The 97,830-nt window shown below is 64.8% G+C and carries 108 protein-coding genes, 1 tRNA gene and 1 riboswitch; of the genes, 58 read left to right on the forward strand and 51 right to left on the reverse strand.

Annotation, left to right across the window (positions count from 1 at the left end):
- Together AO684_RS06130 and AO684_RS06135 are read right to left on the reverse strand one after the other, a co-directional pair.
- A partial coding sequence (locus AO684_RS06130; protein WP_054301866.1) for a hypothetical protein occupies window positions 1-1,285 on the reverse strand: 1,285 nt, incomplete at its 3' end.
- Window positions 1,286-1,364: 79 nt separating this feature from the next.
- Window positions 1,365-2,261, reverse strand: a complete 897-nt coding sequence (locus tag AO684_RS06135; protein ID WP_054301867.1) for an acyltransferase — start codon at window positions 2,259-2,261, stop codon at window positions 1,365-1,367.
- 183 nt (window positions 2,262-2,444) lie between these two features.
- Here AO684_RS06135 and AO684_RS06140 point away from each other — a divergent pair, with 183 nt between their 5' ends.
- Complete coding sequence (locus tag AO684_RS06140; protein WP_054301868.1) at window positions 2,445-3,215, forward strand: WecB/TagA/CpsF family glycosyltransferase; 771 nt, start codon at window positions 2,445-2,447, stop codon at window positions 3,213-3,215.
- A gap of 15 nt (window positions 3,216-3,230) precedes the next feature.
- Here AO684_RS06140 and AO684_RS06145 read toward each other — a convergent pair whose 3' ends face one another.
- Complete coding sequence (locus tag AO684_RS06145) at window positions 3,231-4,184, reverse strand: glycosyltransferase family 2 protein (protein WP_054301869.1); 954 nt, start codon at window positions 4,182-4,184, stop codon at window positions 3,231-3,233.
- Between the two features lie 325 nt (window positions 4,185-4,509).
- Between AO684_RS06145 and AO684_RS06150 the strand changes: the two genes are divergently transcribed.
- Both AO684_RS06150 and AO684_RS06155 read left to right on the forward strand, forming a co-directional pair.
- Window positions 4,510-5,391: a P-loop NTPase gene (locus AO684_RS06150; RefSeq protein ID WP_054301870.1), complete on the forward strand. Its 882-nt coding sequence runs from the start codon at window positions 4,510-4,512 to the stop codon at window positions 5,389-5,391.
- Window positions 5,392-5,397: 6 nt separating this feature from the next.
- Window positions 5,398-6,672 (forward strand): Wzz/FepE/Etk N-terminal domain-containing protein, encoded by a 1,275-nt coding sequence (locus AO684_RS06155; protein WP_054301871.1) that lies wholly within the window; start codon window positions 5,398-5,400, stop codon window positions 6,670-6,672.
- A gap of 74 nt (window positions 6,673-6,746) precedes the next feature.
- Here AO684_RS06155 and AO684_RS06160 read toward each other — a convergent pair whose 3' ends face one another.
- From AO684_RS06160 to AO684_RS06170, 3 genes are all read right to left on the reverse strand, one after another.
- A complete protein-coding gene (locus AO684_RS06160; protein ID WP_369814578.1) occupies window positions 6,747-7,445 on the reverse strand; it encodes a sugar transferase in 699 nt (232 codons plus the stop codon).
- A 427-nt stretch (window positions 7,446-7,872) separates the two neighbouring features.
- Window positions 7,873-8,088, reverse strand: a complete 216-nt coding sequence (locus AO684_RS06165) for a hypothetical protein (RefSeq protein ID WP_152968360.1) — start codon at window positions 8,086-8,088, stop codon at window positions 7,873-7,875.
- Between the two features lie 108 nt (window positions 8,089-8,196).
- Complete coding sequence (locus AO684_RS06170; RefSeq protein ID WP_054301874.1) at window positions 8,197-9,534, reverse strand: oligosaccharide flippase family protein; 1,338 nt, start codon at window positions 9,532-9,534, stop codon at window positions 8,197-8,199.
- A 115-nt stretch (window positions 9,535-9,649) separates the two neighbouring features.
- On the opposite strand from AO684_RS06170, the gene AO684_RS06175 reads away from it, so the two are divergent.
- Window positions 9,650-10,849 carry a glycosyltransferase gene (locus AO684_RS06175; RefSeq protein ID WP_054301875.1) on the forward strand — a complete coding sequence of 400 codons (1,200 nt, stop codon included), beginning with the start codon at window positions 9,650-9,652 and terminating at the stop codon, window positions 10,847-10,849.
- Window positions 10,842-11,630, forward strand: a complete 789-nt coding sequence (locus AO684_RS06180; protein ID WP_054301876.1) for a hypothetical protein — start codon at window positions 10,842-10,844, stop codon at window positions 11,628-11,630. The genes AO684_RS06175 and AO684_RS06180 overlap by 8 nt, the downstream gene beginning before the upstream one ends.
- A gap of 92 nt (window positions 11,631-11,722) precedes the next feature.
- On the opposite strand, the gene AO684_RS06185 is transcribed toward AO684_RS06180, so the two are convergent.
- Complete coding sequence (locus AO684_RS06185) at window positions 11,723-12,379, reverse strand: peroxiredoxin (protein WP_054301877.1); 657 nt, start codon at window positions 12,377-12,379, stop codon at window positions 11,723-11,725.
- 195 nt (window positions 12,380-12,574) lie between these two features.
- A complete protein-coding gene (locus AO684_RS06190) occupies window positions 12,575-13,474 on the reverse strand; it encodes a glycosyltransferase family 92 protein (RefSeq protein WP_054301878.1) in 900 nt (299 codons plus the stop codon).
- Between the two features lie 186 nt (window positions 13,475-13,660).
- On the opposite strand from AO684_RS06190, the gene AO684_RS06195 reads away from it, so the two are divergent.
- The 6 genes from AO684_RS06195 (at window position 13,661) to AO684_RS06220 (ending at window position 20,759) form a co-directional block, all read left to right on the forward strand.
- Window positions 13,661-15,106 carry an aldehyde dehydrogenase family protein gene (locus AO684_RS06195; protein WP_054301879.1) on the forward strand — a complete coding sequence of 482 codons (1,446 nt, stop codon included), beginning with the start codon at window positions 13,661-13,663 and terminating at the stop codon, window positions 15,104-15,106.
- 57 nt (window positions 15,107-15,163) lie between these two features.
- On the forward strand, window positions 15,164-15,841 hold the full coding sequence (locus tag AO684_RS06200; protein WP_054301959.1) for a 5'-methylthioadenosine/S-adenosylhomocysteine nucleosidase: 678 nt from the start codon (window positions 15,164-15,166) through the stop codon (window positions 15,839-15,841).
- Between the two features lie 89 nt (window positions 15,842-15,930).
- Window positions 15,931-17,907 carry an FAD-dependent oxidoreductase gene (locus AO684_RS06205; RefSeq protein WP_054301880.1) on the forward strand — a complete coding sequence of 659 codons (1,977 nt, stop codon included), beginning with the start codon at window positions 15,931-15,933 and terminating at the stop codon, window positions 17,905-17,907.
- 74 nt (window positions 17,908-17,981) lie between these two features.
- Window positions 17,982-19,961, forward strand: coding sequence for an AI-2E family transporter (locus AO684_RS06210; RefSeq protein WP_054301881.1), 1,980 nt, complete (start codon window positions 17,982-17,984; stop codon window positions 19,959-19,961).
- Window positions 19,951-20,343, forward strand: coding sequence for a DUF883 family protein (locus AO684_RS06215; protein ID WP_054301882.1), 393 nt, complete (start codon window positions 19,951-19,953; stop codon window positions 20,341-20,343). Before AO684_RS06210 ends, AO684_RS06215 begins: the two co-directional genes overlap by 11 nt.
- On the forward strand, window positions 20,343-20,759 hold the full coding sequence (locus AO684_RS06220) for a hypothetical protein (protein WP_054301883.1): 417 nt from the start codon (window positions 20,343-20,345) through the stop codon (window positions 20,757-20,759). Before AO684_RS06215 ends, AO684_RS06220 begins: the two co-directional genes overlap by 1 nt.
- A 1-nt stretch (window position 20,760) precedes the next feature.
- Here the strand turns inward: AO684_RS06220 and AO684_RS06225 are convergent, their stop codons facing one another.
- The 5 genes from AO684_RS06225 to AO684_RS06245 form a co-directional block, all read right to left on the reverse strand.
- Entirely contained in the window at window positions 20,761-21,411 is a 651-nt protein-coding gene (locus AO684_RS06225) for an RluA family pseudouridine synthase (protein WP_054301884.1), read from the reverse strand.
- A complete protein-coding gene (locus AO684_RS06230) occupies window positions 21,411-22,307 on the reverse strand; it encodes a homocysteine S-methyltransferase family protein (RefSeq protein ID WP_054301885.1) in 897 nt (298 codons plus the stop codon). The genes AO684_RS06225 and AO684_RS06230 overlap by 1 nt, the downstream gene beginning before the upstream one ends.
- Window positions 22,308-22,310: 3 nt before the next feature.
- Window positions 22,311-22,934 (reverse strand): LysE family translocator, encoded by a 624-nt coding sequence (locus AO684_RS06235; protein WP_054301886.1) that lies wholly within the window; start codon window positions 22,932-22,934, stop codon window positions 22,311-22,313.
- Window positions 22,935-23,027: 93 nt separating this feature from the next.
- The gene (locus AO684_RS06240) at window positions 23,028-23,897 is read right to left on the reverse strand and encodes an FAD:protein FMN transferase (RefSeq protein ID WP_054301887.1); all 870 of its coding nucleotides are present in this window, start codon (window positions 23,895-23,897) and stop codon (window positions 23,028-23,030) included.
- A gap of 13 nt (window positions 23,898-23,910) precedes the next feature.
- Window positions 23,911-25,953, reverse strand: a complete 2,043-nt coding sequence (locus AO684_RS06245) for a 4Fe-4S binding protein (RefSeq protein ID WP_235451222.1) — start codon at window positions 25,951-25,953, stop codon at window positions 23,911-23,913.
- Between the two features lie 122 nt (window positions 25,954-26,075).
- On the opposite strand from AO684_RS06245, the gene AO684_RS06250 reads away from it, so the two are divergent.
- Window positions 26,076-26,843 (forward strand): ABC transporter permease, encoded by a 768-nt coding sequence (locus tag AO684_RS06250; protein ID WP_054301889.1) that lies wholly within the window; start codon window positions 26,076-26,078, stop codon window positions 26,841-26,843.
- Here AO684_RS06250 and AO684_RS06255 read toward each other — a convergent pair.
- Genes AO684_RS06255 through AO684_RS06270 form a run of 4 tightly spaced genes read right to left on the reverse strand, consistent with a single transcriptional unit; the run spans window position 26,840 to window position 29,969 of the window.
- Window positions 26,840-27,874 (reverse strand): iron ABC transporter permease, encoded by a 1,035-nt coding sequence (locus tag AO684_RS06255; protein WP_054301890.1) that lies wholly within the window; start codon window positions 27,872-27,874, stop codon window positions 26,840-26,842. The genes AO684_RS06250 and AO684_RS06255 overlap by 4 nt on opposite strands.
- Before the next feature lie 2 nt (window positions 27,875-27,876).
- Window positions 27,877-28,809 (reverse strand): ABC transporter substrate-binding protein, encoded by a 933-nt coding sequence (locus AO684_RS06260; RefSeq protein ID WP_054301891.1) that lies wholly within the window; start codon window positions 28,807-28,809, stop codon window positions 27,877-27,879.
- Between the two features lie 18 nt (window positions 28,810-28,827).
- Window positions 28,828-29,604: an ABC transporter ATP-binding protein gene (locus tag AO684_RS06265; protein WP_054301892.1), complete on the reverse strand. Its 777-nt coding sequence runs from the start codon at window positions 29,602-29,604 to the stop codon at window positions 28,828-28,830.
- The gene (locus tag AO684_RS06270) at window positions 29,601-29,969 is read right to left on the reverse strand and encodes a DUF1636 family protein (RefSeq protein WP_082400769.1); all 369 of its coding nucleotides are present in this window, start codon (window positions 29,967-29,969) and stop codon (window positions 29,601-29,603) included. Before AO684_RS06270 ends, AO684_RS06265 begins: the two co-directional genes overlap by 4 nt.
- A 32-nt stretch (window positions 29,970-30,001) precedes the next feature.
- Window positions 30,002-30,217, reverse strand: a riboswitch (cobalamin riboswitch).
- A 104-nt stretch (window positions 30,218-30,321) separates the two neighbouring features.
- Here AO684_RS06270 and AO684_RS06275 point away from each other — a divergent pair.
- From AO684_RS06275 to modC, 4 genes are read left to right on the forward strand one after another with little or no spacing between them, the layout of a single operon-like run.
- Window positions 30,322-30,687, forward strand: coding sequence for a hypothetical protein (locus AO684_RS06275; RefSeq protein WP_353936470.1), 366 nt, complete (start codon window positions 30,322-30,324; stop codon window positions 30,685-30,687).
- Between the two features lie 60 nt (window positions 30,688-30,747).
- Complete coding sequence (gene modA / locus AO684_RS06280) at window positions 30,748-31,503, forward strand: molybdate ABC transporter substrate-binding protein (protein ID WP_054301894.1); 756 nt, start codon at window positions 30,748-30,750, stop codon at window positions 31,501-31,503.
- Between the two features lie 18 nt (window positions 31,504-31,521).
- Window positions 31,522-32,220, forward strand: a complete 699-nt coding sequence (gene modB, locus AO684_RS06285) for a molybdate ABC transporter permease subunit (RefSeq protein WP_054301895.1) — start codon at window positions 31,522-31,524, stop codon at window positions 32,218-32,220.
- Window positions 32,217-33,323 (forward strand): molybdenum ABC transporter ATP-binding protein, encoded by a 1,107-nt coding sequence (modC, locus tag AO684_RS06290; RefSeq protein ID WP_054301896.1) that lies wholly within the window; start codon window positions 32,217-32,219, stop codon window positions 33,321-33,323. Before modB ends, modC begins: the two co-directional genes overlap by 4 nt.
- On the opposite strand, the gene AO684_RS06295 is transcribed toward modC, so the two are convergent.
- From AO684_RS06295 to AO684_RS21535, 3 genes are read right to left on the reverse strand one after another with little or no spacing between them, the layout of a single operon-like run.
- A complete protein-coding gene (locus AO684_RS06295; RefSeq protein WP_082400770.1) occupies window positions 33,320-33,940 on the reverse strand; it encodes a response regulator transcription factor in 621 nt (206 codons plus the stop codon). The two genes, modC and AO684_RS06295, sit on opposite strands and share 4 nt — an antisense overlap.
- Before the next feature lie 39 nt (window positions 33,941-33,979).
- Entirely contained in the window at window positions 33,980-36,580 is a 2,601-nt protein-coding gene (locus AO684_RS06300) for a response regulator (RefSeq protein WP_054301897.1), read from the reverse strand.
- Complete coding sequence (locus AO684_RS21535) at window positions 36,577-37,071, reverse strand: oxidoreductase (RefSeq protein ID WP_161805992.1); 495 nt, start codon at window positions 37,069-37,071, stop codon at window positions 36,577-36,579. Before AO684_RS21535 ends, AO684_RS06300 begins: the two co-directional genes overlap by 4 nt.
- 226 nt (window positions 37,072-37,297) lie before the next feature.
- On the opposite strand from AO684_RS21535, the gene AO684_RS06310 reads away from it, so the two are divergent.
- Window positions 37,298-38,818, forward strand: coding sequence for a phosphatidylserine/phosphatidylglycerophosphate/cardiolipin synthase family protein (locus tag AO684_RS06310; RefSeq protein WP_054301899.1), 1,521 nt, complete (start codon window positions 37,298-37,300; stop codon window positions 38,816-38,818).
- On the opposite strand, the gene AO684_RS06315 is transcribed toward AO684_RS06310, so the two are convergent.
- Window positions 38,763-39,557 carry an endonuclease/exonuclease/phosphatase family protein gene (locus AO684_RS06315; protein ID WP_235451223.1) on the reverse strand — a complete coding sequence of 265 codons (795 nt, stop codon included), beginning with the start codon at window positions 39,555-39,557 and terminating at the stop codon, window positions 38,763-38,765. The two genes, AO684_RS06310 and AO684_RS06315, sit on opposite strands and share 56 nt — an antisense overlap.
- Window positions 39,558-39,678: 121 nt before the next feature.
- Here AO684_RS06315 and AO684_RS06320 point away from each other — a divergent pair, with 121 nt between their 5' ends.
- The 4 genes from AO684_RS06320 (at window position 39,679) to ugpC (ending at window position 43,968) form a co-directional block, all read left to right on the forward strand.
- Window positions 39,679-40,977: an extracellular solute-binding protein gene (locus tag AO684_RS06320; protein WP_054301901.1), complete on the forward strand. Its 1,299-nt coding sequence runs from the start codon at window positions 39,679-39,681 to the stop codon at window positions 40,975-40,977.
- Window positions 40,978-41,052: 75 nt separating this feature from the next.
- The gene (locus tag AO684_RS06325) at window positions 41,053-42,003 is read left to right on the forward strand and encodes an ABC transporter permease subunit (RefSeq protein ID WP_054301962.1); all 951 of its coding nucleotides are present in this window, start codon (window positions 41,053-41,055) and stop codon (window positions 42,001-42,003) included.
- 4 nt (window positions 42,004-42,007) lie between these two features.
- On the forward strand, window positions 42,008-42,850 hold the full coding sequence (locus tag AO684_RS06330) for an ABC transporter permease subunit (RefSeq protein WP_054301902.1): 843 nt from the start codon (window positions 42,008-42,010) through the stop codon (window positions 42,848-42,850).
- A complete protein-coding gene (gene ugpC / locus AO684_RS06335; RefSeq protein ID WP_054301903.1) occupies window positions 42,850-43,968 on the forward strand; it encodes a sn-glycerol-3-phosphate ABC transporter ATP-binding protein UgpC in 1,119 nt (372 codons plus the stop codon). The genes AO684_RS06330 and ugpC overlap by 1 nt, the downstream gene beginning before the upstream one ends.
- Window positions 43,969-44,086: 118 nt before the next feature.
- On the opposite strand, the gene AO684_RS06340 is transcribed toward ugpC, so the two are convergent.
- Both AO684_RS06340 and menC read right to left on the reverse strand, forming a co-directional pair.
- Complete coding sequence (locus AO684_RS06340; RefSeq protein WP_054301904.1) at window positions 44,087-44,773, reverse strand: GNAT family N-acetyltransferase; 687 nt, start codon at window positions 44,771-44,773, stop codon at window positions 44,087-44,089.
- Window positions 44,770-45,903 carry an o-succinylbenzoate synthase gene (gene menC / locus AO684_RS06345; protein ID WP_054301905.1) on the reverse strand — a complete coding sequence of 378 codons (1,134 nt, stop codon included), beginning with the start codon at window positions 45,901-45,903 and terminating at the stop codon, window positions 44,770-44,772. The genes AO684_RS06340 and menC overlap by 4 nt, the downstream gene beginning before the upstream one ends.
- Window positions 45,904-46,147: 244 nt before the next feature.
- Between menC and AO684_RS06350 the strand changes: the two genes are divergently transcribed.
- The 11 genes from AO684_RS06350 (at window position 46,148) to AO684_RS06400 (ending at window position 58,952) form a co-directional block, all read left to right on the forward strand.
- Window positions 46,148-47,044, forward strand: coding sequence for a MurR/RpiR family transcriptional regulator (locus AO684_RS06350; protein WP_152968362.1), 897 nt, complete (start codon window positions 46,148-46,150; stop codon window positions 47,042-47,044).
- Window positions 47,045-47,106: 62 nt separating this feature from the next.
- A complete protein-coding gene (locus AO684_RS06355; RefSeq protein WP_054301907.1) occupies window positions 47,107-48,669 on the forward strand; it encodes an ABC transporter substrate-binding protein in 1,563 nt (520 codons plus the stop codon).
- Between the two features lie 7 nt (window positions 48,670-48,676).
- Window positions 48,677-49,603, forward strand: a complete 927-nt coding sequence (locus tag AO684_RS06360) for an ABC transporter permease (RefSeq protein WP_054301908.1) — start codon at window positions 48,677-48,679, stop codon at window positions 49,601-49,603.
- Window positions 49,600-50,481, forward strand: coding sequence for an ABC transporter permease (locus tag AO684_RS06365; RefSeq protein ID WP_054301909.1), 882 nt, complete (start codon window positions 49,600-49,602; stop codon window positions 50,479-50,481). The genes AO684_RS06360 and AO684_RS06365 overlap by 4 nt, the downstream gene beginning before the upstream one ends.
- Entirely contained in the window at window positions 50,481-51,461 is a 981-nt protein-coding gene (locus AO684_RS06370; RefSeq protein ID WP_054301910.1) for an ABC transporter ATP-binding protein, read from the forward strand. Before AO684_RS06365 ends, AO684_RS06370 begins: the two co-directional genes overlap by 1 nt.
- Window positions 51,454-52,407: an ABC transporter ATP-binding protein gene (locus tag AO684_RS06375; RefSeq protein ID WP_054301911.1), complete on the forward strand. Its 954-nt coding sequence runs from the start codon at window positions 51,454-51,456 to the stop codon at window positions 52,405-52,407. The genes AO684_RS06370 and AO684_RS06375 overlap by 8 nt, the downstream gene beginning before the upstream one ends.
- Window positions 52,408-52,411: 4 nt before the next feature.
- The gene (locus AO684_RS06380) at window positions 52,412-53,941 is read left to right on the forward strand and encodes a M81 family metallopeptidase (RefSeq protein WP_054301912.1); all 1,530 of its coding nucleotides are present in this window, start codon (window positions 52,412-52,414) and stop codon (window positions 53,939-53,941) included.
- A 143-nt stretch (window positions 53,942-54,084) separates the two neighbouring features.
- Complete coding sequence (locus AO684_RS06385) at window positions 54,085-54,672, forward strand: hypothetical protein (RefSeq protein ID WP_054301913.1); 588 nt, start codon at window positions 54,085-54,087, stop codon at window positions 54,670-54,672.
- 360 nt (window positions 54,673-55,032) lie between these two features.
- Window positions 55,033-56,361, forward strand: a complete 1,329-nt coding sequence (locus tag AO684_RS06390; protein ID WP_054301914.1) for an integrase family protein — start codon at window positions 55,033-55,035, stop codon at window positions 56,359-56,361.
- A 398-nt stretch (window positions 56,362-56,759) separates the two neighbouring features.
- Window positions 56,760-57,164 (forward strand): AlpA family transcriptional regulator, encoded by a 405-nt coding sequence (locus tag AO684_RS21540; RefSeq protein ID WP_152968364.1) that lies wholly within the window; start codon window positions 56,760-56,762, stop codon window positions 57,162-57,164.
- A gap of 117 nt (window positions 57,165-57,281) precedes the next feature.
- Entirely contained in the window at window positions 57,282-58,952 is a 1,671-nt protein-coding gene (locus AO684_RS06400; protein WP_054301915.1) for a DUF3987 domain-containing protein, read from the forward strand.
- Window positions 58,953-59,323: 371 nt separating this feature from the next.
- On the opposite strand, the gene AO684_RS21230 is transcribed toward AO684_RS06400, so the two are convergent.
- Window positions 59,324-60,259, reverse strand: a complete 936-nt coding sequence (locus AO684_RS21230) for a reverse transcriptase family protein (protein ID WP_082400773.1) — start codon at window positions 60,257-60,259, stop codon at window positions 59,324-59,326.
- On the reverse strand, window positions 60,240-60,545 hold the full coding sequence (locus AO684_RS06405) for a helix-turn-helix transcriptional regulator (protein ID WP_054301916.1): 306 nt from the start codon (window positions 60,543-60,545) through the stop codon (window positions 60,240-60,242). Before AO684_RS06405 ends, AO684_RS21230 begins: the two co-directional genes overlap by 20 nt.
- A gap of 723 nt (window positions 60,546-61,268) precedes the next feature.
- Between AO684_RS06405 and AO684_RS06410 the strand changes: the two genes are divergently transcribed.
- The 8 genes from AO684_RS06410 to AO684_RS06440 all read left to right on the forward strand — a co-directional run bounded on the left by AO684_RS06410 (window position 61,269) and on the right by AO684_RS06440 (window position 64,513).
- Window positions 61,269-62,021: a hypothetical protein gene (locus tag AO684_RS06410; RefSeq protein WP_152968365.1), complete on the forward strand. Its 753-nt coding sequence runs from the start codon at window positions 61,269-61,271 to the stop codon at window positions 62,019-62,021.
- 30 nt (window positions 62,022-62,051) lie between these two features.
- Window positions 62,052-62,486 carry a DUF5681 domain-containing protein gene (locus tag AO684_RS21235; RefSeq protein ID WP_082400774.1) on the forward strand — a complete coding sequence of 145 codons (435 nt, stop codon included), beginning with the start codon at window positions 62,052-62,054 and terminating at the stop codon, window positions 62,484-62,486.
- Window positions 62,483-62,872, forward strand: coding sequence for a hypothetical protein (locus AO684_RS06420; protein WP_054301918.1), 390 nt, complete (start codon window positions 62,483-62,485; stop codon window positions 62,870-62,872). The genes AO684_RS21235 and AO684_RS06420 overlap by 4 nt, the downstream gene beginning before the upstream one ends.
- A complete protein-coding gene (locus AO684_RS06425) occupies window positions 62,869-63,081 on the forward strand; it encodes a hypothetical protein (protein WP_054301919.1) in 213 nt (70 codons plus the stop codon). Before AO684_RS06420 ends, AO684_RS06425 begins: the two co-directional genes overlap by 4 nt.
- Window positions 63,074-63,250 carry a hypothetical protein gene (locus AO684_RS21785; RefSeq protein ID WP_161805993.1) on the forward strand — a complete coding sequence of 59 codons (177 nt, stop codon included), beginning with the start codon at window positions 63,074-63,076 and terminating at the stop codon, window positions 63,248-63,250. Before AO684_RS06425 ends, AO684_RS21785 begins: the two co-directional genes overlap by 8 nt.
- 17 nt (window positions 63,251-63,267) lie before the next feature.
- Window positions 63,268-63,498, forward strand: coding sequence for a hypothetical protein (locus tag AO684_RS06430; protein WP_152968366.1), 231 nt, complete (start codon window positions 63,268-63,270; stop codon window positions 63,496-63,498).
- On the forward strand, window positions 63,495-63,971 hold the full coding sequence (locus AO684_RS06435) for a hypothetical protein (protein WP_054301921.1): 477 nt from the start codon (window positions 63,495-63,497) through the stop codon (window positions 63,969-63,971). Before AO684_RS06430 ends, AO684_RS06435 begins: the two co-directional genes overlap by 4 nt.
- A 239-nt stretch (window positions 63,972-64,210) precedes the next feature.
- Entirely contained in the window at window positions 64,211-64,513 is a 303-nt protein-coding gene (locus tag AO684_RS06440; RefSeq protein WP_152968367.1) for a hypothetical protein, read from the forward strand.
- A gap of 122 nt (window positions 64,514-64,635) precedes the next feature.
- Here AO684_RS06440 and AO684_RS06445 read toward each other — a convergent pair.
- From AO684_RS06445 to AO684_RS06485, 9 genes are all read right to left on the reverse strand, one after another.
- Window positions 64,636-64,712: transfer RNA gene (locus tag AO684_RS06445), tRNA-Pro, on the reverse strand.
- Window positions 64,713-64,778: 66 nt separating this feature from the next.
- On the reverse strand, window positions 64,779-65,744 hold the full coding sequence (locus tag AO684_RS06450; protein ID WP_054301923.1) for a DMT family transporter: 966 nt from the start codon (window positions 65,742-65,744) through the stop codon (window positions 64,779-64,781).
- Window positions 65,745-65,907: 163 nt separating this feature from the next.
- Window positions 65,908-67,014, reverse strand: a complete 1,107-nt coding sequence (gene leuB / locus AO684_RS06455) for a 3-isopropylmalate dehydrogenase (RefSeq protein ID WP_054301924.1) — start codon at window positions 67,012-67,014, stop codon at window positions 65,908-65,910.
- Window positions 67,015-67,118: 104 nt separating this feature from the next.
- Window positions 67,119-68,162 carry an endonuclease/exonuclease/phosphatase family protein gene (locus tag AO684_RS06460; protein WP_369814579.1) on the reverse strand — a complete coding sequence of 348 codons (1,044 nt, stop codon included), beginning with the start codon at window positions 68,160-68,162 and terminating at the stop codon, window positions 67,119-67,121.
- Window positions 68,162-68,998 carry a hypothetical protein gene (locus AO684_RS06465; protein ID WP_054301965.1) on the reverse strand — a complete coding sequence of 279 codons (837 nt, stop codon included), beginning with the start codon at window positions 68,996-68,998 and terminating at the stop codon, window positions 68,162-68,164. The genes AO684_RS06460 and AO684_RS06465 overlap by 1 nt, the downstream gene beginning before the upstream one ends.
- A gap of 264 nt (window positions 68,999-69,262) precedes the next feature.
- Window positions 69,263-69,868 carry a 3-isopropylmalate dehydratase small subunit gene (leuD, locus tag AO684_RS06470; protein ID WP_054301925.1) on the reverse strand — a complete coding sequence of 202 codons (606 nt, stop codon included), beginning with the start codon at window positions 69,866-69,868 and terminating at the stop codon, window positions 69,263-69,265.
- Between the two features lie 12 nt (window positions 69,869-69,880).
- The gene (leuC, locus tag AO684_RS06475; RefSeq protein WP_054301926.1) at window positions 69,881-71,299 is read right to left on the reverse strand and encodes a 3-isopropylmalate dehydratase large subunit; all 1,419 of its coding nucleotides are present in this window, start codon (window positions 71,297-71,299) and stop codon (window positions 69,881-69,883) included.
- A gap of 206 nt (window positions 71,300-71,505) precedes the next feature.
- On the reverse strand, window positions 71,506-71,691 hold the full coding sequence (locus AO684_RS06480) for a helix-turn-helix transcriptional regulator (protein ID WP_211317725.1): 186 nt from the start codon (window positions 71,689-71,691) through the stop codon (window positions 71,506-71,508).
- 28 nt (window positions 71,692-71,719) lie between these two features.
- Window positions 71,720-72,250 carry a hypothetical protein gene (locus AO684_RS06485; RefSeq protein ID WP_152968368.1) on the reverse strand — a complete coding sequence of 177 codons (531 nt, stop codon included), beginning with the start codon at window positions 72,248-72,250 and terminating at the stop codon, window positions 71,720-71,722.
- 66 nt (window positions 72,251-72,316) lie between these two features.
- Between AO684_RS06485 and AO684_RS06490 the strand changes: the two genes are divergently transcribed.
- From AO684_RS06490 to rlmH, 3 genes are all read left to right on the forward strand, one after another.
- Window positions 72,317-72,868, forward strand: a complete 552-nt coding sequence (locus AO684_RS06490; RefSeq protein WP_054301929.1) for a hypothetical protein — start codon at window positions 72,317-72,319, stop codon at window positions 72,866-72,868.
- 184 nt (window positions 72,869-73,052) lie between these two features.
- Window positions 73,053-73,424 carry a ribosome silencing factor gene (rsfS, locus tag AO684_RS06495; protein WP_054301966.1) on the forward strand — a complete coding sequence of 124 codons (372 nt, stop codon included), beginning with the start codon at window positions 73,053-73,055 and terminating at the stop codon, window positions 73,422-73,424.
- A complete protein-coding gene (gene rlmH, locus AO684_RS06500; protein WP_054301930.1) occupies window positions 73,424-73,894 on the forward strand; it encodes a 23S rRNA (pseudouridine(1915)-N(3))-methyltransferase RlmH in 471 nt (156 codons plus the stop codon). Before rsfS ends, rlmH begins: the two co-directional genes overlap by 1 nt.
- Before the next feature lie 2 nt (window positions 73,895-73,896).
- Here the strand turns inward: rlmH and phnF are convergent, their stop codons facing one another.
- Window positions 73,897-74,607, reverse strand: coding sequence for a phosphonate metabolism transcriptional regulator PhnF (gene phnF, locus AO684_RS06505; protein WP_054301931.1), 711 nt, complete (start codon window positions 74,605-74,607; stop codon window positions 73,897-73,899).
- A 117-nt stretch (window positions 74,608-74,724) separates the two neighbouring features.
- Here phnF and phnG point away from each other — a divergent pair, with 117 nt between their 5' ends.
- From phnG to phnN, 9 genes are read left to right on the forward strand one after another with little or no spacing between them, the layout of a single operon-like run.
- Window positions 74,725-75,171, forward strand: coding sequence for a phosphonate C-P lyase system protein PhnG (phnG, locus tag AO684_RS06510; RefSeq protein WP_054301932.1), 447 nt, complete (start codon window positions 74,725-74,727; stop codon window positions 75,169-75,171).
- Window positions 75,168-75,737 carry a phosphonate C-P lyase system protein PhnH gene (phnH, locus tag AO684_RS06515; protein WP_054301933.1) on the forward strand — a complete coding sequence of 190 codons (570 nt, stop codon included), beginning with the start codon at window positions 75,168-75,170 and terminating at the stop codon, window positions 75,735-75,737. Before phnG ends, phnH begins: the two co-directional genes overlap by 4 nt.
- Window positions 75,737-76,819, forward strand: coding sequence for a carbon-phosphorus lyase complex subunit PhnI (locus AO684_RS06520; RefSeq protein ID WP_054301934.1), 1,083 nt, complete (start codon window positions 75,737-75,739; stop codon window positions 76,817-76,819). The genes phnH and AO684_RS06520 overlap by 1 nt, the downstream gene beginning before the upstream one ends.
- Window positions 76,816-77,412, forward strand: coding sequence for an HAD family phosphatase (locus tag AO684_RS06525; protein WP_054301935.1), 597 nt, complete (start codon window positions 76,816-76,818; stop codon window positions 77,410-77,412). Before AO684_RS06520 ends, AO684_RS06525 begins: the two co-directional genes overlap by 4 nt.
- Window positions 77,409-78,275, forward strand: coding sequence for an alpha-D-ribose 1-methylphosphonate 5-phosphate C-P-lyase PhnJ (locus AO684_RS06530; RefSeq protein WP_054301936.1), 867 nt, complete (start codon window positions 77,409-77,411; stop codon window positions 78,273-78,275). Before AO684_RS06525 ends, AO684_RS06530 begins: the two co-directional genes overlap by 4 nt.
- A gap of 56 nt (window positions 78,276-78,331) precedes the next feature.
- Window positions 78,332-79,129, forward strand: a complete 798-nt coding sequence (gene phnK, locus AO684_RS06535) for a phosphonate C-P lyase system protein PhnK (RefSeq protein ID WP_235451224.1) — start codon at window positions 78,332-78,334, stop codon at window positions 79,127-79,129.
- Window positions 79,130-79,132: 3 nt separating this feature from the next.
- Complete coding sequence (locus AO684_RS06540; RefSeq protein ID WP_054301937.1) at window positions 79,133-80,092, forward strand: magnesium transporter CorA family protein; 960 nt, start codon at window positions 79,133-79,135, stop codon at window positions 80,090-80,092.
- Window positions 80,089-80,772, forward strand: coding sequence for a phosphonate C-P lyase system protein PhnL (phnL, locus tag AO684_RS06545; RefSeq protein ID WP_054301938.1), 684 nt, complete (start codon window positions 80,089-80,091; stop codon window positions 80,770-80,772). The genes AO684_RS06540 and phnL overlap by 4 nt, the downstream gene beginning before the upstream one ends.
- A 1-nt stretch (window position 80,773) precedes the next feature.
- Complete coding sequence (gene phnN / locus AO684_RS06550; RefSeq protein WP_054301939.1) at window positions 80,774-81,298, forward strand: phosphonate metabolism protein/1,5-bisphosphokinase (PRPP-forming) PhnN; 525 nt, start codon at window positions 80,774-80,776, stop codon at window positions 81,296-81,298.
- Here the strand turns inward: phnN and AO684_RS06555 are convergent.
- The gene (locus tag AO684_RS06555; RefSeq protein ID WP_054301940.1) at window positions 81,280-81,969 is read right to left on the reverse strand and encodes a DUF1045 domain-containing protein; all 690 of its coding nucleotides are present in this window, start codon (window positions 81,967-81,969) and stop codon (window positions 81,280-81,282) included. The genes phnN and AO684_RS06555 overlap by 19 nt on opposite strands.
- A 95-nt stretch (window positions 81,970-82,064) precedes the next feature.
- On the opposite strand from AO684_RS06555, the gene AO684_RS06560 reads away from it, so the two are divergent.
- The 5 genes from AO684_RS06560 (at window position 82,065) to AO684_RS06580 (ending at window position 86,524) form a co-directional block, all read left to right on the forward strand.
- Complete coding sequence (locus tag AO684_RS06560; RefSeq protein ID WP_054301941.1) at window positions 82,065-83,207, forward strand: alpha-D-ribose 1-methylphosphonate 5-triphosphate diphosphatase; 1,143 nt, start codon at window positions 82,065-82,067, stop codon at window positions 83,205-83,207.
- A gap of 111 nt (window positions 83,208-83,318) precedes the next feature.
- Complete coding sequence (locus tag AO684_RS06565; protein ID WP_054301942.1) at window positions 83,319-84,131, forward strand: UDP-2,3-diacylglucosamine diphosphatase; 813 nt, start codon at window positions 83,319-83,321, stop codon at window positions 84,129-84,131.
- Window positions 84,131-85,264, forward strand: a complete 1,134-nt coding sequence (locus tag AO684_RS06570) for a ceramide glucosyltransferase (protein WP_054301943.1) — start codon at window positions 84,131-84,133, stop codon at window positions 85,262-85,264. The genes AO684_RS06565 and AO684_RS06570 overlap by 1 nt, the downstream gene beginning before the upstream one ends.
- Window positions 85,265-85,274: 10 nt before the next feature.
- Entirely contained in the window at window positions 85,275-85,850 is a 576-nt protein-coding gene (locus AO684_RS06575; RefSeq protein WP_054301944.1) for a DedA family protein, read from the forward strand.
- Window positions 85,847-86,524, forward strand: coding sequence for a glycosyltransferase family 2 protein (locus AO684_RS06580; RefSeq protein ID WP_054301945.1), 678 nt, complete (start codon window positions 85,847-85,849; stop codon window positions 86,522-86,524). Before AO684_RS06575 ends, AO684_RS06580 begins: the two co-directional genes overlap by 4 nt.
- Here the strand turns inward: AO684_RS06580 and AO684_RS06585 are convergent.
- From AO684_RS06585 to AO684_RS21240, 12 genes are all read right to left on the reverse strand, one after another.
- Window positions 86,521-87,138 (reverse strand): chloramphenicol acetyltransferase, encoded by a 618-nt coding sequence (locus AO684_RS06585; RefSeq protein ID WP_054301946.1) that lies wholly within the window; start codon window positions 87,136-87,138, stop codon window positions 86,521-86,523. The two genes, AO684_RS06580 and AO684_RS06585, sit on opposite strands and share 4 nt — an antisense overlap.
- A 4-nt stretch (window positions 87,139-87,142) precedes the next feature.
- The gene (gene phnE, locus AO684_RS06590; RefSeq protein WP_054301947.1) at window positions 87,143-88,474 is read right to left on the reverse strand and encodes a phosphonate ABC transporter, permease protein PhnE; all 1,332 of its coding nucleotides are present in this window, start codon (window positions 88,472-88,474) and stop codon (window positions 87,143-87,145) included.
- A gap of 2 nt (window positions 88,475-88,476) precedes the next feature.
- Window positions 88,477-89,355, reverse strand: coding sequence for a phosphonate ABC transporter, permease protein PhnE (gene phnE / locus AO684_RS06595; protein ID WP_054301948.1), 879 nt, complete (start codon window positions 89,353-89,355; stop codon window positions 88,477-88,479).
- 76 nt (window positions 89,356-89,431) lie between these two features.
- Window positions 89,432-90,328 (reverse strand): phosphonate ABC transporter substrate-binding protein, encoded by an 897-nt coding sequence (phnD, locus tag AO684_RS06600; RefSeq protein ID WP_054301949.1) that lies wholly within the window; start codon window positions 90,326-90,328, stop codon window positions 89,432-89,434.
- Window positions 90,329-90,378: 50 nt separating this feature from the next.
- A complete protein-coding gene (phnC, locus tag AO684_RS06605; protein WP_054301950.1) occupies window positions 90,379-91,200 on the reverse strand; it encodes a phosphonate ABC transporter ATP-binding protein in 822 nt (273 codons plus the stop codon).
- 176 nt (window positions 91,201-91,376) lie between these two features.
- On the reverse strand, window positions 91,377-91,946 hold the full coding sequence (locus AO684_RS21790) for a hypothetical protein (protein ID WP_054301951.1): 570 nt from the start codon (window positions 91,944-91,946) through the stop codon (window positions 91,377-91,379).
- Between the two features lie 269 nt (window positions 91,947-92,215).
- Window positions 92,216-93,064, reverse strand: a complete 849-nt coding sequence (locus AO684_RS06615) for a tyrosine-type recombinase/integrase (protein WP_235451225.1) — start codon at window positions 93,062-93,064, stop codon at window positions 92,216-92,218.
- Window positions 93,065-93,066: 2 nt separating this feature from the next.
- Window positions 93,067-93,411 carry a hypothetical protein gene (locus tag AO684_RS22175; RefSeq protein ID WP_235451226.1) on the reverse strand — a complete coding sequence of 115 codons (345 nt, stop codon included), beginning with the start codon at window positions 93,409-93,411 and terminating at the stop codon, window positions 93,067-93,069.
- Window positions 93,411-93,956 carry a hypothetical protein gene (locus AO684_RS06620; RefSeq protein WP_152968369.1) on the reverse strand — a complete coding sequence of 182 codons (546 nt, stop codon included), beginning with the start codon at window positions 93,954-93,956 and terminating at the stop codon, window positions 93,411-93,413. Before AO684_RS06620 ends, AO684_RS22175 begins: the two co-directional genes overlap by 1 nt.
- Before the next feature lie 50 nt (window positions 93,957-94,006).
- The gene (locus AO684_RS06625; RefSeq protein WP_054301954.1) at window positions 94,007-94,234 is read right to left on the reverse strand and encodes a hypothetical protein; all 228 of its coding nucleotides are present in this window, start codon (window positions 94,232-94,234) and stop codon (window positions 94,007-94,009) included.
- Window positions 94,231-94,494: a hypothetical protein gene (locus AO684_RS06630; protein WP_054301955.1), complete on the reverse strand. Its 264-nt coding sequence runs from the start codon at window positions 94,492-94,494 to the stop codon at window positions 94,231-94,233. Before AO684_RS06630 ends, AO684_RS06625 begins: the two co-directional genes overlap by 4 nt.
- A gap of 15 nt (window positions 94,495-94,509) precedes the next feature.
- A complete protein-coding gene (locus AO684_RS21240) occupies window positions 94,510-94,668 on the reverse strand; it encodes an Arc family DNA-binding protein (protein WP_082400776.1) in 159 nt (52 codons plus the stop codon).
- Between the two features lie 83 nt (window positions 94,669-94,751).
- Here AO684_RS21240 and AO684_RS21245 point away from each other — a divergent pair, with 83 nt between their 5' ends.
- The gene (locus tag AO684_RS21245; RefSeq protein WP_082400777.1) at window positions 94,752-95,009 is read left to right on the forward strand and encodes an Arc family DNA-binding protein; all 258 of its coding nucleotides are present in this window, start codon (window positions 94,752-94,754) and stop codon (window positions 95,007-95,009) included.
- Between the two features lie 519 nt (window positions 95,010-95,528).
- Here the strand turns inward: AO684_RS21245 and AO684_RS06635 are convergent.
- The 3 genes from AO684_RS06635 to AO684_RS06645 form a co-directional block, all read right to left on the reverse strand.
- Window positions 95,529-96,608, reverse strand: coding sequence for a phage portal protein (locus tag AO684_RS06635; RefSeq protein WP_054301956.1), 1,080 nt, complete (start codon window positions 96,606-96,608; stop codon window positions 95,529-95,531).
- Between the two features lies 1 nt (window position 96,609).
- Window positions 96,610-97,164 carry a hypothetical protein gene (locus tag AO684_RS06640; RefSeq protein ID WP_054301957.1) on the reverse strand — a complete coding sequence of 185 codons (555 nt, stop codon included), beginning with the start codon at window positions 97,162-97,164 and terminating at the stop codon, window positions 96,610-96,612.
- A partial coding sequence (locus tag AO684_RS06645; protein WP_235451227.1) for an HK97 family phage prohead protease occupies window positions 97,164-97,830 on the reverse strand: 667 nt, incomplete at its 5' end. The genes AO684_RS06640 and AO684_RS06645, both read right to left, overlap by 1 nt.

Raw genomic sequence — 97,830 nt, forward strand, 5'->3', positions numbered from 1 at the left:
CCGCCCCCGCCATCATCCATGTCAGCGGCACCAGCGTGGCATTCGGCAGCATATCCACCAGATTGGCGGCCACCAGCAGACAAACCGCCGCGACCCAGGGCGAAACCGCGCTGCGCCGCGACAGCATCTCGCGCCCCATCAGCAGAAGCGGCAGCACCAGAAGCCCGAACTGTGCCAGATAGCCCAGCCAGCCATAGATCCCCAGCGTGATGATCCAGGCGCCATCGGCAATCGAGGTGCCTGCCCCTGTTACCGGATCATAGATCAGGTTCCGGCCATAGCCGCCCCAGCCGAACCACGCCTTCAGCGCCGCCCGGTCCAGCAGTGCCTCCTCATTCCGGACGCGGAAGGCGAAGGAATAGGCCCGGTCCGGCGAAAGATGTTCGGCGAAGGCGATGATCTGGTTCAGCGGCACCAGATGCGCGCCGCGCAGCAGCGGATAGGTAATGACGATCCCCGCCAGCAAAGCCGCCATCACAACCTGCCAGTGCCGGGGCGCGAACAGGATCAGCGGGCTCAGGCCCAGCGCATAGACCAGCGGTCCCGCACTTTTGCACAATACAAGCACGGCAAGCAGATACAGCATGACGGCAAACTGCCGGGGCCGACGGTCAGACGGGCCGACCCGGAACAGCGTCACGGCGCTGAGCGCGGCCATCAGCGCAAAAAACGCGACCCAAAGCCCGTGCGGCAGAAAGACGACCGGCCGATAGCCGCCAAAGCGGATGGTCTGGAAGAAGTCGTGCTGGAAATATCCGTAGACCCAGACGTTCATCTGCGGCGAAAGCCGCGTCTCGATGAGCATTGGCACCGAATAGGCCAACCCCGCCGCGACAAGCGCGGCAAGGATCGCCCGCATCGCCTCGGGCGTGCCCAGATAGCGGCGCGCAAGGAAATAGGGCAGGACCGCGATGCCCTGATTGATGACAGCCGCCGCACTGTCGTAGATGCGCATGCCCTGGATCATCTCGCCCGCCCCCTTGGGCAAGGGCTCGCCATTGGTCAGCACCGTGGCAAAGGGCGACAGCACGAAGATCACCAGCAAGCCGCGCCCGATCCATGAGTCCGGCAGGATCGGAATGGTTTCCCTGCGCACGAACAGCACCATGACCGCCGCCATCAGCGGCGGGATGCTGTCTTTCCCCAGATCGGGAACGACGGGCAGGTCCAGCGCGATGACCGGCGGCAGGATCAGATAAGCCCCGAGGATCGACCAGATGAGCGCACGATCCGGCGGCAGGCGGCGCCAGAGCACCGCCACGACCAGCGGCCAGATCAGCAGCATCAGCCAGGCAAGGGGATTGGGGGTGATCAGCGGCGGGCTCCTCGATTGCGGCGGTGCGAGTCTAGCATCGCCCCGCGCCTCAGACCAACCTGCGGATCACAGGCAGACGCAACGCCACGGCGGTGGCGGCCCAGGACAGCAGGAAGGCGGTCAGCGTCCGGGTCCAGAACCCCACGCCTGCACCGAAAATCTTGTAGGCCACGAGCATGAAGAACGGATGCATCAGATAAATGCCGAAGGCAACGCGGCCCAGCGTTGGCAACAGGCGATGGCGCAGCGGCAAGCGCCAGAACAGCTCGAACCCCAGGGCGGCAATCAGCGGCGTCAGCGCCCAGGGCTTGCCCGCCATCGCCCAGCCCGCCCCCGCCAGCAGCGCCATGGCCACCAGCGGCACCAGAGGCCGGTTCAGGCGGTGCGCAGGCGCCAGCAACAGGCCGTAGATGTAAAGCGGCAGGCCGAAAGCCCATTGAGGCAAAGGATCGGGCATCGGCACGAATTCATGCAGCCAGAACAGCGGCAGCCCGACGCCCAGCATCAGCCCCGCCCCGGACACCAGATCGCGCCGGGTCCGGATCAGCCGCGCCGCCGGCTGCACCAGCACCATGACCAGCATCACGAAGGGCAGAAACCACAGATGGATGGTCGAGCCGATCAGAAGACTCCACGGATCGGTCAGCGGAACAAGACGCGCGGGATCATGCGACAGCAGGACGTCCAGCAGCCGGAACACCGCCGACCAGAACAGCCAGGGCAGAACCAGCCGCCGTGCCCGCGCCAGCCACGGATAGCTGCCCCCCGCCCGCTCGGCCGACTGGATCGCCAGAAAAGCGGTCAGGATCAGGAACAGCCCCAGCGACAGATGGCCAACCCAGTCGCGCGGCGAGGCCAGTGCGTGCGCTGCCACGACGCCGAAAGCGGCGACGAACCGGGCAAGGTCGATGGACTGCCGGTGTTGCACGGCCGCCTTCTGGGGCATCGGGTTGTTCATGTTGCATGGCTAAGCGAGCAGCCCGGTTTCGGGCAACTGTCCTGCATGCGGCGCCATGCAGTTTGCCGGAAACAGAGTGTTTTTGACACAGCCCGGGCGGTTGGACCGGCAAGGGGTGAACGTCGCGCCGTTTCGTGATACCCAGCGGCACCCGATTATCGAGTAGATGCCGTGCAGTTCACCATAGATGACACAACGATTCCCGTGAACGTACCTCATGCGGCCAGCCTTCTGGCCGCCGTGCGGCAGCGCCTTGCCGCACGTCAGGGCTTTGCCCTTGCCACGATCAATCTGGATCATCTGGTCAAGCTCAACACCGACCCGGCCTTTCGCGCGGCCTATGCCGCGCAGGATTTCGTCGTGGCGGACGGCAACCCGATCGTCTGGCTGTCGCGTCTGGCCCGGCAGCCGGTCGACCTTGTGCCCGGCTCGACCATGGTTCTGCCGCTGGCCCGGCTGGCCGCGCAGGCCGGGGTGAAGGTGGCCTTGCTCGGCTCGACCGAAACAGCGCTGGCCACGGCGGCTGAGGCGCTGCGGGTCGAGGCGCGCGGGCTGGATGTGGCGCTGACCATCGCGCCGCCCATGGGGTTTGATCCCGCCGGGGAAGAGGCGGCACGCTATCTGCGCATGCTGGAAACCGCCGGGATCGGCCTGTGTTTTCTGGCCCTCGGCGCCCCCAAACAGGAAATCCTTGCCGCACGCGGTCGCGATCTGGCACCCCATGTCGGCTTTGCCTCTGTCGGGGCGGGGCTGGATTTTCTGGCGGGAACACAGGTGCGCGCACCGGACTGGGTGCAAAGCATCGCGATGGAATGGGCCTGGCGCATGCTGAGCAATCCCAGACGACTGGCGCCGCGCTACTGGGCCTGCGCCAAACTGCTGCCGGGCGAGATGCGCAAGGCACTGGCCCTGCGCATGGCCCCCCCTGCCGGGCGGACCTGAGGTCTGCGCCGGGCGTCACTTGTATTCGATCAGCCCGCGCTGCCGCCCCCTCAGGCGCCCCAGATGATAGCCGATCACACCCTGCGCCTCGGGCAGCTTGCCCAGCACGGTGAACACTGCCGCTTCGTCCCCCATCCGCGGCGCCAGCCGCAAGACCTGCGCGGGCCAGAGCCCCAGAACCAGCCAGCCCGCCGGATGCAGAACCCCTGCCAGCACGGCGGCAACCGGCACGCCGACACCCCAGAGCAGGGCGCGGCGCGTCTCGCGCTGCCAGTGCCGCTCCGTCCCGGACCGATGACGCCAAGCTCCTTCGGCAAAGGCATGCCCGGCCCTGCGGCTGCGGCGCCACCACTGGCCGAAGCGGGTCATCGCCGCATCATGCAATGTCATCTCGGCCTCCAGCCGCCAGATGCGCCCCCCGGCCCGGCGCAGGCGCAGACACAGGTCCGGCTCCTCACCCGCGATCAGTGTGGGGTCATAGCCGCCGACGGCTGCAACCGCCGCATGGCGCATCAGCGCATCGCCGCCACAGGCCGTGGCCTCGCCCACCGGCGTATCCCATTCCCGATCACACAGCCGGTTCCAGACCGAGGCCTCGGGAAACCGCTCGCGCCGCCGCCCACAGACCACCACCACTTCGGGATGGTCTTGCAGGAAGGTAGCCGCCGTTGCGATCCAGTCCGGCCGCACCTCGCAATCGCCATCGACGAATTGCACGAACTGCGGGGGATCATCAGCCAGAAGCGCCAGACCGGCATTGCGTGCCCGCGCGGCGGTAAAGGGTTGCGTCATGTCCAGCGACACCACCTCGGCCCCGCGAGTGCGGGCGGCGGCGAGGCTGCCATCCGTCGAGCCACTGTCGACGTAGACCAGCCGCCGCACCTGCCCGGCAAGACTGTCGAGACAGGCCGTCAGCCGCGCCCCTTCGTTGCGCCCGATCACCACCGCATCCACCTGACCACCGGCCATACCGCCCCTCGCACGCTTGCCGGAAAACCGGCCCCTGTCCGAGACTTGCGTGCAACGCTTCACACCTGCAAGCCCCCGCCACTCTTTCATTTTAGGCCCGGTTCTGCTAGCCATGCAGCACTGGGCGGGGGCCCGGACGAATCCGGTCATGTGCTGTTTGGTGGCACGGGGACCGGCACTATATCCGGTTCACCGGCTCGCCTCGCATCGGGCCGATCCTTAACCGCAGCCTTTGGGCTGCATGACCCGGAGCCCGCTGCGACCGATGACGACACACAGGATATTGGTCCCCCAGCACGTTTCTCGTGCAGATATTGGGCCCGGGATGCGTAAAGACAGCGATTTTTCCTCTCGTCTCGAACCAGATCTGCCCCCGCGTCCGGGGGCCATTGCCCTGTTCCGGCCGCGCAGCACCGCGCTGGCGCCGCTTGTGCCGCGCTCCGATGCGCTTCAGGTCGCCCCCCCGCCGCAAGAGCCGCGGCATGATCCCGCGAAGGTGTGGGAATCGCTGGGCAAGTCGGTGCTGAACCCCGATTTTCTGGCTGGAAACGGTGTTTTCGCGCTGTCGGAACAAAACCCGGTGACGGCGCAGTTCGACATTCTGCGCACCCGCGTGTGGCAGGCAATGCAGGAACGCGGGTGGAAACGCATCGCCGTGACCTCGCCCACCCATGGCTGCGGCAAAAGCCTTGTCGCTGCCAATCTGGCGCTGGCACTGGCCCGTCTGCCCGGCTGTCGCACGGTCCTGATGGATCTGGAACTGCGCCACCCCGATCTGGCGCGGCTGTTCGGCGTGCACTGCGGCCCGCTGCACGAGGTGCTGACCGGCGAGCAGCCGCTGGAATCCCATCTGCGGCGCGTCGGTGACCGGCTGGCGCTGGCGCTGAACGGCGAAGCGGTGGCGGCAGGTTCGGAAACCTTGCTTGATCCGCGCAGTGTCGGCACGCTGAAGGCGATTGTCGATCATCTTGCCCCCTCGGCTGTAGTCATCGACCTGCCGCACGCGCTGGGCAACGACGATGTGATCTCGGTCCTGCCGCAGGTGGATTGCGTGCTTCTGGTCGCCGATGCCACGCGCACCACCGCCGAGGATGTCAGAGCCTGCGAACGTCTGTTCGAGGGCCGCGTGCCGCTGATGGGCGTTGTTCTGAACCGCGCCGATGACGGGCGGCGGCGGCGTTATCGTTATGGCAAGGGTAAAAGGTAAAACCGTATGGGACCGATCCAGAGCGTCGAGGAATTTCTGAGCCTGCTGCGCCGCCGCCGTCTGTTGATCGCGGCTGTGGTGCTGTTCGGCGCCATCGTCTCGTTCATGGTCGGCGTGACCCGGCCCAAGACCTATGAAACCGGCGCGGTGATCCAGGTCGAAAGCCCGGTGATCGACGGGCAGGAGCAGAATGCCGGTGCCCAGTCGGCCCGCGTGCTGCAAGTGATTGAACAGCGGCTGACCACGCGCGAGAACCTTGCCGCGATGATCGAACGGCACGGGCTGTTCGGCGGCGAGGCGGCGGCCCTGCCACTGGACAAGCAGATTGCAGCGCTTCGGGCCTCGATCACCTTTCAAAGCATCGCTTCGGCCGCACAACAGAACTTCGGTGCGCCGACCACCGTTTCGGCGCTGATGATCACCACGCGGCTGGACGACCCGGAAAAGGCCGCACGCGTGGCGAATGATCTGGCGCAAAGTGTGCTTGATATGTCTGTCGCCCGGCAAACCAGCCGCGCGATGGATACGGTGCGCTTCTTCCAGGCGGAAGAGGCGCGCGTCTCGCAAGAGATTGTGGCACTTGAAGCCGAGATCGCGGCTTTCAAGAATGCCAACCCGGTCGCGCAGGCGGGCAGCGATGCCGCGACCGACCGCGCGGCGCTGGACAGCGATCTGCGGCGGCTGTCGCAGGACATTCTGGCCGTTCAGGGCGAACGCGGCGCGCTGGAAGGCAAGGACAGGCTGCGCGAAACCGACCGGCGCCGCATTGACGAACTGAAGGTGCAGGAAGGGGTTCTGCAAAGCCAGCAGGTTGCCTTGCAGGCCCAGCGGGCCGCGCTGGATCAGCGGGCCGCGCAGGCACCCGAGGTGGAGCGGCGGCTTTCAGCCTATGCGCGGCAGTTGCAGCAGTTGCAAAGCCAGTACGATCTGGTGTCCGCGCGCAAGGCCGAGGCCGAAACCGCGCTGCGGCTGGAAGAGGAAAACCACGCCGAGCATTTCTCGTTGCTGGAACGGGCCATCGCCCCCGCCTCGCCCACGGGCGGCGGCGGACGCAAGATCGCACTGGCCGGGGCTGTCGGCAGCCTGATCTTCGGGATCGTGCTGGCCTTCCTGCTGGATCTGCTGAACCCGGTTCTGCGGTCCGCCCGGCAGATGGAGCGGGAGCTGGATATCCGTCCGGTCATCACCCTGCCGGTGCTGAACCTGCACCCCGCCACCTCGGAGCCCTGGGTGACGCGATTGTGGCACAGATTGCGCGGCAGGCAGCTGCGGCGCAGCTGACCGGATCGCCAGCAAAAACCCCGCATCGCAGGATGCGGGGTTTTGTTTCCATAACTGCGATATTCAGGCGGTGGTCAGCAGCCGGTGCCGTTCACGACCACACCAACCGTGCGCAGCATGATCTTTGCATCGGTCAGCAGCGACAGATCCTGTTCATATTGCGCGTCATACTCAGCCCGTGCCTCGAACGTGGTCCGGTTGCGGCCTGCGGTCTGCCACAGGCCGGTAATCCCCGGACGCAGCGCGTAATAGGCCATGCCCGGATACAGCGCCTGCTGGTTCAGCATCATCGGACGCGGGCCGACAAGACTCATATCCCCGATCAGCACATTCCAGAGCTGCGGCAGTTCGTCGAGCGAGCTTTTGCGCAGGAACCGGCCCAGCGGCGTCACCCGAGGATCGTTCCGCAGTTTCTGCGTCTCGTCCCATTCGGCGCGCGCGTCGGGGTTTGCCGCAAGATATTGCGCCATACGTTCATCGGCATCGCTGACCATTGAACGCAGTTTCCACATACGGAAGGCCCGACCGTGCCGACCCACGCGCTGTTGGGAATAGAAGGCGCGGCCGCCATCACGGGTCACCACGACCGCCAGAACGGCGACCAGGGGCACCACGATCGGGGCTGCCAGCAGGATCGCGCCGACATCAATGCTGCGTTTGAGGAAATGCCGGTATAGCCCGCGCCGCGCAACCGGGGTGGACGCCGCGCGCGGCGTCGCCATCGTATCGAGCGCGACAGGCGCAGCCGCCTGAAGCCGGGGAAATCCGATCATCATTGTTCGCCACCAGTCAACAAAGCCGTGACATTCCAGACAAAACCTTTCGGGACTGCCATGACGGCAGCCCGGAAAAACCGGCAAGAACCTTGTGTTTCGCAGAACATCGCAAGCACTCAGAAGTAACGCCCCCAGTTACGCATTGTACCGGGGCAGCCCCTGCATTGGCGACTGCAAACGCAGAAATTAAGGTTCCGTTAACCGTGATTTGAGGGGGAAATTTTGCCGCATTGCCGCCCCAATGCTGCCACAAATCAGAAGCCACAACTTTAGGGAGATTTTCCTGCCACGGGTCATGCCGGTGATCCGCCCGGTGATTCGCCGACCCTGAGCAATCAGGCGGAAAGCAATGAGGAGCGGAAATGCATATAAGCCCGCCCGACGGGCTGGCGCTTCATCGCTGCACTGTTTCCGTAAACGATATTCAGGCCGTCTGCCGGGGGGCCTGCGCCTCCTGCCCCGGCTCATACCCGGGCAAACCGGCGCGCAGCATGGCCAATGCTGCAAACAGCATCACCCCTGCGATCCCTGCCACCGGATACAGCACGACAGCCATCAGAACGGATTCTGCCGCGATCAGCCCCCAAAGCGCGCCGCCGAACCCGGCCAGCACACCGCAAAGGAGCATTCCGATCAACATGGCGCTTTTCCCGATTCCGCTTTGGCCGCACAGCACGACCTGAAGCCAGCCTGTCGGCGAAATGCGGCGAAAACACGGCACGAGTTCAGCGCTTTGGCGGCAATCCTGTCAGACTCCGAAAATCGCGGCATGATTGGCGGAAAGCCCCGCCGCCGCCAGGGCAGCGGCCACGACGAAGAAAACCAGATCATGCAGCGCATCCCATGCGCGATGCCGGCGGGCCAGCCAGATCAGCAGCGGATGCATCGCCAGATAGGCAAGGGCCTGCCCGGCGAGGGCGCCACCCAGCCCCCACAGGGCCGCGCCTGCAAGGAAGGCCCCGCTTTGCGCCGCCGCGCGCGCCGCCATCACCCAGAAATAGCTGCGCGCATCCCCGGCCGCCAGGGCAGACTGATCATAGGTCATGCCGATCACCAGGGGCATCTGCGCGCAGGCAATCATTACCACGATGATCCCCGCCTGCGTATAACGTGCGTCATAAAGCAGATGCACCAGCGGCTGCCCGGCAAAGGCCATGACCGCCAGCAGCGCCAGCACCCCGCCGGTCAGCGCGAACCGCAAGCGGCGCAGCCGGGCGAAGTTCTGCGCCGCCGCCGCCGGGTGCTGATCGCGATAGATCGGGATCAGGATGCGCGAGGTCACCGCCCCCGCCAGCAGCACCGGAAACGAGGCAAGGAAGTAGCCGATGTTATAAACCCCAAGCTCGTCCAGCCGCAGAAAGGCGCCCAGAATCGCCTTGTCGCCTTGCGACAGCAGGAAGCCGCAGGCGGTTGACAGGAAGATCCACTTGCCGAAATGGATCAGTTCGCGCCCCGCCTCCGGCTCCCATCGCAGGCGGTTTCGCGGGCCGGGCAGGAGAAAATGGGTCAGCCCCAGCTTGGCGAATGACCCGACAATCGCCCCCAGAACCAGTGTCCAGACCGAGTGCCACAGCAACGCCAGCCCCACCATCGCCAGAATGCCTGCGACCTGCGCAGCCAGGTCCAGCGCGGTCAGCCGTCCGATCAGCAGATGACGGTTGGCCGTTTCGATCCGCGTCGGGTTGAACCCGGCGATCAACAGGGTCAGCCCCGCCGCAGGCAGCAGCGCCGCCAGATCGGGCGCCTCGTAGAACCGGGCTGCGGGCCATGCCAGCGCACAGGTGGCAAGCCACAGGATCAGCCCGCGCCCGACCTGAAGGCTCCATGCCGTATCCAGAAAAGCCGGCTCATCGCCGCGCGGACTGCGCGAAATGGCGGGGCCGATCCCCACATCGGAAAACATCGCCAGCCCGACCAGAAACACCGAGACCAGCGCCATCAGGCCGAAAGCCTCGGGAAAAAGCAGCCGCGTCAGGATCAGGTTCGAGGCCAGCCGCAATGCCTGCGTGATGGCATAAGACCCCGCCGTCAGGGCCGATCCGCGCATCACGCGGGCGAACAGGCTGGAACGGGCCGCTTCGGTCATGGCGCGACCCTAGGCGGCACCCGCGATCCGGTCAATCGCGCCATTCTTCGGCCACAAGCTTCTGCCAATAGGGTAGGAAATCAGGACACACCTCTTGCAGACACCGGCTTTACCCGTGAAAATCGCCTATCTTGTGAATACTTACCCCCGTGCCTCGCACACATTCATCCGGCGCGAAATTCAGGCGCTGGAGAAGCTGGATTTTTCGGTGCAGCGCTTCGCCATGCGATCCGACCGCGCGATGCTGAACGACCCCGATGACAAGGCCGAGGATGCGCGCACAGAGCATTTGCTGGAGCGCGGCAAGCTTGCCGTTCTGGCCGGTGCGCTTGGCTGGATGCTGCGCCATCCTTTCGCGACCCCCGGCGCCGTTGCCGCCGCCCTGCGGATGGGCGCCCGGGCGGGCCGCAGGCGCAAGCATCTGGTATATCTGGCCGAGGCCGCCTTTCTTGCCGCGCGCTGCAAGGCGCTGGGGATCGGGCATCTGCATGCCCATTTCGGCACGAATCCCGCGACGGTCGCCCATCTCTGCCGCCTGCTGGGCGGGCCGCGCTGGTCCTTCACCACGCATGGGCCCGAGGAATTCGATGCCCCGGTCGCGCTTTCGCTGCGGGAAAAGATCGCCGGGGCCGAATTCGCAGTCGCCGTATCCTCCTTCGGGCGCAGCCAGCTTTGCCGCTGGGCCGAACTGGCGCACTGGCCACGGATCAAGGTGGTCCATTGCGGCATCGAGACCCGGCATTTCCCTGCCCCGGCTCCGATTCCGGTCAAACTGCGGCTCATCGCCATCGGGCGCTTCTTCGAGCAGAAGGGTTTCCCCCTGTTGATCGAGGCTATTGCCGAGGCGGCGCGGCGCCACCCTGACCTGCATGTCACGCTGGTGGGCGACGGTGAATTGCGGGGTGAGATCGAGGCACGCATCGAAAGCCTGACACTGCGCCGCCATGTCACCCTGACCGGCTGGCTGACCGGGGCACAGGTGCGTGAGGAACTGGCGGCGGCGCAGGCGCTGATCCTGCCATCCTTTGCCGAGGGCTTGCCTGTCGTCGCGATGGAGGCCATGGCCTCTGGCCGGCCGGTGATCGCCACCGCGATCGCAGGCCTGCCCGAACTGGTGACGGCCGATACCGGATGGCTGGTTCCGGCCGGGGATACCGCCGCGCTGGCCTCGGCCATCGACACGCTGGCCGAAACCCCGCCGGAACGGATCGCCGCAATGGGTGTCGCCGCGCGGTATCGCGTTTTCGCCCGCCACAATGTCGAGACCGAGGCCGCAAGGCTGGCGCTGCTGATCCGCGGGGGCGCCAATGCCTGATCGTTTTGTTGTCGCCGCGGCCTGCGCATCGGTCGACATTCTGGCCGATAACCTGTCGCGTTCCCCCTTGCTGCGAAACGGCATCCGCCTGCATGAGGAATGGAATGCGCCTTCCGCCGCGCGGGCCTACAACCGCGCGTTGGATGCGACCACTGCGCCCGTGGTCATCTTCGCCCATCAGGACGTCTATTTCCCTGCCGGATGGGAACGCCTGCTGGCCGCCCGCATCGCCGAGGTCGAGGCGCGCGACCCCGGCTGGGGGTTGATCGGGGCGTTCGGTGTCGGGCTGGACGGGGCGCATATCGGCCCGGTCTGGTCATCCTCTCTGGGCATGATCGTGGGCCGCGTGCCCATGGCGCCGGTGCCGGTGCAAAGCTTTGATGAAATGGTGATCGTGCTGAACCGCGCCTCGGGCCTGCGGTTCGACGAGACGCTGCCCGGCTGGCACATGTATGGCACCGATATCGTGACGCAGGCCCGCGCACGCGGGTTGGGGGCGTGGGCAGTCGGCCTGCCCTGTATCCACAATGATCGCTTCCACGAGGCGCTGGGGCCGGATTATGTGGAATGCTACCGTGCGGTGCAGCGGAAATGGGCGGCGCGGCTGCCATTACTGACGCCAATCACCAAGATCAGCCGGTCGGGCCTGCATCTGCGGCGCGATCTGTGGCGCGCCCGCCAATCTGCCGGGTTCCGGGCTGGCATGGCGGTGGGGACGGAAATGGCTGCCGAAGATCTGGCCCGGCGCTGTGGCTGGCTGGATCTGGGCGCCACTGCCTGAGCGGGCGCATGCGGCGGCGGCTTTTTTGAGTATTTGGGCAAGAAGCAAGGGAAAGCCCCGCAGCAGGATATCGCTGCGGGGCTTTTTCAGGCTCAGTTCTGCGGCTTGGCGAAGCGCAGGTAAGGCAGCTTGATGTCGAGATCGCCGAACTTCTCTTTCGCCTGGGCGTCATTGAGGCTCAGCGCGACGATGACATCCTGACCGGGCACCCAGTTGGCGGGGGTGGCGACCGGCACGCCATCGGTGGCCTGCACGGCGTCCAGCGCACGCAGGATTTCCGCGAAGTTGCGGCCCACCGACATCGGGTAGGACATGGTCAAGCGGATCTTCTTGTCCGGCCCCACGATATAGACGGTGCGCACGGTGGCGGTGTTCGCCGGGGTGCGGCCTTCGGTGGGCAGATAATAATCGGCCGGCAGCATGTCATAGGCCTTGGCGACGGTCAGCGACGTGTCGTCGATGATCGGGAAATCGGCGGGCGAACCGGCGAAAGCCTCGATGTCGCGCTTCCATTTCTGGTGTTCTTCGACCGAATCGACCGAAACGCCGATCACCTTGGTCTTGCGCTTGGCAAACTCGCCCGAAAGCTGCGCCACGGCGCCAAATTCGGTGGTGCAGACCGGGGTGAAGTCGCGCGGGTGGCTGAAGATGATGCCGTAGCTGTCACCCAGCCAGTCGTGGAACCTGATCGTTCCGGCCGTGCTTTCGGCAGTGAAATCGGGGGCGGTGTCGTTGATGCGGACGGACATGATTTCCTCACATGACATTTGCTGAATGTGAGATAGGAGATTCGCCCCGCCGATACACCCCCTTTTCCGCATCTGCGGCAAAAAGGACTGCCGGTTGCAGATCCGGCAGGGTTTCAGAACATCAATCCGGCAGCGTGCGCGCCTGCCCTGCCCCGTTCAGGCCGGGCGGCGGGAAGCGTCACATTGTTCTGCGGTTCAGAGCGCGCCACCGCTGCGGGCGAGGAAATCGGCGGCGGCGGTATCGGGCACCTCGTCGGCCTCGATGGCCGCAACCTTGCGCATGACCCGACGCAGATGATCAGCGTCGGGGGTGGTCAGGTTGGGGCCGCGCGCGATCTTGGCGCGCAACTCGCTGTCGGATCGGGTGTAGTAGTGATTAAGCTGGATGTGATCGGCGGAATAGAAACTGCGGTCGGTGCGGCTGCGGTTGGTGAAGGCCTCACCCCGGTCATTGCAGGTGATGCCACCGCCGGTTTCAATCTCGTGGACCTTCAGCGCCATCACCGCGCAGGGATCGACGATCATCTTGAAGTTACGCAGTCCTTTGGCCTCGCTCATCGGGTCGGGATTGCGGAGGCTGAAGTTCTGCACCACGCCGCCTTCCGGCGGTTCAACATGGCCGGAACGGCCAAACATGTGCCAGGGCAGGCTGATATTGGCGCAGCCTTCCAGATGCGCCAGCGCCTCGGGCAGTGTGGCGGCCTGTTTCGGCACGAGGAATTCATCGACGTCGATGAAGCTCATCCACCGATAGCGGCCGCCGAAATTGCGCACGGCATGGGCATAGGCCAGCACCTGATTGTGGATCTCCAGCCCGCGGCGGGTGTCGCGCAGCTTCTGATCCCAGGGGATGACGCTGGCAAGGTCGCCCACCGCCTGATCCAGCGCCAACAGCGTGCCATCGGTAGAGCCATTGTCGTAGACATGGATATGTGCGACGCCCGCGCGTCGGTGGAACCGCGCCCATTCGCCAATATGCCGCACCTCGTTGCGCACGATCAGCACGAGCGCCAGCCCCTGCCGGTCGGGCAGCGGCCTGGGCGGCACGAGGCCGAGGCTGGTGATGGAGCGCGCACGAGAGAGGAATCCGAACATGGCCCTTCCTAGCAGCCTGCGGCGACCGGCGCAAAACCCCTCTGCCGACATGATATGTCGCGCCGGGGCTTTCGCCTGCCCGCCTGCCTGTTAGACTGGGATGAAACCAATCGGGAAATTTGATCAAATTTCCCTTGCCGATCCGTCTGCCCGACCTATGATCGCGGCGACCACCCGGAGGATACGATGATCGAGAAACGCGATTTCTATATCAATGGCGCCTGGGTCGCCCCGCTTGCCCCCAACGATTGTGCGGTGATCGACCCGTCCACCGAAGAGCCCTGTGCGGTGATCTCGCTGGGCACGGCGGCGGATTGCGACCGCGCGGTGGTTGCTGCGAAAACTGCCTTTGAAAGCTGGTCGGTCACTCCCCCGGCAGAACGCCGCGCCTATGTCGCGAAGATCCTCGCCGAATATGAAAAGCGCGCCGAGGAAATGGCGCAGGCGATCAGCATGGAAATGGGCGCGCCGATGAAACTCGCGCGCGAAAGCCAGGCACCCTGCCTGCCGTGGCACCTGTCGAATTTCCTGACGGCCTTCGACGAAATCGAATGGGTGCGCCCGCTGGGTCCGCATGCGCCGAATGACCGGATCGCGCTGGAACCTATTGGCGTCGTCGGCCTGATCACGCCGTGGAACTGGCCGATGAACCAGGTGACGCTGAAGGTCATTCCGGCACTGCTGGCGGGTTGCACCTGCGTGCTGAAACCCTCGGAAGAGGCGCCGCTGTCCTCGATGCTGTTCGCCGAATTCTGCCATGATGCGGGGCTGCCTGCGGGCGTGTTCAACCTGGTGAACGGCGATGGCATGGGTGTGGGCACCCGCCTGTCGGAGCACCCGGATGTCGAGATGATCTCTTTCACGGGCTCTACCCGTGCGGGCCGCGCCATCAGCAAGGCCGCTGCCGAGACGCTGAAGCGTGTGACGCTGGAACTGGGTGGCAAGGGTGCCAATCTGATCTTCGCCGATGCCGATGAAAAGGCGGTGGAACGCGGCGTGCGGCACATGATGAACAACTCGGGCCAGTCCTGCAACGCACCCTCGCGCATGCTGGTGGAACGGTCGATCTATGACCGGACAGTGGAAAAGGCTGCGGAAGTCGCGGCCTCGATCGAGGTCGGCCCGGCTTCGGCCGAAGGCCGCCACATCGGCCCGGTGGTGAACAAGCGCCAGTGGGAGCAGATTCAGGGCTATATCCAGAAGGGCATCGAGGAAGGTGCGCGGCTGGTCGCGGGTGGTCTTGGCCGGCCCGAGCATCTGAACCGCGGCTTCTACGTCAAGCCCACTGTCTTTGCCGATGTCACCCCCGGCATGACCATCGAGCGCGAAGAAATCTTTGGCCCGGTGCTGAGCATCATCCCCTTCGACACCGAAGAGGATGCGGTGCGCATTGCAAATGACACTCCCTATGGCCTGACCAATTACGTGCAAAGCGGCGATGGCGCGCGACGCAACCGTCTCGCGCGGCGCCTGCGGTCGGGCATGGTCGAGATGAACGGCAAGTCGCGTGGTGCCGGGTCACCTTTCGGGGGCGTTAAGGCTTCGGGGCGCGCGCGTGAAGGCGGTCACTGGGGGATCGAGGAATTCCTTGAGGTCAAGGCAATCTCCGGCTGGGACAGTGACGCCGACTGATTGACCGCGCGCGTTGAAACGGCCACCTTCCGGGGGCCGTTTCAGAAAGTGCCTGCCATGATCCATCCCCTGCCCGGCCCCTCTGGCCAGACTGTCGAGCTGACCCGTATTGCCGGGCTCAACGTGCTGTTCGTGATGGCGGCCGAGGCGGAATATGGCCCGCATCTGGCCGGGTTGTTCCGTCCGCTTTTGTGCGGCATCGGTCCGGTGGAGGCGGGAGTGACACTGACACGCGCGCTGGGGGTGTTTCTGGCGCAGGACGCGCTGCCGGAACTGGTGGTCTCGCTTGGCTCCGCCGGATCGGCGCGGTTGCACAAGACGGGCGTGTATCAGGCCAGCAGTGTCAGCTGGCGCGACATCGATGCATCGGCACTGGGATTTCCGAAGGGCATCACCCCGCTTTCGGGCCTGCCCGCCACGCTGCCTCTGCCCCTGCGCATTCCGGGCGTGCCGGAGGCGAGCTTGTCGACAGGCGCCAATGTCGTCTCGGGCGCCGCCTATCAGACCATCCCCGAGGATATGGTGGATATGGAAACCTGGGCGGCGCTACGGGCCTGTCAGGGCTTTGACGTGCCGCTGATCGCGCTGCGCGGGATTTCCGACGGCGACAAGGAACTGGAGGGTGTGCACGACTGGCACGAGTACCTGCATGTCGTTGACGAGCGGCTGGCCGAGGCGGTCGGCTTGCTGACACAGGCGCTGGAAACCGGCGGAATGGCCGCCCTCCGGTCCTGAGGTCGCATTTGCGCCCTTCTGATGTCGCCCCCGGCGGACGCAGGCGGAAATCGGGGCGGCTAGGCTGATCCCAGCCAAGGAGCCACGCCATGACCCAGCACCCCCGCCTGATGTCGCCGCTGACCCTGCGGGGGCAGACCCTGCGCAATCGCATCGTCTTTGGTGCCCATACCAACAACATGGCCGAGATGGGCCTGCCCGGCCCGCGCACCCATGGCTATCTGCTGGAACGCGCGCTTGGGGGCGCCGCGATGGTCGTGTGCGAGCCGGTGCCGCTGCATCGCACCGGGGTGCTGACGCGTGGTAATTTCCTGCATGACTCGGACGAGGTCATTGCCCCGTTCCGCCGCATCACCGAGGAGGTGAAGGCTGCGGGCTCCGTGATCCTGCAACAGCTTTACCATGTCGGGGCGCATGGCGATTCCGACCTGAGTTTTTCGCCGCACTGGTCTCCGTCGGGCGGGCCGAGCTATCACGACAGTGACGGCTCGCACCGCATGACGGAGACAGAGATCGAAGAGATCATCGTGGCCCATACCGCCGCCGCGATCCGCTGTCAGAAAGCGGGCTTTCAGGGGGTGGAGGTCTGGGCAGCCTATCACTCGCTGCTGGATCAGTTCTGGACGCCCTGGTCCAATACCCGCGATGACAAATGGGGCGGCAGCCTTGAAAACCGTACCCGCCTGTCGCGGCTGGTGATCGAGAACATCCGCCGTGCCTGTGGCGAGGATTTCATCATCGGGCTTGCGGTGTCGAGTTCCGACGCCCACAGCGTCACGCTGTCGAACGAAGCGCTGTGCGAGATCATCGCCCTGCATGATGCGACCGGCCATGTCGATTACGTCACCGTCGGCCATGGCGGCTATCTGGATTTCGAACGGCTGATCCCGACTTTCTTCTTCGCCGACAAGATGACCGCGCCGGTCACCGAGCAACTGAAATCACTGGTGAAACACGCCAAAATCACGTCGGAGGCGCATATCCGCACACCGGACAATGCGGAATCGGTCATCACCTCCGGGCAGGCTGATCTGGTGTCGATCGTGCGCGGCCAGATCGCCGACCCGCATCTGGCGCGCAAGACGGCCGAGGGGCGGGCGGGCGATGTGCGGGGCTGCATTTCCTGCAATCAGATGTGCTGGGGGCGGCGGTCACGGGACTACTGGATTTCCTGCCTCATCAATCCTTCCGCGGGACGCGAGTTCGAATGGGGCGGCGACCGCTTCACCCCGGCAGAGACGCCGCGCGACGTTCTGGTGGTCGGCGCCGGTCCGGCGGGGCTGGAAGCCGCGCGGGCGGCAGCGGAGCGTGGCCACCGGGTCGAAATCGTTGAGGCCTCCGGCCAGATCGGGGGGCAGTTCCGGCTTGCCGGAATGCAGCCGCGCCGGGCGCAGATCCTTGACCTGATGGAGTGGTATGAACGCCAGTTCGACCGGCTGGGCGTGCGCCTGCGGCTGAACACCTATCTGGACGAGGATGACCTTGCCGCCCATCCGGCGACCGAGGTGATCCTTGCCACCGGCTCGCTGCCCGACACCGATGCGCGGCAGCGCTGGCTTCCAGCCGAACCGCAATTGCCCGGGCTGGAGACGGGCCATGTCTGGTCCCCCGAAGAGGTGATGCGGCGTGAGGCGCGGCTGGGCGATACGGTGATGCTGTATGACGAGGGCGGTAACTGGCGCGGGGTCGGTACGGCGCTGGCGCTGGCGGAACAGGGGAAGAAGGTAATCCTAGTCACCCCCGATGCCTATGTCGGGAAAGAGGTCACCCGCACCTCCGCCGATGGCCCGGCGCGGGCACGGCTGGCGCGGGCGGGGGCAGAGTTCCATACCGAACACGTCATCGCCCGCTGGCACGGCAACGGCGCGACGATCCGCAGCCTGCTGACCGGGGCCGAAGTCACTCTGCCCGCCTCGGCCCTTGTGATGGCGACGACCAATATCGCCTTCGATCCTTTCCCCGAAGCCCTGCCGGGGAAACGCCTGCACCGGATCGGCGATTGCGCCGCACCGCGTCTGGCGGCTTATGCCTTCCACGAGGGGCGCAAGGTGGCGCTGGCGCTCTGACGGTGCTTGACGAACGGGAACCACCACGCCAGCCTCGGCGTTGAGACTGGTAGCCGTTGTCTTTCAGGTGCCCCATGCCGAATACCGCGCTGCGGCTTGCCGCGGCCACGCCACCGTCAGACGCGGAAGAGGTGCCCCAGGCCCGCAGGATCACCCTGCCCGGCCTGGCCACCATCACCGCAGTCGCAGCGGTGCTGTACGTCGGACAGGCGGTTTTTCTGCCGCTTGCCATTGCCGTCCTTCTGACCTTCGCGCTGTCGCCCCTTGTCAACCGCATCCGGCGGCGAGGCGTGCCACTCACGGCCTCGGTTCTGGTTGTGGTGTTTCTGGCTTTTACCCTGATCGGGGCCTTCTCGCTGGTCGTGGCCAGCCAGTTATCGACTCTGGCGCGTAATCTGCCGGAATTTCAGGCCAATATCATCACCAAGCTGGAGGGATTGCAGGCAGAGGGGGATCGCCACGGCATCATCGGACGCGTGACCGGCATGGTGACGGCCATCAACGCCGAAATCAGCACGGCACTGCCGGGCGATACGACCGCCGAAACCGCTGACCGCAAACCCCTGAAGGTCGAGGTGGTAGAGCCGCAAAGCCCGGTCGCCATGTTGCAGGATCTGGTGCTCCCCCTCGTCAGCCCGATCGCCACCACCGGCCTCGTTATCGTCGTCGTGGTTTTCATGCTGCTGGAGCGCGAGGAACTGCGCGACCGATTCATCCGGCTGATCGGCTCCAACGACCTGCACCGTACAACGCAGGTACTGGAGGATGCCGGATCGCGCGTCGCCAGCTACCTGCTGATCCAGTTGCTTGTGAACATCATCTACGCCCTGCCCATCGGGATCGGGCTTTGGCTGATCGGCGTGCCAAATGCCCTGCTTTGGGGGCTGCTGACGCTGGTCTTGCGGTTCGTGCCCTATATCGGCTCGATCCTCTCCGCCGCCTTCCCGCTGTTTCTGGCCTTCGCGGTCAGCCCTGAATGGTCGGCGCTGTTGTGGACCGCCGCGCTGTTCATCGCGGTGGAGCTGATTACCTCGAATGTCATCGAGCCATGGCTTTACGGGTCGCGCACCGGCGTGTCGCCTCTGGCCATTATCGTCAGCGCGATCTTCTGGACCTGGATCTGGGGACCGCTGGGGCTGGTGCTGTCGACCCCCCTGACCGTGTGCCTGGTCGTGCTGGGCCGCCACATCCCGCAATTCGAGCTGTTCGACATCCTGTTCGGGGATGAACCCGTTCTGGCCCCCCACGCCCGGCTTTACCAGCGCTGGCTGGCGGGCGACGCCATCGAGGCAACCTTCCGCGCCGAAGAGGCGCTGGAGCAGGACTGGCTGGCCGATTACTACCGCGATGTCGGCCTGCCAGCCCTGATGATGGCGCAGGCAGACTGGTCGCGCGGCGTCTTGTCCGGGGAACAGGAAGTACGGCTGGCGCGTGTGGCGATGACGATGATCGGCGATCTGCATGTCGTCATCGACGAAGAGCTGGACGAGGCCCGCGCGGAGACGGAACCGCTGCCCGCCGAAGGTCGCCGCATCCTGTGCATCGGCGGGCGTTCGGCGCTGGACGATGTCTCTGCGGCGATGCTGGCACAGGCGCTGGCAGCAGAGGGGGCCGATGCCCGCCACCACCCGCACAGCGATCTTTCGCCCGCCCGCCTGCAGGCGCTGGACCCAGGCGCGCAGGATTGCGTGATCCTGTGTTTTCTGGACCCCGCCCCTTCGCGCGCATCGCTTCTGCATGTGCGACGGCTGAAGCGGGCGCATCCGCGCCTGCGCGTGGGTGTGGTTCTCTGGCAGATGCCGGACACCACGCCTTCGCCGGAGGCAGGCTGGCGCATCATTGAAAAGGTCGATCCCGCAAAACTGCGGGAGGCGGAGGAGATCGGCGCCGATTTTGTCGCCACTGCAATGGAACCAGCCGTCGCCGGAGCCGTTTCTCAGGAAGAGGCGCGCGCCCTGCCCGAAACGGCGCGCGCCAGATCGCGCCCGCGCAATCGCAAGATCAGCGTGGGCATACCAGATGTTTCAGCAGAAGGAGCCAGCCATGGCCCGTAACCCCGCCCAAGCCGCCGCCAATGCCGTGAACGAAGCCGCCACCAGCGCCGAAGATGCGCTGGCCGGGTCGGAACGCGCCCGGCTGGAAGGCCAGATCGCCGATCTGCGGAACGATCTCGCCCGCATCGCCCAGACCCTTGCCGATTTTGGTGTGGCTCAGGGGGCCGCCGTCGGCGAGGTGGTAAAGGAAGAAGCCGATAAACTGCGTGCCAAGGGCGAGGCAGCGGCGTCGAAGCTGGCAGAGCAGGGCCGCGCCGCAAAGGCTCAGGCCGAACAGGGTCTGGCTGATCTGGAAGACGAGATCCGCGCCCATCCGCTCAAATCCGCCGGGATCGCCGCGCTGGCAGGCCTTTTCCTCGGCCTGTTGCTGGGCCGTCGCTGATGCTGGGATTGTTGCGGCTCGCCGCCGGGGCGGCTTCGGCCAATGCGGCGGCGCAGGCATCTCACGCGCTGCGCCGCGCGGCCCTGCTGATTCTGGCCGGGCTTCTGGCGCTCGTCGCGCTGGGGTTTCTTGCCGCCGCAGCCTGGCTTGGCCTCGCCCATTGGCAGGGGCCGATCATTGCTTCGCTGCTGATGTCGGCGGGCTTTCTGATCCTCGCGCTTGCCACGGCCCTGATGGCAACCCTGCGCGGCAGGAACCGGCGTCTCCGGCGGGCCGAAGCCGAATTGCAGATGCGACAGGCGGAAATGGCGGCCCTGATGGGCACCGGCGCCGATGTGCTTGCCAAAGCGCCGATGGCAACCGTTGGCGGGGCTTTCATTGCCGGTCTGTTGCTGGCGCTGAAGTTGCGGCGCTAGACTAGAACGGAACGGGCGCGCTGAAGGTCTGGCTTTTCCCGGTTTCCGGATGGCGAATGCGCAGGCTTTCGGCGTGCAGCATCATACGCGGATAATCCATTGCCTCGCCCGTGGCATAGATCGGGTCGCCCAGAATGGGGTGGCCAAGCTCCAGCATGTGCACGCGCAACTGATGGCTGCGCCCGGTCTGCGGCATCAGCCGCACGCGGGTGGTCTTGCCGTCATGGCGCTGCACGCGCCAGTCTGTGATCGCAGGCTTTCCCTGTTCGTGGTTCACATGCTGCCGCGGGCGGTTCGGCCAGTCCACACACAGCGGCAGGTCCACGGTGCCCTCTTTCGGCTCCAGATGGCCCCAGAGCCGCGCAATATAGACTTTCTTCGTCTGCCGCTTTTCGAACTGCTGGCCCAGATTGCCCTGCGCCGCCTTGTTCAGCGCAAAGACCATGACGCCCGACGTGTCACAATCCAGCCGATGTACCAACAGCACCTCGGGAAAGACCCGGCGCAGGCGCCCGATCAGGCAATCTTCCTTGCCGGGATCTTTTCCCGGCACCGAAAGCAGACCCGCCGGCTTGTCCACGATCAGAATGGCACTGTCATGGTGCAGAATCGACAGCGGCACATCGGGCGGGTTGTATTCATAGGGCGGCATCAGACGATCTCGTGACCGGCCTCGCGCAGGCGGCGTGCAAGCTCGGCAATATGCGCGGGGCCGACGTCACAGCAGCCGCCCACGATGCTGGCACCCTGCCCCACCCAGCCCATTGCGAAATCGGCATATTTCTCGGGCGTCAGGTCATGGCGGTGGGTCAGTGCCGCCACCGTCGGCGCATCCTCCAGAAAACCGTCAGAGATATGGGTAAAGCCGTTGGCATAGGCGCCGAAGGGCAGGCCAAAGCTGCCCAGCACTGCAAGCGCGTCGCCCATCGCCTCGGGGACGGAGCAATTGGCCAGGACGGCAGCCGGACCATAGTGCGCCACCAGCGGCGCCAGATCAGCCAGTGGCTCCCCCGAACGCAGGCGGTCGCCTTGGCGATCATGGACCGAAACCGACAACCACACCGGCTTGCCCGCCTGCACCGCGCCTTTCAGCGCCCCTTCGGCCTGTGCCACGGTCGACAGCGTTTCCAGCAGGATGAAATCCACCTTCGGGGCCAGAAGATGCGCGATCTCGGCCACTTTCGGCGCGGCCTCGTCCACAGGCAGGACCACGTCGTCGCGGTAGGTGGCGACCAGCGGGCCGATGGACCCGGCGATCCGCCCGGACCCATGCGCGGCGCGGGCGGCCTCTGCCGCCTCCAGCGCCGCCAAGTGGAGGGCGGCGAACTGACCATCCAGCCCGAAACGTTCCAGCCGGTCGTGGTGGATGGCATAGGTATTGGTGGTGGCGATGGTGGCCCCGGCGGCGAAGTAATCGTCGTGGATGGCCCGCACCAGACCCGGATGATCCAGCATCACCCGCGTGGCCCACAGCGGGGTCGGCTCGTCCCCCGAACGCGCCACAAGCTCTTGCCCCATACCGCCGTCAAGCAGCGCGATCTTAGCCATGGTTCACTCCCATACCAGCCGGGCGGCAAGTCCGCCGAACATCACGGCCGCCACCTTGTTCAGGACGCCCATGCGGCGGCCCAGTGCCTGACCGGCCCAGCCCGCCAGCGCGCCATAGCTGCATGTAATCAAGGTGCCGGTGAAAGTGAACAGCACACCCAGAAGAACGATCTGCTGCCAGACCGGACCGCGCGCGGGATCGGTGAACTGCGGCAGGAAGGCGATGACGAACAGCGCCACCTTCGGGTTGAAGGCATTGGTCAGGAACCCGCGCCAAAGCGCGCGCAGCGGGCTGGCGATACCACGCCCCGCCTCGGTGGCTGGTCCGGCGTGCCAGCTTTTCCACGCCAGCCACAGAAGGTAGGCCGCGCCCAGCCATTTCAGTGCCACCAGCGCGCCGGGATGCGCCGCCACCAGCGCGCTGACGCCCGCGGCCGCCAGCCCGACATGCCAAAGCCCGCCCAGCCCGACCCCGAGCCCGGCCACCGCCCCGGCTTTCGGTCCACCTGCCATACCCGAGGCGGTGGCAAAGATCACATCTGCACCGGGGGTAAGGTTCAGCACGATCCCCGCCGCCAGAAAGGCGGCCAGCTCGGGCGCGGGGATCAGGGCTAACAGGTCGAACATCGGGGCCTCCTCTGGCATACGGCCACAGTCGGCTGGCGCGGGTCCGATGGCAAGGGGCGCGATGGCGGTTCGGCAACGCGGCCGCCCTGCGGGTCAAAGGCTTGTCAGATTACCCGCCGGATCAACCAGCGCCACACGATACAGACCCGGCAGCCGGGACTTAAGGTCTGCAATCGCTGCGCGGTCCAGGAACACCAGCGCGGTAGACAGACCGTCGGCCAGCGCGGCGCTGTCCGCCTCGACCGCGACGCTGGACCACAGCGGCGCGCGCCCCTGCGGATGCTGAATATGTGGCGCTCCGCCGATCAGCGTGGCGCCCGGCGCGCTCAGGGCCATGGCGGTGCCGCGCAGATGCCATTCGGCAAGCTCTCCCGCCACCGGATCGGCAATGCCCAGCCGGAACGGCCCGCCCAGGGCTGCATATTCACCCATGTTGACCAGCGCGCGGTCAAAGCCCTGCCGCGCCAGATGATCACGGACAAGATCGCTGGCAAAACCCTGCGCGACGCCGTTAAAGGTCAGCGCCTGGCCGGGTGCCAGTTGCACCCCGCCATCGCGCCGGGAAACCCGGCTCCAGCCGACCATCGCCCGTGCCGCAACCGGATCGCGCCCGTCCCGCAACGCCTGCCACACAGGTTGCACGCTGGGATCGAATGCACCGTCAGTCAATCCGTGCAGCCGGTCACACAGCGGCAGCATTTCAGCAAAGAGGGCGGAGGGCTCAAGCTGGCCTGTGCTGTTCAGCCGGGTCAGTTCGGACTCGCGGTACAGGCTGAAGGCCGCCTCTACCCGCTCCAACAGCGGTGGGATCTCGGCCAGCGCAGCCTCAGCCCCCGGTCCGGCCAGCAGCACGTCGCAGTCAGCCCCCAGAGCCTGCCCCTGCCAGCGCGCCTCGGCCCCAGCCCGGCCCGGCAGCGCTGCCGCAGCCGCCATGATCTGAAGGAACCGCCGCCGCCTGATCATCGCAACGCCCCCGTCATTTCGCGGCCACCGGCGCCGCCCGTTCCCGCATCGCACGGCCACGCGCGGCCAGCACCAAAGGCACGCATTGTTTCGCGTCATTATGGATCGTCACACAATCAAGGCACTGGAAACATTCCGAATAGCCAATCTTTCCATCCACCGCGATTGCCCCGTAATTGCAGCGCACCTTGCACAACTGGCAGGGTGAGCCACATTCCTTGCGCCGCGCGATCCAGTCGCGCCCGCGCAGCAGCCCGCCAATCGCCATCAGTGCCCCAAGCGGACAGACATAGCGGCAGAAGCCCTTGAAGGTGAACAGACCCAGCACCAGCCAGAAGCCCGCATAGGCGACAAAGATCCATTCCCGCATGAAATGCGTGGTGATCGCGGTCTTGAACGGCTCCACCTCCGCCACGGTATCCACCCGGTCGGGTGCGATAAAAACGGTCAGCACCAGCCCCGCGAGCAGAAGGTATTTCACCCGTTTCAGCCGTGCATCCCACAGCACCGAAAGCTCGATCTTCGGCAGGCGCAGAAGGCGGCCAAGGTGATGGGCGAATTCCTGCAAGGCACCGAAGGGGCAAAGCCAGCCACAGAACAGCCCGCGCCCCCAAAGCACGAACCCCAGCACCGCCGCCGCCCAGACCACCAGCGAGAAGGGATCATACAGCAGGTAGGCAAAACTGCCGCCGTCGATGGCGGTGCGCAGCGCCGCCAGCGGCGTGACGATTGACAGTTGCCCCTGCCCCCAGAACCCCACGAAACCGGCCATTCCGGCCAGAATCGCCAGCCGGATCGCGGTAAAATGGCGATGCCCCGCCAGGCGGTTCATCCCCGGCCCCAGCGCCAGCAGCAGAACCGGCAGCAGCAGCGCCAGCGCGATCAGGTCAGGCGCCCGGTTGCGCGCGGCCTCAAGCCATTGCGGCAGAGCCTCGACAGGCTTGGCGCGCAGGAAGAACCGTTCGGGCGTGCCGGCGGCAAGGGTGAAGGTGGTCGATCCGATCTCGGGCTGGAACATGCCGTGTTCGCGCACCGCTTTGACCTGTAGGGTCCAGTCGCGCGCCGGATCGAAGCCCAGCCGCCGGTCGCTGCGCAGGATCATTGCGGTGCCCTCGGGCACGCCGGGCAGGGTATCGAAGATCATGTCGGCATCGCGCAGCGCCACCGGCAGCCCGTCCTGATCAGCGCCAAGCAGATCGGGCGCGGTGTTGCGCACGAAATCCGCGCTGACCAGCCCGTGCCGCCCGCTGTCGATCAGCAAAAGCGGCTCCTCCGTCGGGGAGAGGCTGAGAAATCTGTTCAGATCGGCCAGCGCATCCGGCGCCAGAACAGCGCGGGCGATACTGGGCGGCCCGATGTCCACCAGCCAGAGGTCAAGGAACAACCCCTGCGGATCAGCCTGCGCCTCAGGGTCGTCATCGGCCCAGACGGTGCCCGCAAAAGCCGCGTCCAGTTCGGCATTCGTCACCCGCAAGGGCCGCGCGATGCCCTGATCCACCAGCGCCTGCCAGTCCAGCGGCTCGTCATGCGCGGGGTCCGGCGCGGCGGGGGGCACGGACTTGATGCCCTGCATCTTTTCCCGCGCGACCTCCAGCGTGGCCGCGAGGATCGATTCATGCGCGATGCGGACCGAGGCCGTGGCCTTCAACACCCCATCCAGATAGACCAGCCCGCTGCCCGCACCGGCATCACCATAGGGCACGCCCACCACCATCGGGGTATTGATCGAATGGCCACGATATTGTTCCAGAAACTTGCGGAACGGCGCCTCGCCCAAACCGGAGACGAAGATCGGCTCGTTATGCGAAATCAGCCGCACGTCGATAAAGCGGCCATCCAGATCCAGCATCACCAGCATATTGATCGGCCCGCCGGAAAAGCCGGGCAGCGGCGCCATGATCGCGGTTTCAAACACATAGCCCGCCTCGGCCCCGCCAGAGTTCAGAAGGCTCCAGACCCCCTTGTCATTCACCGGCTCGCCCAGCGCATAGGGCGGCACGACGAAAGCCGCGATCTGGTCGCGGTCCAGCGGCGCGGCAAGGGCGGCGCCGGTCATCAGAACCCAGCAAAGAACAAGGTGCAGGATACGCATGCGCCAGACTAGGCACGCGCGCACCTGCCCGAAAATTGGACGAAGGTCGCAGCGCGGGCGGCCGGGGGCGGCGCTATGGTCGGGGAATGGAGCCTTCCGCCCGCACCCCGGCCGACCGGCTGATCTTCCTGCTGTCGCTCACCGGCTTTGTGGCCTTCTGGTGGGCGCTGTCGCTGTTGCGGGGCGAGCCGCGCATCCTGCCCGCCCCACCCGAAGTGGCAGCGGTCCTGTGGGAGGAGGCCAGATCAGGGCGGCTGTGGCATCACATGACGGCGACGCTGGTGCGGGTGGCACTTGCTTTCGGCTTGTCGATGGCGCTGGGCACGGTACTGGGTGTGGCGCTGGGCCGGTTGCCCCGGCTGAACCGCTGGCTGGACCCCTGGGTGCTGATCTTCCTCAATCTGCCCGCGCTGGTCGTCATCGTGCTGTGCTATCTGTGGATCGGGCTGAATGAGGTGGCCGCCATTGCCGCCGTGACCATCAACAAGACCGCCATGGTGCTGGTGACCATGCGGGAAGGCGCGCGCACGCTGTCACCCGAGCTGAACGACATGGCCCGCGTCTTTCGCCTGTCGCGCCTGATCTGGGCGCGGCATGTGCTGCTGCCGCAGCTTGCGCCTTTTCTGGTTGCCAGCGCGCGGGCGGGGCTGGCGATCATCTGGAAGATCGTGCTGGTGGTGGAGTTTCTGGGCCGCTCCAGCGGCATCGGCTTTCAGATCCACCTGAAATTCCAGCTTTTCGAGATTGCTGGTGTCCTGGCCTATGCACTGGCCTTCGTCGCGGTGATGCTGGTGATCGACCTTGCGCTGATTCAGCCCGCCGAACAGCGTGCGGCGCGCTGGCGGCGCGGTTAGCGCCGTCGCGCCATCAGCCAGATGAAAAACAGCCCGCCGCACAGGCCGGTCACGACGCCAATGGGCAGATCCTCGGGCGCCAGCACCACCCGCGCCGCAGCGTCGGCCCAGATCAGGAACACCGCGCCCGCCAGCGCCGATCCGGGCAACACGCGGGCATTGTCGCCCCCGACAAGCATCCGCACCAGATGCGGCATCATCAGCCCGACAAAGCCGATCAGCCCGGAAAACGCCACCATCACCCCCGTGATCAGCGCGGCGGCGACAAAGACCGCCAGCCGGAATCGCGTGACCTCGACACCAAGGCTCACGGCGGTTTCGTCGCCAAGGCTCATCGCGTTCAGCACTGGCGCCCGCGACCAGAGCCACAGTCCCACCGGCAGCAATACCGCCAGCGGCCAGAGAAGGTGCGACCATTGCGCAAGGCCCAACCCGCCCAGCATCCAGAACACCACGGTATGCGTGGCGCGCGGATCACCGAGGAAGATCAGGATGTTTGCCCCGGCCATGATGATGAAGCTGACGGCGACCCCGGCCAGCACCAGCCGGTCCGCCGCCCCCGCGCCGGTCAGCGCCACAACGCCCAGCACCAGCGCCGTGGCCGCCAGCGCCCCGCCGAAGGCCATCAGCGGCACGGTCAGCAGGCCAAGGAACATGCCCGTGTGTAACAGCGCCGCAATCGCACCGAATGCGGCGCCCGAGGAAATGCCCAGCAAATGCGGATCGGCCAGCGGGTTGCGGGTAACGGCCTGAAGCGCCGCGCCCACCAGACCCAGCCCGCCGCCGACCAGAGCCGCCAGCAGCACGCGCGGCAGGCGGATCTGCCAGACGATATTCGCCTGCCCCACACCCCAGTGGGGCGTCACCAGCCCGGGCAGCAGCCGGTCGAGCAATACCCCCCAGACGGTGCCCGGCGCGATGGCGACCGATCCAACCGAAACCGCAAGGCTGACCGAAAGCGCCAGCCCCAGCAGCACGGCAAGGGCAAGGCCCGCCCGGCGCGGCAGGGCGCGACGCAGGGCGAGCCGCATCGTCACTGGCCCGCGAACCCGGCGACCAGCTTTTCGACCGCGCGGATATTGCGCGGCCCCGGCGTCGCCTCGACATATTCCAGCACGACGAAGCGATCATTCTTCACCGCGTCGATATCCGCGAAGGCCGGATTACCCTTCATGAAGGCGATCTTCTGTTCCGCCGTCACATCGCCGTAGTTCACGATCACCACGACCTGCGGATTGCGCGCCACCACCGGCTCCCACGCCACTTCGGCCCAGCTTTTGTCCAGATCATCCATGATGTTGACGCCGCCCGCCGCCTCGATCAGTGCGGTCGGCATGGCGTATTTGCCGGCAGTGAACGGCGCCTCTTCGCCCGAATCGTAAACAAAGACCCGCAGCGGATGGTCGTGGTCCACGCCCTTCGTCGCCTCGGCCAGCCGCGCTTTGTAGCCTGCGACCAGCGACTCTGCCCGATCCTCGACGCCGAATATGCGGCCAAGGTTCAGCATGTCCTGATACATGTCCTGCATCGTGCTGCGTGCTTTCGGCCCGATATGGATGCAGCTTTCGGTCAGTTCGTAGGTCTTGATGCCGAAAGGTTCCAGCGTTTCGGGCGTAACCTCGCCGCCGACCTTCATGCCATAATTCCAGCCCGCGAAGAAGAAATCAGCCTCCGCCGCAGCCAGAACTTCCTTGCTGGGGTATTTGGCCGAAAGCTCCGGCAGTTCGGCGACGCCCTCGCGCATTTCGGGGTCCAGCGTCTTCCAGCCGGAAATGCCGGTATAGCCGACCATGTGGTCGCGCAGGCCGAGCACGAGCATCATTTCGGTCAGGTTCACATCATTGGAAATTGCGCGCGCGGGTGCGGCGTCGAAGGTCACATCACGGTCGCAGCTTTTGACGGTGACAGGGAAGGCAGCAGCCGCACTGGCAGACAGCAGCAGCGCCGCAAGGGCGAGACGGATCATCGGAAACTCCTGATCGGATCAGAGGTGAAAGGACAGGCGCGGGCCGGTGCCGCTGTGGTCGATCCGGCCCCGCACCTGAAAGGCGGTGTGCAGCAGATCCTCGTGCAGCACCTGATCGGGCGGACCATCCGCCAGCATCCGGCCGCCATGCAGGATCAGCATGCGTTCGGCAAATTCCGCCGCCAGCGGCAGATCGTGCAGCGTGGTCACCACCGTCAGGCCGAGATCGCGCAGCAGCCGCAACAGATCAAGCTGGTGGCGGATGTCCAGATGGTTGGTCGGCTCGTCCAGCACCAGAATGCGCGGCTCTTGCGCAAGGGCACGGGCAACCATGACCCGCTGCCTTTCGCCCCCGGACAGGGTGCCGAAACTGCGGTCTGCGAAGGCTGTCAGGTCCAGCCGGGCCATGGCGGCGTCGATGATGGCGCAGTCAGCCTCACCGGGCAGGGCGAGCCCGCTGCCCCAGCCCTTGCGATGCGGCAAGCGGCCCAAAGCCACGATCTGCCGCACGCTCAACGCGAAATCGGTGGGTTGTTCCTGCACCACGGCAGCCACGATGCGCGCGGCCTCGGGCGCCGACATCAGCCACAGGTCGCGGCCCGTAACCGATACCGCGCCGCGCCGGGGCGGCTGGTGGCGATAGATCAGCCGCAGAAGCGAGGTCTTGCCTGCCCCGTTCGCGCCGCAGATCGCCATGATCTGCCCCTGCGGAACGGCGAAGCTGATATCGGTCAGGATGTCGGGCCGGTCCTTCGGGCCCCAGCAGACCGAGCGGAACTCCAGCGCCGGGGTCATTGGATCGCCCCCGCCGCCGTGCGGATGACCGCAGCCGCAGGGCGCACGGTTCCGGCCACCAGCGCGTCGATATCCTGGCCATCTTCGACATCGCCAAACAGCCAGGTCTCGCCCGAGGCGACCCGCCAGGCCAGGGTGCAGGGCCGCTGGCAGCCTTCGACGCACAGCGTTCCCGACAGCTCGAACTCTGCCCCCACACCCGCCAGCGCCAGGGCGCCGCGCAGCTGGATCAACAGGTTCAGGCCGGGCCTGCATTCGCGCCCGACATGCGGGCAGGACTGGCAGACAAGCATCTGATGCGGCGCGGGGCGCGCGCCGGTTTCGGTGGAAAGCGCGGCCATCGGCCTGCGCGGGGATCTGTCCATACGATCTCCTTCCCGGGGCACCCCGCCCGGTGGTTGTTGCGGTTCTCGATGGCAGGTCTCCTGACTCGCGGGTCGCAGCTTGCCCCGCCTTCCCGGCCCCGCAGTTCGGGGTCCAGTGGCATTGGGGGTCGCTCGCCGCTTACAGTTGCGGGGGCAGTCACGGAATTGGCGCCTGATGGCTACACCGCACCGTGTTCCCTTTTCACCCGGCGTCGCATTTGCCGGGAACCATCGGCGGCCAGAAGCGCATGACTCGGCGCCGCCGTCAAGCCCGGGCACGACAAGCGGCACACCCTTGCCTGTCGGCGCGCCGGCGGCGATGATTGGCCGAGACACCCGGAAAGGCCCGCCGATGACCAAGCTGAAGCTGCGCATCCTGTTCGACACCGCCATGCTTGGCCCCGGCAAGGCCGAGCTGTTGCAGCGCATTGGCGAGACCGGCTCGATCGCCGCAGCCGGGCGGCAGATGCAGATGAGCTACAAGCGGGCCTGGTCGCTGGTGGAGGAAATGAACGCGGCTTTCCGTGAACCGCTGGTCAGCAGTGCGCGGGGCGGGGCGGGCGGCGGCGGGGCGCAGGTGACAGAGACCGGGCAAGAGGTGCTGCGCCGCTATCTTGCGGTATTGGAGGCCGCCGAACAGGCGGGGGCGGCAGAGGTGACCGCGCTGGAGGCCTTGCTTGCCCCTGCGACCAAGGTGGATATGTCTGAAGAAAAATAACGCTTGCGTGACCGGGAGGCGGCTGCCAGATATGTTTCCCGAAACATATCGGAGTCTCTCATGTCCCGCCGTCTTGCCCTTACGCTTGCTTTCGCCCTCGCTGCCAGCCCTGTCGCCGCCGAGGAGGTCGTGGTCTTCGCCGCCGCGTCGATGAAGAATGCGCTGGATGACCTGGCCGCGCAATGGCAGGCGGAAACCGGCAATCAGGTGGTGATCAGCTATGCGGGTTCGGGCAAGCTTGCGCAGCAGATCGTTGCCGGGGCGCCCGCCGACATCTTCGTGTCTGCCGCCCCGAACTGGATGGACGAGGTGCAGAACGCCGGGCTGGTCGTGGAGGGCACGCGCGAGGATCTGCTGGGCAATACGCTGGTGCTGATCGCGCATGGCAAGGATGCGGCGCCGGTTGAGATCGGGGCGGGCTTCGATCTGTCCGCGTTGCTGGGCGACGGGAAACTGGCGATGGCCATGGTCGATTCCGTGCCTGCCGGGCAATATGGCAAAGCCGCGCTGACGGCGCTGGGTCAGTGGGACAAGGTGGAACCCGCCGTCGCGCAATCCGACAACGTGCGCGCGGCGCTGGCACTGGTGTCCACCGGCGAGGCACCCTATGGCATCGTCTACGCTACCGATGCTGCCGCTGATGACAATGTGACCGTGGTCGGCACCTTCCCCGCCGACAGCTATCCGGCCATCGTCTATCCCGCTGCCCTCTTGACCGGGGCGGCAGATGCGGCGGACAAAGCCTTTTACGAGGCACTTTCGGGCGAGGCGGCGCATGCCGCCTTCAGAGCGCAGGGCTTCGCGATCCTGAAGTAAGGGCCCGACCGGCGGCATATGACAGACTGGCTATCCCCCGACGAATGGCGCGCCGTGGCGCTGTCACTGCGCGTCTCGCTCTGGGCCGTGGCCGCCAGCCTGCCCTTTGGAATTCTGACCGCCTATGCGCTGGCGCGGTGGGAATTTCGCGGCAAACAGGTGCTGAACGGCATCGTCCACCTGCCGCTGATCCTGCCGCCAGTGGTGACGGGCTATCTGCTGTTGCTGACGTTCGGGCGCAAGGGCGCGGTGGGCCAGATCCTCGACCAATGGTTCGGCATCGTGCTGGCCTTCCGCTGGACCGGCGCGGCGCTGGCCGCCGCCGTGATGGCTTTCCCGCTGATGGTGCGGGCCATCCGGCTGGCGGTGGAGGCGGTGGACCCCAAGCTGGAACAGGCAGCAGGCACGCTGGGTGCCTCGCGCCCTTGGGTGTTCCTGACCGTGACGCTGCCGCTGATCCTGCCCGGCGTTCTGGCGGGCACGATCCTTGCCTTCGCCAAGGCGATGGGCGAATTCGGCGCCACCATCACCTTCGTGTCAAACATCCCTGGCCAGACGCAGACACTGCCTTCCGCCATCTATGCCTTTCTGCAAGTGCCCGGCGGAGAGAAGGAGGCCGCGCGTCTGGTGCTGGTGGCGGTGGGCATCGCCATGGCCGCACTGATGCTGTCGGAATGGATCAGCCGGGCCGTCGCGCGCAGGATCGCGGGGACATGACGCTGTCGGTGAACCTGTCCCATCGCTTTGGCGACTTCACGCTGGATGTGGCGTTCGAAGCACCGCCGGGTGTGACGGTGTTGTTCGGACGTTCCGGCTCCGGCAAGACGACGGTGGTGAATGCTGTTGCGGGTCTCTTGCGCCCTGACCACGGTCGCATCATCGCAGGGGGCGAGGTCTTGCTGGATACCGAAACCCGCACCTTCCTGCCGCCACATCGGCGCAGGGTGGGGTATGTGTTTCAGGACGCCCGGCTGTTCCCGCATCTGACCGTGCGGCAGAACCTGCTATATGGCCGCTGGTTCGCGCACCGCCGGGGACCGGATAATTTCGCCCGCGTGGTCGATATGCTGGGGATCGGCCCCTTGCTCGCCCGGCGTCCCGCCGCGCTGTCAGGGGGCGAGAAAAGCCGTGTCGCCCTGGGCCGTGCCATCCTGTCGGAACCGCGCCTTCTGCTGATGGACGAGCCGCTTGCGGCGCTGGACGAGGCGCGCAAGGCCGAAATCCTGCCCTATCTGGAGCGGCTGCGGGATGAGTTGCATCTGCCCATCCTCTACGTCAGCCATTCCATGCCCGAGGTGGCGCGGCTGGCCACCACGCTGGTGCTGATCGAGGCGGGCCGCGTGGCCGCCGCAGGCCCGGCCACCGAACTCCTGTCCGACCCCGCTGCCGCATCTGCGCTGGGACTGCGCGAGGCCGGGGCGATCCTCTCCGCACGGCTGGCGGTGCCGGACGAGGACGGGCTCAGCCGTCTGGACTGTAGCGCAGGTCCGCTGTGGTTGCCGCGCGTGGCGGGCCGGGCGGGCGACAGTTTTCGCCTGCGCATCCTCGCACAGGATGTCATGCTGGCGACCAGCCGCCCCAAAGGGATTTCGGCGCTGAACATCCTGCCAGCCGTTGTGCGGGAGGTCAGGCTGGGCGAAGGCCCGGGTGCGCTGGTGCAGCTGGAGGCGGGGGACGAGATGCTGCTGGCCCGGATCACCCGCCGCTCTGCCGCCGCACTGGAGCTGAAGCCCGGTCAGCAGATTCATGCTGTGCTGAAGGCGGTCTCTGTCGCGCAGGAAAACGTGGGCCATGGCAGACCCGGCGCGGACAGTCCCTAATCCAGCATCATCGCCGAGGCGAGGATGACCGCATGCGTGCGGTTGCGTGCGTTCAGCTTGGCGCAGATCGACTTGACGTGCATCTTCACCGTCACCTCGCTGAGCCCCATGCGCAGGGCAATTTCCTTGTTCATCAGCCCGTCGCGCAGAAAGCCCAGAGTCTCGCGTTCGCGCGGCGTCAGATCGGGTTGCCAGGGCCGGGGGGCAACCGGATCGAAGCCCTCGGGCAGATAGATCTCGCCCCCCAGAATGCGATGGATCGCGGCCGCCAGCTCCTGCGCCGGTGTGCTTTTGGGAATGAAACCGCTGGCCCCGCGCGCCAGCGCGGCAGTCACCATCTCGGGTTGCGCCTGACCGGAGAAAACCGCGAGGCGCCCGCCCGCATTTTCCGCAATCAGTGCCGCCACGGAATCCATGCCGTGAACGCCGGGCATCGAAAGATCCAGAAGCACCAGCGAAAAGCAGCCATGGCGGGCGATGGCCGTGCGGGCCGTCTCGAAGCTTTCGACGGCCACGACCTCGTCAAAGCCCTGCGCGCGCAAATGCGTGGCAACGAGATCCCGGATCAATTGGTGATCGTCGGCAATAAGCAGGCTCACGCGCGGCGTTTCAGCCAAGACAGCTCCTCCTGATTACTGCGCAGCAGTGTCAACCGCCTAATATCCGGCTGGCGGCTTGCCCGGTGGAGTATCTGCCTTTTGCGCGGTCTCCGCAAGCAAGGCCGTGACGAGTTGTCGCCTCAGACGCGCCCATTCGGCTGTCAGCCGCGCATGATGCACCGCCATGCGCCCGCCAGACCGCGCGGCGCCTTCGGCCTCGGTCAGTTGCGCGCAAATCCGCTTTGCCCCCAGCAGGGCACAGGCCCCGTTGAAGCGATGCGCGGCCTCTGCCAGACGGGCACCTTCGCCCACTGGCCCGTCCAGCAAGGTGAACAGCTGCCGGGCTTCAACATCAAGCTGATCCAGCGTGTCCCGGCAGGCTTCGGGCGTCAGGAAACCGCGCAGTTCTGACGCGATGCGGGGATCGAGTGTGGGCAGCGCACTTTCGGCCTCGGGGCCGACACCGGCCCGCAGGATATCGGTCAGCCGGGCAATGGTGATGGGTTTGACCAGAATTTCGGTCAGACCCGCCGCACGAATGCGGCGCAGGTCTTCCGGCAGGGCATGGGCGGTCACGGCGATGATGCGCGATGTGACCCCCATCGCCCGCATCTGGCTGGCCATGCTGAGCCCGTCCATGCCCGGCATGCTGACGTCGGTCAGGACCAGATCGAACTCGCCTTCGCGCACGGCCTGCAGGGCGGCTTCGCCGCTCTCCGCCTCCTGCACGCGCTGGCCCAGATGTTCCAGCATCGCCCGTGCCACCGCGCGGTTGGTGGGATGGTCCTCGACCAGCAGGACATGCGACGCGGGCAGATCCGCCGTATCTGGTTGGACAGGCGGCAGCGGCATCACGCCGCCCCGCTGCGGCGCCTGCATCCGGGCGGTGAACCAGAAGGTGCTGCCCGCCCCTTCGCGGCTGGTCACGCCGATCTCGCCCTGCATGAGTTCGACCGACCGGCGCGCGATACCAAGGCCAAGCCCGGTCCCCTCGACCCGCCGGTCATATCCGCCGTCAAGCGTTTCAAACACGTCGAAGATGCGGCCCAGCTTGTCGGCGGCGATGCCCGAGCCGGTATCGTGCACCTCGACCCGCACCAGCCGCGACGGGCCTGCGATATGCACCCGCAGGACAATGTGGATCGTGCCCTGACAGGTGAACTTGGTGGCATTGCCCAGAAGGTTGCGCAGGGTCTGCACGAAGATGCGCCGCGGGCCGGAGACCTGCGCCACATCGGCGGGCGGCAGGTCAAGCACGATCCGGTTGCCCGTGCGCTGCGCCAGTGGCCCCATCTGTTCGGCCAGATCCTCGATGACCGCGTTGAGATCGAAGGTCATCTCTTCCGCGCGCAGCGCCTCGGCATCGAGGCGGGTCAGTTCCAGAACGTTGTTGATCTGGTCCAGCGCCGATTGCGCCCCTGATTCCGCGATGCCCAGATACCTGCCCTGCACCGGGGTCAGGCTGGTAGTCTGGTGCAGCAGATCCAGCGCGGCAATCACCCCGTTGAGCGGCGTGCGCATCTCGTGGCTCATCACCGCCAGAAAACGCGACTTCGCCTCTGCCGCATCCACGGCGGCATCATGCGCCTCGCGCAGATCGCGCTCGGCCCGCACCAGATCCGAGATGTCGCGCAGGAAGGCAAACAGCACCGGCGCGCCGTCACTGTCGCGGTCCTGCGCGACGGCCAGTTCAAGCGTGACCGGCGTGCCATCGGGGCGGCGGGTTTCCAGCGCGATCCGGCCGGGCGGCAGCTCGCCCCGCAGCATCTGCCCGACCGGATCGACCAGCGTTGCGGTCTCGTCCCCGTCGTCTCGGACAGAGCGCGCCCTCGGCAACAGGCTTTGCAGATCGGTGCCGACAATGCGGTCGCGCGGCAGGCCGAACAGACGCTCTGCCGCAGGATTGACGCGCAGGATGCCCCCGTCCGGTCGCGCGGCGATCACCCCGTCAAGCGATGCAGCCAGCGTCTTTTCCAGGGTCGACCGCGTCCGCCATTCGGCCCGGCGCTGAGTATAAAGCTGTTGGGACAGCAGCATCATCATGGCGCTGACACCCAACAGAATTACGATCAGTACCATTGCGAGCAGCGCGCTGCGGGTCATCAGCGCGCCCAGTTCGGCCCGGCGCTGGGTATTGGCCTCAACGATTCCGGCCAGTGCCTCGACCACGAAGGGCCGCATGAAACCGGCCAGGCGGTCCGCCATCGGCTCGATCCGGGTCAGCGACGGTCGCAACAGATAATCCGGCACGTCGATCTGGCGCGTGAGATTGGCGCTTTCGCGCACGATCATGCGCCAGTTCCTGCTCTGGCGCATCTGGTTCAGCGCCGCCGACTGGCGCAGATACCCGTCGATCACCTTCAACCGGCTGAGATAGATGTCAAACGCCCGGCGCAACTGCGGCAGGGTTTCGGGATCATCGGGAAAGCGAATGGCCCGGTTCAGTGCCATGCGGGCTTTCAGTTCCTCGACCTCAAGCTGCGCGAAAAGCCAGCTGGTATTGTCAGATTGCGACACACGCGCATCGTCCAGCCGCAGGCTGATCTGATAGGCGTTCACTGAAAGCAGGCCCAGCCCCAGCAACACCAGCGGCAACAGCACCACAGCCAGAAGCCAGCGCGGGGCCCGCCCGTCAGGGGGTTCCTGCCCCTCGCTCACGGCGTGACAGCAGAAATGGCGATCAGTTGCCACACGCTTGAGGCATAGATGATTTCATCCTGATAGCGGATGTCGCTGTCAAACGGATACATCACCCACAAAGGGCCGTTGTCGCGCACCGTAAATTCCGCGCCATTGATCCGGGTTGCGATGATCGGTGCCTTTTCCTCGATCTCGGTCCATTTGAGGTCAATGGCGTAATCGTTCAGCGCCAGGAGCTGCACATCCCCACCCGCGATTCCGCTTTGTTCCAGCACCGCCTTCAGCGGCGGCCCGGTAAAGGTGGTCGGCTCTTCGGTCCAGATGGTTCTGGTGGTGAAGCTGACCTGCGGCAGCGCCTCCAGCGCCGCGCGGTCGAAATCGTGCTGCGCGCCATCGGCAGCAGTCACCGTCAGCAAGACATCTTCCTGCCCGGCCGCCACGGCAGCGAAGGCACAAAGCGACAGGCTGGCCCCCAACAGCACGTTTCGCGCGGGCAACATCCGGGTCATGGTTCCAATCCGAAAGCAAAATCCGACCGATCATATCAACCCCAAGGAAAGTCCGGCAGCCCCAAAAGGCCAACCCATACTTAAGGTCAGTCAGACCGCACGGGTGCCCTGGCCGGGGCCCGGAACGGCAATGCTCGACATCCGCAGGGGTTCGCCACATGATGCCGGGGCTGCGGGCCAGGCACCGGACCCCGGACCACCGGCCAGATGCATCGGAGGGACACCCATGCTTATCCCGGTCGTGGCCAGTTTCGGGGCACTGCTGGTTCTGGCCGCACTCTGGCTGCGCCTGTCCTTCGCACGGCTGGCCCGCCGGGGTCACGAGACTGATCCCCCGGTCGCCACCTACGCCTCGCTCCTGGCGGACCAGGTCGCGACGCTGCACCTGCCGGAGGCACGATCCGGCTTCACCCTGCTGAGGGACGGAACCGAGGCATTTGACGCGCGGCTGGCCCTGATCAAGGCCGCGCGGCGCAGTCTCGATCTGCAATACTACCATTGGGCCGATGATGACTCGGGTCGCCATCTGCTGCACGCCTTGCAGGCGGCGGCAGATCGCGGCGTACGCATTCGCCTTCTGATCGACGATTTTGGCGCACAGGGGCTGGACCCGGCGCTCGCCGCGCTGGCCTCGTCGCCCGGCGTGGCTGTGCGGCTGTTCAATCCCGCGCTGCTGCGGCGCTGGCGCAATGTGAACCTCGCGCTGGATTTCGGCAGGCTGAACCGGCGCATGCACAATAAGGCGCTGGTGGCTGACGGGGATTGCTGCATCCTCGGCGGGCGCAACATCGCCGATGAGTATTTCGCCGGGAACGGGCAGTATCACTTCATCGACTTCGACGTGTTCGGGGTCGGCCCGGTCGGACAGATGGTGACCGAGGATTTCGAACGTTACTGGACCGCACGCGCGGCAATCCCCGTGCGGCATCTGGTCTCCGCCCGGCCGATGCCCCCGCCCGCCGCCCGTTCCGACGCCGCCACGGGAGAGGCCACGCCGGTGGACGCACTTCTGTCGGGGGCACTCGTCCCCGCTATCGGCGGGGTCGAGGTTGTCAGCGACGATCCTGAAAAGGTTCTGGGCCGCGCAGGGTTGCGGCGGCTGGCCATTCACCGGATCAGCGAGCTTCTGGCACAGCCACAGAGCAGTCTCGATATCGTTTCGGCCTATTTCGTGCCCGGCGGCGCGGGCCTGCGACGGCTTCAGGCGCTGGCGCGGCGCGGGGTACGGGTGCGCATTCTGACCAACGGCCAGCAATCCACCGATGTGACCATGGTGCATTGCGGCTACGCGCGCTATCGCCGCAGACTGCTGATGGCAGGGGTCGAGATTGCTGAACTGAAGGGCGGCGAGGGGCTGGAGCCTGAAAGGCGGCGGCTAGGTGAACGGCTGCGCGGCACCCCAAGCCGCAACAGCCTTCATGCCAAGACCTTCGTTGTGGATGAGCGTCGGCTGTTCGTCGGGTCATTCAACCTCGACCAGCGGTCCATGTATCTGAACACCGAAATCGGGCTGATCATCGACGCCGCCGATCTGGCGGCCGAGTTCACCCGGCTTCTGGAAAGCGAGATGCGGCAAAGCGTCTATCATCTTGGCCTGCGCGAAACACCGCGCGGGCACCGGCTGATCTGGCGCGAGGATCTGCCGGAGGGCGGGGTGGCCGAACATGACAGCGACCCCGGAACATCGGCGCTCAGCCGTCTTTTGCTGCGTCTGGCGGGGCGTCTGCCGATCGAGTGGCTGCTCTGACCCGCGCGACCACAGGCAGATGATCGGAACTGCGGCGCGCCAGCGGCGTGTCATGCACCGCAGCCCCGAGCAGTTCCAGCCCCTGCCCCGCATAGATCCGGTCCAGCGCCAGACGCGGAAAGGGTGCGGGGAAGCTGGCCGCCATGCCGGGTGGCCCAAGCTGTTCGTCCAGGGCGGCAAGCGACCGGCTGGGCCAGCGGCGCCATTCATTCATATCTCCCAGCGCGATGACCGGCCGGTCGGCATCCGTGGCCAGTTCGGCCAACAGCCGCGCCTGCCGCTGCCGCGCCGAGGCCAGCAGGGACAGATGCGCCGCGATCACCCGCAATGGCCCGAGGCCCGCCATCTCCAGATCCGCGACCAGCGCCCCACGCGGATCGGGGCCGGGCAGATGCAGAACATGCACCGCCTCGATCCGCGCCGCCCGGACCAACAGGATATTGCCGTGCCAGCCATGTGCCGCACCGCCCAGCCGCTGCGGCACATCCACCGGCAAAAGCCCGGTTTCCGCCGCCAGCGCCGCCGTATCAAGAACACCGCGACGCTGCCCGAACCGCCGGTCCGCCTCCTGCAAGGCCACGATATCGGCGCCCAGCGTGGCAATGACCCGCGCCGTGCGATGCGGGTCACGCCGGAAATCGGTGCCGATTCCCTTCTGCACATTGTAGGTGGCGACGGTAAGGACAGGGGGCTGCATGGCTGATGCTTGCCCCGCCAGAGGCCCGGATACAAGGGTCATCCCGCGCCCCGCGCGGCCCTGGCGGTTCAGCGGCCTGTCACAAATCTCGGACACAGCCGTCAACATCCCATTACACAAAGGCCTTAGGACGCGGTGAAACCGACAAGACAGGGGACACCCGATGAAAACGACTTTTGCGATGGCGGCAGCGCTGAGCCTTGCCGCACAGGCGGCACTGGCCGATGCGACCCCGATCACCTGGTGGCACGGCATGGGCGGCGCGAACGAGCAGGTGATCAACCAGATCGCCGAGAAATTCAACGCGGCCCAGCAAAGCTGCGCGATCACCCCGGTTTCCAAGGGCACCTATGAAGAGGCGCTGGCCTCGGGTATCGCGGCCTTCCGCTCGGGCGAGCAGCCGAACGTCATCCAGATCTTTGACGCGGGTGCCGCGACGATCATCAATGCCAAGGGCGCGACCATCGCGGCCGAGGACATCCTGACCCAGAACGGCCACAGCTTCGATCGCGACGCCTTCATTCCGGGCGTGCGTTGGTTCTATGCCGATGCATCGGGCAAGTTCATCGGCATGCCGTTCAATTCCTCCGCGCCGATCATGTATGTGAACGACGAGGCGCTGGCCAAGGCCGGTGTGACCGCGCCGAAAACCTGGGCCGAGTTCGAGGAAGTCGCGCCGAAGCTGAAAGAGGCGGGCTATATCCCCCTGACCGCCAGCCAGCTGACCTGGATGTTCTTCGAGAACTTCTTCTCGCGCAACAATGTCCAGATGGCGACCAATGCCAATGGCTACGACAGCTTTGACGGCACCGAACTGCGCGCCACCGCGCCGGAAATGATCGCCTTCTGGACCCGCGTGAAAGACTGGCACGACAAGGGCTGGCTGGGCTTCTACGGCGCGGGCTGGTCGGACAACCAGAAGCCGTTCGAGGAAGGCAAGGTCGCGTTCTGGATCGGCTCGTCCGGGTCGTTCGGCGGGCTGTCGAAGACCGCCACCATGCCGTTCTCGGCCGATTTCATACCCTATGACGAAACCGTCACCGACGGCAACAAATCCTCTTTCATCGGGGGCGCCGCCCTGTTCGCCTTCTCGGGCAAGCCGGAAGCTGAGAACAAGTGTACCGCTGATTTCTTCAGCTTCCTGACATCGACCGAGATTCAGGCCTTCTACCATCAGGCCACCGGCTATGTCGCCATCACCACCGCCGCCTACGAGAAGTCGAAGGCCGACGGCTGGTATGACCAGCATCCGCAGGCCGAAGTGGGCATCAAGCAGCTCATGCTGCCGCAAGGTGAATGGTCGAAAGGCTATCGTCTGGGCTTCTATCCGCAGATCCGCGTGATCGAGGAACGCGAGTTCAACAAACTGTTCTCGGGCGAAACCACTGTCGAGGACGCGTTCAAGGCCATTGAGACTGAAGGCAACGAGTTGCTGGCCCGTTTCGCCAAGACCTCGGGCTAAGGCCCGCCTTGCTTTCTTGCCGGGCCCATGTCGATGGGCCCGGCTTTCCGCATTGATGACCCTGCGAAAGCGCCGATGACCGATGTGACCCAACCGACCGGCGCCGCCCGCCCGCGACGCAAACCCCGGCGCCCGGCCGAGCCGGCAAAACGTGTGCAGTTCGACCGGCCGCTGCTGCCCTGGCTGTTCCTTCTGCCGCAACTGGCGGTGATCTTCGTGTTTTTCTATTGGCCTTCGGCGCAGGCCGTCACCTCGTCCTTCTATCTGGAAGACCCGTTCGGCTTTGGCGCAAGCTTTGTCGGGCTGGACAATTACCGCGACGCGCTGGGGTCCGCCGAATATCGCCGCATTGCTGGCTTCACCACACTGTTCACCGCCCTTGTCACCGCCCTTTCGCTGGGGCTGGGCCTGTTGTTCGCCGTCAAGGCCGACAAGGTGATCCGGGGCCGGTCCACCTACCGCACGGCGCTGATTTCCGTCTATGCGGTGGCGCCGCCGGTTGCCGGGCTGATGGGGATGATGCTCTTCGACCAGCATATCGGCCCCTTCGTGACGCTGGCCGCACAGTTCGGCTGGAACATGCAGGTCGGCATCAATTATTGGGATACCGCCTTCGCCATGATCCTCGTCTCGGTCTGGAAGCAGGTGCCCTACAACTTCATCTTCTTCCTGTCGGGGCTTCAGGGCATCCCGGCCTCGGTGCGCGAGGCGGCGGTGATCGACTGCAAGAACGGCTTCACCCGGTTCCGGACCGCCATCCTGCCACTGCTGGCGCCGACCGCCTTCTTCCTGCTGATCATCAACATCACCTATGCGCTGTTCGACACCTTCGCCGTGATCGACGTGATGGTGAAGGACAAACCCGCCAACAACCCGATCACCCTTGTCTACAAAGTCTATAACGACGGGTTCCGCGGCAATGACATCGGCGGATCGGCGGCGCAATCGGTGATCCTGATGGTGGTCGTGCTGGTGCTGACACTGGTGCAGTTCCGCTGGCTGGAACGCCGCGTGCATTACGGATGACCCCATGAACCGCGTTCGCCCCTTCGACCATTTCGTCCTGATCCTCGGCACGCTGTTCATGGTGTTGCCGGTTGCCGTGGCCGTGATGACCTCGACCCATACGGCGGTCGAGATCCACAGCCACGGCCTGTTCCTGACCCCCGGCGGCCACGGGGCCGAAACCTATGCGACTGTGCTGACCCGGCAGGGCGGCTTTACCGGGCAGGTGACCGGAACACGCATGATGATGAACTCGCTGATCCTTGGCATCGGCTTTGCGGTCGGCAAGATCGTGCTGTCGATGGCGGCGGCCTATGCGCTGGTCTATTTCCGGTTCCGCTTCGCCAGCTTCCTGTTCTGGATCATCTTCACCACGCTGCTGCTGCCGCTGGAGGTGCGGATCATGCCCTCCTATCAGGTGATGTCCGATCTGGGCCTGCTGAACAGCTATACCGGGCTGATCGTGCCGCTTCTGGCCTCTGCCACCGGCACCTTCTATTTCCGGCAGTTCTTCAAATCCGTGCCCGATGAATTGCTGGAGGCGGCACGGATCGACGGCGCCGGGCCCTTCAAGTTTCTGATCGACGTGCTGATCCCGCTGTCGCGCACGATGATGGCGGCCATTTTTATCATCATGTTCGTCTACGGCTGGAACCAGTACCTCTGGCCGATGCTGATGACCACGGAAGAGCGGTTCTTCACACTGATGCGCGGCATCAAGCAGATCCTGCAAGTCTGGGTCGGAAGCCAGGTCCCTGATTACAACGAAGCCTTCGCCCTTGCCATTCTGGCCCTCGCCCCACCCGTTCTGGTGGTGGTGGTGTTCCAGCGCTGGTTCATCAAGGGCCTGACGGAAAGTGACAAGTGATGGCCTCCATCGACATCAGCAACGTGTCCAAGACCTATCCCGGCGCTTCGGCGCCTTCGGTGTCCGACATCAACCTGTCGATCCGCGATGGCGAGTTCATCGTGCTGGTCGGGCCGTCCGGCTGCGGGAAATCGACGCTCCTGCGCATGGTGGCCGGGCTGGAGGATATTACCGGAGGCGAGGTGCGCATCGGTGACCGGCTGGTGAACGGGGTGGACCCGGCCGACCGTGACATCGCCATGGTGTTCCAGAACTACGCGCTTTACCCGCATATGACGGTGCGCGAGAACATGGCCTACGGATTGAAGAACCGCCGCACGCCCCCGGCCGAAATCGCGACCCGCGTGGCCGAAGCCGCCCGCATGCTGGAGCTTGGCCCCTATCTGGACCGCAAGCCGCGTGCGCTGTCGGGCGGGCAGCGGCAGCGCGTGGCGATGGGCCGTGCCGTGGTGCGCCAGCCCGCCGCTTTCCTGTTCGACGAGCCGCTGTCGAACCTGGACGCCAAGCTGCGCGTCTCGATGCGCGGCGAAATCCGGCGGTTGCAAAAGCGGCTGGGGACCACCTCGCTTTATGTGACCCATGACCAGCTTGAGGCAATGACGCTGGCCGACCGGCTGGTCGTGCTGAATGCGGGCCGGATCGAACAGGTCGGTGCCCCGCTGGACATCTATCACACCCCTGCGTCGACCTTCGTGGCGAGCTTCATCGGTTCGCCCGCGATGAACCTGCTCGACGCCGAGATTCGAGGCACGCGGCTTCATATCGGCGGGGCAGATCTGCCCCTGGGCCTGAATACTGCCGCGCAAGGGCAGGTGACCGCCGGTGTACGGGCCGAAGACCTGTATCTTGCCGCCGACGGCCTGCCCTTCCGCGTCGATTTCATCGAGGAACTGGGCGCGCAGCGTCTGGTACATGGCCATGTCGAGGGCCAGCCGCTGACGCTTGCCGTGGCTCCCGATGTGGCACTGTCCGACGCGGTTCATCTTGCGATCCGCGCTGGTGCGCTGCACCTCTTCGACACGGCGTCGGGCAAGCGCCTGCCCGCCTCCGGCACGGGCGCGCGACCGGCGCGTGCCACGGAAGAGATGGCGGGTGCAACCGCCCGTCCGCTGCTGTAACCCCCGCGCGCACCCAGGCGATCTGCACCGGGCGGCGACATCAGGAAAAGCGTCAGGCAGTGCAGGCTGACTATGGTGCCATCCTGAAGGGAAAGCACGTGGGCGACTGCCGATCCGGTCAGGCGACTTCGGGCAGGAGCCGGCCGAAGATATAGGTACTGCACCCCGGATCGAAGCCGATGATTTGCAGGCCCGCCTCAAAGCGGCTTTGCATGGCCAGGCGACCTTCGGTGCGGGCAGCGCGGGCGGCAGCTTCGTCGCTGCGCAGCAGCCTGTGAAAATCCGGCACCACGGCAACCCTGTCCTCGGCCCGCACTTCGGGGCGCCCTGTCACGAACAGTTCGGCGACCACGCGGTCACTTTCGACGCCGCCCTGATAGCTGCCACCCGATCCGTAGTAATTCACCAGATAACCCGTGCCGAAGGCCCCGAGGTTATTGATGTTGAGATTGGCATTGCGCGTCATCAGCGGGTCATAGGTCCAGCGGATGCGGCGAATGCCGCGCGACTGGCACCAGTCTTTCTGGTAGGCCTTCAGCGCCACGCCCAGCCCCTGCCCGCGATATTCGGGCAGCACGGCAAGCCGGTGGCTGTGCTGCACGGCGGGATCGGACGTCGGAAACCCGAAGACATACCCGGCCAGCCGCTCCCCGTCGAAGGCGCCGGCGACAATGCCCCCCTCGGATTGGACCACCATCAGCAGGTCCGGCGGGTCCGCCAGATCATCCATCCCCCAGACAGAATGTTGCAGGTCATAAGCGGCCTGAAACTCGGCCAGACCGTGCAGGTCGCGATAGGTGATCATGCCGGGAACGCCTGAACCGAAGTCGAGATGCTGTCCAGGAAATCCCAGTCCATCGTGACGCCGATCCCTGCCCCATTCTGCGGAATCGGCATCAGGCCGTTTTCCGTTTCAAGCTTTTCGACCACAATGTCGCGCTCGAAATAGCGCGACGATGACGAGGTGTCGCCCGGTCGCGAAAATTGTTCCAGCGTGCAAAGGTGGATGTTATGGGCCCGGCCGATCCCGGCCTCAAGCATGCCGCCGCACCAGACCGGCACGTCATGGGACAAGCACAGGTCATGCACCTGTTTGGCAACGGTATGGCCCCCCAGTCGCCCGACCTTGATATTGATCACCCGGCCCGCATCGGAGACCAGTGCCTTGCGGCAGTCGGGCAGCGTACGGATGCATTCGTCCAGACAGATCGGGGTTCGCAGCGCCGCCTGCAGCCGCACATGATCATGCAGGTCATTCCAGGCCAGCGGCTGTTCGATATAGTCCAGCGCATAGTCATCCATGCGACGCAGCACCGGCATATCGGCCAGCGTGTAGCAGCAATTCGCGTCGATGGTCAGGTGAGTATCGGGAAAGTCCGCGCGCACCGCATCCAGCAGCTTCAGATCATGCCCCGGCATCACCTTCAGTTTGATGCGGCGATAGCCTTGCTGCACATGAATCTCGACGTCCCGCAACGTGCGCGGAATATCCTTGATGCCCAGTGAAACACCCACCTCGATCTCGGTCCGGGTGCCGCCCAGAGCCTGCCACAGGGGCAGCCCCTGCACCTTGGCCCACAGATCCCAGAACGCCATCTCGACCGTCGCCTTGGCCATCTGGTGATCCCGCCAGGGCCGGAACAGACGTTCGATTTCCTGCGGATTGGCAAAGCTCTTGCCCACGACCTGCGGCAGGAACACGTCGCGCAGCATCATCATGGAAGAGGCGAGCGTTTCGGGCAGGTAATCGGGCAGCACATCGGCGACGCCCTCGGCATAGCCCTCGTGTCCGCCGCCGCGCAGCACCAGAATCGGCATGACCTTCCGGACCATGGTGCCCGTGGCAATGGTGAAGGGTTGCAACAGTGGCAATTCAATCAGCCGCAACTCGGCCGAGTCGATCACCAGAGGTTCGCGGAGAGGCGAAAGCGGCATGGGTCTTCCTTTACGAAACGGGGTTTCCCGCGACGGGTTTGGCCGGGTTCAGGCACTCGGGATGCACGGTACTCCGGGCGCGCCGACCGGCTCAGAGAAATCCATTTTTAGTTTACGGTCAAGATTGACCGACTGTTAGTTTGCTGTCATGGTCGATTCCAAGCGGACTGAAGCACTGAGCAACCGCAGGCGCGGCCCTTTCGGCAAAGGGACGCTCCGGCCCTTGAACGCCTTGGGGAAGCCGATGGAACAAGCCGAAGGAACAGGCCTGCACGCCCGGCTTGAGGCGATTCTTGGCACCGGCACCCCGGTTGAACGCGCAATCGCGGCCTATCTGCTGAACCATATCGCCGACCTGCCATTTGAAACCGCAGCCAGCCTCGCCGCCCGGATCAGGGTTTCGGAAGTGTCGATCGGGCGCCTTGCACGGGCTCTGGACTATCGCAACCTGAAAGAGATGAAAGAGGCGCTGAAGGCTGAGGCTGATCTGAAGGCGATTGCCGCCGTCAGCGACAGCCCCTGGCTGAAGGGGGTGGCACTGGCCGAACGCTTTGCCCGCAGTGAGGGCAGCAAGGCCGATGGCGGCACCGCCGCGCTGGAGCGCGAAATCCATGCCGTCATGCGCAACCATGAAACAGCGGCGGGGACCGAGTTCGCGCGGTGCGCCCGGCGTCTTGCCACGGTCGGCCATGTGCAGATCGCAGGCTTCCAGACCGAACGCGGTCTTGCGCAATACATGGCCCATAACCTGAGCTATCTGCGCCCGCGCGTCACGTCGCTGGCCCTGGACAGCGGCCATTTTGCCGAGGTGTTTCTGGATGATCCGGCGAACACCGCGCTGGTCATCATCGAGACGCGGCGCTACTCGCGCCTTGCCTATGATCTTGCCAAGGCAGCCAGGGCACAGGGCATTCCGGTGACTCTGATCACCGACCCCTATTGTGGCTGGGCGACCGAGGTCGCAGACGAGGTTCTGCGGGTCGAGACCGATTTCAACCATTACTGGGATGCCACCGGCCAGATTGCAGGTCTGGTCAACCTGCTCGTCGACCGGATCTTCGGAGAGCTGGGCCCCGGTATCGAAGCGCGCCTGAACGCGATCAGCCGCCACTATCAGCAATTCGTGGGTCACCAGAGGTGACGCTTTAACAAAGCCGGCCGGCCTGAACCGGAACCGGCATCTCAACAGGAAGGAAAGCCCGTATGAAATCCCTTGGAAAGTTGTTGCTTGGAACCGCCCTTGCCGGTGGCCTGATGTTGCCCGCGCAGGCACAGGACGTTGTTGCCGTCCTCTCGCAGAACGAGACGGGCGCCACCTCGTACAATCCGGTATCGGCGACGCTGCTGTCGGTTGGCGCCTGGCTGATGTATGACCGTCTCGTCGCCAAGGACGAGAACCTGCAATATGTACCGAACCTCGCCGAAAGCTGGGAAGAAGCGCCGGATGGCATGACCTGGACCTTCAAGCTGAAGCCCGGTGTCACCTTCCACAACGGCACCCCGTTCACGGCACAGACCGTTGTCGACTGGCTTCCGCTGTATAAGGGGTCCGAGAACGAGTATCTGTTCGACGCCATCGACCACGCCGAGGTGGTTTCGGATACCGAAGTCAAATTCGTGATGAAACGGCCCGAGCCGAACCTGCTTTACAACCTGTCGACGGTCTATGCCTCGATCCCCGATCCGGCCGCCTTCACCGAGCTGGGCGAGGAATTCGGTGTGGCCGAGGTGGTCGGCACCGGGCCGTTCAAGCTGGACAGCTTCGAGATCGGCAATCAGACCGTTCTGCTGCGCAATGACGATTACGCATGGGGACCGGGTGATGCGACCGGCCATCCGGCCAAGATCGAAACGCTGACCCTGCGGGAAATCGCCGAAGCCTCGACTGCGTTCCTTGAACTGAAAACCGGCGGCGTCGACATGCTGATGAACGTGCCCACCGATTTCGTGGGCGAGGTCGAAGGCAGCGGCAATCTGAAATTGCTGGAACTGCCGGGCACCGATCTTGTCTACATGCCGATCAACGTGACCAAGCCGCCCTTCGATGACATCAAGGTGCGCGAGGCGGTGGCCTTTGCCATCAACCGGCAGGAAATCGTCGATGCGGTGTTTGGCGGGCGGGGCAAGGCGGCCGATGGCTTCCTGATTTCGGCGCTGCCGGAATCGCAGATCGCGCCGGAATACCGCATGACCTATGACCCCGAGCGCGCCAACAAAGCACTGGATGACGCGGGCTGGGTGAAAGGGGCTGACGGCATCCGCGAAAAAGGCGGCGAGAAGCTGAAAGTGACGCTGTGGACCCAGTCGGACAGCATCTTCCGCCGCCTGTCGGAAGTGGTGCAGGCGCAGCTGAAGGCGGTGGGGCTTGAGGCCGAAATCCTGACCTTCGACAATGCGGCGATCCGCGACCAGTACAAGACCGGCGAACAGCAGCTGGCAGTGCGCACCTATCTTTGGGACAATGCCGACATCCTGGAGTGGTTCTTCAGCGGCGAGCGGCTTTATTATCCCAACATCTCGATGCTGAATGATCCCAAGGCAGAAGAGCTGAAGGCGGCGGCGATGACGGGGGCCAAGAACTCGGCCGAACGCGAGGCGAACTTCAGGGCTTATCACGAGTATATCAACTCGCTGTATCCCTATGCCCCGATCTACGAGCCGGTGCAGCTGATGGGCTACAACACCGACCGTGTGACCCTGCCGGAACCGCTTCATGCCGCGCGCTTCAACACGCTGGGCTTCCTCCAGCTTGAAGTGAAAGAATAAGCGCAAGATGCTGGGCTTCGCCATCCGTCGCATCCTGATGCTGGTTCCGGTGTTCCTTGCGGTGTCGGTGATCATCTTCCTGATGATCCACATGCTGCCGGGTGACCCCATCGACAATCTGCTCAGGATCGGGGCGGGGCCCGATCAGCGGGCGGCCCTGACCGAGAAATACGGCCTCGACCGCCCGCTTTACGAGCAATACCTCTACTGGATCGGCAATGTGGTTCAGGGGGATTTCGGCAATGCCATCGTGCAGCGCCGCCCCGTGGCCAGCCTGATCGGCCAGGCCCTGCCCTATTCGCTGACACTGGGCGGGCTGGCGTTGCTGGTCTCCACCGTGCTGGGCATCACGGTAGGCATCATCGCGGCCAGCTTCAAGGGAAGCTGGCTGGATCAGGGGCTGATGGGCGGGGTGCTTTTTGGGTCCATGCTGCCGAATTTCTGGATCGGGCTGCTGCTGATCCTTGTCTTTTCGGTATCGCTGGGCTGGACCCCGGTGTCCGGTGCCCGTGGCTGGGAAAGCCTGATCCTGCCCGTGGTCACCATCGGTCTGGGCGGCACCGCACTGGTGGCGCGGGTGACGCGGGTGGCGATGATCGACGCGCAGGGGCGCGACTTCGTGATGCTGCTGCATGCCAAGGGCGTGCATCCCGTGGTCATCCAGTTGCGGCACGTCCTGCGCCACGCCCTGATCCCGGTCGTCACCATTCTGGCGCTGCGGATCGGCTGGATTCTGGGCGGGGCCGTTACGGTAGAGGTGGTGTTTGCGCGGCCCGGCCTTGGCTCGCTTCTGATCAAATCCCTGAACCAGCATGATTATCCGGTCGTTCAGGCCTCGCTGCTGATCCTCGCCATGGCGGTTCTGCTGGGCACCCTGCTGGGAGACCTGTTGCAGGCCGCCATGGACCCGCGCATCCGGGACAATCTGAAATGACCGTGACCGCTCCTGTTCCGGGCCTGCTGCCCGCGCTGCGCCGCTCGGCCCCTGTCCAGGCTTTTGCAAGCTGGAAAGGCGGTGTGGCCGGCACCTTCCTGATCCTTGTCGTGCTGGGCGCCCTTTTCGCACCCTGGCTGACGCCCTACGGCTTTGACGTGCAAAACCTGCCGGGAGCCTTTCAGGCCCCCAACCTTAGCCACCCCATGGGCACCGATGAATTCGGACGCGACGTGCTGACCCGCATTCTTTACGGCGCGCGGACCTCGCTGTCGGTCTCGGCGGTGGCTATCGCGATTTCGTTGTTCTGCGGCATGGTTCTGGGCGCCAGCGCCGGATACTTCGGTGGGCGTTTCGACCGCGCGGTGATGGTCGTCGTCGATCTGACCTGGGCGTTTCCCGAAATCCTTGTCGCGCTGATGCTGGTGGCGATCATCGGCCCCGGCACGACCGGAACCCTGGTGGCGATCTGCGTCGCCTATCTGGCGCAGTTTACCCGCCTGACCCGCGCGCAGGTCATGGCGCTGAAATCGGAAACCTTTGTCGAGGCGGCCCGCGGCATGGGGGCATCGAATGCCGCGATCCTGTTCCGCCATCTGCTGCCGAACTGTCTGGGGCCGGTTCTGGTGGCCGGGATGCTGGCGACCGGCGATGCGATCATTCTGGAGGCGACGCTGGGCTTTTTCGGCCTCGGCGCGCAGCCCCCGACCCCGTCCTGGGGCGGCATGATGTCCTCGGGGTCCGGGCTTTTGTTCAAGGGGCCGTGGATCATCATGTTCCCGGGCCTCTGCATCGCGTTGACGGTGGTGGCAATCAACATGTTCGGCGACGCGCTGCTGCACAAGCTGGACGTCCGCGAACGGGTGAGGACCGCCTGATGCTGATGGAAGTCAAGGATCTCTCGCTGTCCATCGGCAAGGTCGCCTTGCTGGATCGGGTCAGTTTCTCGGTTGATCGCGGGCAGGTGCTGGGTCTGGTCGGTGAAAGCGGCTCGGGCAAATCGCTGACCGCGCTGGCGCTGACCGGCCTTGTGCGCCGCATCGGCGGCAGGATCACCGGCGGCAGCATCGTCTTTGACGGGCAGGAGCTTTCGGATCTGCCCGAACCGGCCTACCGCAAGCTGCGTGGCAAACGGATCGCCTTCATCACCCAGAACCCGATGTCGGCGCTGGATGCGCTGAAAACCATCGGCGATCAGGTCGATCAGGTCTCGCGGCTGCATCTGGGCCTGTCGCGCAAGGCGGCACGGGCGCATACTGTCGACATCCTGACGCGGCTGCGCATCCCCGAGGCGGCAACCGTGGCCCGCGCCTATCCGCATCAGCTTTCCGGCGGAATGAAGCAGCGGGTGGTCATCGCCATGGCATTGGCCGCCGATGCCGATCTCATCATCGCGGATGAGCCGACCACCGCACTGGATGTGACGGTGCAGGCCCAGATCGTGATGATCCTTTCCGAGCTGGTGAAGAAGCGCAACATCGGCCTCATCCTGATCACGCATGACATGGGTGTGGTGGCGCAGATCTGCGACAAGGTCTGTGTGCTGTATGCGGGCCGCGTGGCGGAAAGCGGGCCGGTCGGGCAGTTGTTCGACACGCCGCGCCACCCCTATTCGGCGGCGCTGATTGGCTGCATCCCGCGCGAAGGCATGGCGCCCGGTGCGCTAAAGGGCATTCCGGGCACCGTGCCCTCGGCGCTGAATTACGGCGCCGAATGCTGCCGCTTTGCCAGCCGCTGCACCCGCGCGGATGCGCTCTGCCACACCACCCGGCCCCTGCCGCATTCGCAGGGCGCCGCCCTGGTCGCCTGTCATCATCCGCAAGGCACTGCCGCACAGCCCGAGGCCCTCGATGTCTGAACCGATCCTTGCCCTGTCGGGACTGACCCGGCGCTTCTCGACCGGCGGCGGCTTTCTGCGCCCTGCCCGCAGCATGACAGCCGTGCGCGGTGTCGACCTGCAAGTGGCACGCGGTGATATCGTGGGTGTGGTGGGCGAAAGCGGCTGCGGCAAATCCACCCTTGCCCGTCTTGCCATGCGGCTGCTTGAGCCAAGCGATGGCACGATCCGTTTCGAGGGGCAGGATGTGACCCATCTTGGCGGGCGGGCCCTGAAATCCCTGCGCAAGAAGCTGCAAATGGTGTTTCAGGACCCCTATTCCTCGCTGGACCCGCGATACACCGTGCGCGACTGCATCGAGGAGCCGTTCCGCGCATTGGGAGAGCCGGTCCCCCCCGGCCGGGTCGAAGACCTGCTGGATCAGGTGGGCCTGCCGCGCAGCTTTGCCGAAAGCTATCCGCACCAGATGTCCGGCGGCCAGCGCCAGCGTGTCGGCATCGCCCGCGCACTGGCCTATGCACCCGATTTTGTGGTGCTGGATGAACCGACCGCCTCGCTGGATGTCTCGATCCAGGCGCAGATCATCGCGCTCTTGCAGGATCTGCACCGGCAGCGCGACCTGACCTATCTGTTCATCAGCCATGACCTTGGGCTGGTGCGCTACTTCTGCTCGCGCATCGTGGTGATGTATCTGGGGTCCGTGGTCGAGGTGATGGAAGATCCCCATGCCGCGCCGCGCCATCCCTATACACGGGCCCTGATGGAATCCTCCTTCGTGCCCGACCCCGAAGCTCGCGCCACCATCGTGCCACTGGAGGGCGAGATCCCCTCGCCCTTCGCGCTGCCGCAGGGTTGCCCCTTCGCGCCGCGCTGCCCCCGCGTGCAGGACCGCTGCCGCAGCGAACTGCCGCAACCCACGGCCACCACCATCGGCCGTGTGAGCTGTTTCAACCCAATCGAGGCCTGATGTCATGTCTTTCCATATCCTGACTGCCGAGCTGATCCAGGAATGCAGCACCTTCAATACGGGCCGCACCGGGCTTGACGAATACCGGGTGGAGATTCTGGCCACCGGAACCGAGGCCATCGCACAGCGGCGGGAAGGCCGGGCCGAACTGAAGGGGTTTCTTGATGTCGCCGAGGCCGAGGGCTGGCAGGTGACGCATGCGCTTTCGGCAACCGCGACCCCCGGCCCGATTGTCACCGCCGAGGCCTTCGAGCATCTGGCGGGCATCATCACCGATGCGGCCCGCGCGCAGAAGGGCCGCATCCACGGGGTTCTGCTGGGCCTGCACGGCGCCATGGGCGCCGAGGGGTTCGACGATCCCGAAGGCGAGCTGATCACCCGCTTGCGCGCGATCCTCGGCCCGGATCTGCCCATCGGCATCACGCTGGACCTGCATACCAATACCACGCCGGAAATGGCCGCCGGGGCCAATGTGGCCGTTTCCTACAAGACCTACCCCCATATCGACCATGTCGAGACCGGCGCGCAGGCAGCCCGCGTCCTGAAGCGGTTGATGGAGGGCAGTGCAAAGGGCTGCACCCTGCGGCTCAAGTTGCCAATGCTGGACGAGGCGAATGGCGGTCGGTCGGATGTGATGCCTACGATGGAATTTTACGACCGCGCCCGCCGCTACGAAACCCAGCCGGGTATTCTGGCGGTTTCGGTCAATGCGGGCTTTGCCGATGCCGATATTCTGGAGGCCGGACCCTCTGTGCTCGTCAGCTATGATGAGCTGACAGCCGGTGCTGCTGCGCGGGCAGAGGAGATCGCCCGCGATCTGGCACAGTCGATCTGGGAGGCGCGCGATTCCTGCGTGAACCGCTTCCTCAGCGTGCCGGAGACCGCTGACTATATACGCGCCTTCAAGCCCACCCGTCCCGGCCCGCTGGTGATTGCCGATTTCGCGGACAATCCCGGAGCTGGCGCCTACGGCGATGCCACCAACCTTCTGGCCGGAATGCTGGATCTGGGGCTGGAGAATGCGGCCTTCGGCCCGATGATCGACCCGGAAGCCGCCGCGACCCTGCACCAGTCTCAGGAGGGTGCCACCGTCACCCTCGCCGTCGGTGGCAAAAGCGACCCGCGTTTCGGTGGGGACCCGCTGATGCTGACCGGCGAGATCCGCCACCTCTCCGCCGAAGGGCTGCTGGTTGGCGACGGGCCGGTGATCGGTGGCATCACCTTCCGGTTCGGCAAGACCGCCGTGCTGCGGGTGAACGGGGTCGATATCCTGATCGTAACCGAGCGGGGCCAGGCCTATGACCTGCAACAGTTCAAGGCTTTCGGCATCATCCCCGAGCAATGCTCGGTGCTGGGTCTGAAGTCGCAGCAACACTTCCGCGCGGCCTTCGAGCCCATCGCCGCCGAGGTCATCGTCTGTGACTGCGGCGCCATCGCCTCACCGGATTACAAGATCCGCACCTATACGAAGGTCCGCAGACCGATCTGGCCCCTCGACGAGATTTCCGGCACGCCTGAGTTCCGCGTCAGCTGAGAGCCGGACGCCTGCCTTTGCCGATGGCTGCAATCCCGGTGCAGATCGGGCCAAAAGCGGCTGGAATTCGGGGGCTACTGCACCGCTACATCCGTGTAGAATCTGAGAGAAACAACGGTGACATTCCTCACAGGATTCCTACGTTGACCGCTGCACAGGCGGCTCATTTGTTGAACGCGACTGGGAACGGCAACACCGGCACCAACGGAATTTTGGAACAGCGACTGCTAGACTGTTACGGCCTTCTGCACCACACGATGGCAAACGGTTGGACGCCGAAGGGTTTGCGGGACTCGGTTTTTGCCGCAAATACGTTTCGTAAGAAATTTGGGGATGTCGAGTTTGAGCGCCCCGTTCGGCCCAACCCGGAAGTTGTCGCCTATGAGTCGCATGGCGGGCGTCTTACCCTTCCGTATGTTCTTGATCACTTGGACTCGTTTTGTTCTGTTCTAGCCGCGAGAGAGGACGAGTTGACCAGCATCGCGCCACTTGCAGATTGGCGCTTTGAGGTCGTGTTTGTCGCGCACGTTTTTGATGGAGCATTACCTGCTGCTCGCGGTGTCGCCGGTCTCAATGTCGCGTTGCGTTACATCACGTTTGCAGATGCCGCGCTTGAACTGATAGCCGCGAATGCGACGGCATCTGTCAATACTCACATAGTGGACGCACTGAACAACGGCTTCATTCACCCACAAGTGAGGCAGCGTGCGCGGGGGATGATCGCAATCTAGTTGACACTAAGAATCAGCTTGTGCCTTGCAGCTCAGAACCACTGACAAACGGTACATCAGGCGCACTGCGTCACCATTCCGCTACCATACAAAAACACACAGGCCACCATACAGCGGTCTATCAGTTTTCTTCTAAGATGATGATTTTGTTCGGGAAAATTTTGGTCGGAGCGAGAGGATTCGAACCTCCGACCCCCTGCTCCCGAAGCTATGGCCTGCCAACTTGGCGTAGCTTTACGCAGCTTGTTTCTCCTTTATTATCAAGCGATTTCAGTTGCTTGGCTCGGATGAACAGCCTTAGGCATTTTGGCGCAGCTTTATGGCTGCTGCTTAAAATCTGCTTTCGAGGAGCTGCCGACCATGCCTAACCCGACCGCCAAGCACCCGCCCGTGAAACTCACCAAGACCTATATCGACCGCATCAAGCCCGGTGCGACTGACGAGCATCATTGGTGCATCGACCCGAAGGGGTTCGGCCTCCGTGCCAACCCGAGCGGCAAACTCACCTTCATCGTGCAGGGGCGCATTGACCCGCGCAAACCCCCGGCCCGCATCACCATCGGGCCTTACGGCGTCTTCACCGTGGACCAAGCCCGCGACGTTGCCCGCGAACACCTGCGGTCCATGCGTATGGGGATCGACCCGCGCGACGTGAGGCGCGAGGACGAGGCCAAGGCCGTCACGTTGCGTCAGGTGGCCGACGCATTCTTTGCGCGGCCCGGTATGCTCAAGGAGAACACCCGCGAGGAGATGGACCGCCACCTCACGACCGCCTTCGCCAAGTGGCTGCCTCGCGCCATCGCCAGCATCACCCCGAACGACTGCCGCAAGCGGTATGAGGAAATCGCCACGAAGGGGCTGCGCAAGACGCCAGCACCTGCCCCCGGCAGCGCAGCTTCAGCGTTCAAGATCCTTCGCACCCTCATCAACTTTGCGATGGAGGAATATCAGACGCAGGACGGCGCACCTCTCATTGCCCGGAACCCTGTGGCCATCATCAAGAAGGAACTGGCCGCGCATGAAAGCAAGGTTCGGACCCGGCACATCGACCGCCGCGATGTGGGTAAGTTTTGGCATCACTTGACCACAGCACGACTGAATCCCGCGTTCAGCGCCGACACCCGCTGCGGCATCGACCTTGTGATGTTTCTTCTCCTGACGGGCACCCGCCGCAATGAAGGGGCCATGCTGACATGGGACCGCGTCAACCTTGACGACGCCGACCCCGCCAACAACTGGTTCCACCTGCCCGACCCGAAGAACAAGAACCCCGTCTGGCTGCCTCTCTCGTCGCAAGCGGTTGCCGTCCTCAAGACCCGCCAAGTGGCCGCCGAAAAGGCCGGGACCACGAGCAAGTTCGTGTTCCCGTCACGCAGCGCCGCAGGCCACATCAAGGACACCCGCGCCCCGCTGGAACGGTTCAGCACGGTCATTGGCATGGATCGACTGTCGGCACACGATTTGCGGCGCAGCTTCGTGACCCTCGGTGTGAAGGCCTGCCGCCTTGACATTGCGAAGCTGGAATTGTTGACAAATCATGTGCCAATGGGCGTCACGGCCCGCCATTATCTTGAGACAAGCGACCTTCGGGATTATCACCCCGAGGTGCAGGCCATCGGTGACTACATCGAGCAACAGGCGCTGATTTTCGCTGGCGGGAACGTGGTGCAGCTACCGCAGCGAGCGTGATGCACCCCTGCCGGGCCGTTTTCGGGGGTAGCAGCCGGGGGCCGGGGCTTGCCGCCCCTACCCCGGCGGCGGTGCTGATCGCGGCTGTGCGCGGCGGCTAGGGGCGCTGCCGCCAGTTACCTTGGGAGCAACGGATCGTTTCCTATCCGAGTGCATATTTCGCTGGCTAGACCTCTCGCCGCTGTGCAAAGCTGCATGTGCCTTCGTCTTGGAGGCCGTGCCGCACTGGGGCGCGCCCACGAGGAACATTCCAGAGCCAAAGCCGGTGTGCGCAATAGGGGTGAAAGTCCCTGAAAGGCCCGGACACTCTGCCGAAGGAATCCCTTCGGTGCTGGTGACCACAGCCCAACCGTCCGTCAACCGCGACATGCGGCATCGGAAAGCTGTGGGTGACTTATATGTCCGACACGACCGTTCAGACCCGCGCCATCGGGAGCATCAAGGCCTCTCTGCAAGGCTCCACCTATCCAATCGCCAAGCCGATTGACCCCGACGACTTCATCAATACCAAGGAAGCCGCTCGGCTTCTTCGGAAGAAGCCGAACACCCTCGAAATCTACCGCCACCAAGGGAAGGGACCGCCCTTCGTGAAGTTGGGCGACTCCCCGCAATCGCCCGTTCTTTACCTGCGCTCCGACGTGTTGGCTTGGCTCGCGCAACAGACCTACAGGAGCACCAGCGCCCACACCGCCGCCGTCAATGCCAAGCGCCCCTCCGGCTACACTGTCGGCCCGAGCGCTATCCCCCGCCCGTGGGAAGGCAACAGCGCTGCCAGCAGTCAGCCGCAGGGTGCATCGGAATGAAAGTGCTGGACCATTGCAGCGGCGCGTTGCGTCGGCAAGCCCGGGGCAAGCCGGGTCAAGAAAAAGGCCGGGTGTTGAGCGCACCCGGCCAGTTGGCATTCAGATAAGAGCAGTGACATGCAAAACGTAACAGACAGCGGATTCGGTCCGCAACCGGGCCAACTTGAGCCGGGTGACACCGATTGGCTCAACCATGTCCCCGAGAGCGACTCCTGGGATAACGTCCACATCCACAGCCTGCTGGCCATCGCCAAGCAGGTGGAAGGGGTTCTGAAGACGGTAAAGGCCACCGCGCCCCGCAAGTCGTTTGAGCAGTATGCCGCCGAGTTCAAGGCAGGCCGTGAAGCCCTTGGCGGTTTCTACCCTTACCCCGACGAGGAAGAACGCATCCGTAAGTTGATGCGTGAGGACGAAGCGAGGTTGACCACACCTCCGCCCGCCTTCGCGCCCCGGCCCCTCGACTGGCCGCCCGGCCCGGCTGGTGACATTGCGAGGTTCATCTTCGCGGCAGCACCTCGCCCTGTGAAGGAGGTTGCCATCATCGCGGCGCTTGGCTTGCTGGCTGGCCTGTGTGGCAAGGCGTGGCAGGTGCCCAAGTCGGGGTTGAACCTCTACATCGTCTTGATTGCGCGGTCTGCGGTCGGCAAGGAAGCGATGCACTCCGGTATCAGTGAGATTATCGCCGCCAGCATGAGGAAAACCCCCCTCGCCGGATCGGTCGCTGATTTCACCGACTACGTTTCGGGGGCCGCGCTGATCAAGGCCTGTGTCGGCAATCCCTGCTTCATCAACGTGGCGGGCGAGATCGGGCGCAAATTCAAGCGGCTTGCCCAAGACTCCAAGGACAGCGCCCTTCAGTCGTGGCGCACGACCATCACGAACCTCTACCACAAGTCCAGCGCCACCTCGACGGCAGGTGGCCTTGGCTACAGCAACACCGAGAACAACGTCGCTTCGATTGTGGGCGTTGCATACAGTTTGATCGGCGAGACGACGCCGGGGACGTTCCTTGAGTCGCTGACCTCCGAAATGATGGAGGACGGGTTCATGTCGCGGTTCACCCTCATTGAGTATGACGGACCTCGCCCCGAGAAGAACCTTGCCGTTGCCAACGACCCGCCCGATCAAGTCGTCCAGCTTGTCATCACGTTGCTAGATCAAGCGAACGCGATGTTTCAGAAGGGTGCAACGCGACGGGTCGCGCGGTCCACGTTCGCGGCAGTCACCTTCGAGACGTTCGAGTTGGAATGCGACCGCAACATCAACGCCAGCAAGGACGAAGCCCGCAGGCAAATGTGGAACCGGGCCGCTCTCAAGGCCCTGCGCATCGCTGCCCTGCTGGCCGTGGCAGAGAACCCCTTCGCACCTGTTATTCGGCAGGCCCATGCGGACTGGGCAATCAACCTCGTGATGCGTGACATTGCGACCTTCACGCGACGGCTGAACGGCGGCGACGTTGGCAGCGACGACGACGCCCGCGTGATCAAGCTGACCACGCTGATCCGCGAATATCTCGCAAGCCCGGTGCCCGCCTCATACAACGTGCCGGATGCCATGCGGCAAGGCATGATTGTGCCGCGCAACTACCTCACGATCCGGGCAGGGCGTCAGGCGGCGTTCAGCGGCCACAGGCTTGGGAAGGTGCGGGCGCTGGACGAGGCTATTGGCGCGATGGTGGCAGATGGCTATCTGATGGAAGTGCAGAAGGACAAGACCGTTGAAGCGTATAGCTACCACGGAAAGGCGTATCGCGTGATCCGACTGCCCGACTTTGGCGACCAGTCTTGAACGATGACCACAGCGTGCCGCGAATTGCAGTGGCACGCGGGTTTTCGCAAAACTAGGTCAGTTTTAGCGATTCGCCCGAATTTCCCCTTATTTTACAGGGTATTGCTATACTACTAAAACACTAAAACCATAAAACACCACTACGGCGATCTCTATTAAGGTGGCTTAGCGCGAATACCCCTTATACCGCTCGCGCGGAGCTAGGTTTTAGGTTTTACGTTTTACAGCACGCGGCCCTCCAAAAGGTCGAACGCCTTACCCCTCAGCAGGCGGTCGCCACGGCGCAAGCGGCTGGAATGCGTCGGCTTCGACCTGTGGTCATTCAGAACGAATAGCCGGGGGCAAGCCTCAACTGGCTGGCGCGAAGAAAGTCACTCGTTTGAAGGCTGAAAACTCTCGACCTGTCGGCGTTGTGCCACTCGACCAGAAATCTGGTTCTCGATCCTCGCCTTATCTTTCGCATTCGTTGTGAGAGTGTGGAGCTTTCTTAGCTCTGCTAATTTTTTGAGCTGGCGATTAGGCAAGTGGGTTCCAGTTGGTTTAACTATGACGCCAGTTATATCGGCAGGCGCGGAAATCAGACTTACTTCTTTAGATGCCTTTAGCCTCATGCCGCTCCCATGAACGATCTTCTTTATCTCCCAGATCATCTCTTTTCTAACCACGTCACCGGAAATTGTGATGTCATCAGCATACAGGCTCAACTTGCATCCACTCGCTTTGACACAGCTTTCAATCGCCAGCCACATCGGTCGGTTGCAATAGTATGCAAGGATTGGGCTACATGGGGACCCTTGCGGGAGGCACTCTCTTAAAGTGACCAATTTCACGAGGACTGCGGTAACGTCCTCAGAACAGAGCAGGTCACGATGAAAGAAGCGCGCGACATTATTCGCAGTGCAACTAGGAAAGTAGTCCGCAACGTCGAGAAGCCAGAAGGCTTTACTTCCAACGTGACGGGCGGCGTTCTCGACATAGGACCGCCCCTTCACAGGACTGAAAAGGAAGTCGGGAGGCTCGATGCGGGCAAGCAAAGCAGCTATGCGAGACTGCACGGCTTTAAGTCTGGGATCAGGAATGTCAATCGGCCGATAGACATCTGCGTCAGTCGTAGATGGTGCTTCCCTGAGCCACTGATCTAGCTTCTTGTGCTTCCACCTGCGCACATACATAGGCTTCCCAGAAGCGAGTTCTGCAAGCGTGTCAGACGATGTTCTGAGAAGTGAGGCCAGTTTGCGTCGGCTCGACAGTTTATAGAACGGACTGTCCTTAATTTGGTAGGCCTGTCTAGGCGGCGTCTTCTGCATCGGCCTTACTTTCTACGAACCGCAAAATGTCGATTACTTTACCTGCGATTTTGGATCGCACCTTCTCCCCAGCTTTCGCGTTTGGAAGCTCCTCAGCGAAAAACATGATTGCGGAAATCGGCAGCTTAAAAGTAGTCGAATACTTCTCAATCAAGTCCAACGAAGGTGTCTTTGATCCTTTTTCAATCTCAGAGATGTGGGACTTGGATATGCCAAGACGATCAGCAAGCTCCACTTGCTTCAAATCATGAAACACCCTGATGAGTCTCAGTGCTTCGTTGATCATTGCTGAGTCCTATTCCATGCTTAGACTTAGACAGTAGGCGGGCGGCGATTAACCAGGAGGTCCGAAGACCTCCATCAGCCACCGGATCACCCGATAACTGACGTAAGCCATCTGAACGATGGCCTTCCAAGTGCGTGGATTACGGAGTTTCCCCCAAAAACCACGTCGCCGCCGCCGTCGGTGTGTTTCATCAGAGTGGGCCATTTGCCCCTCCTTTCTGTTGGCCTCAGCGCACCACCCACAGCGGATGGAACTAACTGAGGGTCTTCGCCCAACAGAAAACGGATCCCGACGACTTAACCCTTTGCCTAGACGCGATAGCAGTCTTTGCTATCGCGTCTGCTTCGGCCCGCCGCCCGCCCGTCGCCGCCCCTCTCGGGGGGCCCTCCGGGCCTCCTGCGGTAGAAGTGGTAGAGGGGTCTCCCCCTCCGCGCTTGAGCGAACCCAAGCTGGGTTTGAAGAACTTCTTCCGTTTACACAATCCCCAGATAGATCGGGCGCAACCGAATTTCAAGAATAAAGTTCGCTGTGGGCGTATTTTCTTCTCGAGAATGTTGGCTGCGTGGTCAGGGCTGATCCGACCCCCTGCTTTGCCATAGGAAAGCCGACCGAGCGGGGTTTCTTGCATCATATTGATGTATATACGTTTTTCGTCGCGCCACAGTGCGAGATCAGCTACCCTAACAGCACATAGCAAGCCTTATCAGGGTGGATCAGGGGAAAATGGCAGTCGATCTCGGAATGGGTGTGGACACGCGGATCACCGCTTCGCTCCACCCGCAAAGCGTTGCGTCGCTGGACGAATATGACAGCGATACGGAAGGGGAGCTGCAACAGGCCGTGCAGGCGTTCACCTCGGTCTATGAGGGCATCGGCAAGGTGCTGGACGTGCGCGACGTTGCTGCCAGCAACACCGCATGGAACGAAGACATGCGAACGATCAAGGTGCAGGAAATGGCGGATCGCGCGTTCGCCAAGTTCGCGCCGCAACTGGACAAGGTGTTCCACAACATGCGGGCCGGGGCTGAGTTGATTGAAAAGCAGCTCTCCGCCCCCGTGGAAGCGCGCGCCGCGCACACCATCAGCACGCAAATCCGCGACCATGTGAAGGGCATGGGGCAGCGGCAGGGCGTCAGCGAGTTGGACAAGCGGCCCCGGCAGAGCGCGGTCGGCTTCGTGCAAGCTGCAATCCAGAAGGGCGACGAGGTGACAGTCGGCGCGGTTCTCGGGGCGCCCGGATATCTGAGTGGCTTGTCGGATGAAATGCACGCGATGCTGCTTCGCCAGTGGCACGAGAAGGCCAACCCCAAGGCGGCAAAGCGCCTGCGGGCCATGCGTGCCGTGATGGACCTGATCCAAGACCGGGCACCGCTTATTCACAAGGAACTGGAGCGGGTCGTCGGCAAGTCGCCCGCCTATGCCAAGATGCTCCACGACAAGCACGACGCCGCTGAGAAGGCCCTCGGGGGTATCTGATCCGAGTCTGATTTTTCAACGGGAAGCGACATGACGGAAGTATCTGAAACCACAGTCGCCACGCCAAAGTGGGTGCCGGGGATGAAGTCCCCGAACCCCGCTGGTCGCCCGAAGGGCACGCTCTCCAAGCGCGACCGCGTGGCACAGGCGCTGAACGACGACGCCCCCGAGGTGGTGCGCAAGGTCATCGACGCCGCGCTGGCCGGTGACATGACCGCCGCAGGGCTGGTGCTGTCGCGCATCGTGCCGCCCATCAAGGCACAGGCGGAACGGGTCCAGTTCGAGTTGAGCGAGGGCGCGCCGCTGTCCGACCAAGCCGCCCAAATCCTGCAAGCGGTCAGCGAGGGCAAGCTGGACGCGGACACCGCCCGCATCCTTATCACCTGCATTCAGTCGGTCGCAGGCATTCGAGCGGTCGAAGACCTTGAAGCCCGCATCATCACCTTGGAGGCGAAGCAGGTATGACGAATATCTGGACCCCCGGCGGCGGACGTGTGGTGGCGCTGGCACCTGGCCCCGGCGATCTGTTCGTTGTGACCACAGTGTCAGGCCGCAAGGTGTTGCTGCACCCCGTGGAACAGTTCGGGCACGCCCTCAAGCTGGCCGAAGCCGCTGCGATCCGCATGGCCCCTGTGCCCGTCACGATCAAGGTGCTGTCCCTGACACTGACCGAGGGGCAGGCGTTCGGCCTGATCCCGTCTGACCTGCTCAAGGACGAGACACCCGAGCAGGAGGCCGAGACACGGCAGCTTGTGGTCAAGACCCTCTGGCAACTGGTGCAGAACGGAAGCGAACAGAAGGTGCGCAGCGATGCGTGGCGCATGTTGAAGGAAATGGGAGAGGTGAAATGACCGCTGACGATGACGGCCTGCGCGGGCAGGCAAAGCGCAATCGCGAGGCAGAGGAACACCGCGCCGCGCTGGACGCCATCCAGAAGCGCCGCGAGGAAGCCGCCGAACTGGGCACTCTGCGCGGCGATATGGAGTTTGCCCGGTGCCTCGGTGCAGCCCCCTCGCTGGTGGCCGCGTTCGAGAAGCTGAAAGGCGAAGGCCGTGGCTAAGAGTGACCACAGCAAGCCGCAGCCCAGCGCCCGCGCTGTCGCCCGCGCCGTGGACCGCGTGTTCGCGGCACAGGAGCAGCGCGACGAACAGACGAAAGCGCTGATGCGGATGCAGCGCACCATCAAGGGCCTGCGCCCCCGCTGGCTCAAGGCCGAGGGGCGCGCCTGATGGCCGGGGTGCGCGGCATGTTGCAGAGGGTGGCGAAGCTGGAAGCCCAGCTTGCGCCGCGCCTGTCACCGATTGCCGCGCTCTACGGCAGCACGGAGGCCTTCGCCGCTGACTGTATGGCCGAGGTGGACGCGGGCAAGCTGTGCGGCACCGACATGCCTATCATTCTGGACTGCCTGCGGCGGTGGGACCGCGAGGGGTCATGGGACGTGCGCCGCACGACCGGGAATGGGGTCTGGGGTCGATGACCACACTGGCCGACACGCCCGCTTGGCTCGCTGCATGGCAAGCCGACAACCGCGAACGGGTTGAAGCTGGCGCAAAGCGTGCGGCAGAGCAGGCCGCGCAGCGCGAGGCACGCGCGGCGCAGCGTGCGGCCCGTGCTACCAGCACCCCCAAGCGCGAGGCCAGCCCCAAGCCGCGCACAGCGCCAGCACAGCGGGCGCAGGCCCCGAAGGTCGAGAAGGTCAAGCCAGCCGGTGCCAAAGCTAGGCTTCACGAACCGCAAGGCCTCGGGCACGACCTTGAAGAACCCGAGGCTTGGCCGTGGGACGGGGGCAGGCGGCGCGAGCAGGTGCTTGACCACAATTTCCGGCCGCCCCGTGTGGTCAGGCAAGTCGGGTGGCGGTGCTGCATGAAGTGCGGCAAGGCCTACTTCTCTCAGGACGTGATCCGCCAGCGCATGTGCGATGGATGCCGTCCAGAACAACCGCCGTGGTGAAGGAGACTCTGGGCTTCCACGGCGCGGGGGATGCCACCCCCGACGAGGCATAGCGTCAAGTTCCTCGGTAAATCCAACGGACGCAGCAGCGGGGGCTTGCCTCCTTTCAGGTCTCGACGCTGTAGCACCTCGGGGGATGGCTCCCGAGGTGCTTTCATGAGAAAAACTGATCTTGTCTTGCCGTAACGTCATTCCCATGTTGGCGAAGCTCGAAGTTGCTAGCCACGTAGGAGATCGAAATGGGACGCGCAAAAGCAGCGATGATGGAACACGAGGAAAACCTAACCCTCGCAGCGCGGTATCTCGTGCAAAAGGGTGTGCTTGAGGAATGCGAGATTCATGGGGAGATCTATGGAGATGGTTGGGATCTCGAGAACGACTTCTGGAAGTTCGCGATGGCAGATCGAAACCGAGGTGACAATGGACCCATTCCGTGGGCAGCGGCATTGCCGGCAAGAACGTTCACCGATCTCCTGAAGGAGGCCAACGAAACCTACATCGGCGACGGCTGCGGATACTGCGCCAAGAACGCTGCCGACTGATGGCGCAGTCGAGCGAGTCGCCCGAGGGGACGGCGCTGCTTATCGCCTGCTTACGGGATAGGTCCAAGCGCTGCCCCACGCCTCGAGGGGTGCCGCTAAGTGCTTGAAAATGTGCGGGAATTTGGTCGGAGCGAGAGGATTCGAACCTCCGACCCCCTGCTCCCGAAGCAGGTGCGCTACCAGGCTGCGCTACGCTCCGACCGTGGGGTGGGGGTTAAACCGGATTGCGGGGGTTTGCAAGGGGGCGAATGCGATTCTTCTGCGATCATCCCTCGTTCCTCTCTGCGATTTCGCGGCGGCGCAGCAAAAGAGAGATGCGGGGCGTCGTGCCCGTCTCGGGACGGGAGCGGGATTCCAGCACCGGACGGTTCTCCGACACTTTCGCGCGCCCCTCGCGCAGGACGATGTAGATGCCCGAAGCGATGATCACCGCAGCGCCCAGCAGGGTATAGCCGTCCGGCGTTTCATCAAAGATCAGATAGCCGTAGATCGCGGCCCAGATCATCTGCGAATACTGCATCGGCGCCACGATCACCGCCTCGGCCCGGCGATAGGCCATGATGATCAGCAGCATGGCGACGAAGCTGAACAGCGCGATGATGCCCAGCATACCCAGATGCACCACCGGCATCGGCTTGTAGACGAAGGGAAGCGCCAGCCCCAGCACCACGAAATTCGCCATCATCGGATAGAGCAGCAGCACGACCGAGCGTTCCTCTGCTCCGATCTTGCGCACGATGACCGAGGCAAGCGAGGAGAATACAGCCGCCGCCAGCGCGGCCGCGTGGCCAAGGCTGAGCGGCTCTGCACCGGGGCGCAGCACGATCATCACGCCCGCCAGACCCACCAGCACCGCAAGGCCCCGCCGCAGGCCGACCTTTTCGCCCAGCAGGGGAATGGCCAGCAGGGTGATCAGCAGGGGCGCCGCGAACAGGATGGCATAGGTCTGCGCCAGGGGCAGCACCGAGAAGGCATAGAAAGCCGAGACGCCGGTGATGACCGTAGACACCATGCGCAGCGCCGTCCACCATGGATGGCGCGGGCGCAGGTGGCCATCGGTCCGGTCGCTCATCAGCATGGTGGTGGCGAGAGGGAAGCTCAGCAGGCCCGCGAAGAAGATGATCTGGATGGCGTGGTAATCCGCGCCCAAAAACTTCACCACCACATCATGCGTGGCATAGATGGCAAAGGCGAGAAGCGCGAGAAGCGCGCCCTGGGCATTGGGGCTCATGCGTCTGGACCTGCGGAAAGCGGCGCGAGCGCCGGGATGTTTGCGCTAGCGCCCGTTCTACAGAAGCCGCCCCGCCCGCTCAAGGCTTGTGGAGCGGATCGGCGGGAAAGCCCAAACGAAACCGGCCGCCCGAAGGCGGCCGGTCAATGCGCTGTCTGAAGGCTCAGAGGCTGGCGTCCAGTGCGGCCACGATGGCATCGCCCATCGCCGAGGTCGAGACCGGGGTACCGCCTTCAGGGCCCATCAGATCGGCCGTGCGCACGCCGTCGGCCAGAACCTTCTCCACCGCCTGCTCCAGCCGTGTCGCCTCGTCGCCGAGGTCGAAGCTGTAACGCAGTGCCATGGCGAAGCTCAGGACGCAGGCGATCGGGTTGGCCTTGCCCTGACCGGCGATGTCGGGAGCGGAGCCATGGACGGGCTCATACAGCGCCTTCGGACGACCATTGGCCATCGGTGCGCCCAGGGAGGCCGAGGGCAGCATGCCCAGCGAGCCGGTCAGCATGGCGGCGGCATCCGACAGAAGGTCACCGAACAGGTTGTCGGTCACGATCACGTCGAACTGTTTGGGCCAGCGGCAGAGCTGCATCGCACCGGCGTCGGCATACATATGCGACAGTTCGACATCCGGATATTCCTTGTCGTGGATCTCCTGCACGACCTGACGCCACAGGATGCCCGATTCCATCACATTGGCCTTCTCCATCGAGCAGACCTTGTTGTTGCGGCGACGGGCCATTTCAAAGGCCGAACGCGCGACGCGGGCGATTTCCGACTCGGTGTAGCGCTGGGTATTGATGCCCACACGCTCGTTGCCTTCGGTGAAGATGCCGCGCGGCTCGCCGAAGTAAACACCCGAGGTCAGTTCGCGGACGATGACGATATCCAGACCGGCGACGACCTCTTTCTTCAGCGACGAGAAATCGGCCAGCGCGTCAAAGCACTGGGCCGGGCGCAGGTTGGAATAAAGGTCCATTTCCTTGCGCAGGCGCAGCAGGCCGCGCTCGGGCTTCACGCTGAAATCGAGATTGTCGTATTTCGGGCCACCCACGGCGCCCAGCAGCACGCAATCCACCTCTTGCGCCTTGGCCATAGTGTCATCGTGCAGCGGCGTGCCGTGCTTGTCATAGGCGCAGCCGCCGACAAGGTCTTCGCTCACGTCGAAGGTGATGCCGCGCTTGGCGTCATACCAGCCGATGATCTTTTTCACCTCGGCCATGACTTCGGGGCCGATGCCGTCACCGGCAAGGATGAGGATGGAGGGGTTTGCCACGTCAAGGGCTCCTTGATCTGCACGCAGGGTTGGCTCCGCAAGAAAGCCTGGCGGTGGCGTAGCCTTTGGGGGCAGTCGGGTCAAGCAGGCTTGGGGATTTCAGGCTAGGGCAGATCAAGCGTGACCCAGACCGGGAAGTGCCGCGAACTGGCTGCAAGCGCCTCGGCCAGCGGGCCGGATGGCGGGCGCATCACCCCGGCGCCGGTGACGCGCAGATCGGCGGAGGGCAGGATGTAATCCACCCGCAATCCACCCAGCCCCCTGGCATAGAACGCCGTATCCAGCGACGGGTCGCCCTTGTGGCCAGGGTCCGCCGGGGCATTGGCCGCACGGGGGGTGGGGTCTTGCAGCCGGGGATCAGCCAGCAGGGCGCGCAGCGCCTGAGGGCGGCCATCGCCATCCTGAATGTCCAGATTGGCGTCCCCCAGCAACACGAAGGGTGCCTGTGGCGGATCGAAAGGCAAGGCGCCATCCATGAGCCGCAGCCAGAAAGCCGCCTCGTCATGGTTGCGGCGGCCATTGCGGTCTTCCGGCCCGTCAAAGACCGGCGGTGTCGCGGCCCAGGCCAGAAGCTCCAGCCTGCCGCCTTCGGGCAGTTCCAGCCCCAGGCGCCAATGATTGACCGAAGAAAGGCGCTGCACCGCCCTCTCCTGCCCGGTCAGATCGGGCGGCAAAAGCGCGCCCGGCAGATCGGACCAAAGGAAGCCGGTATAATCCTCCGCAAGCTCGCTGTAGACCGGCAGGCGCGACAACAACGCCATTCCGCCCTGCCCCCGGAAAGCGCCATAGCCCATCGCATCGCGCGGGCCATTCAACCGGCCGTCCCGGTCAATATCCAGACCCGTGGGCAGACCGGCATTGGGCGCGAGAGCAAATTGCCAGCTGTAGGACAGGCCCGCTTCGGCCAGCCGCCCCCGCAACGCCGTCAGCGCCGCCTGTTCGGCATCGAAGTCGATCCCCGTCAGCAACAGCACATCAGCATCCAGCGCGGCGATTACCCTTACCGCCCCGGCGATGGTCGGGCTTTTGCCTCGTTCGATTTCTTCCAGAAGCAGCCCCGGTCCCTTACGGCCCAGCTCCGCGTTCCATGTAGCAATCCGCAGCGTTTCCGCCCCGGCAGGCAGAGCGGCGCACAGAAGCGCGGCGATCAGGCCGGCATATAGCCCTCGGCGCCCATCACGCTGGAAATGCGCCGCTTCTCGCGGATCATCTCGGCGATCTTGCCCATCGCGATACCGCGCATGAACAGGCTGAACGGCAGGAAGGCCCATGCGGTCATCGTCCAGATCAGGGTTTGCGGATTGGTCAGCGTCAGCGGCTCGAACCCGGCTGATCCGATGCGGACCACAGCGGGGATGAGGAAGGGCAACAGAAACCCGAAGGCAATGTTGATCCGCGCATCGCGCTCCAGCCGCACCACGACATCGCCGCCGGTGGTCGGATCGAATGTCGGCAGATTGACCCAGACGTTGAACCCGTTGCCCCGGTCCGGCCAGCCTTTCAGCTTCAGCATGATGACAAAGAAAGCCAGACCCAGAAGCGAGATCAGATAGGCCATCGCCGCAGCGGTGCGCACGGAAATCACCTGAAGGTCAGAGGCACCCTCGGTCATCATCAGGGTCGCCAGACGAACCGGCGAATAGGGGAAATCCATCGCCTCGCCGATCAGCAGGCCAATGGCGCTGATCAGGGTGCTGAGCGTCGAAGGCTCCACCATGCTTTTCTGGATCACGGTCAGGATGAAGACGGTAAAGAACAGGATGAGGAAGCGGATGCGGTTGAAGGGCGGGGCGTCGCGAAACTCGACCAGACCGGGATAGGTGGTCTTGTATTCCGCAAAGGTCAGTGCGGCCGCGAACAGGGCCACCAGCGCCACCATCTGCTTTTCGTCGGCGCCGGTTCCGGGCATCAGAACCGAAGGGGTAGCAATCAGCACCACCACAAAAAATGCCCGCAACGCGGCTCCTATCAGCCGTGTGATCACTGCCTTGCCTTCCTCAACCCGGCGCCGTCCGATACGTTGCCGGATGGCTTTTCTCAGTTTTCCCCGTGCTTTGCGACGGGCCGCCTCAATCTTGCCCAAGTTTTGCCTTCTTTCTTTCAAAGTCGCAACGGTTCAGACCATTGGACCCGATCAATGAGGCAATTACAGGGAAAAACTGTCGCCGCTTTGCATCAAAGCGGGGCAAGAAAAAGGCCGCCTTGGGGCTTCAGCCCAAGGCGGCACAAGATGTAGTAGCGCTTCAGGTCAGACCCAGGGGCGCAGCAGGTTGGCCTTGGCCTCGAATGTGTCGATGCTGGCCACTTTTTCCAGCGTCAGGCCGATGTCATCCAGACCGTTCAGCAGGCAATGCTTGCGGAAGGGATCGACCTCGAAACCGAAGCTCTGGCCATCCGAGGTGGTCACGGTCTGCGCTTCCAGATCGACGGTCATCCGGGCGTTCTCGCCCTTCTTCGCGTCTTCCATCAGCACTTCGACAACCTCTTGCGGCATCACGATCGGCAGGATGCCGTTCTTGAAGCAGTTGTTGAAGAAGATGTCGGCAAAGCTGGTGGAGATCACGCAGCGGATGCCGAAATCCAGAAGCGCCCAGGGCGCGTGCTCGCGCGAGGAACCGCAGCCGAAGTTGTCACCGGCGACAATGATCTCGGCCTTGCGATAAGCAGGTTGGTTCAACACGAAATCGGCAATCTCGGCGCCGTCCTGCGTGTAACGCATCTCGTCAAACAGGTTCTTGCCAAGACCCGAACGCTGGATCGTTTTCAGGAACTGTTTCGGGATGATCATATCGGTGTCGATATTGACCAGCGGCATCGGCGCGGCAACGCCGGTGAGGGTGGTGAACTTGTCCATTCCAGATACTCCTCAGACCGTCTCGGCCATCATCTCGCGCACATCCGTCAGGTGGCCGGTCACCGCCGCCGCCGCCGCCATGGCGGGGGACAGCAGGTGGGTGCGGCCACCGCGGCCCTGACGGCCCTCGAAATTGCGGTTCGAGGTCGCGGCGCAGCGCTCGCCGGGCGACAGCTGGTCGGGGTTCATGGCGAGGCACATGGAACACCCGGCCAGACGCCACTCAAAGCCCGCGTCGATGAAGATCTGCGCCAGACCTTCTTCCTCGGCCTGAGCCCGCACGAGGCCCGAGCCCGGCACGACCATCGCGCGCATCCCCGGCTTGATCTTCTTGCCCTTCAGGATGGCGGCGGCGGCGCGCAGATCCTCGATCCGGCCATTGGTGCACGACCCGATGAACACAGTGTCGATCTTGATGTCCGACAGTTTCATACCGGGGGTCAGACCCATATATTCCAGAGACCGGCGCGCGGCCTCGACCTTGCCGCCGGTGAAGTCTTCGGGCGCGGGCACTGTGCCGGTGATCGGCAGCACGTCTTCGGGGCTGGTGCCCCAGGTCACCACCGGGGCGATGTCCTCGCCCTTCAGCACCACCACCTTGTCGAAATGCGCGCCTTCATCGGTGAACAGCGATTTCCAGTAGGTCATCGCGGCTTCCCAGGCGGCGCCTTTCGGCGCGTGGGGGCGGCCCTTGATATATTCGAAGGTCTTTTCGTCCGGCGCGATCAGGCCAGCGCGCGCGCCACCCTCGATCGCCATGTTGCAGACGGTCATGCGGCCTTCCATCGACAGGTCGCGGATCGCCTCGCCGCAATATTCGATGACATAGCCGGTGCCGCCCGCCGTGCCGGTCGCGCCGATGACCGACAGCGTGATGTCCTTGGCGGTGACGCCCGGACGCAGCTTGCCGGTGATCTCCACCTTCATGTTCTTCGACTTCTTCTGGATCAGCGTTTGCGTCGCCAGAACATGCTCCACCTCCGAGGTGCCGATGCCATGCGCCAGCGAGCCGAAGGCGCCGTGGGTGGCGGTATGGCTGTCACCACAGACCACGGTCATGCCCGGCAGCGTCCAGCCCTGTTCCGGGCCGACGATGTGCACGATGCCCTGACGGATGTCGGACACGGGATAGTAGTTGATGCCGAAATCCCTGGCATTCTTGTCCAGCGCCTCGACCTGGATCCGCGATTCCTCGTTGTCGATATGGGTGTCGCGACCTGCGGTGGTGGGGACGTTGTGGTCCGGCACGGCAATGGTCTTTTCCGGCGCGCGGACCTTGCGGCCGGTCATGCGCAGACCTTCAAATGCCTGCGGGCTGGTGACTTCATGCACCAGATGGCGGTCGATATACAGCAGGCAGGTGCCGTCTTCGGCCTGATGGACGACGTGATCGTCCCAGATCTTGTCGTAGAGTGTACGCGGAGCGGTCATGGCTCTCACCTTCATCAATGGGATAGCTGTGGGATGGGGGAAGGGTGCCTTCGCAGACGAAGGCCGGGCGCGGCATCAAAGCCGGGCAAGCACCGTGCGGGTCATGCCGAAAAAGCGGGCCGGAAGCCGCGCGTGATCGGTGATGTTGAAGTAGATGAACCCGTTCATGGGCCGTTTCATACGCCCGAATCCCCTTGCAAGGCAAGTCAGCTCTCGCGCGGGATGGCCTCCAGCAGGTCACCCGGCTGACAGTCCAGCACCGCGCAGATCGCCGCCAGCGTCTCGAACCGGATACCTTTTACCTTGCCGGATTTCAGCAGGCTGAGATTGGCCTCGGTAATCCCGATCCTTTCCGCCAGCTCGCGCGAGCGCATCTTGCGGCGTGCGAGCATGACGTCCAGTCGAACCACGATCTCCACCTCAGACAAAGCCCCGGTTCTCCTCCGCCACCCGTGCCGCCTCGGTCATGGCCCAGCCGATGGTCACAAGCAAGCCGCCCGCCAGCGCCAGCCAGAGCATTTCCGAGGTCAGGGCAATCGAAACAATCCGGGCACCCGGCGGATTGTCCGCCGTCAGCAGCAGAAGCTGCAAGCCGGGCAGAACCGTCTGGGCCACGGCCAGCAAGGCCAGCGCCACGCCAATCGCCCGGATACGCCGCGCCGCCATCGGCGTCAGCACCTCGGAGGCAGCATAAAGTGCGAACAGCCCCCGCATATGCCAAAGCGCGGCCAGCATAGGCCCCAGCGCCAGCAGACCCAGGGCCAGCGTGCCCGAGGATTTCCCCGCCGTCAGCCTGGTTTCCGGCGGCAGCCCCGGAAACGCCGTCAGAAGCCAGCCGGGCTCCCGCACCCCATGCCATCCCCACAGCAGGACCAGCAGCGGCAGGCCGGGCAGCAGCAGGGTCACAACCCACCACAACACAAATGACAGTCGCAATATTCTTGGCGGCATGATTTTTCCTCTTGCAAAGTAATTTTTCTGTAAAACAATAATTAATAACTGTCAAAGGAGAATCGCATGCGCATCGCCGCCCTGTTGCCGCTGCTACTTGCCGCCTGTTCCAGCCTTGTGCCTTCGACCCTCATGCGCCTGCAGGCGCTTGACCCGCTGACGGCTGATCCGTCGGGGATTGAGCTCGCCCTGGTCCTGCCCGATGGGCTGCGACCACAACCGCAGGGCGCCAGACTGGAGTTCAAGGCGGATCGGGCCGGGCATTCCGTTGCCGAAACCTTCGTGCTGGAGCCCCGGCCCGCCCCATCCCTGCCGGAAGCGAAAGGGGTGGTTATGGCCTTCGGCCTGTCCCGCGCCGATGCCGCGCGGATGCGGGCCGCGCAATCTGCCGTAGCCGCATGGCCGCAGGACGGGCAGAGTCACGGCAGCCTCGGTGTCGCGCTGGATGCCTGCCTGACCGGCGGCCCCCTGCCCCCGACAGCAGAGGGCGGGGTACTGATAAAGCTGGAGCAGGAGCATGGCTTCCAGCCCCTCGTCCGGCCCACACCGATTACAGCCCTGATCGGTGCTGAGGCGATGGCAGGCCTGCGCCCCTGCGGGAACCCCGCCTTGCCGTGATCGGCGGAAGCGTGTAAGCGCCAGCTTTCGCCCGGGTCCGCGCGCATTGAGTCGCGCGGGCTTCGGTGTTAGCCTGAACCTGCAAACCCCGGCGCCGGGGCCTTTGGCGCGCTATCTGGAGGACGATGTCCTGTCTCATTCTGATCCCGCGACCGGCCTGCCGGTCGGACCTAGGGCCGAGCGCATGAACGACGCCGGCCCCAGCAGCGAAGAACTTCTTGCCCGCATCATCGCCTCGCTTGACGACGACAAGGCCGAGGATATCGTGCAGATCGACCTGCGCGGGCGTTCCGACATGGCCGATTACATGGTCATCTGCTCGGGGCGGTCCTCGCGTCAGGTGGCGGCGATTTCCGAAAAGCTGGTCGACCGGCTGAAGCAGGACTATGGCCGTCAGTGCAAGGTCGAGGGCAAGGAAACCGGCGACTGGGTTCTGATCGACACCGCCGATGTCATCGTGCATGTGTTCCGCCCGGAAGTGCGCGAGTTCTATCAGCTTGAAAAGATGTGGCTGCCTGCGGGCCAGCAGCGCCCTGCCCCGACCTCCGGGGCCTGATGCGCGTGCATCTCTGCGCCGTGGGTCGGCTGCGTGCCGGCCCCGAGCGGAACCTGATCGACGATTACACAACGCGCTTCGACCGCACAGGCCGCGCACTTGCGCTTGGCCCCTTCACCGAGCACGAGGTCGAGGACCGCAAGGGAGGCGGCATGGAGGCCGAGGCCGCGCTGCTCGAACGCGCCCTGCCCTCGGGCGCCTTGCTGGTCACGCTGGACGAACGCGGCAAGCTCTTGTCCAGCCCGGAATTTGCCGATCATCTGGCAAAATGGCGCGATGGCGGGCGGCAGGATGTCGCCTTCGTCATCGGCGGGGCCGACGGTATCGCCCCCGCACTGCGGGCGCGGGCCGATTTTTCGATCAGCTTCGGCAAGATGGTCTGGCCGCATATGCTGGTGCGGGTGATGCTGACCGAGCAGCTTTACCGCGCGGCTTCGATCCTTTCGGGCGCCCCCTATCACCGCGCCTGAGGTCAGTCAGGCGTGACTGTCAGTGTCACCCGGTCCCCGGCAAACCATGTCGTGCCGTATTCCAGGGGCCGCCCAGCCGCATCCACATTCACCGCCACGGATCGCAGGATTGGTGCTCCCTCCTGCACCTGCAAGGCAAGCGCCAGCACCGCCCCGGCCCGCTTCGCGGTCAGCCGGGTTTCGGCGCGGGTGTAATCGGCAACCCCCAGCGCGCCCAGCGCGGTGGTGACCGATTGATGTTCCTCCAGCAGCGCCAGCAGGCCGGGCAAAGTTTCCGCAGGAAAGACCGACCGGAACGCCGCCAGCGGCTGCCCGTCAGCAAGCGACACGCCTTCCATGACATGCACCAGAGCGCCGGGGGCCAGCGCCAGCGCCTCCGCCTCCTCCGTGCTGGCGGGGCGGGTCTCCAGCCGGGTCAGCCTGCGCGAGGGCGTGCGCCCCGAGGCGGCGACATTCTGGTGAAACCGCACCCGGCGGCCCAGCGGATAGTCGGTGGGTCGTGCTGTGACGAAAACCCCGGCCCCACGCCGGGCATGCACCGTGCCCGCCTCGGCCAGCGCGGCCAGCGCATGCCGCACCGTATGGCGATTGACGCCGAACCGGCTGGCCAGATCCGCCTCTGACGGCAATTTGTCGCCGGGGCGGTACAGCCCCCCTGCGATCTCTGCCGCGAGCGTCCCGGCAATGGATTTCCAGATCGGGCTGCGGGCCATCATCCATCCTGTCGCAAAAGTTTCACGCCATTGGGCGTTGTGCCGACTCGGCTCATCAGCTATCACTTGTCTAGTTGTATAGTAATCTAGACAAATCCGCAACCTGTCGAGGATCAGATGACCGAACGCCCGGAAGATCTGGCGCGGAAGGGCTGGATGTCCCTTCTGGCCAAGGCACCGCCAGCGCGGCTTGCCGCCCTGCTGCCCGACCTGCCCGAAACCGCACTGCTGCGCCCGGCCGAAGTGGGTTCCATCATGGTGCGGGGTCGTGTCGGCGGCACCGGCGCCCCGTTCAATCTGGGCGAGATGACGGTGACTCGCTGCTCGCTGCGGCTGGACTGCGGCGCCGTGGGCCATGCCTATGTGCAGGGCCGCGACAAGGATCACGCCCGCCGCGCCGCCGTGGTGGATGCGCTGATGCAGACGCCCGAAGCCGCACGGGTCGAGGCGCAGGTGCTGCATCCCCTTCGGCTTGAGGCAGAGGCGCGCCGCACGACCCGCGCCGCCAAGGCCGCCGCAACGAAGGTCGAATTCTTCACCATGGTACGCGGAGGGGATCAATGACGCCCGAAGCCCTGACCGGCGGCTTCACGAATGCCGCAACCGATGCCGCCATCGCATTCCGCGCCGCGCTGGAGGCGATGGCCCGCCCCGGCACGCTGCATCGCATGGCTGGCGTCACCCCGCCCGCCCCGCTGTCGCCCGCTGCCGGGGCACTGCTGCTGACGCTGGCCGATACCACGACGCCGGTGCATCTGGCCGGGGCTGTCGATTGCCCGGCGGTGCGCGACTGGATCACCTTCCATACCGGCGCCCCCTTCGCCCCGGCGGATCAGGCCGATTTCGCGGTGGGCGGCTGGGCGGCGCTGCAGCCATTGACCCGCTTCCGCATCGGCCAGCCGGATTACCCGGATCGTTCCACCACGCTGATCGTGGAACTGCCCGCGCTTTCCACAACCGGCGCAACGCTCCGTGGCCCCGGCATCCGTGACACCGCGCAACTGTCGCTGCCCGAGATCGCGGCGTTCCGCGCCAATCGCGCGCTCTTTCCGCTGGGCTTCGATTGCTATTTCACCAGCGGCGACACGCTCGCCGCCCTGCCCCGATCCACCCTCGTGGAGGAAGCCTGATGTATGTCGCCGTCAAGGGTGGCGAACGCGCCATCGACAATGCCCATGCCTGGCTGGCCGAGGAACGGCGCGGCGATCCATCGGTCGCCGAACTGACCCTGCCGCAGATCCGCGAACAGTTGAAACTGGCGGTGAACCGGGTGATGGCTGAAGGCTCGCTGTATGATCCCGATCTGGCGGCGCTGGCGATCAAGCAATCGCGCGGCGATCTGATCGAGGCGATTTTCCTGATCCGCGCCTATCGCACGACGCTGCCCCGCCTTGGCGCCTCGCAGCCGGTGGAGACGGCGGCGATGGCGGTCGACCGGCGCGTCAGCGCCACGTTCAAGGATCTGCCCGGCGGGCAGGTGCTGGGGCCGACCTTCGACTACACGCACCGCCTGCTGGATTTCAAACTGGCCGCTGAGGGAGAGGCGCCTCTCGCGCCACAGGTGCCGGCGCGACCCGAGCCGGTGCCGCATGTTACCAGCCTTCTGGACCGCGACGGGTTGATCGAGGCCGCACCGCGCGACGACACCCCTCCGCCCGACCTGACGCGCGAACCGCTGGAACTGCCCGCGAACCGCCCGCTGCGCCTGCAAGCCATAACGCGGGGGGATGAAGGCTTCATCCTGTCGCTGGCCTATTCCACCCAGCGCGGCTACGGCCGTACTCATGCCTTCGTCGGTGAATTGCGCATCGGCCGCGTGCCGGTGGAAATGGAGATTCCCGAACTGGGTTTCTCCATCGAGATCGGCGAGGTGGAGTTGACGGAATGTGAAACCGTCAATCAGTTCAAAGGCTCGAAGACCGAACCCCCGCAATTCACCCGAGGCTATGGCCTGACCTTCGGCCAGACCGAGCGTAAGGCCATCGCCATGAGCCTCGTCGACCGCGCGCTGCGCTGGCAGGAACTGGGCGAGGATTTCACCGGCGCCCCGGCGCAGGACGAGGAATTCGTGCTGAGCCATTGCGACAACATCCAGGCCACCGGCTTTCTGGAACATATCAAACTGCCGCATTACGTCGACTTCCAGTCCGAGCTGGAACTGGTGCGCCGTCTGCGGGCCGAGGCGATGCAGATGCAGGAGGCAGCGGAATGAAGGCCATCGTGTTTGATATCGGCAATGTGCTGATCCGCTGGGAACCGCATCCGGCCTTCCTGCCTGATCTGGGCAGCCGCGACGCGGTGGAGGATTTCCTGACCCGCACCGACTTCATGGCGCGGAATCTGCGCGCCGACGGCGGCGAAAGCTTTGCCGCGCTGGCGGCAGAGATTGCCGACCCGGCCGACCGTGCCCTGTTCGCCACCTATGTCGACCGTTACGCCGCCACAGTGCCCGAAGCTATCGAGGGCACATGGGCGCTGATGGACCGGCTGCGCGCGCGCGGGCTGGCCATCCATGCGATCACCAACTGGTCTGCCGAAACCTGGCCTGCGGGTATCGCGGCGCATCCCCGGCTGGGCTACGCCTTCGACGTGACCGTCGTGTCGGGGCAGGAAGGGATACTCAAACCCGAGGCACGGATCTACGCACGCCTCTGCGACCGTGCCGGGCTGGAGCCGGGCGATTGCCTGTTCATCGACGACAGCCTGAAGAATGTCGAGGGCGCCCGCGCCTTCGGCATGCAGGCCGAACATTTCACCACGCCTGAGGCTTTGGAAGCGGCACTGACCGCGCGGGGGCTGCTGTGAGCGACTACAACTTCGCCTATCTGGACGAGCAGACCAAACGGATGATCCGCCGCGCCATCCTGAAAGGGATCGCGGTGCCCGGCTATCAGGTGCCTTTCGCCAGCCGCGAGATGCCGATGCCCTATGGCTGGGGCACGGGCGGGGTGCAGGTGACGGCGGCCTGCCTGACGCCCGACGACCGGCTGAAGGTCATCGACCAAGGCGCCGACGACACCACCAACGCCGTGTCGATCCGCAAATTCTTTCAGCGCACCGCCGGCGTGGCGGTGACCGAGGCGACCGCCGAAGCCACCGTGATCCAGACCCGCCACCGCATCCCGGAAACACCGCTCTGCGAGGGTCAGATCCTTGTCTATCAGGTACCGATCCCGGAACCCCTGCGCTTTCTGGAACCGCGCGAGACCGAAACGCGCAAGATGCACGAGCTGGAGGAATACGGGCTTATGCATGTGAAACTCTATGAGGACATCGCGCGCCACGGCACCATCGCCACCGCCTATGCCTATCCGGTGAAGGTGGAGGAACGCTATGTGATGGACCCCTCGCCGATCCCGAAATTCGACAATCCGAAACTGTCGGACAATCCGGCAATTCAGCTATTTGGCGCGGGCCGCGAACAGCGCATCTATGCGCTGCCGCCCTATACGCAGGTCGTGAGCCTCGATTTCGAGGATCACCCGTTCGAGGCGTCGAAGGCCCCGCATGACTGCGACCTGTGCGGCGCCGGTGACAGTTATCTGGATGAGGTCATCACCGATGACCGGGGCAGCCGGATGTATGTCTGCTCCGACACCGATTTCTGTGCGGGACGCCGCGCGGCAGGACATGTCGGACGGCTGGGCCAGCCGGGAGCGGCAGAATGACCGGGGCCCAAAATTCTTTGAAGAATTTTGGCGCTCCTGCCCAAGGGGATCGCGTGATGGGGGCGGTGGATATGGATATTTGTGCCAGGGTCAAAGAGGACCGGCCGCTTTTGTCGGTTCAGGGCGTGATGAAGCTTTATGGCAGCCGGATCGGCTGTACCGATGTGACGTTCGACCTGTTCCCCGGTGAGGTTCTGGGGATCGTGGGCGAAAGCGGTTCGGGCAAATCCACGCTGCTGGGCTGTCTGGCCGGGCATCTGAAGCCGGATGCGGGGCGCATCCTTTACGATGGCCGTGACATGGGCGCGCTGGGAGAGCCGGAGCGGCGGCGGCTGAGCCGCACCGAATGGGCCTTCGTGCATCAGAATGCCCGCGACGGTTTGCGCATGGGTGTCAGCGCGGGCGGCAATGTCGGCGAGCGGCTGATGGCGGTGGGTGCGCGCAACTATGGCACCATCCGCGACACCGCGGCCGACTGGCTGGGCCGGGTGGAGATTGCCGCCGACCGGATCGACGACCGGCCCTCCGCCTTTTCCGGCGGGATGCAGCAGCGTTTGCAGATCGCGCGCAATCTGGTGACCGGCCCGCGACTGGTGTTCATGGATGAACCGACCGGCGGTCTGGATGTCAGCGTGCAGGCGCGCTTGCTGGATCTTTTGCGCGGGCTTGTGCGCGATCTGGGGCTTTCGGTCGTGATCGTCACCCATGACCTTGCGGTGGTGCGTCTGCTCGCCGACCGGCTGATGGTGATGAAATCGGGCCGGGTGGTGGAACAGGGGCTGACCGATCAGGTGTTGGACGACCCGCAGCACGGGTATACGCAATTGCTGGTATCCTCTGTCTTGCAGGTCTGAACCATGCTTTACGCCTATGCCCCCGCCGACCGGAAACTGAAGCAATTGCCGCAAGGGACCGACCTTGCGCAGGCGGTCTGGGTGGATCTGTACCGCCCGCTCTCCGGTCAGGTGGCTTTGGCGCAGGTTCTGGGGGTCGAGGTGCCGACGCTGGCCGATATGGAAGAGATCGAGGTGTCGAACCGACTCTACCGCGAGGGCAGCGTCGATTATCTGACCGTGGTGCTGCCGGGGTTGAGCGAGACCAAGGCGCCGATGTCCGGCCCGGTCTGTTTCATCCTGCACCCGGACCGGCTGGTGACCGTGCGCCACCACGCGCCGCGCCCGTTCGAGACCTATCCGGAACGGGCAGACAAAGTGGGGCCGGGCTGCGCCGATCCGCGCCGGGTCTTCCTGTCGCTGATGGAGGAAATCGTCGGGCGGCTGGCCGACCTGATGGAAGGCTCGGGCCGGGCGTTGGATGCTCTGATGGCGCGGGTATTCGAGGAAGGTGCGAAGGCCAGCGACGACGCCCTGCAGGAGGCGCTGCGGCAGGTCGCGCGCGAAAGCGATCTCATCAGCCGGGTGCGGCAGTCGCTGCTGACGCTGGAACGTGCGATCAGCTATTTCGGGCAGGCGCTGGACGAGGCCGGCGCGGGCCATGGGTTGCGCCCGGTGGTCAAGGGGTTGATGCGCGATATCCGGGCGCTGGAAGTACATGGCGACTTTCTGACCAGCCGCGTCGCCATGGCCTCTGACGTGACCCTGGGCATGGTGAACCTTGCCCAGAACAAGACGGTGAAGATCGTTTCGGTGGTGGCAGTGATCTTCCTGCCGCCCACGGTGATCGCCTCGGCCTATGGGATGAACTTTGCCCATATGCCGGAATTGCAATGGGCATTCGGCTATCCGATGGCGCTGGCGCTGATGCTGGCCTCGGCGGTGCTGACCTATCTTTTCTTCAAGTGGAAACGCTGGCTATGATCGAGATTACCAATCTTTCCAAGGCCTTTACCCTGCACAATCAGGGCAGCGCCGTGATCCCGGTGATGGCGGGGGCGGCGCTGGCCGTCGCGCCGGGCGAATGTGTCGGGCTGACCGGGCAGTCGGGGTCGGGGAAATCCACGCTGATGCGGATGATCTACGGCAATTACCTGGCCGCGGGGGGTAGCATCCGGGTCGGCGATCTGGATGTCGCTCGCGCCGCCCCGCGCGAGATCATCCGCCTGCGGCGCGAGGTTCTGGGCTATGTCAGTCAGTTCCTGCGCGTGGTGCCGCGCGTGCCGACGCTGGATGTGGTGGCGGAGCCGCTGCTTCAACTGGGCGTGCCGGTCGATGCGGCGCGGGCGCGGGCGGCGGATCTGCTGGCGCGGCTGAACATTGCCGAACGGCTCTGGGGTCTGTCGCCCACCACCTTCTCGGGCGGGGAACAGCAGCGCGTGAACATCGCGCGCGGCTTCGCACATCCCTATCCCGCGCTTTTGCTGGACGAGCCGACGGCCAGTCTGGATGCCGCCAACCGCGAGGTCGTGCTGGGGCTGATCGAGGAAGCCAAGGCGCGCGGCGCGGCCATCGTGGGGATCTTCCATGACGAGGGCGCGCGGGATCGCGTGTGTGACCGGCTGGTCGATGTGACCGGCTTCACCCCGCGTCTGGCGGCCTGATATGCTGGTCGCGGTGGTCGGGCCTTCCGGGGCCGGGAAGGATACGCTGATCTCCGGTGCGGTGGCAGCGCGGCCAGGTCTGCGACTGGTGCGTCGGGTGATCACCCGACCGACCGAGGCCGGGGGCGAGGATTTCGAAGGGGTCAGCCCCGAGGATTTCGCCGCACGCAAGGCCGCCGGGGACTTCGCTCTGGACTGGCAGGCGCATGGGCTGAGCTATGCCATCCCGCAAGCGCAGCTCGCTGCGCCGGGGGTGGTGATCTTCAACGGCTCGCGCCTGGCCCTGCCGCAGGCGCAGGCGCGGTTTCCCGGTCTGCGCGTGATCCTTGTCACCGCGCCGGATGCGGTGCTGGCGCAGCGGCTGGCCGCGCGGGGGCGCGAGCCCGAGGCCGATATCCGCGCCCGGCTGGCCCGTGCGGCCTTCGCACTGCCCGAAGGCATTCAGGCCACCGAGGTGCGCAATGACGGCAGTCTGTCCGAGGGCATAGCGCGGTTTCTGGCGGCGCTTCAGCCGGTCAGGGCGTAGCGATGCAGAAAATGGAAACGCCCCGCGCCATCCTCTCCGAACAGGCACAGATCCTCGATGGCGAAAGGTTGCGGCAGGACCGGGGCAAAATGCGGCTCCAGCACGTTGCGAGCCGCTGCGGCGTCCGGCGCACTCAGGCTGCTGGTAAGCGTCAGGTGGAAGCGGAATTCCTCCATCACGAAGGGATAGCCCCAGCGGTCCAGCAGGGCGCGCTGTCGCGAGCTGAGCCGTTCAGGGCGGCGGCGGGCGATTTCGGCCTCGTTCAGCGGCGCGCGCAGAGCATCGGTGCCTTCGACCACCGCCGCGCCAAGCGCCTGAAGCGCGGCCTCACCGCCTTCGGGGATCAGCGCCAGAAATCCGTGCAGATTGACCAGCCGCAGGCGGTCACAGACGGCGGGCTTCAGACGGCTGGCGAGTTCGGCAACCCCCGCCGCAACCTCATCCTGCCCCAGCCCGTCTGCCGGGCGGAAGGGCGCGCGGATCGTGCCGTGAAAGCCGTATTTACGCGGCTCTGCCGTCAGATCGGCAACAGCGGCAGGAAGACCCGGCAATTGCGGCTGTGGCCGGGGCTCGGCCGCGACCGGGTCCCAGCCCAACCATTCCGCCGCCCGCGCGGCAAAGGCGCCGGGGCGCGGCGCGTAATAGACAGCATAGCGTTTCATCTTTTCCATGGCGGCTGGCCTACCCTGCGACTGTCACAAAGGCGTGACGGTTTCGTGCCATTGCAGCCGCCTGCGCCCGGAACCGCAAGACAGGACTTTCTGAAATGACCGATACGATCCTTGCCAATGCCACCCTTGTTCTGCCGGGAGAAACCCTGCGCGGCCAGGTGCGGCTGTCCGACGGGCGGATTACTGACATCGCCGAGGGGGCCGCCGTGCCTGCGGGTGCCATCGACTGCGCGGGCGACCTGGTGATGCCCGGCCTGATCGAGTTGCATACCGACAATCTGGAACGCCATATCGAGCCGCGCCCGCGTGTCGGCTGGCCGCATCAGGCCGCCATCATCGCCCATGACGCCGAGCTTGCCAGCGTCGGTATCACCACAGTTTTCGACGCGCTGCGCGTCGGGTCTGTCGTGTCGAACAAGAAGGCCAATTACGGCGAATATGCGCGCGCACTGGCCGATGAAATTCTGGACCTGCGGGCGCAGGGCGCGCTGCGGATCAGCCATTTCCTGCATCTGCGCGCCGAGGTCTGTTCGGAAACGCTGGTGGCTGAACTGGCGAAGTTCGGTGCCGAAGATCGCATCGGCATCGTCAGCCTGATGGACCATACACCCGGCGAGCGGCAGTTCCGCGATGTGACCAAGCTGAAGGACTACCTTTGCGGCAAGCATGGCCTCAGCGAGGCAGAGTTTCACAAGCACGTCGCCGACCAGCGCGCCCTGCGCGATCAGGTGGGCGCGGTGCACGAGGCCGCTGTCGTCTCCGAGGCGCGGCGCTTTGGTGCGGTGCTGGCCAGCCATGACGACACGACCGCGCCGCAGGTTGCGGTTTCGGCGGGGCATGGGGTGGATTTCGCCGAATTTCCCACCACGACCGAGGCCGCGCAGGCCTGCCATGACCATGGCATCCGCGTGATGATGGGGGCACCGAACCTCATTCGCGGTGGCAGCCATTCCGGCAATGTCGCGGCGCAGGATCTGGCGCAGGCCGATCTGCTCGATATCGTGTCGTCGGATTATGTGCCCTCGTCGCTGTTGTCGGCGGCGCTGATGCTGGGCGATGTCTGGGGCGATACCGCGCGCGGCATCGCCACCGTGACCGCCGCCCCGGCCGAGGCGACCGGGCTGGAAGATCGCGGCCATCTGGTGCCCGGCGGTCGTGCCGATGTCATCCGCGTCACGCGGATCGGGCAGGCAGGGGCGGTGCGGGGCGTCTGGGTGCAGGGCCGCCGCGTCGCCTGAGCGCAGGTTTCGCTGCACCGCCGCAATCGTCGTGAAACTGCAAGCGAAACGTCATCAAATCGTGGCCTTCCGCGCTCATGGTCTGCTCACGACCCGTGACGGAGCCTTGCCGTGACCCAGCCGGACCGCCGACCCGCCGCCGCTTGCCCGTATCGGACGCTGTTTCTGTCCGACCTGCATCTGGGCGCGCTTGGCGCGCGGCCGGATCTGGTGCTGGCTTTCCTTCAGGCGCACCGGGCCGAGACCTATGTGCTGGTGGGCGACATCCTCGACCTCTGGCACCCGCTGCTGCCTCACTGGAGCGCGGCCGATCAGGCGGTGATCGACCATCTGGTCGCGCGCAAGGCCGAGGGCGCGCGCATCCTTTACCTGCGCGGCAACCACGATCCCTTCCCCGACCGCGCGCCGCAGCATTGCCGCGTTCCGGCCGAGGCGCAGGAAGCACTGATCCATACCACCGCCGACGGGCGTCGCTATCTTGTGCTGCACGGCGATGCCTGCGACGGGCGGCTGTTCCGTGCCCATATCTTCACCCGGCTGGGCAGCCGGATCGACCATGGCCTGCGCCGGTTCGAACGCCTGCTGACCCGCCGCCGCCCCGATACCCCGCCCGAAGCGCGCAGCGCGGTGGACATGCTGCTGACCTCGGTCAATGCGCTGCTGTATCTGGGCCGCGCGCACGAGCGGAAGGTGCTGCGCCTTGCGCGCCGCAAACAGGTTGACGGCGTGATCTGCGGGCATTTCCACATTGCCGGGCTGCATGACGATTTCGGCCTGACCTATGCCAATTGCGGCGACTGGATCGACAGCCTGACCGCGCTGGCCGAAACCGCCGACGGTAGCCTGCGCCTGCTGGATGCGCGCAAGGCACCCGCGCTGCTGCCGGGTCGCGCCGCCGCTGAACCCGAATTTGCAGGTGCCTGATGATCGCCTTTCTGCTTGCCCTTGCCGCTACCGGATTTCTGGTGGCGCATTATGCCTCGGTCCTGCTGTTCCTCGGGCGGCTGAGGGCTGACCGCCCGGCTGCCCCCGGACTGATCGGCACACCGCGCGTGACCCTGCTGCGCCCGGTCTGCGGGCTGGACCCGTTCGATGCCGAGACGCTGCGCAGTTCCTTCGTGCAGGATTACCCCGATTACGACGTGATCTTCTGCGCCGCATCGCCCGACGATCCGGTTCTGCCGCTGATCCGCCACCTGATCGCGGAGCATCCGCAGGTGTCGGCCCGTCTGCTGGTGGGCGAGGCGCGGGTGACGCGCAACCCGAAGATCAACAATGTCTGGAAAGGCTGGTATTCCGATACGGCGGAATGGGTCTGCATGACCGATGCGAACCTGTTGCTGCCGCCCGACTATCTGGCGCGCGTGGTGGCAAGCTGGGGTCCGGCAACGGGGCTTGTGTCCTCCCCCGCCGTGGGTATTCGTCCGCAGGGGTTGGCGGGGCGGCTGGAATGCGCTTTCCTGAACGGCAATCAGGCGCGGTTGCAATTCGCCGCTGACACCCTCGGAAAGGGCTATGCCCAAGGTAAGACCCTGTTCTTCAACAAACCGCTGATCGAGCGTTTCGGCGGACTGACCGTGCTGGGCCGGGAACTCGCCGAGGATGCGGCAGCGACCCGTCTGATCCGCGAGCTGGGCCTGCGGATTCGCCTGACGCCCCTGCCCTTCGCACAGCCGGTGGGGCGGCGCGGCCTTGCGCAGGTCTGGAACCGGCAACTGCGGTGGAGCCGCATCCGTCGCGACGGATTTCCCCGGCTGTTCGGGGCGGAACCGGCGAATGGCGCCGTGCTGCCTGCGCTGCTGTGCCTCGGCGCGCTGGCGGGTGCCGGACTGCCGCCTGCGCTGGCATTGGCCTACCTTGGCCTGTGGTATGCGGCAGAGGCGCGACTGATGCGGCGCGCGGGCTGGCCCTCGGGCTGGCAGGACATCGCGGTGTTGCCCCTGCGCGACCTGATGATACCGGCAATCTGGGGCGCCACCTTCCTGCGCCGTGGCTTCGACTGGCGTGGCAATACCATGGGCTCCGTGCCTGCCCCGGCGCTGCACCCGGCCGAGTGACCCGCCCCCGATGATGCCCCAACCCGATCTGGTCGCCTTGATTCAGCATCATGGCTTGCTGGTGCTGGCCCCTCTGGCCCTGATCGAAGGGCCGGTGGTCACGGTCATCGCGGCCTATCTGGCCCGTCTGGGGCTGATGGACCTGCCTGCCGTGGTGATCTGCGTCATCGTGGCCGATGTGGCTGGCGACGCGCTGTTCTACGCGCTGGGACGCCACGGGCGCCGCCTGGTACGGCAACGCTGGCTCGACCGGATCGGACTGACCCGGCCACGCCTTGCCCGGCTGGTGCGGGCCTTCCGGGCGCAGGGCACGCGGTTGCTGGTGGTGGGCAAGCTGACCCATTCGGCAGGCGCGGCGGTGCTGACGGCGGCGGGCATCGCAAGAATGGATTTCGGGAAGTTCCTGATGGTCAACCTGCTGGCCTCGATCCCGAAAAGCCTGCTGTTCGTCGGGCTGGGCTGGATTTTCGGCTCTGCCTGGCAACGGATCGACGACTGGATCTTCCACGGTGCGCTGGTGCTGACGGCTGTGGTTCTTCTGGCCACAGGCCTGTGGTTCCTGCGCAAAAGAAGGATCGGGCAATGAGCAGCAAGATCACCTGTCTGGTTCCCGCCCATGACGAGGCCGCGCGGATCGGCGCCGTTCTGTCCGTGCTGGTCGGTCATCCGCAGATCGACCGGGTTCTGGTCATCGATGACGGGTCACGCGACGGCACCGCCGAAGTCGCGCAGCAGGCCGGGGCCGAGGTGCTGCGCCTTGTGCCGAACCGGGGCAAGACGCGGGCGCTGGCGCAGGGCATCGCCGCCAGTGACGGCGACTGGCTGCTGCTGATCGACGCAGATCTGACCGGGCTGACTGCGGCGGATATCACGCGGCTGGTCTGGCCGGTTCTGGAGGGCCGTGCCGATGTCAGCCTGTCGCTGCGCGGCAATGCACCCCGGCTTTGGCACTGGCTGGGGGTGGACTACATCTCGGGCGAAAGAATGCTGCCGCGGGCCCTGATCGCGCCGCATCTGGCAGCACTGGACAGCCTGCCGAAGTTCGGCTTCGAGGTGTTCCTGAACCGGCTGATGCTGAAACACGGCATGCGCCCGGCAGTCGTGCGCTGGCCCGGTGTCGCAAGCCCCGCCAAAGCCACCAAACGCGGGCTGTGGCGTGGCATAGCCTCGGACGTGCTGATGATCGTCGACATTCTGCGCGCTACTGGCCCGCTGACGGTGCTGAGCCAGATCGCCAGCCTGACGCGGCAGGTGCGCTAGCCGCCGTATTTCTCAAGGAAAGCCTCGGCAGGCAGGCTGCGGAAATCGGGCAGCGCCCGGCGCAGTGTCGCGTGATCCCAGTCCCACCAGCCCAGCGCCAGCAGGCGGTCAGCCACCTGCGGCGTGAACCGCGCACGCAGCGGCACGGCGGGGCAGCCTGCCACGATCATGAAGGGTGCCACATCGCGCGTGACCACCGCACCAGAGGCGACGATGGCACCGGCGCCGATGGCCACCTCGGGCTTGATGATCGCACCATGGCCGATCCAGCAATCAGGCCCCAGCGTGCTGCGCCGGGCCGCGCGGGCGGCAAAGAAGGCCGGATCATCCACGGCATCCTCCCAATAGTAAGAGGAGCGATACAGGAAATGATGCTGCGCGGCATGGGTGAACGGGTGATCCGTCGGCCCGATCCTTGTCATGGCGGCGATGTTCGAAAATTTGCCGACGCTCGTATTGGCGATGTCGGCCATGCGGTCGCAATAGGCATAATCCCCGAAGTCGGAGTTCAGCACGCGGCTGCCCTCGCCCACCTCGCAATAGGCGCCGAAGGTGGAATTGACGATCTGGCAGCCCGGATGAACGAAGGCTTCGGTGGCGGAGAGTTTCGGCACGGGTTTATCCCTTGATAAGCTTCTTGCGCAGCCAGCCCGACAGGCTGTCCATCGCCATGACCATCAGCACGATCAGCACCATGTAATAGGCGACCTCTTCCCAGTCTTTCTGGGTGATGATGGCCTGGGTCAACAGCAGGCCGATGCCGCCGCCGACGATGGCGCCGATCACCGTGGCGCTGCGGGTGTTGGATTCGAGGTAGTAAAGCACCTGGCTCACCAGCACCGGCGTCACCTGCGGGATCACCCCGAACCGTGCGCGCTGCACGGCGCTGGCGCCGGTGGAGCGGATGCCCTCCACCTGTTTCTCGTCGATGTTTTCCAGCGCTTCCGAGAACATCTTGCCGAAACTGCCGGTGTCGGTCAGCAGGATGGCCAGCGCGCCGGTCATCGGGCCGGGGCCGAAGGCCCGGCTGAGGATGATGGTCCAGATCAGCCCGTCCACGCCGCGGATGAAATCGAACACACGGCGCATGGCAAAGCGCAGCGGCCCCAGCGGCATGAAGTTGCGCGCGGCCAGAAAGCCCAGCGGCAGGGCGATCACTGCCGCCCCCATGGTGCCAAGGAAGGCCATCAGCACGGTTTCAAACATCGCCCAGGCGACGTCGCCATGACGCCACATGCGGTTGTTCCAGAACTCGGACAGCATATAGCCCAGATTACCGCGCGCAGGGTCCACCCGATCCCCCCACAGCGCCAGCGCGGCCAGTTCGCCCACGCCCTTGCCTGCGAAGGGACTGTCGAGTGTGAAGAAGAACAGCTCCCACCCTGGCTGGTAGCGGAAGGTTTCAACCTTCGACCGGGTATAGGCGAAGCGCCCGGCATCCGTGGTGACGCTGACCCGGTTGTCAGAGGCGTTGATCCAGTCTGGCAGCGGTTCAGGCGCGGTCAGGCGCAGCTTGCCGTCTTCGGGCGCGATGTCGATGGTGCCGTAGCCCGGCACCACATAGCGCGCACCGGCCGCGTCATAAGTGACGATATTGCCGCCGCCGAGGTCGATGACCGTGGTGTCGCCCGCCTGCGTCACCCAGTCGGGCAACTGGCCTTCGGGATAAGCCCCTTTCGCCTCGCCTTCGATGGCGACGCTCAGCCTGCCGCTGCGGTTGTCGCGGGTCACATGGGTCTTGTAGGACCAGAAATCCGACAAAAGGATGACCGCATTGTCAGGCCGCATCCGCGCGGCAATGCCCGCGATATCGAAGGCAAAGAAGATATAGACGAAATAGGCGCAGATCACCGCGGGCACCGCCAGCGCCATGCGGCGACGCAAGGTAAAACGCCGGATGACCGTTTCGGTCAGCGGAGCGCGGGCCCCGGTAAAATCGGTCACGGCCATGTTCAGCGCCCCCTCACCAGTTTTTCACGCGCGCGGTCCGACAGGCGGTCGATGGCCACAATTGTCAGGAACAAAAGCAGGAAGATCGCGACGACCTCGTCATATCGCCCCTGCCCCCATTGCATCGCCAGTTTCAGATCGTGGCCAATACCGCCCTCGCCCACGAAGCCAAGGATGGCCGAGGCGCGCACATTGATTTCAAAGCGCAGCAGCGCATAGCTGAGCCAGTTCGGCGCCACCTGCGGGATGACACCGAGCCACATCTTCTGGCCCCATGTGGCACCCACCGAGGTCAGCCCCTCGACCGGCTTCAGATCGGCATTTTCGGCCACTTCGGAAAACAGCTTCCCCAGTGCCCCCGAGGTATGCAGGGCGATGGCGATGACTGCCGGAACCGGGCCACCGCCCAGAAGGTAGATCAGCACAAGCGCGATGACGATTTCGGGCACGGCGCGAAAGGCATCCATCATGCGGCGGAACACGCCGGTGAGGCGCGGCCAGCGCGACAGCCCCCGCGTGGACAGCAAGGCCAGCACCATGGCGGCCAGCCCGCCCGCAAGTGTGGACACCGCCGCGATGTTGATCGTCTCGATCAGCGAGGGCACATGCGCCCAGATCAGGCCCGGCACCTCGGCCCGTTTGGCCCAGGCTTCGGAAATCACTTCCGAAGGAAAGGCAAAGACCTGCGGCAACCCGTCGATGAACCCGCCCGCATTGCGGCTTTCGGCGAGACGGAAACCCGAGGCCATCAGCGCCACGAACAGCATCAGCAGAATCCCGCCATACATGCGGCGGCGACGCACCAGATCAAGATAGGCGTCGCGCCCGTTCGTGGGGCCGGGGCCTTTGTCGCCCTGCGGGCCGAAGGCGATATCTACCATTGTGCAGTCCTGTTGCGGGGCCGGAAAAGAAATTGCCGGGCTCCCTTCAGGGAACCCGGCGACACGTCAGAAAAACTCACATGCCTTCTTGCAGCTTCCGGGCCGCAACGATGCCCAGATACTCGTCATGGGTAACCGGAACGAAGTCTTTGGCTTCGCCCGCAGCCACGCCATAGGCGCAATCCTTGTCGGTTTCATGAAGATCGGCGGTCAGCGCGATCACCTTGTCCTTGACGTCCTGCGGCAGCGCCTTGCGCACCACCATCGGACCTTCCGGGATCAGCTTCGACTTCCAGATTTCCACGAGGTCATTCATGTCGACGAGGCCCGCATCGGCAGCCTTGCGGAAGGCGCCGGAATTGTAGCCGTCTTCCCAATTGCCCAGACCGTCAGCCCAGCTCACGCCAGCCGCGAAATCGCCCTTGGCAACGCCGACGATGGTTTGCTCGTGGCCGCCCGAGAATTTCACTTCACCGAAGTAATCTTCCAGCTTGCCATACTTCTCTTGCAGCTCTGCACCCGGCACCAGATAGCCCGAGGTCGAGTTCGGTTCACCGAAGGCAAAGACCTTGCCCTTGGCATCCTCGATCGAGGCGATGCCCGAATCCTTGCGGGCGAAACCGATCGAGTAGTAGCCGGTCGAGCCGTCCATGTTCTGCTTGGTCAGAACCGGCTCCACCGCTTCCGGGTCGGTCAGGTAGATCTTGGCATAACCCGAGGCGCCCAGCCACGCGAGGTCAAGCGTGCCGCCCAGCAGGCCCTGGATCACGCCGTCATAATCGGCCGGGGTAAAGACCTTGACCGGCACGCCCAGCGCCTCTTCGATCTTCGCGCGATAGCATTCGTTCGAGGTCATGCGATCCTGGGCGTTTTCGCCGCCAAGAATACCCACGTTGAACTGGGTGATGCCTTCGGCACTGGCGGCGCCGGTCAGCGCGGTGGTCGCGGCAAGGGCGAGGAGGAGGTGTTTCATCGATGTGCTCCGGGTTCTGCCCTGCATTCTGCGGGGCGGGTGAAACGGGTTCAGTTGGCCAGCATCCGCTCGGCCCAGGCCCGGTCGGGCGCGGTATCGGCGGGAATGGCGGTCGAGGTCGCGGCCTCGTTGAAGCTGTCGTCGGCGCCGTAGATGTCGCGCGCGACGCCGGTCGAAAGCTGTTCCGGCGTGCCGTCAAAGACGATGCGGCCGTCCCGCATGCCGATCACCCGGTCGCAATAGCGCCGCGCGGTATCCAGCGTGTGCAGGTTGGCAATGACCATGCGGCCATCCTCGACATTGATGCGCTTCAGCGTGTCCATCACAATCTGCGCATTCATCGGGTCGAGGCTGGCAATGGGTTCGTCAGCAAGGATGATACGGGGGTCCTGCATCAGCGCCCGCGCGATGGCGACGCGCTGCTGCTGGCCACCCGAAAGCGCCTCGGCCCGTTTCGGCGCCTGCTCGGCGATGCCCAGCCGGTCAAGGATTTCCAGCGCCTTCAGGATGTCGGCGCGGGGCCAGAGGTTGAACAGCGTTTGCAGGGTGGACCGACGGTTCAGAATGCCATGCAGCACGTTCGAGGCCACATCCATGCGTGGCACAAGGTTGAACTGCTGGAAGATCATCGCGCAGTCACTTTGCCAGGCGCGGGCGGCGGCACCTTTCAGCGCAAGGATATCACGACCCTCAACCATGATCTGTCCGGCGCTGGCGTCGGTCAGGCGGTTCATCATGCGCAGGAAGGTCGACTTGCCCGCACCGGACCGGCCAATGATCCCCACGAAGGCGGGGCGGTCGATATCAAAGCTGATCGCGTCCACCGCGGCCTTCTGGCCGAACACGCGCGATACATTGCGGACTTGCAGCATCCCCGTCCCTTCCGTTCGAGTCGGGGCGATTGCTATGCGGGCCGCATGACAGCCACGCCAAAGTCAGGTGACGACTTGGTGACAATGCGGGCGAACAGGGTGGAAAGCCGGTTGGTCACGCCCCTGAAGCGAGGGCAGCACCGCGCGGTACCGCCCTCTGGTTGCCGCGCCGGGCTTCAGCGGTCAAACATCGCCAGCTTTGCGAAATCAAGCTGTTCCAGCACCGGAATCATCGCCGCTGGCTCCATCCCCTGCGCCTGCACCAGCACCCGGTTGCCGACCAGCGCCGACAGGTCGGTTCCCTGCTCCAGCATATCCTGCCCGCCAACCTTGGTGACCTTACCCATCATCTGCATCATCTGCGCGTTGCCCAGCATCCCCGCCATCGAGGCCACCAGCGGGCTGTCCGCCGTCAGCGTCAGGGTGAATCCGTTGCCATCAGCATCGGAGTAGCGCGCGGAAATCAGCGTTCCGGCCATGCCCATCATCGCCATGCCATTGGCAGCTTCGGCATCGACCTCACGCGTCCAGCCCGAAGGCGCCTCGGGCAGCAGGGCTTGCAGTCGCTTCGATTGCAGGGCCTGCACCGCCTTCCCGGCAGCAATCACCTGCGCCGCGGTCCCGTTCAGGTCACCCGCTTCATAAGCCGCTTTCGCAGCGTCGAGCGCGTCGGTTACCTCGTCGGCAAAAGCAGGCGTGGCCAGCACAAATCCGGCACAGGCGGCAAAAATGGCTTTCTTCAGCATATCTTCCTCGTGTTCTGAAATCCGTCAGCCCCGCAGAAAAACCGGAGCCAGTGCACACCTGACGCGAGGAAGTCGCCCTGGTCCAGCAGAAACCGACATTCGGGTGGCATTTCCTTCCGCCGCCGTGCCACCCGTTCCATCGGACAACCGGTTCGCAACCGGCCCGGTTACGACGGGTTTCCTATCGGAAACGACATTTCCGCTTGCAAGAATCTCAGGGCTTCCGTAATCCCGGCGGCGGGACACCTCTCCCCAACGAGGGTGGCAGGTCATACCGTTTTTTTCCTTTCATTTCCTTCGGTTGTAACTTCTGCACCGTCAACCTGTGCCAGATTTGTGTCAAAAATGTCTTCGGTGACGGTGCGGTCATCAAGAGCGTGCATGTAGGTGCGCAGCACGATTGCCGGGTCTTTCCAGCCGCCAGCCTTGGCGATGGTCTTCACGTCGCGGCCTTTGCGCAGCATCGTGGTAGCGAAGCCATGGCGGCAGCAGTGCGGGGTCAGGGGCGCAATCCCGGCACGCGCCGCGACGTTGTTCCAGACCTTGCTGACGCTGCTACTGCACGCATAGCTGAACACCAGATCGTCGGGGTTCCGGTTGCTCGGGATGTTCGCCAGCGCCGCCACAACCGTGGCAGGAAGATGCGCCTGCCGAATGAAACGGGTCTTCGTCTGGTTGATAGTCGCCAGCCGGTCGGACAGCTTCACAGCGCCCCACGTCAGCGCCACCGCCTCACCGATCCGCGCGCCCGTGCCGAACATGAACAGGCACAGGGCTGCGAGGTGCGGCAGGCCATCGGCCACCGCCTGCGCCGCGAATGCCGCCACCCACTCGGGGGTTGCGGGCGTCTTCTCCTGCGACACGACGGTGAACCGCTTCACCTTGATATGACGGCACCAGCCCATTTGAGCCGCGAAGTTGATCACGGCAGCGGTGGGCACGATCACTTGCCGGTTCCATGTTGCCTCCCCGGCAGCCGGATAGAGCTTCCGTGCAGATTGGCGGATTGCCTCGGGGGTGATCGTCTTGACGCGGGTTTCCTTCCAGTGATCCGCAATCGGTTTCAGGAACCTGTCAGGCTTCCCGGCTTCCAGATATGCCAGCATCGCCTGCGCCATGGTCAGGACTTCCTCGGCGCCATCGAGATGACGGCGCCATTCTCTTGCTTCGGCTTCCGCCGCGACGCGCTGCGCTGTTGCTTTGTCAGTCGCGCCTGTAGAGCCTCGTATCCGCCGCCCGGCAACGGTGCCCCGGTAGTGCCAGATGCGCCCCCGGAGGTAGATTTCATGCGGCATTGTGTGGCCTCCTTGATCAGCGGCATATGCTCGGGGAAGATCGCAAGAGTCCGGCCAAAGACGCAGCACGCCCCGATGTTCCGCACCAGATCGCGGAAGGCCCGAACCGACATGCGGAAATGCGGGGCCAGTTCCTCGGGCGTGGTAAAGTCGGGGCGCAGGTCGGTCATCAGTCGTCAAGCCCTTCGGTCCAACGGTGAAGGCCCATGGCCTCATACTCGTTTTCAGCGGCAACCAGCAGGAACCCGGCAATCTGAGGGGGGATGGTTGCCGCCAAGCGTTCGCAGTCCAGAACCGTCAGCATGTCGAAGTCACGCCCGGCCAGTTCGGCCAGGTCGGCAACACGCAGAGTCGTGATGCCGTAGGTCTTGCCATCCTTCGTGTCCCCATCGGCCAGCGTGACCGCATACCGCTTGCCGGTCGTGGGGATGCCAACCTTGCGGGCGAGAAACCGATTGATCACGGTTTCGGCCAACCCGGCGCCATAGTTGAACGCCGTGGCCAAGGGCATCGCCCTGCCATGCTGCGACAGGCGCAGGCCAATCCAGATCGCCACCACGTCACGCAGGGAGTATTTCCAGCGCCCGTTTTCTTCTGCGGTGCCGATCAGGTTCAGCAGGTCGCGGCGGCGCCAGTCGCGCAGATGCTCGGGGGGAGCATCGGTAATGGTCGCGACGGCGCCGGGGGAGTAGGTCGGTTCGGTAAAGGTTGTCATGTTTTTCACCATGTGAGTTCTACACCATTATCCATGGTATATTCACACGGTCAAGTCTTATCGCTTTCGGGCCAGTCCTGCACAATCAGAGCTTCCAGCGCATCACCTATAGCGATGATGGCCTGCCGCTTCTTGCCCACCGCCGTGTCGAGACGGTCGCCAGCGAAGTCAAAGAGCAGGGTTTGCAGCGCCAGCACCAGCCCTTCGGCCTGTGACAGCGTGAGTTCGAGGCGGTTGCGTTCGGCGCAGATTTCTTCTCGGGTGAGCGGCGTAATCATGCTGCACCCCCTTTCAGCGCCGCGTGGTGGTAGGACAGAACAAGGCCGCGCTCGTCGCCCAGAAAGAACCAATCAAGGTTCAAGCCGTTGCGGCGGGCATAAGTCAGCAGATCGCGGGAAAAGGTCAGATCCTCGCCCTTGCCCTCGGTGATGCGCTCGGGCGGCGTGGTGCGGGTCCATTCCGCGAACAGGGCGAGGCGTTCAAGCGCACCGCCAGGCACGCCGGTATCGGTCCCCGAAGCGGGGTTACTGGTGGTCATAGCTGTCTCCTTGGGTCAGGTGGTGGGTTGCAGATCGTCGCGCGCCATCGCCGCACGCAAAACAAATACGACTTCCGCATTGAGCGAACGAAGGTTCTTAGCGGCTTCGGCGGCAATTTGAGCCTTAAGCTCAGCCGGAAGCCTGATCCGCATTATGGTGTCAGTTTGATTCATTGCGCTGCACTCCGATCAATGCCACACATTGGTGCCATGGTGTGGCATTGTCAGTCAAGCGCAAAGTGTGGCATTGGTGCGGCATGGCACGCGATGACCTTCATTTCCGACTCCGAATCCCAGAGGCGCTTAAGGCGCAGTTGGAAGAATCCGCAGCATCGAATAACCGCAGCGTGACGGCTGAAATTGTTTCCAGACTGGAACGGTCGTTTTCAGTTGTTCCCGAATGGGAAAATGCAATTGAGAACATGAATGATCTTTGGAAGCGGGTAGAGGTGCTAGAAGGCATGGTTCAAGATCATGATGAGCGCCTTAATCCCGGCAAGCATGACTGGCGATAAGGCCGAGGTCCAGATATTCGACGCGCGCAAAATTGCGCCCGCTCCGCATCCCGCAGCTTGCGCGCCTCGTGGATTTCGTCGCGGCGAAGGCCAAGGTCGGCGGCGGTGGCGGGGACTGCGTTGCGGTCATCAACGCAGTCAGGACGCCCGCCTCCTTTCGACACCTCCCCCCGCTCCTGCGCCGCGTCATACTCGTCCGCCAGACGCATCTTGGCGCGGGCGCGGATGGGGTGTCCTCAATTTTGAGGAGACCCCACGCGCGCACGGAAAGGCTCGGGCTAAGTTCAACTTAGGCCGTCAGGGCGAAGGAGACCCCACGCGCGCACGGAAAGGCCGGAGCGCATCCGCAGCCCCGGCCCGTGATCGCCCCCGGTTTCCAGCCGTGACGATCTGCGCCGCGCCCGCCAGAAAGGGAAACGGGCCGCGCCTTGACGGGGTTTTCGGCTTGGCTGTTGCCGGGCACTCACCGTCTGATCCCGGATGCTTCGGCGCATGGCCGGGCGCATCCTTGCCCAATCCTCAAGCGGCGTTGTCGCCTTCGCCCCAGTTCACCATGGTCATTGCGGTATTCACCTCAGCCGGTGACAGGCCGAGTTCCTTGGAGCGGCCCATGGCCTCGATCAGCGTCATCAGCGCGCGGGCACGGCCCGAAACGTCGAAGGCTTGCAGCGGGCGCAAGGTGTCGATCTGGACCGGCGCGGCCAGCTTGGCGCTTGCTTCCTCGGCCAGCAGCGCGGCAATCGGTTGCAGGGTCCACATGGCGAGGTGACGTTGCGCCTCGCGCACCAGCGGCCCCTGTGCCGTAGATGCGAACATGCCGGGCAGAACGCCGAAGGCCGCGAGGATGGAGCCGCGCGCCGCCTCAAGCGACTGCGTTGCCAGAGAGCGGGACAGGTCGGGCGTCACGTCATTGGATGCCCAATCCTGCGCCGGAGCCGGACCACCGGCTGCCGTCACGTTCACGCTTTCCCGCAGAAGCACGCTGCCGCGCCGCCCCCGGAAGCTGCGCCCCAGCGTCTCAAGGCTGGTTTCGGAGCCTTCGGGGAATGGCACGATTTGCGAACCCAGAGGGGCGTTTTCGTAGACCTCGGCCAGCGCTGTTTCCAGCGTATGCAGCAGGCCAGCGGTAAGCGATGACCGCCGCAGGGGCGGGGTGCCCGACCATGGCGCCACATGGTCCGATCCGATGCGCAGGTGCAGCACCTCAGCCGCCAGCGCGGTTTCGGAACGTGGCCCGGACACATCCGACACGCTGACGCGATAGGCGCGGGGCTTGCCGTCGCGGGTCGAGAGTTCCCAATCGGCGCAGGACACAAGCCGGTCTTCGCGGATCAGGAAGACGCATTCGCCGCGCAGGGCCAGCGTCCGACCGATCAGCGCCATGGAATGCCGGTCAAGCAGATCGGTGCCTTGCACATCGGCCAGGGCGAAACAGCCCTCCCACATGGAAACGCAGGTTTGCGCCGTCGCGGTCAGGTCGGCAAGCCCGGTTCTGCCTGCGATGTAGCTGGACCGCGCAGCCATGATTTCGGCGGTGTAGCCGGTGCCAGATGACCGCTTTTCCTGCGACCGCCCGAAGATGCGTTGAATAAGGCCCATGTCATGCCCTCCGATAAGGGCGCAGCAGATCGCCCGCGCCGCTGTTCACCAAGGCCCGCGCCATCCATGCCGGATTGCGGTCAAACTTCACGTCAATGGCGCTGCCGATTGAGTAGGACATTGACGACACGCCCGCCCGGCCCATGCGCATTGAAGGCTTCACATCCTCGGCCATGTATTCGGCAAGGCGCCGGAAAGCTTCCAGCACCGCCGCAGGGGGCGTGCCGCTGCCCACTGTTGCGGTGATGCGGTAAGGCACGTCACAGGCCAGCACATAGCCGCCCAGAGGCGAAGGGGGCGGGAATACCTCCACCCACGCATCTGCCTGCCATGCCTCCACCGTCTGCACCGTCGCCGGGGTCAGAGGTGGAACCCATTCGCCCGGCCCCTCCACCGTCCAGACAACAGCGCGCGCCGTCCAGCGATGCGCAATCCACGCCTCGATCCGCTGCCAGATCATTGCGGCGTCCAGCGCGGCCGCATCAGCACTCAGGCCCTCGGGGCTATCGGGATATGTTGCCGGGATGGCCTCGGCTTGCTTGATCGTTACCGCCATCAGAGCCTCCACCGATTGAGGGGATTGGCCGGGACGGTCAGACCGCCGCGCGTTACGGTCCAACTGCGTGCCTCGATTTCTTCGGCGCTGGCCTCCTTGTAGGCGGGCACTGTCACGAGGGAGAGTTCGTAAAGCAGAGCGGCCCAGATGTGGCGGATCAGCGCGAGACCGTCTTGCGGGTCTTCTTCCTCCACCGTCTCAGCATCCGGCACGGTGCGCTCTGGCGGGATGCGAAAGCCGGGGGAAATGCCGGTGATCAGGCCAGCGATGAAACCGGCGAGGAAGTCGGAGCCATACGGGCTATCGACGATCTCGGGCACGATGACCGCCTCAAAGGTCAAGGCGTCATCGGTGTCGCGCAGATCCAGCGTTCCAGCCCCGCGCGATGCTAGGGGCCGGTCGTAGCTGTGCCCGACGAGGAGGTGAATATCCTCGTCGGATTTCTCGACCCGATAGGCGAAGGCGCGCGGCTCAATCACTTCCTTCCGGGGACGGCCCTTCTTACCGCCATCGGAGAGAATCGCCCGCTTGCCATAAGGGAAGCGACCGCGAAGGCGGCGCGACTTTCCGCGCCCCGCCCGCAGTTCAAGGTCGCAGGTATCAACACCGCCCCAGAGCATTACGCCACCTCGACGCCGGTCAGCAGTTGCAGTTGCGAGGCCCGCG

Origin of the sequence: Gemmobacter sp. LW-1, assembly GCF_001303875.1 — a bacterium.
Lineage (GTDB): Bacteria > Pseudomonadota > Alphaproteobacteria > Rhodobacterales > Rhodobacteraceae > Gemmobacter > Gemmobacter caeni.

What these genes read in the sequence shown, in the direction of transcription:
- modB (WP_054301895.1), top strand. Translation starts at nt 31,522, where the DNA reads ATGACAGACTGGCTATCCCCCGACGAATGGCGCGCCGTGGCGCTGTCA.
- AO684_RS06155 (WP_054301871.1), top strand. Translation starts at nt 5,398, where the DNA reads ATGGGACCGATCCAGAGCGTCGAGGAATTTCTGAGCCTGCTGCGCCGC.
- modA (WP_054301894.1), top strand. Translation starts at nt 30,748, where the DNA reads ATGTCCCGCCGTCTTGCCCTTACGCTTGCTTTCGCCCTCGCTGCCAGC.
- menC (WP_054301905.1), bottom strand. Translation starts at nt 45,903, where the DNA reads ATGCCGCTTTCGCCTCTCCGCGAACCTCTGGTGATCGACTCGGCCGAG.
- AO684_RS06410 (WP_152968365.1), top strand. Translation starts at nt 61,269, where the DNA reads ATGGCAGTCGATCTCGGAATGGGTGTGGACACGCGGATCACCGCTTCG.
- phnF (WP_054301931.1), bottom strand. Translation starts at nt 74,607, where the DNA reads ATGGCCCGCAGCCCGATCTGGAAATCCATTGCCGGGACGCTCGCGGCA.
- AO684_RS06265 (WP_054301892.1), bottom strand. Translation starts at nt 29,604, where the DNA reads ATGACCCCGGCGCTGGAGTTCCGCTCGGTCTGCTGGGGCCCGAAGGAC.
- AO684_RS06235 (WP_054301886.1), bottom strand. Translation starts at nt 22,934, where the DNA reads ATGTTCGACCTGTTAGCCCTGATCCCCGCGCCCGAGCTGGCCGCCTTT.
- ugpC (WP_054301903.1), top strand. Translation starts at nt 42,850, where the DNA reads ATGGCCTCCATCGACATCAGCAACGTGTCCAAGACCTATCCCGGCGCT.
- AO684_RS21790 (WP_054301951.1), bottom strand. Translation starts at nt 91,946, where the DNA reads ATGCTGAAGAAAGCCATTTTTGCCGCCTGTGCCGGATTTGTGCTGGCC.
- AO684_RS06425 (WP_054301919.1), top strand. Translation starts at nt 62,869, where the DNA reads ATGACCGCTGACGATGACGGCCTGCGCGGGCAGGCAAAGCGCAATCGC.
- AO684_RS06225 (WP_054301884.1), bottom strand. Translation starts at nt 21,411, where the DNA reads ATGCCGCCCTATGAATACAACCCGCCCGATGTGCCGCTGTCGATTCTG.
- AO684_RS06480 (WP_211317725.1), bottom strand. Translation starts at nt 71,691, where the DNA reads ATGCTCGCACGCCGCAAGATGCGCTCGCGCGAGCTGGCGGAAAGGATC.
- AO684_RS06580 (WP_054301945.1), top strand. Translation starts at nt 85,847, where the DNA reads ATGAGCAGCAAGATCACCTGTCTGGTTCCCGCCCATGACGAGGCCGCG.
- AO684_RS06315 (WP_235451223.1), bottom strand. Translation starts at nt 39,557, where the DNA reads ATGACCCTTGTATCCGGGCCTCTGGCGGGGCAAGCATCAGCCATGCAG.
- AO684_RS06160 (WP_369814578.1), bottom strand. Translation starts at nt 7,445, where the DNA reads ATGATCGGATTTCCCCGGCTTCAGGCGGCTGCGCCTGTCGCGCTCGAT.
- AO684_RS21230 (WP_082400773.1), bottom strand. Translation starts at nt 60,259, where the DNA reads ATGCAGAAGACGCCGCCTAGACAGGCCTACCAAATTAAGGACAGTCCG.
- AO684_RS06375 (WP_054301911.1), top strand. Translation starts at nt 51,454, where the DNA reads ATGTCTGAACCGATCCTTGCCCTGTCGGGACTGACCCGGCGCTTCTCG.
- AO684_RS06390 (WP_054301914.1), top strand. Translation starts at nt 55,033, where the DNA reads ATGCCTAACCCGACCGCCAAGCACCCGCCCGTGAAACTCACCAAGACC.
- AO684_RS06640 (WP_054301957.1), bottom strand. Translation starts at nt 97,164, where the DNA reads ATGGCGGTAACGATCAAGCAAGCCGAGGCCATCCCGGCAACATATCCC.
- AO684_RS06355 (WP_054301907.1), top strand. Translation starts at nt 47,107, where the DNA reads ATGAAATCCCTTGGAAAGTTGTTGCTTGGAACCGCCCTTGCCGGTGGC.
- leuC (WP_054301926.1), bottom strand. Translation starts at nt 71,299, where the DNA reads ATGACCGCTCCGCGTACACTCTACGACAAGATCTGGGACGATCACGTC.
- phnE (WP_054301948.1), bottom strand. Translation starts at nt 89,355, where the DNA reads ATGGTAGATATCGCCTTCGGCCCGCAGGGCGACAAAGGCCCCGGCCCC.
- phnH (WP_054301933.1), top strand. Translation starts at nt 75,168, where the DNA reads ATGACGCCCGAAGCCCTGACCGGCGGCTTCACGAATGCCGCAACCGAT.
- AO684_RS06615 (WP_235451225.1), bottom strand. Translation starts at nt 93,064, where the DNA reads ATGGCGCAGGCGATGCTGGCATATCTGGAAGCCGGGAAGCCTGACAGG.
- AO684_RS06230 (WP_054301885.1), bottom strand. Translation starts at nt 22,307, where the DNA reads ATGGCTAAGATCGCGCTGCTTGACGGCGGTATGGGGCAAGAGCTTGTG.
- AO684_RS22175 (WP_235451226.1), bottom strand. Translation starts at nt 93,411, where the DNA reads ATGACCGACCTGCGCCCCGACTTTACCACGCCCGAGGAACTGGCCCCG.
- phnE (WP_054301947.1), bottom strand. Translation starts at nt 88,474, where the DNA reads ATGGCCGTGACCGATTTTACCGGGGCCCGCGCTCCGCTGACCGAAACG.
- modC (WP_054301896.1), top strand. Translation starts at nt 32,217, where the DNA reads ATGACGCTGTCGGTGAACCTGTCCCATCGCTTTGGCGACTTCACGCTG.
- AO684_RS06215 (WP_054301882.1), top strand. Translation starts at nt 19,951, where the DNA reads ATGGCCCGTAACCCCGCCCAAGCCGCCGCCAATGCCGTGAACGAAGCC.
- AO684_RS06150 (WP_054301870.1), top strand. Translation starts at nt 4,510, where the DNA reads ATGCGTAAAGACAGCGATTTTTCCTCTCGTCTCGAACCAGATCTGCCC.
- phnN (WP_054301939.1), top strand. Translation starts at nt 80,774, where the DNA reads ATGCTGGTCGCGGTGGTCGGGCCTTCCGGGGCCGGGAAGGATACGCTG.
- AO684_RS06330 (WP_054301902.1), top strand. Translation starts at nt 42,008, where the DNA reads ATGAACCGCGTTCGCCCCTTCGACCATTTCGTCCTGATCCTCGGCACG.
- rsfS (WP_054301966.1), top strand. Translation starts at nt 73,053, where the DNA reads ATGAACGACGCCGGCCCCAGCAGCGAAGAACTTCTTGCCCGCATCATC.
- AO684_RS06245 (WP_235451222.1), bottom strand. Translation starts at nt 25,953, where the DNA reads ATGACCGGCGCCGCCCTTGCCGCGCCGCTGGACCGCGACCAGATCGCG.
- AO684_RS06485 (WP_152968368.1), bottom strand. Translation starts at nt 72,250, where the DNA reads ATGCCGCCAAGAATATTGCGACTGTCATTTGTGTTGTGGTGGGTTGTG.
- AO684_RS06520 (WP_054301934.1), top strand. Translation starts at nt 75,737, where the DNA reads ATGTATGTCGCCGTCAAGGGTGGCGAACGCGCCATCGACAATGCCCAT.
- AO684_RS06420 (WP_054301918.1), top strand. Translation starts at nt 62,483, where the DNA reads ATGACGAATATCTGGACCCCCGGCGGCGGACGTGTGGTGGCGCTGGCA.
- phnL (WP_054301938.1), top strand. Translation starts at nt 80,089, where the DNA reads ATGATCGAGATTACCAATCTTTCCAAGGCCTTTACCCTGCACAATCAG.
- AO684_RS06560 (WP_054301941.1), top strand. Translation starts at nt 82,065, where the DNA reads ATGACCGATACGATCCTTGCCAATGCCACCCTTGTTCTGCCGGGAGAA.
- AO684_RS06635 (WP_054301956.1), bottom strand. Translation starts at nt 96,608, where the DNA reads ATGGGCCTTATTCAACGCATCTTCGGGCGGTCGCAGGAAAAGCGGTCA.
- AO684_RS06430 (WP_152968366.1), top strand. Translation starts at nt 63,268, where the DNA reads ATGTTGCAGAGGGTGGCGAAGCTGGAAGCCCAGCTTGCGCCGCGCCTG.
- AO684_RS06450 (WP_054301923.1), bottom strand. Translation starts at nt 65,744, where the DNA reads ATGAGCCCCAATGCCCAGGGCGCGCTTCTCGCGCTTCTCGCCTTTGCC.
- AO684_RS06195 (WP_054301879.1), top strand. Translation starts at nt 13,661, where the DNA reads ATGATCGAGAAACGCGATTTCTATATCAATGGCGCCTGGGTCGCCCCG.
- AO684_RS06310 (WP_054301899.1), top strand. Translation starts at nt 37,298, where the DNA reads ATGCTTATCCCGGTCGTGGCCAGTTTCGGGGCACTGCTGGTTCTGGCC.
- AO684_RS06165 (WP_152968360.1), bottom strand. Translation starts at nt 8,088, where the DNA reads ATGTTGATCGGAATGCTCCTTTGCGGTGTGCTGGCCGGGTTCGGCGGC.
- AO684_RS06540 (WP_054301937.1), top strand. Translation starts at nt 79,133, where the DNA reads ATGCTTTACGCCTATGCCCCCGCCGACCGGAAACTGAAGCAATTGCCG.
- AO684_RS06240 (WP_054301887.1), bottom strand. Translation starts at nt 23,897, where the DNA reads ATGATCAGGCGGCGGCGGTTCCTTCAGATCATGGCGGCTGCGGCAGCG.
- AO684_RS21240 (WP_082400776.1), bottom strand. Translation starts at nt 94,668, where the DNA reads ATGAATCAAACTGACACCATAATGCGGATCAGGCTTCCGGCTGAGCTT.
- AO684_RS06260 (WP_054301891.1), bottom strand. Translation starts at nt 28,809, where the DNA reads ATGATCCGTCTCGCCCTTGCGGCGCTGCTGCTGTCTGCCAGTGCGGCT.
- AO684_RS06220 (WP_054301883.1), top strand. Translation starts at nt 20,343, where the DNA reads ATGCTGGGATTGTTGCGGCTCGCCGCCGGGGCGGCTTCGGCCAATGCG.
- AO684_RS06170 (WP_054301874.1), bottom strand. Translation starts at nt 9,534, where the DNA reads ATGACCGAAGCGGCCCGTTCCAGCCTGTTCGCCCGCGTGATGCGCGGA.
- AO684_RS06325 (WP_054301962.1), top strand. Translation starts at nt 41,053, where the DNA reads ATGACCGATGTGACCCAACCGACCGGCGCCGCCCGCCCGCGACGCAAA.
- rlmH (WP_054301930.1), top strand. Translation starts at nt 73,424, where the DNA reads ATGCGCGTGCATCTCTGCGCCGTGGGTCGGCTGCGTGCCGGCCCCGAG.
- AO684_RS06525 (WP_054301935.1), top strand. Translation starts at nt 76,816, where the DNA reads ATGAAGGCCATCGTGTTTGATATCGGCAATGTGCTGATCCGCTGGGAA.
- AO684_RS06320 (WP_054301901.1), top strand. Translation starts at nt 39,679, where the DNA reads ATGAAAACGACTTTTGCGATGGCGGCAGCGCTGAGCCTTGCCGCACAG.
- AO684_RS06630 (WP_054301955.1), bottom strand. Translation starts at nt 94,494, where the DNA reads ATGACCACCAGTAACCCCGCTTCGGGGACCGATACCGGCGTGCCTGGC.
- AO684_RS06575 (WP_054301944.1), top strand. Translation starts at nt 85,275, where the DNA reads ATGATGCCCCAACCCGATCTGGTCGCCTTGATTCAGCATCATGGCTTG.
- phnC (WP_054301950.1), bottom strand. Translation starts at nt 91,200, where the DNA reads ATGCTGCAAGTCCGCAATGTATCGCGCGTGTTCGGCCAGAAGGCCGCG.
- phnG (WP_054301932.1), top strand. Translation starts at nt 74,725, where the DNA reads ATGACCGAACGCCCGGAAGATCTGGCGCGGAAGGGCTGGATGTCCCTT.
- AO684_RS06350 (WP_152968362.1), top strand. Translation starts at nt 46,148, where the DNA reads ATGGAACAAGCCGAAGGAACAGGCCTGCACGCCCGGCTTGAGGCGATT.
- AO684_RS06250 (WP_054301889.1), top strand. Translation starts at nt 26,076, where the DNA reads ATGGAGCCTTCCGCCCGCACCCCGGCCGACCGGCTGATCTTCCTGCTG.
- AO684_RS06400 (WP_054301915.1), top strand. Translation starts at nt 57,282, where the DNA reads ATGCAAAACGTAACAGACAGCGGATTCGGTCCGCAACCGGGCCAACTT.
- AO684_RS21540 (WP_152968364.1), top strand. Translation starts at nt 56,760, where the DNA reads ATGTCCGACACGACCGTTCAGACCCGCGCCATCGGGAGCATCAAGGCC.
- AO684_RS06625 (WP_054301954.1), bottom strand. Translation starts at nt 94,234, where the DNA reads ATGATTACGCCGCTCACCCGAGAAGAAATCTGCGCCGAACGCAACCGC.
- AO684_RS06255 (WP_054301890.1), bottom strand. Translation starts at nt 27,874, where the DNA reads ATGCGGCTCGCCCTGCGTCGCGCCCTGCCGCGCCGGGCGGGCCTTGCC.
- AO684_RS06145 (WP_054301869.1), bottom strand. Translation starts at nt 4,184, where the DNA reads ATGGCCGGTGGTCAGGTGGATGCGGTGGTGATCGGGCGCAACGAAGGG.
- AO684_RS06275 (WP_353936470.1), top strand. Translation starts at nt 30,322, where the DNA reads ATGACCAAGCTGAAGCTGCGCATCCTGTTCGACACCGCCATGCTTGGC.
- AO684_RS06270 (WP_082400769.1), bottom strand. Translation starts at nt 29,969, where the DNA reads ATGGACAGATCCCCGCGCAGGCCGATGGCCGCGCTTTCCACCGAAACC.
- AO684_RS06570 (WP_054301943.1), top strand. Translation starts at nt 84,131, where the DNA reads ATGATCGCCTTTCTGCTTGCCCTTGCCGCTACCGGATTTCTGGTGGCG.
- AO684_RS06620 (WP_152968369.1), bottom strand. Translation starts at nt 93,956, where the DNA reads ATGACAACCTTTACCGAACCGACCTACTCCCCCGGCGCCGTCGCGACC.
- AO684_RS06200 (WP_054301959.1), top strand. Translation starts at nt 15,164, where the DNA reads ATGATCCATCCCCTGCCCGGCCCCTCTGGCCAGACTGTCGAGCTGACC.
- AO684_RS06190 (WP_054301878.1), bottom strand. Translation starts at nt 13,474, where the DNA reads ATGTTCGGATTCCTCTCTCGTGCGCGCTCCATCACCAGCCTCGGCCTC.
- AO684_RS06405 (WP_054301916.1), bottom strand. Translation starts at nt 60,545, where the DNA reads ATGATCAACGAAGCACTGAGACTCATCAGGGTGTTTCATGATTTGAAG.
- AO684_RS21535 (WP_161805992.1), bottom strand. Translation starts at nt 37,071, where the DNA reads ATGACCCGGATGTTGCCCGCGCGAAACGTGCTGTTGGGGGCCAGCCTG.
- phnD (WP_054301949.1), bottom strand. Translation starts at nt 90,328, where the DNA reads ATGAAACACCTCCTCCTCGCCCTTGCCGCGACCACCGCGCTGACCGGC.
- AO684_RS06360 (WP_054301908.1), top strand. Translation starts at nt 48,677, where the DNA reads ATGCTGGGCTTCGCCATCCGTCGCATCCTGATGCTGGTTCCGGTGTTC.
- AO684_RS06340 (WP_054301904.1), bottom strand. Translation starts at nt 44,773, where the DNA reads ATGATCACCTATCGCGACCTGCACGGTCTGGCCGAGTTTCAGGCCGCT.
- AO684_RS06210 (WP_054301881.1), top strand. Translation starts at nt 17,982, where the DNA reads ATGCCGAATACCGCGCTGCGGCTTGCCGCGGCCACGCCACCGTCAGAC.
- AO684_RS06205 (WP_054301880.1), top strand. Translation starts at nt 15,931, where the DNA reads ATGACCCAGCACCCCCGCCTGATGTCGCCGCTGACCCTGCGGGGGCAG.
- AO684_RS06490 (WP_054301929.1), top strand. Translation starts at nt 72,317, where the DNA reads ATGCGCATCGCCGCCCTGTTGCCGCTGCTACTTGCCGCCTGTTCCAGC.
- AO684_RS06380 (WP_054301912.1), top strand. Translation starts at nt 52,412, where the DNA reads ATGTCTTTCCATATCCTGACTGCCGAGCTGATCCAGGAATGCAGCACC.
- leuD (WP_054301925.1), bottom strand. Translation starts at nt 69,868, where the DNA reads ATGGACAAGTTCACCACCCTCACCGGCGTTGCCGCGCCGATGCCGCTG.
- AO684_RS21235 (WP_082400774.1), top strand. Translation starts at nt 62,052, where the DNA reads ATGACGGAAGTATCTGAAACCACAGTCGCCACGCCAAAGTGGGTGCCG.
- AO684_RS06135 (WP_054301867.1), bottom strand. Translation starts at nt 2,261, where the DNA reads ATGCCCCAGAAGGCGGCCGTGCAACACCGGCAGTCCATCGACCTTGCC.
- AO684_RS06180 (WP_054301876.1), top strand. Translation starts at nt 10,842, where the DNA reads ATGCCTGATCGTTTTGTTGTCGCCGCGGCCTGCGCATCGGTCGACATT.
- phnK (WP_235451224.1), top strand. Translation starts at nt 78,332, where the DNA reads ATGGGGGCGGTGGATATGGATATTTGTGCCAGGGTCAAAGAGGACCGG.
- AO684_RS06440 (WP_152968367.1), top strand. Translation starts at nt 64,211, where the DNA reads ATGGGACGCGCAAAAGCAGCGATGATGGAACACGAGGAAAACCTAACC.
- AO684_RS21245 (WP_082400777.1), top strand. Translation starts at nt 94,752, where the DNA reads ATGGCACGCGATGACCTTCATTTCCGACTCCGAATCCCAGAGGCGCTT.
- AO684_RS06435 (WP_054301921.1), top strand. Translation starts at nt 63,495, where the DNA reads ATGACCACACTGGCCGACACGCCCGCTTGGCTCGCTGCATGGCAAGCC.
- AO684_RS06370 (WP_054301910.1), top strand. Translation starts at nt 50,481, where the DNA reads ATGCTGATGGAAGTCAAGGATCTCTCGCTGTCCATCGGCAAGGTCGCC.
- AO684_RS06555 (WP_054301940.1), bottom strand. Translation starts at nt 81,969, where the DNA reads ATGGAAAAGATGAAACGCTATGCTGTCTATTACGCGCCGCGCCCCGGC.
- AO684_RS06365 (WP_054301909.1), top strand. Translation starts at nt 49,600, where the DNA reads ATGACCGTGACCGCTCCTGTTCCGGGCCTGCTGCCCGCGCTGCGCCGC.
- AO684_RS06185 (WP_054301877.1), bottom strand. Translation starts at nt 12,379, where the DNA reads ATGTCCGTCCGCATCAACGACACCGCCCCCGATTTCACTGCCGAAAGC.